The 110436-nt window shown below is 63.7% G+C and carries 114 protein-coding genes, 1 tRNA gene, 1 other RNA gene and 2 pseudogenes (1 of these 118 only partly in view); 82 read left to right on the plus strand and 36 right to left on the minus strand.

All coding sequences use genetic code 11. The annotated features are described in order from the left end of the window. Positions 1-364: 364 nt before the first annotated feature. The gene (gene fsa / locus LB528_RS14155) at positions 365-1021 is read right to left on the minus strand and encodes a fructose-6-phosphate aldolase (RefSeq protein WP_224517043.1); all 657 of its coding nucleotides are present in this window, start codon (positions 1019-1021) and stop codon (positions 365-367) included. A gap of 90 nt (positions 1022-1111) precedes the next feature. Here fsa and LB528_RS14160 point away from each other — a divergent pair, with 90 nt between their 5' ends. The 9 genes from LB528_RS14160 to LB528_RS14200 all read left to right on the plus strand — a co-directional run bounded on the left by LB528_RS14160 (position 1112) and on the right by LB528_RS14200 (position 10043). Continuing rightward, positions 1112-3295 carry a primosomal protein N' gene (locus LB528_RS14160; protein WP_224715260.1) on the plus strand — a complete coding sequence of 728 codons (2184 nt, stop codon included), beginning with the start codon at positions 1112-1114 and terminating at the stop codon, positions 3293-3295. Positions 3296-3328: 33 nt separating this feature from the next. Then, a complete protein-coding gene (locus LB528_RS14165) occupies positions 3329-4024 on the plus strand; it encodes an aspartate/glutamate racemase family protein (RefSeq protein WP_224715261.1) in 696 nt (231 codons plus the stop codon). A 95-nt stretch (positions 4025-4119) separates the two neighbouring features. Beyond that, entirely contained in the window at positions 4120-4515 is a 396-nt protein-coding gene (locus LB528_RS14170) for a DUF4345 family protein (protein ID WP_224517049.1), read from the plus strand. Positions 4516-4762: 247 nt separating this feature from the next. Next, a complete protein-coding gene (locus LB528_RS14175; protein WP_224517051.1) occupies positions 4763-5323 on the plus strand; it encodes a F0F1 ATP synthase subunit delta in 561 nt (186 codons plus the stop codon). Further along, on the plus strand, positions 5323-6852 hold the full coding sequence (gene atpA, locus LB528_RS14180) for a F0F1 ATP synthase subunit alpha (protein ID WP_224517053.1): 1530 nt from the start codon (positions 5323-5325) through the stop codon (positions 6850-6852). Before LB528_RS14175 ends, atpA begins: the two co-directional genes overlap by 1 nt. Before the next feature lie 29 nt (positions 6853-6881). Then, positions 6882-7769, plus strand: a complete 888-nt coding sequence (locus LB528_RS14185) for a F0F1 ATP synthase subunit gamma (RefSeq protein WP_224517055.1) — start codon at positions 6882-6884, stop codon at positions 7767-7769. A 68-nt stretch (positions 7770-7837) separates the two neighbouring features. Beyond that, the gene (gene atpD, locus LB528_RS14190) at positions 7838-9415 is read left to right on the plus strand and encodes a F0F1 ATP synthase subunit beta (RefSeq protein WP_224715262.1); all 1578 of its coding nucleotides are present in this window, start codon (positions 7838-7840) and stop codon (positions 9413-9415) included. 3 nt (positions 9416-9418) lie between these two features. Beyond that, positions 9419-9643, plus strand: a complete 225-nt coding sequence (locus LB528_RS14195) for a hypothetical protein (protein ID WP_224715263.1) — start codon at positions 9419-9421, stop codon at positions 9641-9643. After that, complete coding sequence (locus tag LB528_RS14200) at positions 9636-10043, plus strand: F0F1 ATP synthase subunit epsilon (RefSeq protein WP_095769727.1); 408 nt, start codon at positions 9636-9638, stop codon at positions 10041-10043. The genes LB528_RS14195 and LB528_RS14200 overlap by 8 nt, the downstream gene beginning before the upstream one ends. A 120-nt stretch (positions 10044-10163) precedes the next feature. On the opposite strand, the gene LB528_RS14205 is transcribed toward LB528_RS14200, so the two are convergent. After that, positions 10164-11678, minus strand: a complete 1515-nt coding sequence (locus LB528_RS14205) for a mannitol dehydrogenase family protein (protein ID WP_224715264.1) — start codon at positions 11676-11678, stop codon at positions 10164-10166. A gap of 165 nt (positions 11679-11843) precedes the next feature. Between LB528_RS14205 and uxaC the strand changes: the two genes are divergently transcribed. The 8 genes from uxaC to LB528_RS14245 all read left to right on the plus strand — a co-directional run bounded on the left by uxaC (position 11844) and on the right by LB528_RS14245 (position 18958). Continuing rightward, entirely contained in the window at positions 11844-13247 is a 1404-nt protein-coding gene (uxaC, locus tag LB528_RS14210) for a glucuronate isomerase (protein WP_224715265.1), read from the plus strand. Positions 13248-13284: 37 nt separating this feature from the next. After that, positions 13285-14262 (plus strand): TRAP transporter substrate-binding protein, encoded by a 978-nt coding sequence (locus LB528_RS14215; RefSeq protein ID WP_224715266.1) that lies wholly within the window; start codon positions 13285-13287, stop codon positions 14260-14262. Next, positions 14259-14849, plus strand: coding sequence for a TRAP transporter small permease (locus tag LB528_RS14220; protein WP_224715267.1), 591 nt, complete (start codon positions 14259-14261; stop codon positions 14847-14849). The genes LB528_RS14215 and LB528_RS14220 overlap by 4 nt, the downstream gene beginning before the upstream one ends. Before the next feature lie 3 nt (positions 14850-14852). After that, complete coding sequence (locus LB528_RS14225; protein ID WP_224715268.1) at positions 14853-16133, plus strand: TRAP transporter large permease; 1281 nt, start codon at positions 14853-14855, stop codon at positions 16131-16133. A gap of 11 nt (positions 16134-16144) precedes the next feature. After that, positions 16145-16918: a FadR/GntR family transcriptional regulator gene (locus tag LB528_RS14230; protein ID WP_224715269.1), complete on the plus strand. Its 774-nt coding sequence runs from the start codon at positions 16145-16147 to the stop codon at positions 16916-16918. Positions 16919-16938: 20 nt separating this feature from the next. Next, a complete protein-coding gene (gene kduI, locus LB528_RS14235) occupies positions 16939-17790 on the plus strand; it encodes a 5-dehydro-4-deoxy-D-glucuronate isomerase (RefSeq protein ID WP_224715270.1) in 852 nt (283 codons plus the stop codon). Beyond that, positions 17787-18554, plus strand: coding sequence for a 2-dehydro-3-deoxy-D-gluconate 5-dehydrogenase KduD (gene kduD, locus LB528_RS14240; protein ID WP_224715271.1), 768 nt, complete (start codon positions 17787-17789; stop codon positions 18552-18554). Before kduI ends, kduD begins: the two co-directional genes overlap by 4 nt. 71 nt (positions 18555-18625) lie before the next feature. Then, entirely contained in the window at positions 18626-18958 is a 333-nt protein-coding gene (locus LB528_RS14245; protein ID WP_224715272.1) for a cupin domain-containing protein, read from the plus strand. Positions 18959-19098: 140 nt separating this feature from the next. On the opposite strand, the gene LB528_RS14250 is transcribed toward LB528_RS14245, so the two are convergent. Further along, positions 19099-19725, minus strand: coding sequence for a LysE family translocator (locus LB528_RS14250; protein ID WP_224715273.1), 627 nt, complete (start codon positions 19723-19725; stop codon positions 19099-19101). A 511-nt stretch (positions 19726-20236) separates the two neighbouring features. On the opposite strand from LB528_RS14250, the gene LB528_RS14255 reads away from it, so the two are divergent. Both LB528_RS14255 and recQ read left to right on the plus strand, forming a co-directional pair. Then, a complete protein-coding gene (locus tag LB528_RS14255) occupies positions 20237-21826 on the plus strand; it encodes a hypothetical protein (RefSeq protein ID WP_224715274.1) in 1590 nt (529 codons plus the stop codon). Then, on the plus strand, positions 21826-23661 hold the full coding sequence (gene recQ, locus LB528_RS14260) for a DNA helicase RecQ (protein ID WP_224715275.1): 1836 nt from the start codon (positions 21826-21828) through the stop codon (positions 23659-23661). Before LB528_RS14255 ends, recQ begins: the two co-directional genes overlap by 1 nt. 41 nt (positions 23662-23702) lie before the next feature. Here recQ and LB528_RS14265 read toward each other — a convergent pair whose 3' ends face one another. Then, positions 23703-24275, minus strand: a complete 573-nt coding sequence (locus tag LB528_RS14265; protein WP_224715276.1) for a TetR/AcrR family transcriptional regulator — start codon at positions 24273-24275, stop codon at positions 23703-23705. A gap of 142 nt (positions 24276-24417) precedes the next feature. Between LB528_RS14265 and LB528_RS14270 the strand changes: the two genes are divergently transcribed. Continuing rightward, entirely contained in the window at positions 24418-25173 is a 756-nt protein-coding gene (locus tag LB528_RS14270) for an MBL fold metallo-hydrolase (RefSeq protein ID WP_224715277.1), read from the plus strand. A gap of 312 nt (positions 25174-25485) precedes the next feature. Here the strand turns inward: LB528_RS14270 and LB528_RS14275 are convergent, their stop codons facing one another. From LB528_RS14275 to LB528_RS14285, 3 genes are all read right to left on the minus strand, one after another. Then, positions 25486-25914: a hypothetical protein gene (locus tag LB528_RS14275; protein ID WP_224715278.1), complete on the minus strand. Its 429-nt coding sequence runs from the start codon at positions 25912-25914 to the stop codon at positions 25486-25488. Positions 25915-26159: 245 nt separating this feature from the next. Continuing rightward, on the minus strand, positions 26160-26765 hold the full coding sequence (locus LB528_RS14280; protein WP_224715279.1) for an SLATT domain-containing protein: 606 nt from the start codon (positions 26763-26765) through the stop codon (positions 26160-26162). 121 nt (positions 26766-26886) lie between these two features. Next, on the minus strand, positions 26887-27642 hold the full coding sequence (locus LB528_RS14285) for a TIR domain-containing protein (RefSeq protein WP_224715280.1): 756 nt from the start codon (positions 27640-27642) through the stop codon (positions 26887-26889). A 299-nt stretch (positions 27643-27941) separates the two neighbouring features. Here LB528_RS14285 and LB528_RS30565 point away from each other — a divergent pair, with 299 nt between their 5' ends. Both LB528_RS30565 and LB528_RS14290 read left to right on the plus strand, forming a co-directional pair. After that, on the plus strand, positions 27942-28517 hold the full coding sequence (locus tag LB528_RS30565) for a DUF6932 family protein (protein WP_411962174.1): 576 nt from the start codon (positions 27942-27944) through the stop codon (positions 28515-28517). Between the two features lie 3 nt (positions 28518-28520). After that, positions 28521-29471, plus strand: a complete 951-nt coding sequence (locus tag LB528_RS14290) for a hypothetical protein (RefSeq protein ID WP_224708134.1) — start codon at positions 28521-28523, stop codon at positions 29469-29471. Positions 29472-29568: 97 nt separating this feature from the next. Here LB528_RS14290 and LB528_RS14295 read toward each other — a convergent pair. Next, positions 29569-29658, minus strand: a tRNA-Ser gene (locus LB528_RS14295). A gap of 338 nt (positions 29659-29996) precedes the next feature. Between LB528_RS14295 and LB528_RS14300 the strand changes: the two genes are divergently transcribed. The 3 genes from LB528_RS14300 to LB528_RS14310 all read left to right on the plus strand — a co-directional run bounded on the left by LB528_RS14300 (position 29997) and on the right by LB528_RS14310 (position 31776). After that, the gene (locus LB528_RS14300; protein ID WP_224715281.1) at positions 29997-30695 is read left to right on the plus strand and encodes a 50S ribosomal protein L21; all 699 of its coding nucleotides are present in this window, start codon (positions 29997-29999) and stop codon (positions 30693-30695) included. A gap of 100 nt (positions 30696-30795) precedes the next feature. Continuing rightward, positions 30796-31065 carry a 50S ribosomal protein L27 gene (gene rpmA, locus LB528_RS14305; protein WP_095767205.1) on the plus strand — a complete coding sequence of 90 codons (270 nt, stop codon included), beginning with the start codon at positions 30796-30798 and terminating at the stop codon, positions 31063-31065. A gap of 123 nt (positions 31066-31188) precedes the next feature. Next, entirely contained in the window at positions 31189-31776 is a 588-nt protein-coding gene (locus tag LB528_RS14310; RefSeq protein ID WP_224715282.1) for a GNAT family N-acetyltransferase, read from the plus strand. Between the two features lie 184 nt (positions 31777-31960). Here LB528_RS14310 and LB528_RS14315 read toward each other — a convergent pair whose 3' ends face one another. Beyond that, a complete protein-coding gene (locus tag LB528_RS14315) occupies positions 31961-32824 on the minus strand; it encodes an endonuclease/exonuclease/phosphatase family protein (protein WP_224715283.1) in 864 nt (287 codons plus the stop codon). A 140-nt stretch (positions 32825-32964) separates the two neighbouring features. On the opposite strand from LB528_RS14315, the gene obgE reads away from it, so the two are divergent. The 5 genes from obgE (at position 32965) to LB528_RS14340 (ending at position 38716) form a co-directional block, all read left to right on the plus strand. Beyond that, positions 32965-33993 carry a GTPase ObgE gene (obgE, locus tag LB528_RS14320; protein ID WP_224715284.1) on the plus strand — a complete coding sequence of 343 codons (1029 nt, stop codon included), beginning with the start codon at positions 32965-32967 and terminating at the stop codon, positions 33991-33993. 5 nt (positions 33994-33998) lie between these two features. After that, positions 33999-35138 carry a glutamate 5-kinase gene (gene proB, locus LB528_RS14325; RefSeq protein WP_224715285.1) on the plus strand — a complete coding sequence of 380 codons (1140 nt, stop codon included), beginning with the start codon at positions 33999-34001 and terminating at the stop codon, positions 35136-35138. 77 nt (positions 35139-35215) lie between these two features. Then, complete coding sequence (locus LB528_RS14330) at positions 35216-36502, plus strand: glutamate-5-semialdehyde dehydrogenase (RefSeq protein WP_224715286.1); 1287 nt, start codon at positions 35216-35218, stop codon at positions 36500-36502. Positions 36503-36749: 247 nt separating this feature from the next. Further along, entirely contained in the window at positions 36750-37337 is a 588-nt protein-coding gene (locus LB528_RS14335) for a nicotinate-nucleotide adenylyltransferase (protein ID WP_224510999.1), read from the plus strand. 92 nt (positions 37338-37429) lie between these two features. Further along, on the plus strand, positions 37430-38716 hold the full coding sequence (locus tag LB528_RS14340; RefSeq protein ID WP_224715287.1) for an MFS transporter: 1287 nt from the start codon (positions 37430-37432) through the stop codon (positions 38714-38716). A 20-nt stretch (positions 38717-38736) separates the two neighbouring features. Here the strand turns inward: LB528_RS14340 and LB528_RS14345 are convergent, their stop codons facing one another. Next, entirely contained in the window at positions 38737-39588 is an 852-nt protein-coding gene (locus LB528_RS14345; protein ID WP_224715288.1) for a mechanosensitive ion channel family protein, read from the minus strand. Between the two features lie 244 nt (positions 39589-39832). Between LB528_RS14345 and rsfS the strand changes: the two genes are divergently transcribed. The 10 genes from rsfS (at position 39833) to LB528_RS14395 (ending at position 49296) form a co-directional block, all read left to right on the plus strand. Further along, positions 39833-40210 (plus strand): ribosome silencing factor, encoded by a 378-nt coding sequence (gene rsfS / locus LB528_RS14350; protein ID WP_224510956.1) that lies wholly within the window; start codon positions 39833-39835, stop codon positions 40208-40210. A 60-nt stretch (positions 40211-40270) separates the two neighbouring features. Then, a complete protein-coding gene (gene rlmH / locus LB528_RS14355; RefSeq protein ID WP_224510955.1) occupies positions 40271-40753 on the plus strand; it encodes a 23S rRNA (pseudouridine(1915)-N(3))-methyltransferase RlmH in 483 nt (160 codons plus the stop codon). Positions 40754-40955: 202 nt separating this feature from the next. Continuing rightward, positions 40956-42290 carry a murein hydrolase activator EnvC family protein gene (locus LB528_RS14360; RefSeq protein WP_224715289.1) on the plus strand — a complete coding sequence of 445 codons (1335 nt, stop codon included), beginning with the start codon at positions 40956-40958 and terminating at the stop codon, positions 42288-42290. 1 nt (position 42291) lies between these two features. After that, entirely contained in the window at positions 42292-43623 is a 1332-nt protein-coding gene (locus LB528_RS14365) for a S41 family peptidase (protein WP_224510950.1), read from the plus strand. Positions 43624-43804: 181 nt separating this feature from the next. Continuing rightward, positions 43805-45001 carry a divergent polysaccharide deacetylase family protein gene (locus LB528_RS14370; protein ID WP_224715290.1) on the plus strand — a complete coding sequence of 399 codons (1197 nt, stop codon included), beginning with the start codon at positions 43805-43807 and terminating at the stop codon, positions 44999-45001. A gap of 49 nt (positions 45002-45050) precedes the next feature. Further along, a complete protein-coding gene (locus tag LB528_RS14375; RefSeq protein ID WP_263487255.1) occupies positions 45051-45566 on the plus strand; it encodes an RNA pyrophosphohydrolase in 516 nt (171 codons plus the stop codon). Between the two features lie 74 nt (positions 45567-45640). Then, a complete protein-coding gene (alr, locus tag LB528_RS14380; protein WP_224715291.1) occupies positions 45641-46792 on the plus strand; it encodes an alanine racemase in 1152 nt (383 codons plus the stop codon). 272 nt (positions 46793-47064) lie between these two features. Beyond that, positions 47065-47478, plus strand: a complete 414-nt coding sequence (gene rnk / locus LB528_RS14385) for a nucleoside diphosphate kinase regulator (RefSeq protein ID WP_224715292.1) — start codon at positions 47065-47067, stop codon at positions 47476-47478. Continuing rightward, positions 47475-48011, plus strand: a complete 537-nt coding sequence (locus tag LB528_RS14390; protein WP_224715293.1) for a nucleoside-diphosphate kinase — start codon at positions 47475-47477, stop codon at positions 48009-48011. The genes rnk and LB528_RS14390 overlap by 4 nt, the downstream gene beginning before the upstream one ends. Beyond that, positions 47905-49296, plus strand: coding sequence for a D-amino acid dehydrogenase (locus LB528_RS14395; RefSeq protein WP_411962175.1), 1392 nt, complete (start codon positions 47905-47907; stop codon positions 49294-49296). Before LB528_RS14390 ends, LB528_RS14395 begins: the two co-directional genes overlap by 107 nt. Positions 49297-49524: 228 nt before the next feature. On the opposite strand, the gene LB528_RS14400 is transcribed toward LB528_RS14395, so the two are convergent. The 3 genes from LB528_RS14400 to LB528_RS14410 form a co-directional block, all read right to left on the minus strand. Next, complete coding sequence (locus tag LB528_RS14400) at positions 49525-51687, minus strand: phospholipase D-like domain-containing protein (protein WP_224715295.1); 2163 nt, start codon at positions 51685-51687, stop codon at positions 49525-49527. Beyond that, positions 51684-52124 (minus strand): hypothetical protein, encoded by a 441-nt coding sequence (locus tag LB528_RS14405; RefSeq protein WP_224510937.1) that lies wholly within the window; start codon positions 52122-52124, stop codon positions 51684-51686. The genes LB528_RS14400 and LB528_RS14405 overlap by 4 nt, the downstream gene beginning before the upstream one ends. 377 nt (positions 52125-52501) lie before the next feature. After that, positions 52502-53383 (minus strand): LysR family transcriptional regulator, encoded by an 882-nt coding sequence (locus tag LB528_RS14410; RefSeq protein WP_224715296.1) that lies wholly within the window; start codon positions 53381-53383, stop codon positions 52502-52504. A 365-nt stretch (positions 53384-53748) separates the two neighbouring features. On the opposite strand from LB528_RS14410, the gene LB528_RS14415 reads away from it, so the two are divergent. The 3 genes from LB528_RS14415 (at position 53749) to LB528_RS14425 (ending at position 56547) form a co-directional block, all read left to right on the plus strand. Then, positions 53749-55245: a CoA-acylating methylmalonate-semialdehyde dehydrogenase gene (locus tag LB528_RS14415; protein WP_224715297.1), complete on the plus strand. Its 1497-nt coding sequence runs from the start codon at positions 53749-53751 to the stop codon at positions 55243-55245. Positions 55246-55659: 414 nt separating this feature from the next. Further along, entirely contained in the window at positions 55660-55962 is a 303-nt protein-coding gene (locus LB528_RS14420) for a hypothetical protein (RefSeq protein ID WP_224715298.1), read from the plus strand. 267 nt (positions 55963-56229) lie between these two features. Then, the gene (locus LB528_RS14425) at positions 56230-56547 is read left to right on the plus strand and encodes a hypothetical protein (protein ID WP_224510929.1); all 318 of its coding nucleotides are present in this window, start codon (positions 56230-56232) and stop codon (positions 56545-56547) included. Positions 56548-56573: 26 nt separating this feature from the next. Here the strand turns inward: LB528_RS14425 and LB528_RS14430 are convergent, their stop codons facing one another. Further along, a complete protein-coding gene (locus tag LB528_RS14430; protein WP_224715299.1) occupies positions 56574-57278 on the minus strand; it encodes a GntR family transcriptional regulator in 705 nt (234 codons plus the stop codon). Positions 57279-57347: 69 nt separating this feature from the next. Here LB528_RS14430 and LB528_RS14435 point away from each other — a divergent pair, with 69 nt between their 5' ends. The 13 genes and pseudogenes from LB528_RS14435 (at position 57348) to LB528_RS14495 (ending at position 72010) form a co-directional block, all read left to right on the plus strand. Next, complete coding sequence (locus tag LB528_RS14435) at positions 57348-58283, plus strand: dihydrodipicolinate synthase family protein (RefSeq protein ID WP_224510925.1); 936 nt, start codon at positions 57348-57350, stop codon at positions 58281-58283. Positions 58284-58297: 14 nt separating this feature from the next. Next, on the plus strand, positions 58298-59608 hold the full coding sequence (locus LB528_RS14440; protein ID WP_224715300.1) for an NAD(P)/FAD-dependent oxidoreductase: 1311 nt from the start codon (positions 58298-58300) through the stop codon (positions 59606-59608). A gap of 13 nt (positions 59609-59621) precedes the next feature. Next, on the plus strand, positions 59622-60623 hold the full coding sequence (locus tag LB528_RS14445; RefSeq protein ID WP_224510921.1) for a 4-hydroxyproline epimerase: 1002 nt from the start codon (positions 59622-59624) through the stop codon (positions 60621-60623). Positions 60624-60958: 335 nt separating this feature from the next. Next, entirely contained in the window at positions 60959-61861 is a 903-nt protein-coding gene (locus tag LB528_RS14450; protein WP_140841756.1) for a branched-chain amino acid ABC transporter permease, read from the plus strand. A 5-nt stretch (positions 61862-61866) separates the two neighbouring features. After that, positions 61867-63462, plus strand: a complete 1596-nt coding sequence (gene livM, locus LB528_RS14455) for a high-affinity branched-chain amino acid ABC transporter permease LivM (RefSeq protein WP_224715301.1) — start codon at positions 61867-61869, stop codon at positions 63460-63462. Further along, positions 63462-64637 (plus strand): annotated as a pseudogene (locus tag LB528_RS14460) (ABC transporter ATP-binding protein); the annotation flags it as partial. The gene livM and the pseudogene LB528_RS14460, both read left to right, overlap by 1 nt. Positions 64638-64654: 17 nt before the next feature. Continuing rightward, entirely contained in the window at positions 64655-65383 is a 729-nt protein-coding gene (locus tag LB528_RS14465; protein WP_224715302.1) for an ABC transporter ATP-binding protein, read from the plus strand. Between the two features lie 117 nt (positions 65384-65500). Beyond that, on the plus strand, positions 65501-65848 hold the full coding sequence (locus tag LB528_RS14470; RefSeq protein ID WP_224510914.1) for a DUF6867 family protein: 348 nt from the start codon (positions 65501-65503) through the stop codon (positions 65846-65848). Between the two features lie 136 nt (positions 65849-65984). Beyond that, positions 65985-67100, plus strand: a complete 1116-nt coding sequence (locus tag LB528_RS14475) for a branched-chain amino acid ABC transporter substrate-binding protein (protein ID WP_224510912.1) — start codon at positions 65985-65987, stop codon at positions 67098-67100. A 270-nt stretch (positions 67101-67370) separates the two neighbouring features. Continuing rightward, positions 67371-70829, plus strand: a complete 3459-nt coding sequence (gene pyc, locus LB528_RS14480; RefSeq protein WP_224715303.1) for a pyruvate carboxylase — start codon at positions 67371-67373, stop codon at positions 70827-70829. Between the two features lie 150 nt (positions 70830-70979). Beyond that, positions 70980-71240 (plus strand): DUF2312 domain-containing protein, encoded by a 261-nt coding sequence (locus tag LB528_RS14485; protein WP_095767239.1) that lies wholly within the window; start codon positions 70980-70982, stop codon positions 71238-71240. Between the two features lie 22 nt (positions 71241-71262). Further along, positions 71263-71703 carry a hypothetical protein gene (locus LB528_RS14490; RefSeq protein ID WP_224715304.1) on the plus strand — a complete coding sequence of 147 codons (441 nt, stop codon included), beginning with the start codon at positions 71263-71265 and terminating at the stop codon, positions 71701-71703. A gap of 10 nt (positions 71704-71713) precedes the next feature. Further along, positions 71714-72010 carry a hypothetical protein gene (locus LB528_RS14495; protein ID WP_224715305.1) on the plus strand — a complete coding sequence of 99 codons (297 nt, stop codon included), beginning with the start codon at positions 71714-71716 and terminating at the stop codon, positions 72008-72010. Positions 72011-72065: 55 nt separating this feature from the next. Here the strand turns inward: LB528_RS14495 and msrB are convergent, their stop codons facing one another. The 4 genes from msrB to LB528_RS14515 all read right to left on the minus strand — a co-directional run bounded on the left by msrB (position 72066) and on the right by LB528_RS14515 (position 75135). Next, the gene (gene msrB / locus LB528_RS14500) at positions 72066-72470 is read right to left on the minus strand and encodes a peptide-methionine (R)-S-oxide reductase MsrB (RefSeq protein WP_112129728.1); all 405 of its coding nucleotides are present in this window, start codon (positions 72468-72470) and stop codon (positions 72066-72068) included. Positions 72471-72563: 93 nt separating this feature from the next. Continuing rightward, positions 72564-73754 carry a vWA domain-containing protein gene (locus LB528_RS14505; RefSeq protein ID WP_224715306.1) on the minus strand — a complete coding sequence of 397 codons (1191 nt, stop codon included), beginning with the start codon at positions 73752-73754 and terminating at the stop codon, positions 72564-72566. A gap of 6 nt (positions 73755-73760) precedes the next feature. Beyond that, complete coding sequence (locus LB528_RS14510; protein WP_224715307.1) at positions 73761-74207, minus strand: GNAT family N-acetyltransferase; 447 nt, start codon at positions 74205-74207, stop codon at positions 73761-73763. An 88-nt stretch (positions 74208-74295) separates the two neighbouring features. Then, a complete protein-coding gene (locus tag LB528_RS14515) occupies positions 74296-75135 on the minus strand; it encodes an AAA family ATPase (protein WP_224715308.1) in 840 nt (279 codons plus the stop codon). A 149-nt stretch (positions 75136-75284) separates the two neighbouring features. Between LB528_RS14515 and ssrS the strand changes: the two genes are divergently transcribed. The 4 genes from ssrS to LB528_RS14535 all read left to right on the plus strand — a co-directional run bounded on the left by ssrS (position 75285) and on the right by LB528_RS14535 (position 77906). Continuing rightward, positions 75285-75440, plus strand: a non-coding RNA gene (gene ssrS, locus LB528_RS14520) — 6S RNA. Between the two features lie 139 nt (positions 75441-75579). Then, positions 75580-76167 carry a 5-formyltetrahydrofolate cyclo-ligase gene (locus tag LB528_RS14525; protein WP_224715309.1) on the plus strand — a complete coding sequence of 196 codons (588 nt, stop codon included), beginning with the start codon at positions 75580-75582 and terminating at the stop codon, positions 76165-76167. 66 nt (positions 76168-76233) lie between these two features. Then, a complete protein-coding gene (locus LB528_RS14530) occupies positions 76234-77058 on the plus strand; it encodes a YmdB family metallophosphoesterase (protein WP_140546534.1) in 825 nt (274 codons plus the stop codon). Between the two features lie 80 nt (positions 77059-77138). After that, positions 77139-77906: a TerC family protein gene (locus tag LB528_RS14535; RefSeq protein ID WP_224715310.1), complete on the plus strand. Its 768-nt coding sequence runs from the start codon at positions 77139-77141 to the stop codon at positions 77904-77906. 25 nt (positions 77907-77931) lie between these two features. On the opposite strand, the pseudogene LB528_RS14540 reads toward LB528_RS14535, so the two are convergent. The 4 genes and pseudogenes from LB528_RS14540 to LB528_RS14555 form a co-directional block, all read right to left on the minus strand. Continuing rightward, positions 77932-78388: pseudogene (locus LB528_RS14540) on the minus strand (SRPBCC family protein). Between the two features lie 23 nt (positions 78389-78411). Next, a complete protein-coding gene (locus tag LB528_RS14545) occupies positions 78412-78774 on the minus strand; it encodes a hypothetical protein (protein WP_224715311.1) in 363 nt (120 codons plus the stop codon). A 30-nt stretch (positions 78775-78804) separates the two neighbouring features. Continuing rightward, positions 78805-79197 carry a VOC family protein gene (locus tag LB528_RS14550; RefSeq protein ID WP_224715312.1) on the minus strand — a complete coding sequence of 131 codons (393 nt, stop codon included), beginning with the start codon at positions 79195-79197 and terminating at the stop codon, positions 78805-78807. 42 nt (positions 79198-79239) lie between these two features. Continuing rightward, the gene (locus LB528_RS14555) at positions 79240-79722 is read right to left on the minus strand and encodes an SRPBCC domain-containing protein (RefSeq protein WP_224715313.1); all 483 of its coding nucleotides are present in this window, start codon (positions 79720-79722) and stop codon (positions 79240-79242) included. Between the two features lie 51 nt (positions 79723-79773). On the opposite strand from LB528_RS14555, the gene LB528_RS14560 reads away from it, so the two are divergent. The 3 genes from LB528_RS14560 to LB528_RS14570 all read left to right on the plus strand — a co-directional run bounded on the left by LB528_RS14560 (position 79774) and on the right by LB528_RS14570 (position 81380). Further along, a complete protein-coding gene (locus tag LB528_RS14560) occupies positions 79774-80097 on the plus strand; it encodes an ArsR/SmtB family transcription factor (RefSeq protein ID WP_224510890.1) in 324 nt (107 codons plus the stop codon). A gap of 203 nt (positions 80098-80300) precedes the next feature. Beyond that, positions 80301-81050: a YebC/PmpR family DNA-binding transcriptional regulator gene (locus LB528_RS14565; protein ID WP_140841722.1), complete on the plus strand. Its 750-nt coding sequence runs from the start codon at positions 80301-80303 to the stop codon at positions 81048-81050. A gap of 18 nt (positions 81051-81068) precedes the next feature. Beyond that, entirely contained in the window at positions 81069-81380 is a 312-nt protein-coding gene (locus LB528_RS14570; protein WP_224510888.1) for a SelT/SelW/SelH family protein, read from the plus strand. Between the two features lie 35 nt (positions 81381-81415). Here LB528_RS14570 and LB528_RS14575 read toward each other — a convergent pair whose 3' ends face one another. After that, positions 81416-81892, minus strand: coding sequence for a DUF1772 domain-containing protein (locus LB528_RS14575; protein ID WP_224715314.1), 477 nt, complete (start codon positions 81890-81892; stop codon positions 81416-81418). 118 nt (positions 81893-82010) lie between these two features. On the opposite strand from LB528_RS14575, the gene LB528_RS14580 reads away from it, so the two are divergent. After that, positions 82011-82652, plus strand: coding sequence for a TetR/AcrR family transcriptional regulator (locus LB528_RS14580; protein WP_224715315.1), 642 nt, complete (start codon positions 82011-82013; stop codon positions 82650-82652). 296 nt (positions 82653-82948) lie between these two features. Here LB528_RS14580 and rpmE read toward each other — a convergent pair whose 3' ends face one another. Beyond that, complete coding sequence (gene rpmE, locus LB528_RS14585) at positions 82949-83170, minus strand: 50S ribosomal protein L31 (RefSeq protein ID WP_027166741.1); 222 nt, start codon at positions 83168-83170, stop codon at positions 82949-82951. 206 nt (positions 83171-83376) lie between these two features. Between rpmE and LB528_RS14590 the strand changes: the two genes are divergently transcribed. After that, a complete protein-coding gene (locus tag LB528_RS14590; protein ID WP_224715316.1) occupies positions 83377-85179 on the plus strand; it encodes an ABC transporter transmembrane domain-containing protein in 1803 nt (600 codons plus the stop codon). A 36-nt stretch (positions 85180-85215) separates the two neighbouring features. Here the strand turns inward: LB528_RS14590 and LB528_RS14595 are convergent, their stop codons facing one another. Beyond that, complete coding sequence (locus LB528_RS14595; RefSeq protein ID WP_224715317.1) at positions 85216-86700, minus strand: carboxypeptidase M32; 1485 nt, start codon at positions 86698-86700, stop codon at positions 85216-85218. 146 nt (positions 86701-86846) lie between these two features. Here LB528_RS14595 and LB528_RS14600 point away from each other — a divergent pair, with 146 nt between their 5' ends. Further along, entirely contained in the window at positions 86847-87200 is a 354-nt protein-coding gene (locus LB528_RS14600; RefSeq protein ID WP_224715318.1) for a DUF1304 domain-containing protein, read from the plus strand. A gap of 185 nt (positions 87201-87385) precedes the next feature. Here LB528_RS14600 and LB528_RS14605 read toward each other — a convergent pair whose 3' ends face one another. The 8 genes from LB528_RS14605 to LB528_RS14640 all read right to left on the minus strand — a co-directional run bounded on the left by LB528_RS14605 (position 87386) and on the right by LB528_RS14640 (position 94493). Next, positions 87386-87811 carry a hypothetical protein gene (locus LB528_RS14605; RefSeq protein WP_224715319.1) on the minus strand — a complete coding sequence of 142 codons (426 nt, stop codon included), beginning with the start codon at positions 87809-87811 and terminating at the stop codon, positions 87386-87388. Positions 87812-88062: 251 nt separating this feature from the next. Continuing rightward, complete coding sequence (locus LB528_RS14610) at positions 88063-89091, minus strand: peptidoglycan -binding protein (protein ID WP_224510877.1); 1029 nt, start codon at positions 89089-89091, stop codon at positions 88063-88065. Between the two features lies 1 nt (position 89092). Next, positions 89093-90115 (minus strand): MotA/TolQ/ExbB proton channel family protein, encoded by a 1023-nt coding sequence (locus LB528_RS14615; protein WP_224715320.1) that lies wholly within the window; start codon positions 90113-90115, stop codon positions 89093-89095. 112 nt (positions 90116-90227) lie between these two features. Continuing rightward, the gene (gene trhA, locus LB528_RS14620; RefSeq protein WP_224510873.1) at positions 90228-90920 is read right to left on the minus strand and encodes a PAQR family membrane homeostasis protein TrhA; all 693 of its coding nucleotides are present in this window, start codon (positions 90918-90920) and stop codon (positions 90228-90230) included. Positions 90921-91134: 214 nt separating this feature from the next. Next, on the minus strand, positions 91135-91935 hold the full coding sequence (locus LB528_RS14625; RefSeq protein ID WP_224510871.1) for an inositol monophosphatase family protein: 801 nt from the start codon (positions 91933-91935) through the stop codon (positions 91135-91137). A 36-nt stretch (positions 91936-91971) separates the two neighbouring features. Next, a complete protein-coding gene (efp, locus tag LB528_RS14630; protein WP_224510869.1) occupies positions 91972-92538 on the minus strand; it encodes an elongation factor P in 567 nt (188 codons plus the stop codon). A 127-nt stretch (positions 92539-92665) separates the two neighbouring features. Further along, a complete protein-coding gene (locus LB528_RS14635) occupies positions 92666-93844 on the minus strand; it encodes a tetratricopeptide repeat protein (RefSeq protein ID WP_224510868.1) in 1179 nt (392 codons plus the stop codon). 1 nt (position 93845) lies between these two features. Next, entirely contained in the window at positions 93846-94493 is a 648-nt protein-coding gene (locus LB528_RS14640; protein WP_224715321.1) for a thiamine phosphate synthase, read from the minus strand. Positions 94494-94864: 371 nt separating this feature from the next. Between LB528_RS14640 and LB528_RS14645 the strand changes: the two genes are divergently transcribed. Both LB528_RS14645 and LB528_RS14650 read left to right on the plus strand, forming a co-directional pair. Next, positions 94865-95113, plus strand: coding sequence for a hypothetical protein (locus LB528_RS14645; RefSeq protein WP_263487257.1), 249 nt, complete (start codon positions 94865-94867; stop codon positions 95111-95113). Between the two features lie 245 nt (positions 95114-95358). Continuing rightward, the gene (locus tag LB528_RS14650) at positions 95359-96129 is read left to right on the plus strand and encodes a sulfite exporter TauE/SafE family protein (RefSeq protein WP_224715346.1); all 771 of its coding nucleotides are present in this window, start codon (positions 95359-95361) and stop codon (positions 96127-96129) included. Between the two features lie 46 nt (positions 96130-96175). Here LB528_RS14650 and LB528_RS14655 read toward each other — a convergent pair whose 3' ends face one another. After that, the gene (locus LB528_RS14655; protein ID WP_224715323.1) at positions 96176-96727 is read right to left on the minus strand and encodes a DUF2269 family protein; all 552 of its coding nucleotides are present in this window, start codon (positions 96725-96727) and stop codon (positions 96176-96178) included. 556 nt (positions 96728-97283) lie between these two features. Here LB528_RS14655 and LB528_RS14660 point away from each other — a divergent pair. The 8 genes from LB528_RS14660 (at position 97284) to LB528_RS14695 (ending at position 103213) form a co-directional block, all read left to right on the plus strand. After that, positions 97284-97814, plus strand: a complete 531-nt coding sequence (locus LB528_RS14660; RefSeq protein WP_224715324.1) for a DUF1465 family protein — start codon at positions 97284-97286, stop codon at positions 97812-97814. Between the two features lie 247 nt (positions 97815-98061). Then, complete coding sequence (locus LB528_RS14665) at positions 98062-99126, plus strand: glycosyltransferase family 2 protein (RefSeq protein ID WP_224510857.1); 1065 nt, start codon at positions 98062-98064, stop codon at positions 99124-99126. Positions 99127-99229: 103 nt separating this feature from the next. Beyond that, the gene (gene ruvC, locus LB528_RS14670) at positions 99230-99742 is read left to right on the plus strand and encodes a crossover junction endodeoxyribonuclease RuvC (protein WP_224715325.1); all 513 of its coding nucleotides are present in this window, start codon (positions 99230-99232) and stop codon (positions 99740-99742) included. A gap of 56 nt (positions 99743-99798) precedes the next feature. After that, positions 99799-100068, plus strand: a complete 270-nt coding sequence (locus LB528_RS14675) for an AbrB/MazE/SpoVT family DNA-binding domain-containing protein (RefSeq protein ID WP_224715326.1) — start codon at positions 99799-99801, stop codon at positions 100066-100068. Continuing rightward, on the plus strand, positions 100046-100465 hold the full coding sequence (locus LB528_RS14680; protein WP_224715327.1) for a type II toxin-antitoxin system VapC family toxin: 420 nt from the start codon (positions 100046-100048) through the stop codon (positions 100463-100465). The genes LB528_RS14675 and LB528_RS14680 overlap by 23 nt, the downstream gene beginning before the upstream one ends. Before the next feature lie 10 nt (positions 100466-100475). Continuing rightward, positions 100476-101096: a Holliday junction branch migration protein RuvA gene (gene ruvA / locus LB528_RS14685; protein WP_224715328.1), complete on the plus strand. Its 621-nt coding sequence runs from the start codon at positions 100476-100478 to the stop codon at positions 101094-101096. A 43-nt stretch (positions 101097-101139) separates the two neighbouring features. Next, a complete protein-coding gene (ruvB, locus tag LB528_RS14690; protein WP_224510847.1) occupies positions 101140-102177 on the plus strand; it encodes a Holliday junction branch migration DNA helicase RuvB in 1038 nt (345 codons plus the stop codon). Between the two features lie 133 nt (positions 102178-102310). After that, the gene (locus LB528_RS14695) at positions 102311-103213 is read left to right on the plus strand and encodes a metallophosphoesterase (protein ID WP_224715329.1); all 903 of its coding nucleotides are present in this window, start codon (positions 102311-102313) and stop codon (positions 103211-103213) included. A gap of 91 nt (positions 103214-103304) precedes the next feature. On the opposite strand, the gene LB528_RS14700 is transcribed toward LB528_RS14695, so the two are convergent. Beyond that, complete coding sequence (locus tag LB528_RS14700; RefSeq protein WP_224715330.1) at positions 103305-103994, minus strand: glutathione S-transferase family protein; 690 nt, start codon at positions 103992-103994, stop codon at positions 103305-103307. Between the two features lie 45 nt (positions 103995-104039). After that, positions 104040-105293 (minus strand): glycoside hydrolase family 5 protein, encoded by a 1254-nt coding sequence (locus LB528_RS14705; RefSeq protein ID WP_224715331.1) that lies wholly within the window; start codon positions 105291-105293, stop codon positions 104040-104042. A 131-nt stretch (positions 105294-105424) separates the two neighbouring features. Between LB528_RS14705 and ybgC the strand changes: the two genes are divergently transcribed. From ybgC to pal, 6 genes are all read left to right on the plus strand, one after another. Continuing rightward, positions 105425-105895, plus strand: coding sequence for a tol-pal system-associated acyl-CoA thioesterase (gene ybgC / locus LB528_RS14710; RefSeq protein WP_224715332.1), 471 nt, complete (start codon positions 105425-105427; stop codon positions 105893-105895). Positions 105896-106188: 293 nt separating this feature from the next. After that, complete coding sequence (tolQ, locus tag LB528_RS14715; protein WP_224510837.1) at positions 106189-106899, plus strand: protein TolQ; 711 nt, start codon at positions 106189-106191, stop codon at positions 106897-106899. A 9-nt stretch (positions 106900-106908) separates the two neighbouring features. Further along, positions 106909-107370, plus strand: coding sequence for a protein TolR (gene tolR, locus LB528_RS14720; protein WP_411962176.1), 462 nt, complete (start codon positions 106909-106911; stop codon positions 107368-107370). A 7-nt stretch (positions 107371-107377) separates the two neighbouring features. After that, on the plus strand, positions 107378-108532 hold the full coding sequence (locus tag LB528_RS14725) for an energy transducer TonB (RefSeq protein ID WP_224715334.1): 1155 nt from the start codon (positions 107378-107380) through the stop codon (positions 108530-108532). A 39-nt stretch (positions 108533-108571) separates the two neighbouring features. Beyond that, positions 108572-109885 carry a Tol-Pal system beta propeller repeat protein TolB gene (gene tolB, locus LB528_RS14730; RefSeq protein WP_224510829.1) on the plus strand — a complete coding sequence of 438 codons (1314 nt, stop codon included), beginning with the start codon at positions 108572-108574 and terminating at the stop codon, positions 109883-109885. Between the two features lie 249 nt (positions 109886-110134). Beyond that, positions 110135-110436: the 5' portion of a peptidoglycan-associated lipoprotein Pal gene (pal, locus tag LB528_RS14735; RefSeq protein WP_224715335.1), read on the plus strand. It continues 205 nt past the right edge of the window; 302 of the gene's 507 nt are visible here — the first part of the coding sequence; its start codon is at positions 110135-110137; the stop codon falls past the right edge of the window.

Consider the following 110436-nt stretch of genomic DNA (forward strand, 5'->3'; position numbering starts at 1 on the left):
AAGCTCCTCGTCGTCCTCAACGCCATCATGCGCGACAAAACCGCATTCGCATGAACACAGTTGCCATTCCGTTACCTCGGCCTGAAGGTGCGGCGGAGCAGAATTCTGCACCGTTGCGACGCTCGTATGTCACGGAATGGATCCTCGGGTCTGCGCGCGTCGCTTCGCTCCTTGCTCCGCCCGTGGATGACGATCGCGATGGGCGTTCCGGCCAATCGCCGAGGCAGGTGACCTGGCAAGGCATAGGCACTTTGCCACGAAAAAAGGCCGGTTGCCCGGCCTCCTTTGCTACTCAGTTGCTTTTTGCCTTGCGCAATTCCCAGACGGAAAATCGTTACACACTTTTCCTGGAACTGCTCCGGTCTCAGCCGATCTTCTGGCCGGTTTTGGCCCAGTCGGCGAGAAAGGCGGCGAGGCCTTTGTCGGTCAGCGGGTGATTGACCAGCGCCTTCAGCGTCGCCGGCGGCGCGGTGACGATATCGGCGCCGATCAGCGCGGCTTGCTTGACGTGGTTCACCGTGCGCACCGAAGCAGTCAGGATCTCGGTCTTGAAATCGTAATTGTCGTAGATGGTGCGGATTTCCGAGATCAACTCCATGCCGTCCGAGCCGGTGTCGTCGATGCGTCCGACGAAGGGCGAGATGAAGGAGGCGCCGGCCTTGGCGGCGAGCAGCGCCTGGTTGGCCGAGAAGCAGAGCGTCACGTTGACCATGCGGTTCATTTCGGTGCGGATGGTCTTGCAGGCCTTCAGGCCGTCCAGCGTCAGCGGCACCTTGATGGCCACGTTCGGCGCGATCTTGGCCAACACCTCGGCCTCGGCCATCATGTCCTTGTATTCGGTGGCCACGACCTCGGCCGAGACCGGGCCTTCGACGATGTCGCAGATCTGCTTGGTGACTTCGGAAATCTTGCCGCCCGATTTCAGAATCAGCGAGGGGTTGGTGGTGACGCCGTCCAGCAGCCCCAGATCGTTGAGTTCCTTAATTTCCTTGATGTCAGCGGTGTCGACAAAAAACTTCATGGCGGTCTCCTTGGGGATCGCCTGGCGCCCGCCAGGCACATGCGAGGGTCCCCTTTGATCTAGAGCAAAGTCGGGGCAAGGTCACGCCCGATGATCGAAGATTCGCCCTTTATCGCAGCCGCGCCCGTGCTGGTGCCAATGCCCGCCGAACGGCCCTACACCTATGCCGTGCCGCCCGGCATGCGCGTGGTGCCGGGCTCGATCGTGCGCGTGCCCCTCGGGCCGCGGCAGGTGGCCGGCATCGTCTGGGATGGCGCGGTCGAGACCGTCGATCCGAAGAAATTGCGGCCGATCGAGGAGGTGTTCGACTGTCCGCCGATCGACAGAGCGATGCGCCGCTTCGTCGACTGGATCGCGCATTACACGCTCTCTGCCCCCGGCATGGTGGCCCGTATGCTGCTGCGCGCGCCGGAGGCGTTCGATCCGGAGCCATGGATCGAAGGATTGCAGCGCACGCTTGCCGAGCCCGACCGGCTGACTGACGCGCGGCGGCGAGTGCTCGAAACCGCGGAGGGCGGCCTTGCCTGGACGCGCTCGGGGCTGGCGCATGCCGCGGGCGTGTCCTCGACGGTCATCGACGGGTTGCGGGCACAGGGCGTGTTCGAGACGGTGATGATCCCGCCGCGGCCGGTGGTGGCGGCGCCCGACCCTTCTCATGCCGTGCCGGAATTGATGCCTGACCAGAAAGCGGCGGCGGAGAAGCTGCGCGCCGCTGTCGCTGCCGATGTCTTCAACGTCACGCTGCTCGACGGCGTCACCGGATCCGGCAAGACGGAAGTCTATTTCGAGGCGATTGCGGCGGCGCTAGACAAGGGCAGGCAGGTGCTCATCCTGTTGCCGGAAATCGCGCTGACGCATGCCTTCCTGGAACGTTTCCAGGACCGGTTCGGCGCCAAGCCGGCGCAGTGGCATTCCGACCTGCCGCCCCGGATGCGCGAACGCGTCTGGCGTCAGGTGGCCGAGGGCGGCGTGCGCGTCGTCGCCGGCGCGCGGTCGGCGCTGTTCCTGCCGTTCAAGGAACTCGGCCTGATCGTCGTCGACGAGGAGCACGATCCCGCCTACAAGCAGGAAGACCGCGTCTTCTATAATGCGCGCGACATGGCGGTGGTGCGCGGCCATATCGGCGGCTTCCCGGTCGTGCTCGCCTCGGCCACGCCCTCGGTGGAAAGCCGGGTCAATGCCAGCCAGGGCCGCTATCATCGCGCGGTGCTGTCGGCTCGTTTTGCCGAGGCGGCGCTCCCCGACCTGAAATCGATTGACATGCGACGCGCGCCGCCGGCGCGGGGCGGCTTCCTGTCGCCGGTCTTGCTGGAGCAGATGCGGCGGACGCTGGAGAAAAACGAGCAGTCGCTGCTTTTCCTCAACCGGCGCGGTTATGCGCCGCTGACACTCTGCCGCGTCTGCGGCCACCGCTTCGGTTGCCCGGTCTGCTCGGCCTGGCTGGTCGAGCATCGCTTTCGCGGCCAGCTCGTCTGCCATCACTGCGGCCACAACGAGCGGCGGCCGGAAGCCTGCCCGGAATGCGGCACGCTCGACCATCTGGTGGCCTGCGGCCCAGGCGTCGAGCGCATTGCCGAGGAGGTGGTGGGGCATTTTCCCGATGCCCGCACCATCGTGCTCTCATCAGACCTTTTGGGCGGCGTGCGCAGGCTGCGGCTCGAGCTGGAAGCCGTCGCCAATGGCGAAGCCGACATCGTCATCGGCACGCAACTGGTCGCCAAGGGGCATAATTTTCCCGGCATGACGCTGGTCGGTGTGGTCGATGCGGATCTGGGATTGGCCAATGGCGATCCGCGCGCCGCCGAGCGCACATTCCAACTGCTCAGCCAGGTGACGGGCCGCGCCGGCCGCACCGGCAAGAAGAGCCTCGGCCTGCTGCAGACCTACCAGCCGGATCATCCGGTGATGCGCGCCATCGTCTCGGGCGATTCGGAAGCCTTTTACGAGCGCGAGATCGCCGAGCGCGAACGCGCGGCGCTGCCGCCGTTTGGCCGATTGGCCGGCATCATCGTGAGTGCCGCGACCAGGGGCGAGGCCGAAAGCCATGCGCGGGGCTTGCGGCGCGCGGCGCCGCAAGCTTCCGACCTCTTCGTGCTCGGTCCGGCCGAGGCGCCCTTGTCGCTGATCGGCGGCCGCCATCGTTTCCGCCTGCTGGTGCAAGGCGAACGCCGCGCCGACATGCAGGGTTTTATCCGGGCCATGCTGGCGGAAGGGCCGAAGCTGCGCGGCTCGGTCAGGGTGCAGGTCGACATCGATCCGCAGAGCTTCCTATAAGCGGGAGAGACAGCCCCAACGGAGTGGTCGCTTATGAAAACCCTCGGCCTGATCGGCGGCATGAGTTGGGAATCGACCGCCATCTATTACCGCCTGCTCAACGAGATCGTGCGCGAGCGGCTGGGCGGGCTGCACTCGGCCAAGCTGCTGTTGTGGTCGTTCGATTTCGCCGAGATTGCAGAACGGCAGCATGCCGGCGACTGGGAAGGTGCCGGCGTTCTTCTGGTGGAAGCCGCGCGCAAGCTGGAGGCGGGCGGCGCCGAGGGCCTGGTGATCTGCACCAACACCATGCACAAGCTTGCCGACACGGTGCAGGCGGCCATATCGATCCCGCTCATCCATATCGCCGACGCCACGGCGCAGGCTGTCCTCGATGCCGGAGTGAAGCGGCCGGCGCTGCTGGCAACGCGCTTCACCATGGAGCAGGATTTCTACAAGGGCCGTCTCGCCGGCAAATACGGCCTGGAACCCGTGGTGCCGGACCAGGCCGGCCGCAACATGGTGCACAAGGTGATCTATGACGAGCTCTGCCAGGGCATCGTCAAATCCGAATCGAAATCCGCCTATCTCGACGAGATCGGCCGGATGCGGCGCACCGACCAGGTGGATGGCGTCATCATGGGCTGCACCGAGATCACCATGCTGATCGGCCAGGGGGATTTCGACGTTCCGGTTTTCGACACGACACGCATCCATGCCGCGGCCGCGGTCGATTTCGCGCTCGCCTGATTGCGCCACTTCTAATGTGCCCGCCGTCCTCTGGCGCGCTTTCATTCCCTCGCTAGAATGCCGGTGTTTCAGAACAAGAAATAAGAGGGGGATTTATGGAGTTCGCGTTTCCGTGGCCGGCGAGCCAGGGCGAATGGCTGGCCTGGTCGAGCGCCATCTTGACCTTGGCCCTCGGCTTGTTCCTGTTCCTGGCGCCCGGGCTTGCGTTTCGCGTGCTGCGCCTGCAGCCGAGGCCGGAGAAAGCGGCGGCGATCGCCGAGGGACGCGGCCGCATGTCGGGCTTCTACCTCGGCGTCAGCCTGTGCTGCATTCTCTTGGCGCAGCCGCTGCTCTACATGGCGCTGGGCTTCTCCTGGCTGTTCACCGCCTTCGGCCGGCTTTTGTCGATGATGTCGGATGGCGCCAACACCCCTTTCAACTGGATTTCGATCGTGGTTGAATTGGCGCTGGCGGCGCTGCCGCTAGCCTTTGCTTTCGGCTTGGTGCCGTGAATCCGCGACTAATCCGGCGCTTGAGCTTGGCCTTATCGGCGTGATGCGACAAAAGTGCCTGAAAACCATGCCGGACGATGCATTGCGGTCTTAAAAAGCCTGTGCTAGACGGCAATCGACTTTCGACCGGGGATAGCGGAAGCCGCACCTCCGTGCTTGGAAAAATCGCAGTAAGGTCAAAGATTTAGCCAGAGTTTTCGCTCGCGCCAACAATCTGCGGCCTGTCAGACAAGAGAAAAGACGGTCCGTGGCCCAATCGTCATCGCCAATCTCAGCTGTCGCAGAGCGCTATGCCGGCTCGCTGTTCGAGCTCGCGCTGCAGGACAATTCGGTCGCCCAGGTCGAGGCCGACCTTGCCAGCTTCGAGGCAATGCTCAACGACAGCGACGATCTCTCGCGGCTGATCAACAGCCCGGTGTTTTCCAGCGAGGACCAGGCAAAGGCCATCGCCGCCATCGCCGACAAGGCCAATATCACTGGCCTAGTGGGCAATTTCCTGCGCGTCGTGGCCAAGAACCGCCGCCTGTTCGCGGTGCCCGGCATGATCAAGGCGTTCCGCCAGATTGCAGCCGACCATCGCGGCGAGGCATCCGCCGAGGTCACCTCGGCGCATGCGCTGACGGATGCGCAGCAGGCTGAACTCAAGGCGACGCTGAAGAGCATCGCCGGCAAGGATGTGGCCATCGCCATGACCGTCGATCCGTCGCTGCTCGGCGGCCTGATCGTCAAGATGGGCTCGCGCCAGATCGATACGTCGCTCAAAACCAAACTCAATTCGCTCAAGCTTGCACTGAAAGAGGTCGGCTGATGGACATCCGCGCCGCGGAAATTTCCGCAATTCTGAAAGACCAGATCAAGAATTTCGGCAAGGAGGCCGAGGTCTCCGAAGTCGGTCAGGTTCTGTCCGTCGGTGACGGCATCGCCCGCGTATACGGCCTCGACAATGTCCAGGCCGGCGAGATGGTCGAATTCCCCGGCGGCATCCGCGGTATGGCACTGAACCTCGAAGCCGATAATGTCGGCGTCGTCATCTTCGGCAACGACCGCGACATCAAGGAAGGCGACACCGTCAAGCGCACCGGCGCCATCGTCGACGCGCCTGTCGGCATGGGCCTGCTCGGCCGCGTCGTCGACGCGCTGGGCAATCCGATCGATGGCAAGGGCCCGATCAAGGCAACCGAACGCAAGCGTGTCGACGTCAAGGCGCCCGGCATCATCCCGCGCAAGTCGGTGCATGAGCCGATGTCGACCGGCCTCAAGGCTATCGACGCGCTGATCCCGGTCGGCCGCGGCCAGCGCGAGCTGGTCATCGGCGACCGCCAGACCGGCAAGACCGCCATTATCCTCGACACGATGCTGAACCAGAAGTCGGTGCACGACAACGGCCCCGAAAAGGAAAAGCTCTACTGCGTCTACGTCGCCGTCGGCCAGAAGCGCTCGACCGTCGCGCAGTTCGTCAAGGTGCTGGAAGAGCGCGGCGCGCTCGAATATTCGATCATCGTCGCCGCCACCGCGTCCGATCCGGCACCGATGCAGTTCCTGGCGCCGTTCACCGCCTGCACCATGGGCGAATATTTCCGCGACAACGGCATGCATGCGCTGATCAGCTATGACGATCTGTCGAAGCAAGCCGTCGCCTACCGCCAGATGTCGCTCTTGCTGCGCCGCCCGCCGGGCCGCGAAGCTTATCCGGGCGACGTTTTCTACCTGCACTCGCGCCTGCTCGAGCGCGCCGCCAAGCTCAATGACGACAACGGCAACGGGTCGCTGACCGCGCTGCCGATCATCGAGACGCAGGCCAACGACGTGTCGGCCTACATCCCGACCAACGTGATCTCGATCACCGACGGCCAGATCTTCCTTGAAACCAACCTGTTCTTCCAGGGCATCCGTCCGGCGGTGAACGTCGGCCTGTCGGTGTCGCGCGTCGGCTCCTCGGCGCAGATCAAGGCGATGAAGCAGGTTGCCGGCTCGATCAAGGGCGAGCTCGCGCAGTACCGCGAAATGGCTGCCTTCGCGCAGTTCGGCTCCGACCTCGACGCCGCAACGCAGCGTCTGCTCAATCGCGGTTCGCGCCTGACGGAGCTGCTCAAGCAGCCGCAGTTCTCGCCGCTCAAGGTCGAGGAACAGGTCGCGGTGATCTTCGCCGGCGTCAACGGCTATCTCGACAAGCTGCCGCTCGGCCAGGTCGGCAAGTTCGAGCATGGGCTGCTCAGCCATATGCGCTCGGCCGGCAAGGATGTGCTCGATGCTATCCGCAAGGAGAAGGCGCTATCGGACGATTTGCGCGCCAAGCTCAAGGCCGAGATCGACGCCTTCGCCAAGACCTTCGCTTGAACGAAGCTGGACGGGATCAGGTTTGAAGCATGGCTTCGTTAAAAGACCTTCGTAACCGTATCGCCTCGGTCAAGGCGACGCAGAAGATCACCAAGGCGATGCAGATGGTCGCCGCGGCGAAGCTGCGTCGCGCGCAGGAAGCTGCGGAAGCAGCCAGACCCTATTCCGAGCGCATGGGCGCGGTCCTGGCCAACATCACCCAGGCGATCGGCGGCGGCGGCGATGCCCCGGCGCTGATGACGGGCACCGGCCGGGACGATGTGCATCTGCTTATCGTCTGCACGGCCGAGCGCGGCCTGTGCGGCGGCTTCAACTCGCAGATCGCGCGTCTCGCCCGCGACCACATCCGCCGGCTGCTGGCCGACGGCAAGCAGGTGAAGATCATCTGCGTCGGCAAGAAGGGCTATGACATCCTGCGCCGCGACTATGCTTCGATGATCCTGGAGCGTGTCGACCTGCGCGAAGTGAAGACGCTGGGCTTCGTCAATGCCGATGCGATCGCGCGCAAGGTCATCCACCTCTTCAACGAGGGCGGCTTCGACATCTGCACGCTGTTCTATTCGCAGTTCAGGTCGGTGATCAGCCAGATCCCGACGGCGCAGCAGATCATCCCGGCAGGAGCCGCCGGATCGACCGCTCCCGAGGCGACCAGTGGCGGTAATGCCGTCTATGAATATGAGCCGGAGCCGGGCGAGATCCTCTCCGACCTCATCCCGCGCAACATCGCGGTGCAGATATTCCGCGCGCTGCTGGAAAATGCGGCCGGCGAGATGGGCGCCAAGATGAGCGCGATGGACAATGCGACGCGCAATGCCGGCGACATGATCAACAAGCTGTCGATCACCTACAACCGCCAGCGGCAGGCGCAGATCACCAAGGAACTGATCGAGATCATTTCGGGCGCCGAGGCGCTCTAGGCACGCGCGGGCGGGGTCTGAGACCTCGCAGCGGCGTGAACAACGGATAGACGAAAAGGGCAAAGACGATGGCGAAAGCAGCTACCCCGAAGACCGCGGCCAAGGAAGCACCGGCCCCGAAGGCGGCAAAGGCCCCGGCAGCCGCCGCGAAGGCCGCTGCTCCGGCGAAGAAGGCGGCCGCTCCGGCCAAGGCCGCGGCTTCCGCAGCCAGCGTTGCGGCCAAGCGCGTCGGCGCCGCCGGCAAGGTCCGCCAGGTCATCGGCGCCGTCGTCGACGTGCAGTTCGACGATCACCTGCCGGCCATTCTGAACGCGCTGGAGACCGACAATGTCGGCAACCGCCTGGTGCTCGAGGTCGCCCAGCATCTCGGCGAGAACACCGTGCGCTGCATCGCCATGGACTCGACCGAAGGTCTCGTCCGCGGCCAGGACGTCTTTGACACCGGCGCGCCGATCTCGGTTCCGGTCGGTCCTGGCATGCTCGGTCGCATCATCAATGTCATCGGCGAGCCGGTCGACGAGGAAGGCCCGGTCGACGGCGTCGAAATGCGCGCCATCCACCAGCCCGCTCCGGCCTATGTCGATCAGTCGACGGAAGCGCAAATCCTGGTCACCGGCATCAAGGTTCTCGACCTGCTTGCGCCTTACGCCCGCGGCGGCAAGATTGGCCTGTTCGGCGGCGCCGGCGTCGGCAAGACCGTGCTGATCCAGGAGCTGATCAACAACGTCGCCAAGGCGCATGGCGGCTTCTCGGTGTTCGCCGGCGTCGGCGAGCGCACCCGCGAAGGCAACGACCTCTATCACGAGTTCATCGAATCGGGCGTCAACAAGAAGGGCGGCGGCCAGGGCTCGAAGGCAGCACTCGTCTATGGCCAGATGAACGAGCCGCCGGGCGCGCGCGCCCGCGTCGGCCTGACCGGCCTCACCGTCGCTGAATATTTCCGCGACCAGGGCCAGGACGTGCTGTTCTTCGTCGACAACATCTTCCGCTTCACGCAGGCGGGCTCGGAAGTGTCGGCTCTGCTCGGCCGCATTCCTTCCGCCGTGGGTTACCAGCCGACGCTGGCGACCGACATGGGCGCGCTGCAGGAGCGCATCACGACCACGACCAAGGGCTCGATCACCTCGGTGCAGGCCATCTACGTGCCGGCCGACGACTTGACCGACCCGGCGCCGGCGACGTCCTTCGCCCACCTCGACGCCACGACCGTGCTCAACCGCGCGATCTCGGAAAAGGGCATCTATCCGGCCGTCGATCCGCTGGACTCAACCTCGCGCATGCTCGACCCGATGGTCGTCGGCGAAGAGCACTACCAGGTTGCCCGCCAGGTGCAGTCGATCCTGCAGCGCTACAAGTCGCTGCAGGATATCATCGCGATTCTTGGCATGGACGAGCTTTCGGAAGAGGACAAGCAGACGGTTGCCCGCGCCCGCAAGATCGAGCGCTTCCTGTCGCAGCCCTTCTTCGTCGCCGAAGTGTTCACCGGATCGCCGGGCAAGCTGGTCGATCTCGCCGACACCATCAAGGGCTTCAAGGGCCTTTGCGCCGGCGACTACGACCACCTGCCGGAAGCCGCCTTCTACATGGTCGGCGGCATCGACGAGGCGGTCGAGAAGGCGCAGCGCCTCGCGGCTGAAGCGGCATAATCCATGGACAGGAAGTTCTGTTGCTCCACCTTGCAAGAGGTGATGACGGAGCTTCCCTCGCCGTCGCTCTTCGAAACCGACGACGGGATATTGATGATGACGGTCGGGACTGTCGAAACGGAAGACGGTCTTGGGTATTTTGATCAAGCGGTCATGTTCTGTCCCTTTTGCGGGACGGGATTGCAGACTGACAAAAGTATCGCCGGCAAGGTGAAGCACAATGGCTGAAGCTTTCAAGTTCGAACTGGTCTCGCCGGAGAGGCTGCTCGTTTCCGAGCAGGTCGAGTCCGTCGTGATACCCGGCGCCGAAGGCGAGATGACGGTGATGGCGCAGCACGCGCCGGTCATGACGACCATCAAGCCCGGCGTCGTCACGATAAAGACCGCGGGCGGCAAGGAAGAGCGCTTCGTCGTGTTCGGCGGTTTCGCCGACATCCTGCCTTCCGGCTGCACGCTTCTTGCCGAATCGGCGACGCATGTGAACGACATCGACCGCGCTGATCTCGCCCGCCGCATCCAGGAGGCCAAGGAAGACGCGGCCGACGCCAAGGATGACGAGAGCCGCAGCAAGGCGGAGCAGTTCCTCAGCCAACTCACCACGCTCGAAGGCGCGCTGCTGCCGGCCTGATTTCAGCTGCTGATAAGCGTTTTACAAAGCGGGGCTAGCCCCGCTTTTTAGTTTTTTGCTGTTTGCGAGACAGTTTCGCGCTGCATGGGTGCAATCCCTGGCGGGTAGGCGGGCGAATAGCTATTCGGCCAGCCTGGGCGTCTCCTTGCCGATGCCGAGCGCGGCAAGAGCCAGCTTCGGACCGCCCTGCTTGAAATGGACAAGATGGGTGGCGACAAATTCGATCAATTTCTGTCGTTCTGGATGGCCTTTGGCAAAGCCGGCGAGGTCGAACACGGCCGCCGTCATATCTGCCGTCGGCAAATTGCGGTCGAACAGGTCGCTGAGCGCCGCATCGAGCGGATCGGTGAAATGGCGCCCAGGCAAAGTACCGCCGCGCGCGGCGCAGGCGGCGATCCAGGCGGCGACAACCAGCGACAGATATTCAGGAAGCAGCCCGGCTTCCAGCCTGGCAAGGGCGGAGGCGACAATGCGCTGCGGCAGCTTCTGGCTGCCGTCATTGGCGATCTGCGCGGTGCGGTGGGCAAGCGCGGTGTTGGAAAAGCGCGCGGCAAGCTCGGCCGTGTAGGCGCTTGTGTCGAGCCCGGCGTCCTGCGGCAGCGTTGGAATGGCCTCGGCCCAGAGCCAGTCCACGAATTGCCGGATCGAGGGATCGGCAAAGGCGCGATCCACGGTGGCGTGGCCGCTGAGCAGGCCGAGATAGGCGATGCCCGAATGGGCGCCGTTGAGCAGCCGCAGCTTCATGTCCTCGAAGGGGCCGACATCCTCGATCATGGCGACGCCGAATTTCTCCCAGGCCGGCCGTCCAGCGGGAAAGCGGTCCTCGATCACCCATTGCTGGAACGGTTCCGTCATCACCGGCCACGCGTCCTCGAGGCCGAGTTCGTCGGCGATGCGGGCGCGATCGGTATCCGTCGTCGCCGGCACGATGCGATCGACCATAGAAGACGGGAAGGCCACTTCGTCGGCGACATGGCCCGCTAACGGCTGGTCGCCAGAGCCTGTTTGGGCGTCGCGCAATTTCGCGAACTCGATCAACAGCCGATGCAGGGTGGCGCCGTTGGCCGGCAGGTTGTCGCAGCAGAGGACGGTGAAGGCAGGCGTGCCGGCGGCGCGTCGGCGTGCGAGCGACTCGGCGAGAAATCCATGCGCCGTCTTCGGCGATCCGGGGTTGGCGAGGTCGTGGACAATATCGGGGTGCGCGCTGTCGAGCGTGCCGTCGGCTGCTCTCAGATAGGCCTTCTCGGTGATGGTGAGCGTGACGATGCGGATGCGCGGATCGGTGAGCGCAGCGAGCACCGCGCCCGGGTCCTCCGGAGCGACGAGCAAGGATTGGATTGAGCCGATGACCTGCAGCTGTTCGCCGGCGCTGTCGCGGATTGCCAGCGTGTAGAGCCCGTCCTGCGGCTTGAGCGCATCGCGCGTGTCAGGGCTGCGCAGCGAGACGCCGATGATGCCCCAATCGCTCTCGCCGTCCGCCAGGCAGGCATCGACATAGGCGGCCTGGTGGGCACGATGAAAGGCGCCGACGCCAAGGTGGACGATGCCGGGCGCGACGGCGCGCCGGTCATAGCGAGGCAACAGAACTTCGGCCGGCAGCTCCGCAAGGGTGGCGTTGGACAGACGGCCGTTCATGGAAGCTGGTCTCCGATCGGGAAAACGACGGCAGCGACGTAACACCCGCTGTCACCGTGCACAATGGCCGCGTGCCTTTCGGAAGTCATCATACAACTACCTAGTATTTGTATGTTGACATTATCTCCGACCGATCTACCAATAGCGAAGCTTGGGAGGAGCCGCGTGGCCGCATTGACCGATCCGGACCTGCTGTTCGCGCCGGAAACGCGATCATTGGCGCGCGCCCTTTACGCCGGTGTGAAGGACCTGCCGATCGTCAGTCCGCACGGCCACACCGACCCGCGCTGGTACGCGCTCGACGAACCGTTTCCCGATCCGGCGCAGCTCTTGATCGTGCCGGACCACTACATTTTCCGCATGCTGTTCAGCCAGGGCGTGCGGGTGGAGGAACTCGGCGTCCCGACGCTCGACGGCACACCCGTCGAAACCGACGGCCGGGCCATCTGGCGGCGCTTCGCCGAGCATTATTATCTCTTCCGCGGCACGCCCACACGGCTCTGGCTCGACCATGTGTTCGAGCATCTGTTCGGCATCGGGGAGCCGCTTACCGCAGCCAGCGCCGACCGCATCTACGACACGATCGCCGCGCTGCTGCAACGCGACGACTATCAGCCGCGCGCGCTGTTCGAACGCTTCAACATCGAAGTGATCGCGACCACCGAAGGCGCGCTCGACGACCTCAAATGGCACCGGACGATCCGCGACAGCGGCTGGAAGGGCCGCGTCGTCACCGCGTATCGGCCGGACGCCGTGGTCGATCCCGATTTCGAAGGCTTCGCGGGCAATCTGGATAGGCTCGGCGAGATCACCGGATGCGACACCGGCAGCTGGTCCGGCTATCTCGATGCGCATCGAAAGCGCCGCGCCTATTTCAAGGAATTCGGCGCGACCTCGTCCGATCACGGCCATCCGACGGCCGAGACCGCCAATCTCTCCGACGCGGCGGCGCAGGAGCTGTTCAACCGCATCCGGCGCGGCTCCGAGGATGAGCGCGAGCGAAAACTGTTCCGAGCCCAGATGCTGACCGAGATGGCCAAGATGAGCCGCGACGACGGCCTGGCGATGCAGATCCATCCTGGATCATGGCGCAATCATTCGCCTTCCGTTTTCCAGAAATTCGGCCGCGACAAGGGCTTCGATATCCCGACGCGGACCGATTATGTGACGGCGCTGAAACCGCTGCTCGACTGCGTCGGGCTGGAGCGCGACCTCACGATCATCCTGTTCACGCTGGACGAGACGAGCTACGCGCGCGAGTTGGCGCCGCTCGCCGGCGTCTATCCGGCGCTCAAGCTCGGGCCGGCCTGGTGGTTCCACGACAGTCCGGAAGGCATGCGCCGCTTCCGCGAGATGACCACCGAGACGGCGGGCTTCTACAACACCGTCGGCTTCAATGACGACACGCGCGCCTTCCCGTCGATCCCGGCGCGCCACGACGTCGCGCGGCGTGTCGACTGCGCCTTTCTGGCGCGGCTGGTCGCCGAGCACCGCCTCCGGGAGGGGGAGGCGCATGAGCTGGCGCGGGAGCTTGCCTACTCGCTTGCCAAGAAGGCGTACCGACTCTGAGCCAAGGCATCCGTGATTTTTGGAAGGGAGGAAAGACATGTTGCGTATTTCGAGATTGCTGGCGGCGACATTCGCCATCGGGTCCTTGGTGATCGGAGCCGCGCAGGCCGAAACCGTCCTGCGCTCTTCGGACACCCATCCGGACGGCTATCCGACAGTCGAGGCGGTCAAATACATGGGCGAGCTGATCAAGCAGCGCACCAACGGGCGCTATTCGATCGAGGTCTATCATTCGGCGCAGCTCGGCGAGGAAAAGGATACGATCGAGCAGACCCAGGCCGGCGTCATCGACCTCGATCGCGTCTCCATGGGGCCATTCAACGGCATCGTGCCGGAAACCGCCGTGCCGTCGTTGCCCTACATCTTCCGCTCGGTCGAGCATATGCGGCATGTCATGGACGGGCCGATCGGCGACCAGATCCTGAAGGCGTTCGAGGCGCATGACCTTGTCGGACTCGCCTTCTACGATTCCGGCGCGCGCTCCTTCTACAATACCAAGAAGGACATCGCCTCGATGGCAGATATGAAGGGCATGAAGTTCCGCGTCATCCAGTCGGACGTCTTTGTCGACATGGTGAACGCGCTCGGAGCCAACGCCACGCCGATGGCCTATGGCGAGGTCTATTCGGCGCTGCAGACCGGCGTCATCGACGGCGCCGAGAATAACTGGCCGAGCTTCGAATCCGCCAAGCATTATGAGGTCGCAAAGCATTACACGCTGGACCAGCACCAGATCGTGCCGGAGGTGCTGGTGATGTCGAAGGCAAGCTGGGACAAGCTGGCGCCGGAAGACCAGGCGATCGTGCGCCAGGCGGCCAAGGACAGCGTCGTCAAAATGCGCGAGCTGTGGGACGCGCAGGAGAAGAAGTCGCGCGAGATCGTCGAGAAGGCCGGCGTCAAGATCAGCGAGATCGACAAGCAGCCGTTGATCGACGCCATGAAGCCGGTCTACGACAAGTATCTGTCGACGCCCGAGCTCAAGGACCTCGCCGCCCGTATCCAGGCGACGAAATGACCGGGAGGGGCAACGGGCCCGGTGGCACGGAGGCTTCCGCGCTACCAGCCGGCCGGGCGGGTCCGAAAGGGTTCTGGCTGCGGGTGGAACGGGCCCTTTCTGGGCTTGCGCGATTGGCCTTATGGGTCAGCGGCACAGGGCTGACGCTGATGACCGTCATCATCTTCTGGCAGGTTTTCTCGCGCTACGTGCTGAACCGCTCGCCGAGCTGGACCGAATCCTCATCCGTGCTGCTGATGGGCTGGTTCATCTTTCTCGGCGCGGCGGTCGGTGTGCGCGAACGCACGCATCTCGGCTTCGACGTGCTGCTCTATGTCTTGCCTGCCTCGGCCAAGGCGGTGCTGCGCAGCATTTCCGATCTCGTCGTGCTGGCCTTCGGCGCCGGCATGATCGTCTACGGCGTGCAACTGGCCAGGCTGACCTGGAACACGGTGATGCCATCGCTGGCTTTGCCCGGCGGCGTCAGCTTCCTGCCGGTCATCATGGGAGGCGGGCTGGTCTGCCTGTTTTCACTCGAGCGGCTGGCGGGGCGCTTTGCCGGGCTGCCGGTCGATGCCGACATCTACGCGACCGGCGAGGAGCTCTGAACCATGGCGCTGATCGTGCTTTTCGGCACTTTCGTCTCCCTGCTGGTTATCGGCACGCCGATCGCGTTCTGCCTCGGCGTCGCCAGCTTCGCGACGATCCTCACAATCGGCCTGCCACCCGTCGTGGTGTTCCAGCGGCTCAATTCCGGCATCAGCGTCTTTTCGCTGATGGCCATCCCGTTCTTCATCTTCGCCGGCGACCTTATGGTTCGCGGCGGCATCGCCGCCCGCCTGGTGGCATTGGCCGGGTCCCTGGTCGGCCACCTGCGCGGCGGTCTGGGACAAGTTAACATTGCCGCGTCGACCATGTTCGGCGGAATTTCCGGTTCGGCGGTAGCCGATGCCTCAGCGGTCGGCGGGCTGATGATCCCGCAGATGAAGGCGCGCGGCTACGGCATCGACTATGCCGTCAACATCACCTCCGTCGGCGCCATCATTGCGCTGCTGATCCCGCCGTCGCACAACATGATCATCTATTCGATCTCGGCCGGCGGCCGCATCTCGATCGCGGATCTGTTCACCGCCGGCGTTCTGCCGGGGCTGCTGCTGGCCCTGTCGCTGATGGTCACCGCCTATCTGGTGGCAAGCCGGCGCGGCTATCCGACGGAACCGTTTGCCGGTTTCGGCCGGGCCTTGCAGCTGCTTGTCGCCGCCATTCCCGGGCTGATCCTGATCGGCATCATCTTTGGCGGCGTCCGCTCCGGCATCTTCACCGCCACCGAAAGCTCCTGCATTGCCATCGTCTATGCTTTCCTGGTGACGTTGATCATCTACCGCTCGATGAGCTGGGACGATTTTGTCACCGCGACCACCGCGGCGGTGCGCACGACAGCGATGGTGCTGATGATCATCGGCTGCGCCGCGGCCTTCGGCTGGCTGCTGGCCTATCTCCGGGTTCCGGCAGCGCTTGTCGCGTTTTTGCAGTCCGTGTCCGACAACAAGCTGGTCATACTGCTCCTGATCAATGTCGTCCTGCTCATCCTCGGCACATTCATGGATATGTCGCCGCTCATCATCATCACCACGCCCATCTTCCTGCCGGTGGTGATGGCCTATGGCGTCGATCCCGTGCATTTCGGCGTGATCCTGATCCTCAATCTCGGCATCGGCCTTTGCACGCCGCCGGTCGGCGCGGTGCTGTTCGTCAGTTGCGCCATCGGCCGCATTCCCATCTGGACGGCCATGCGCTCGATCTGGCCGTTCTATGGAGCGGCCTTCACGGTGCTGATGCTTGTCACATACATTCCGGAAATCTCATTGTGGCTGCCGAGCCTGTTCCATTAGGAGGGCACCACGTGTCCCAAACACTTGCCGACCTCAGGGTCGAACGCAAACCGAAACTGTCGGAGACGGTGGTCGCGGCAATCCGCAAGCAGCTCTTGGCAGGCGAGATTCCGCCCGGACAGAAGCTGCCAACCGAAGGCCAGCTGACGGAGACTTTCGGCGTCAGCCGCACGGTCATCCGCGAGGCGCTGGCCAAGCTTGCCGCCGACGGCCTGGTCGAAGCGCGGCAAGGCGCGGGCGTCTTCGTCAGCGAGCACATCTCGACGACCTTCGGCGTTTTGACCGCCGACATGGGAGCCAAGGATTCGGTCGCGCTCAACGTGCTGGAGGTCCGCCTCGCGATCGAAATCGAATCGGCGGGCCTGGCCGCCATCCGCCGCAACGCCGCCCAGGAGGCCGCGATCCAGGAGGCCTTCTTCGAGTTTGAGCGGCTGCTGCTCGCCAGCCAGCCGACCGGCCCGGCCGACCTCGCCTTCCACCGCGCGATCGCCAGCGCCACCAACAACCCGTTCTATGTCGAGATGCTCGATGTGCTGGGACGCCGCGCCATTCCCTGCGACGTGACCTCGCCCTGGTCGACAGAGCTCGTCCAGTCGGACGAGTACCAGCGCGGCCTGCAGCGCGAGCACCTCGTCATCCTCAATGCGATCTCGGCGGGCGATGCCGAGGCGGCGCGCGAGGCGATGCGCACGCATCTGACCCGCAGCCAGCAGCGCTACCGCGAGCGGCTGCAGGCCAGACAGGCCTATTATGCCAATTCGCTAAAAGCCGCATCGACCGAGTGACCGTCAGACAAGGCCTGGAAATGGACCAGAAACAGACCGAATTTTCCTCGCGCTTCGCCATCGATCCTGTCGCCGCCGCGCACATGGGGACCGACGAGCTGCGCCACCATTTCCACGTCGAGGGGCTTTTCCAGCCGGACCTTGTCAGCCTGACATACACGCATTACGACCGCATGATCGTCGGCGGCGCCATGCCTATCGACAAGATCCTGCCGCTTGAGGCGATCAAGCCGACCGGAACCAAGGCTTTCCTCGACCGCCGCGAACTGATCGCCGTCAACATCGGCGGCGCCGGCACCGTCACAGCCGACGGCCTCCCTTACGAATTGGCGGCGCGCGACATGGTCTATCTCGGCATGGGCACCGAGCAGGTGTCGTTCGCCTCGGCGGAGCCCGACAGGCCGGCAAAATTCTACCTGCTTAGCGCACCGGCGCATCGGACCTGTCCCAGCCAGTTGATCCGCATCGGCGACGCCAGGCGGCTCGACCTCGGCAGCCAGGCGACCAGCAACGAACGCTCGATCTTCCAGTTCATCCACGCCGACGGCGTCAAGACCTGCCAACTCGTCGTCGGCATCACGCAACTGGCGCCAGGCTCGGTGTGGAACACCATGCCCTGCCATGTGCATGACCGGCGCATGGAAGCCTATCTCTATTTCGATCTGCCGGAAGGCCAGCGCGTCTTCCACTTCATGGGCGAACCGGACGAGACGCGCCACATCGTCATGTGCAGCGAGGAGGCGGTGCTGTCGCCGGGCTGGTCGATCCATTCGGGCGCCGGCACATCCAACTACGCCTTCATCTGGGCGATGGCCGGAGACAATGTCGACTATACCGACGTCGACCAGGTGGCGATGGATCAATTGCGGTGAGCGATCTTTCCGCCTTCAGCCTCACGGGCAAGCGCATCCTGGTCACCGGCGCCAACACCGGCATCGGGCAAGGCATCGCCGTGTCGATCGCGCGCGCCGGCGGCCTGGTCGTCGGCGTCGGCCGTTCGGCGATGGATGACACCGCCGCGAACGTCGCGGCCGCGGGCGGCAGCTTCGAAGCGGTGAGGACCGATCTTGGAGATCCGACCGAGGCGGCCGCCATGCTCGACCGGGTCTGGAGCGAGAGCGGCCCGCTCGACGGCCTCGTCAACAATGCCGGCATCATCCGGCGCGCCGATGCGATCGACCTGAGCGAAGCCGACTGGGACGAGGTGATGGACGTCAATTTGAAGACGGTTTTCCGGCTCTGCCAGAGCTTTGCCAGGCGCGTGCTGGCGGAGCCCGGACGGCGCGGCAAGGTCGTCAACATCGCGTCGGTGCTGAGTTTCCAGGGCGGCATCCGCGTTGCTTCCTATACGGCCTCGAAGCACGGCGTGCTCGGCCTCACAAGGCTGCTCGCCTGCGAATGGGCGGCGAAAGGCATCAACGTCAACGGCATCGCGCCGGGCTATATCGAGACCAACAACACCGAGGCGCTGCGCGCCGACCCGGACCGCAGCGCGGCCATCCTCGGGCGCATCCCCGCGGTGCGCTGGGGCCGGCCCGACGACATCGGCGACGCAGCCGTGTTCCTGCTGGCGCGGGCGTCGGATTATATGCATGGCGCGGTGGTGCCGGTCGATGGCGGCTGGCTGGCGCGGTGACCCGTCTCCCGCCGGAAAACCGCGCCGGACCTTTCCTGGATTTGCTTTACAAGCCGAACGGAAGCTGAGCGATGACCGATATCTTCTCCCATGCGGGCGAAAAAGCGTGGGAGCCGACGCCGGACGGCAACAGGCGGCGCGTGCTGGTGCATACTGATGAATTGATGATGGTCGAGTTCGCCTTCGACAAGGGCGGAGTCGGGGCGCTGCACTCGCATCCGCATGTCCAGGCAAGCTATGTCGCCGAGGGCCGCTTCGAGGTAACCATCGGCGGCCGATCGGAGATCCTCGAAACGGGAAGCAGCTTCATCGTGCCGTCCAATCTCGTGCATGGTGTCAAGGCGCTTGAGGCCGGGCGGCTGGTCGACAGTTTTGCGCCTTGCCGGGCCGATTTCCTGGGCTAGACCTTTTCCGGAGCGGTTCCAACAGCCGCGTGATCGCGGCGGCCCGCCGCGAGGAGGCGATGCGCGGCATCGAGTATGGCCTTCGACCGGCGCGTCGGCGACATAGGCCGAACGGTCTCGCCTCGGCGCCGTGACGACTTCTAGCGCTGCTGCAGCGCCAGGCGTATGCCGAGCGCGCAATAGATGCCGCCGACCACCTTGCCCTGCCATTTCAGCACCGCCGGATTGCGTCGCAGGAAGGAACCCAGGCCGCCCGCGCTGACGGCGAAGATGACCGTGCTGAAGAGCCCGAGCAGAACAAAGATGATGCCCAGCAGCATCAGCTGCAGCACCACGAAACCACCTTGCGGGTGCACGAATTGCGGCAGAAAGGCCAGGAAGAACAGCGCGGTCTTCGGATTGAGCACTTCGGTCAGGATCGCCTGCCGGAAAGCCCGGCCCGCGGAAATGGGCAGCGTCCTGCCCGCCAGATCTGCCGGCGCCTTTTCGAAAATGGCGCGGATGCCGAGATAAACGAGATAGGCCGCGCCGATATATTTGACGATGCTGAACAGCATCGCCGAAGCGGCGATGACGGCCGAGATGCCGACGATGGCCATGATGGTGTGGATCACGTCACCCGCAGCGACACCGGCGCCCGTGGCGATGCCGACCTTCGTGCCCGAGCTCGTCGCCCGCGCGACCGTGAGCAGCGTCGCCGGCCCCGGGATGAAGACGAAGCCGAACACGACCGCGATGTAGGTGACGAGCGTCGCGGGATCGATCATGCCAAGGCTCCTTTTGCGTCGAGCGCCGCTCTTCATTCGGAGCGGCTCGGCGTTATAGCACCGCAGAACGGGCCGGGGGAACTCTCGGGCGGCGAAGTCGGCGGTCGCAGCGATTCGAGCGGAATGTCATGACGGCCTTCCAGGCTTCGATGATTTCGTCGCAAGCGTACGCTGTCCCCACAGCCCTGTCGTTCGAAGCCGCCGGGAATGGACCGCGGCATTGCTTTGACCTTTCGTTTCAATGCACGTCGTTGTATCGAAACGACAAGGCCGAACGATGCCGGATCGGCAATCGAGCCAAGGCGCCTGCCCCAGGCGGCGGCAAGATCAAGGGGGCTGGCTTGGAAGAGCAAGCGACATGTGAGACCCGGCGAAACCGGGCTGGAACGTGCAGGCTCCACGACAGGCGCGGTTGTCGCCAGGATGGAATCGGCGACCGGAAGCAGCCTGCCGCATGATCGCGCCACCCATTCTCACCGCGAGCCGGCTTGGGCTTATCGTGACGCCGGACATGTTGCCCGGCGGCGATGGGATCAACATCAACGGGCCGTCGCTGATCGGCATGCCGGACTGGGCGCCGGGGCGGCAGGGCGCCTACTATCTCTATTTCGCCGACCACGGGGGTTCCTATATCCGCCTCGCCTACGCCGATTCGATCGAAGGTCCGTGGCGCATCCATCCCGGCGGGGTACTGTCCCTCGCTCAATGTCCGTTCATCAAAGGCCACATCGCGTCTCCCGACGTTCATGTCGATCAGCGGAATCGCCGCTTCGTTATGTATTTTCACGGACCGGCAAAAGGCGGAGAAGGCCAGACGACCTTTGCCGCGATATCCGGTGACGGCCTTCATTTCAATCCGCTTTCCGAGCCGCTCGGGCCTTCCTATGCCCGGTTCTTCCGCCACGATCAGTGGTGGTACGGTCTTCTCGGGACAGGAGCCATCACCGTCTTCCGCTCCAGGACCGGCATCTCCGATTTCGAACGGGGTGCGGTCGTTCTATCCGGCATGAAGCATCTTCCCACCCCGAGGCATCTTGCACTGCAGAAATCCGGTCGCTGGCTGCGGGTCTTTTACACGCGCAGGGGCGACGCGCCGGAACGGATACTTCACGGCACGATCGATCTCGCCGAGGACTGGAGACGCTGGACGGTCAAAGGCGAGACCGAACTGCTGCGGCCGCAGACGGACTTCGAAGGCGCGGGCTTGCCGGTTTGCCCCAGCCGGGACGGGCCAGCCGAAGGCGCGGAGAACGCGTTGCGCGATCCTGCGATTTTCGAGGAGAGCGGCCGCACCTGGCTGCTCTACGCCGTTGCCGGAGAGAGCGGCATCGCCTTGGCCGAGATCACGTCGAGGGACGTTCCTGGCAAAGCAGACCGGATGCCGGCGACCACTCTACACCGTGGCGCAAGACGACTGTTCTGGCGATTGCGCAAGGCTGCGCCCCGGCTGCCCTCGGCAATGACGTTTCGCAAAAGAATCTTCATTGCCGGCTGTGCTCGCAGCGGAACCACGCTAAGCCGTCGTTTGATGGCGTGTTTCGACGATATCTATGTTCATAGGGACGAAGCGCCGTATCAGGCGCTGCTCGAACTGGATCGCCCCGAAGTCAATCTGGTCGTCAAACGCACCTATGAGAGCCATAAGGACATCGAGCATCTGCCTGGCTCGGTCGGATTGATCTATTGCGTGCGGCATCCTTTCGACGTGCTCACAAGCTCCCATCCAGAGACGGTGAACGAACGGCGTTTTCACGTAACGACCGAGCGCTGGGAGGCGGAGTATGACGGGTTGACGCGCCTTAGAAAGGCTCAACCCGAAAGAGCCGTTTTCTATCTGCGCTATGAGGAATTGATCGCCGAACCCGATATCGTCCAGGGCAGGATCGCCCGGTCGTTCGGTCTGTCACCGGTCACGCTTTACAGCCGCGATGCGGACAATCCGATACGGCCGACGTCGCTGAGAAAATGGGAGCGCAATGAAGAATTCCAGACCTACCTGCATGGCCTGCCAGCGGCGTTCCTCGCCCGCGTGGAGAGCTTCTGCCACGAATTCGGCTACGAAATGCCGGCCTACACCTTGAACGCTGGAACGGCGCGGTAATGCCGGCACAGGCAGCGAGCATCCGGGCCGAGGATCACAAGCGGCGCGTCCTAAAGGACGTGTTCGGCTTCGACGATTTTCGCCCCGGACAGGCCGCCGTGATCGAGGCGCTGCTCTCCGGACGGCATGTGCTGGCGGTAATGCCGACGGGCGCTGGCAAGTCGCTCTGCTATCAGGTTCCGGCGCTGGTCAAAGGCGGGCTCACCATCGTGGTGTCGCCGCTGGTGGCGCTCATGCAGAATCAGGTCGCCGCCTTGCGCCTTGCCGGCGTGGCCGCCGACACGATCAACTCCTCGTTCGACCGCGATGCCAATGTCGCTGCCTGGCGCCGCGTGGCGTCCGGGCAGACGCGGCTGCTCTACATGGCGCCGGAGCGGCTGATGACCGAGCGGATGCTCGAAGCCTTGTCTCGGCTCGATGTCGGCCTGATCGCCATCGACGAGGCGCATTGCATCTCGCAATGGGGACCGGCCTTCCGGCGCGAATATGAGGATCTGTCGCAGTTGCGCGGCGTGTTCCCGCAAGTGCCGATCATCGCGCTGACGGCGACGGCGGACGAGGCCACGCGCGCCGACATCGAAGCGCGGCTGTTTGCCGGGCGCGCCGAAATTCTGGTGCTGGGCTTCGACCGGCCCAACATCAAGCTGGCGATAGAGCCCAAGCAGGACAGCAAGCGCCAGCTGCTGCGTTTCATCGAGCGTCACCCGGGCAAGAACGGCATCATCTATTGCCTGTCGCGCCGCAAGACGGAGGAAATGGCGGCTTTCCTGGAGAAGAACGGCGTGCGCGCGCTCGCCTACCATGCCGGCATGAGCAAGGAGGCGCGGGAGGCGAACCAAAACACCTTCATGAGCCTGTCGGGCGTCGTCATGGTGGCGACCATCGCCTTTGGCATGGGCATCGATAAGCCCGACGTCGCCTATGTCTTCCACACCGATCTGCCCGGCAGCCTGGAGGCCTATTACCAGGAGATCGGCCGCGCCGGTCGCGACGGCCGGGCGGCGGAAGCGCATATGCTCTACGGCGCCGGCGACATCCGCACGCGCCGGATGTTCATCGACGACGAGGATACCTCGCCCGAGCACAAAAGACGGGCGCATCGCCGGCTCGACACGCTGATCGGCTATTGCGAGACGGCGCAGTGCCGGCGCCAGGTGCTGCTCGGCTATTTCGGCGAAGAGGCGCAAGCCTGCGGCAATTGCGACAACTGCCTCGACCAGGCGCCGCGCGCCGATGGCGGGGCGGAGGCGCGGATCATCCTCGCGGCCATCGCGCAAAGCGGGGAGCGCTTCGGCGCCGCCCATGTCATCGATATCCTGCTCGGCCATGAGACCGAAAAGGTGCTGGCCAGAGGCCATCAGCAGCTCGCCAGCTTCAGGACCGGCATCATGCACCGGAAGCCGGTCTGGCTGTCGCTCATCCGGCAACTTGTCGCCGGCGGCTTCCTGGTGCCGGATCCCGACGGCCATGGCGGCCTCGCCATCTCGGAAAGCGGCCGCGCGCTCGGCCGCGGCGAGGTTGTGTTCGAGTATCGTGTCGAAGGTCGGGACCGTCTGGCGCGCGGCAGGAAGCGTGCCGCGCAAGGCTCTGCCACGGGCGAGGGCGTGGACACTTCCTTGCTGGCCGCGCTCAAGACGCTGCGGCTGCGGCTCGCCAAGGAACGGCAGGTGCCGGCCTATGTGGTGTTTTCCGACCGCACCCTGATCGACATGGCCGAGCGCCGTCCGCGCGACCTCGACGACTTCGCCGAGGTGAACGGCGTGGGTGCAGCGAAGCTCAAGGAGTTCGGCGAGGCGTTCTTGAGTGCGATCGCGGCGCACCCGTCAGAAAGCTGACAACACGCACATCTCAGCCTACTGCCGCCGGAGTCTGCCGCTTAACCCACCCCTTGGACGGCCTGAACCATGGCGTTTACGGCTTCAACGGGCTGCAGGCCAGCTTCGCGCACCAGCGTGCGCCAGGTGAAGAAGCTCAGCGCCACCCGTAGCAACGCTCGCTGGCTGCCGCCAAGGCCTTCGCCGAGCACCCCCTGGCAGGTCGCGAAATACGGGCCGATGCTCATCTCGACAGCCTCCCGGGTTGGCGGGTGATGTTCGGCGTCGCGCAACACGCTGGCCACCACGCTTTCATTGCGCCCGTACCATTCATAGATCGCCAACAGCGCGATCCGCATCCGTTCGCCTGGGTCGGCCACAACTCGCCACGGCTCAGGGCTCGGCAGCGGATGCGTCTCGATGTGCGTGCTCGAGCAGGCCTGCAGCAGGCTGCGCTCGTCGGGGAAGTGGGCGTAGAGCGTGTGTCGCTGAACGCCGGCACGCTCGGCGACCAAGCTGAAGGTCGTTGCTGCGGGACCAACGCTACCGTGCAGGTCGATCGCAGCTTCGACGATGCGCCGCCGGGTTTCGGCCTGCTGCTCGGCACGGCGTTTAAGGGTGTATTTGCGGGTCATGTATTTAAATGCACATGAGTGTGCACCCATTGTTGACAGGGCTCTAATATTTCGCTACACACATATGTACTTCGATTTTGATCGAAGTCCAGCCCTGGGTAACCGGGAGAGGGAACGCAACTATTGTTTTGGAGGAGATTCCATGGAAACGAAAATCGACGAAATCGCCGAGGGCATCTACCGCCTATCGACCTATGTACCGGATATTGCTCCGCCCGTCGGCTTCACCTTCAACCAGTTCCTGGTCATGGGCGATGAGCCGCTCATGTGCCACACCGGTCTGCGGAAGATGTTCGCGCTCAACCGCGACGCGCTTGCCCGCATCATCCCGCCGGAGCGTCTTCGCTGGATTGGATTTGGCCATTTCGAATCCGACGAATGCGGCGCCATGAACGAATGGCTCACCGTTGCGCCGCAAGCAACGGCCGCGCACGGACAGACAGGCGTCTACGTGTCGCTCAACGATTTCGCGGATCGTGCGCCGCGGGTGCTGAAGGATGGCGAGGTGATCGACATCGGCGGCGGCAAGCGCGTGCGCTTCATCGATACACCGCACACGCCGCATGGTTGGGACGCCGGCGTCATGTACGAGGAATCGACCGGCACCCTGCTCTGCGGCGATCTGTTCACCCAACTCGGCAACGACCGCGCGCTGACCGACGGCGATGTTGTCGGCCCGGCGATCGCCGCCGAGGATCTGTTCAAATATTCGGCACTCAATCCCGGCATGGGCACGACCATCCGCGAGCTTGCCAAGCTCGCGCCACGCACTCTGGCGCTCATGCATGGCCCGTCATTTTCCGGCGACGGGGCTGCGGCCCTGCGGGCGCTTGCCGAGGACTACGACCGCCGTGTCTCGGCTCAGATGGCCGAAGCCATGCAGAGGCTGGCAGCATGAGCGCGCCCGTAGAGGGCACAAAGACGGACTGCCGGATCACCGGCGTTTGCGGCCGTCAGGGGCGCACCTGCCCGAACGCCGGCTTCCTATGCCGCATCCTGCTTCGGGCTCAGGATGTCAGTCCTGCGAAGGGCGCCGCGCGAATGCGTAACCTGAAATGAATGAGCGGCCTCCTTCGCCAAGGCTTCGGAGGCCATCTTCGCGAAGGATCGCCCCGATCCTACCAAACTCGAAGAGCGAAGCGGGATGGAGCCGCCCGATGGATCAGGCGGCGACCACCTTGAACTCAACCCTGCAATCGCCTTGAGCCGGCTAACGCCAAAGGCACACCCGGACGTCCCTCCCGATATAGCACGCGCCTTCGCGGCGAAGCTCTCCCCAATCGCCTGCCTCGCCGTGCGTGTCGCGAATATCAGCGTTGCCGTAGCCCGCCCAAAGATCGCCGTCCTTGTAAACAACCGCCCAGTAATCTTTCGACATTTCACCGGCCCCGTTATGCGTGTCGGGATAGTCGATGCCCGCAAAAACCTGACGAGGCCCCTGGACATTGAAATCGCCACCCTTCTCGATTTGGTAGGAGCATCTTCCGGAGATGCGGGTCTCGCCGTGAACGACAAGCAGGCAACGGCCCCATTTATAGCCGCTCGGCAAACGATGCTGCGGTTGCGCATGCGAAGGCGAAATGGAAAACGCAATTGCCAGGGCAACCGCTATGGTCGACCCGGCCGACAGGCGGCCCAAAAACCGGCCGGACCCTGTTGGATTCCACCCAGAGCGCATATCGAACGGCCCTCCGCAGGTTGATCCCCTGAGATCACATGACTATCGACTACGGCCGGATTTTTGTCACGCGACTGTGTGCTGCTTCGCGGGAGATCCGGATACTCTTGGGAAGCTAGCGGATGCCACCGCTGGGCCGCACGATGATCCGGCTCACAAGACGATGCTCGTCGCGCACCGGTCCCGAATGGCCTGGTCATTTGCGCTTAACTGGTAGCTTGAGGGATCGCGTAATAAAACACGAGCCAAAGAACTAGAAGAGTTAAACCAAAAAGCACTGCGTTAGGTGTATTGTTGTAGAAAAATATCTTCGCATAGAGTGGTATTTTTCCTATCGTTGTCAATCCCGGAAATTCCTCAGGGCGTTCTAGCTTATATAGATCGTAGTCGATATCATCGTGGTTTACCGAGTATTTCTGGAGAACTGAGTTATATCTTCCCGAAAAAACAAGAAAATCTTTATCAGATATCACCTCTGCCTTTATCTTAAGCTCGCGGCGTAATTCGTTTATCTCCAAAGCACTTCTATGGTACTGTTCGGCTTTGACAGTGTTATTGCTTGAGTACTGCAAAAGTGATGATATTAAAATTACGACCGACAGCACTACGGTGAATAGATTCAGGTGGTCTGTTACGGGCACCGGAAGTTTGATGAAATAAGGCAGTACCGTCAAGGCTATCACGTAGGCGGATGTCATTGCTGTAAGAAACGTGAGCCGTCGATCATGCTTTTCCATTCTTTTTCCTGCGTTAAAGCGGGAGCCCGCTGTCATTTTCAAGGAGCGTAGCAGGTCCTTCGTTGTATCCTTCATGACACCCCTCTTCCCAATATGCTCACCGTGCTCATTACTTATTGTTACGCTTGGTCCCGCAGTTCCCGTCTACGAAAATGAATGGGGACCGTTACAACACTAGACGGGCGAGGGCTAAGCCTCAAACGTCCGGCACGATGGTTTGCCCCCGAAGCGAGAGCGTGTCGGCATCGTTTGTGTGTCGAAACATCTTATTCTGTGGGTCATATTCAAAGCGGCTGTGTACCCGGCCATCTAATTGGACCAATTCGAGGCGGTTGCCTACGATACGCCACGCATGCTCGTTCTTGTTGTTGCCCTCGACAATTGTGCCATCTTCGTGAAAGCGTATCCGCTTTGATCGGTTAGGCGGAGCGAAAAAGAGGCGGTAGGCTTGCCCCAAAAGTAGAGAGCGCATGTCGCCTTCAACTGCTATTTTTTGTTCGTTGGGTGGAACCATCGCCCTTTTTATTCGATTGCAAGCCGGCCCCAGTGCGGCCACCAGGTTGCCATCGACGCGGCTGTCGTCATAATCGGCCGTTGTCACCCCCAGCAGATCGGTGGGGAAATGGAGTGCTCTTTGCGAACGAGGCTTTATTAGGAAGCAATTGTCTCTCCCGATCCGGCCTATAAACAATCCCAGCTCGAACAGCACGTTGTCCCGTACTGCTTCCCTTTGCTCTCCGTTCTTCACTAAGGTGTCATCCCCCCTGAAAATAAATGCGGCGGCATCAAAGCGACTCAAGGCCTGATAAAGGGCCTCGATGCTGGTCTTGTTCAGTTCGAAAACGCCTTGGGACCAAACCGTAACTTCAAGATCGTGCTCAAGGTTCTCTTGCGCTGCATAGGCAGCGTCCAATCCTCCAACGGATGAGCCGACAAACAGTCGCTTCTTCAATGCTCGCTCCCCCTTAAGTCGCGCATCATTCTCGCATAAACCCGTACCAGAGATAATACGTATGGATACTTCTAGACTGCTCATCTGGCGACTCCAAGCGCATAGAATGACGCCAAAAGGCTCATGTTGCGTTTTAACGACTGTGCTGGAATAGGGTCCGATGGTTGGCGTCAATTGCCGTGCCTACAGGACAGGTCCTATGGGCCGGTTGCAACTGGGTAAGTTCCGCGCCAGGCAATGGCGGGCCATCGACATCTGTCAGTTCTGCCGGCTATGACTTGTCCAGTGGAGGGACACGCGTGCCGATACCTTCTTTCACAATCGACGGGGTTTTGCCACCTTACGTCGGTCCGCACGGACCAGGAGGGGCGCCTGAGGACCTCAGTCCATACGAGGTTTCGTCCGTCGAAGTGGTCACTACGTTTGGAACCACAGATAACCGGCGAGATATCCTGCGGAAATGGCTCGACCACCGAGGGCAACTTCGAGCCGCAGGGATCGTTCAGGGTTTCCAGTGGTTGGACGGTAGTTTCCTGGAAGCGAAAGAGCCCAACGATCTTGACACGGTATCGTTCATCTACCGGCCTTTGCATGCCTTGCAGTTGGCGAACTGGACTAGGTTCCTAGCGGCTCATCAGCACCTCATTCACCGCGGTCAGGTTAAAATGAATTTTCGGTTGGACGCCTTATTTGTTGAGTTAAACGGGCATCCCGAAACGATTGTGGAGGCGGGCCGGTACTACATGGGTTTGTTTTCTCATCGGAGAGGGGACGATCTATGGAAGGGCATGTTAAAGGTTAGGTTGGAAAATGCGGCGGACGACACAGACGCAGTTGCGATCCTGGGGCCTGCCCCGGCTGTCGGAGGACCGTAGTCCATGAGCGCAATTAGAAAGTTGGAACGAGACCACGCGAAGGCCGATCGAGCGGCTGTTGTGGGTTTACTAGATCGCATTACGGAAGCCGACGTGCTGACACGGCTTAGCCTCGAATCGCGACTTGAAGAGCTCGACGCACAGATAGCTGCGGAAGCCCAGGCGCCGCCGGAAACATACGCGTCGGCGGCATTATTTTTTGGCGGTCGCCCGGTTGTTGGGTCCCGCGGCGTCGAGGCAGAGTTCGGCGCAGGCGCTGTTGCAACCTTTCAGGACCTCGTCGCTAAAGTATTGGCAAAAAACACCTCAGGCTTAGGGCTTAAAGGCCCAGTTGCAAACAAATCCGCGGCAGCGATGCATATCACAAACATCGTTCGAGGTTCGTTCGGATTTCTGTTGGAAGAGGTGCGAGACCAAACTCAGTTGATGGACACCAACCTGAAGGAAGCCGTCGAGGAGGCCTCCAAACTACTTGATGTGTTTGGCGAAGCCGATGAAGAGCGGTTCCAAGCGGCGATTGTGGAGGCGGATCAACGCATCATAGCGACTGCGCGGGACTTCTTCGAGCTGTTGCGACAACATGGAGCGACTTTGCGTATGGTCGCTGGAGAGAAAGAGTTTCAGTTCGGCGCTGATGCTGTAGGACGCGGGGCCGAGAGGGCGAGTGGCACATCTATTGAGGAAGAGGAGGTCAGTTTAAATGGTCAGCTATCCGGTGTTCTGCCGGGGGCTCACCAATTTGAATTCCGAGCAGTAGGAGGTGAAGCCCTGAAAGGACGGGTCGACCCTGTTTGGACAGCAACTGATCTTGAGCGATGGAACAGAGAGTTGGTCGGGGTCGATTCAACGATGAAAGCGTCGGTGAAGCGGGTGCTTCGTCACGGTCAGATAGCACGCGAAAACTATGTTCTGAAAGGTCTGAACCTTAGCAGCGAGCGCGGGGTCGGTGCCTGAACTATCCCGGTTGCCGTCAAGCCGCTTGTGAAAAAGTGCCCCGGGCGCATAGCCAAATGGCACCGTTACGACGAACTGCGCTTGCACAGAAGCAGGATGGCGGAGAGGGAGGGATTCGAACCCCCGATACCCTTGCGAGTATGCCGCATTTCGAGTGCGGTGCATTCGACCACTCTGCCACCTCTCCGCGAGGTCATGGTCGGCCGTTGCCGGCGCGGCGCACTAGATAACGGCTGACTGCTCCGGTTACAAGGCCCTATTCGCCCGATTTCCAGCTTCCGCAAAAAGCGATTGCGACGGGACGGACCGATATTTGCCGGCAACGTCGCTCGCGGCCTCTCCAAGGACAAGACCGCTTGCCTGTCGCTTGCCTTGACTCCGGCGCAACCTTCGGTTAGGGACAGCCCGCATTCGGCGTGGAGGCTCTTCCGCGCCGCTTGTTTTTTGAACCCGCAGACTGACAAAAAGACGGCCGAACCGCCCGAGGCGGTTCATCGAGGCCGACCGAACAGCGAAAGGCAAAAAATGTTCGCAGTCATCAAAACGGGCGGCAAGCAGTATCGCGTCGCCGCCAACGATCTCCTGAAGATCGAGAAACTCGAAGCCAAGGTCGGCGATATCGTCGAGATCGGCAATGTGCTCGCGCATGGCGAGGGCGAGAATGTCACCTTCGGCGCGCCGTTCGTCGATGGCGCTCTGGTCACGGCGGAAGTCGTCGAGCAGGGCAAGAACCGCACCGTCATCGCTTTCAAGAAGCGCCGCCGCCAGAATTCGCGCCGCAAGATCGGCCACCGCCAGCTTTTGACCACCGTCAGGATCGCCGAGATCCTGCTGGGCGGCGCCAAGCCGTCGAAGAAGGCCGCCGCCAAGGCAGAGGCCAAGGCCCCCGAAGCCAAGGCGGAAGTCGCCGCCGAGGCAAAGGCCGAAGCCGCTCCGAAAGAGGCCAAGGCCAAGAAGGAGCCCAGGTCTGACGCCGCTTCCGGCGAAGAGGCAAAGGCCGCGCCGCTGTTCAAGGCGCCGAAGGGCGAGCCGGACGACCTGACCGTGATCAAGGGCATCGGCCCGGTCGCGGCGAAGGACCTCGCCGAACAGGGCATCGTCACCTTCGCGCAGCTCGCCAAGCTCACCGACAAGGATGTCGCCAAGATCGACGAGCACATGCCGTTCAGCGCCGACCAGATCAAGGACTGGCGCGAGCAGGCCAAGGAACTGGCGAAGAAGTAAATTTTCCGGCGACGATCGTCGCCGGTACGGGACTTGAAACGGAACGCGAACGCGTTCATAAGACCATTCAAGCGCCTTTGGGCGCATCGGAGTTAGTCAAATGGCACACAAGAAAGCTGGCGGTTCGTCGCGTAATGGTCGCGATTCGCACTCCAAGCGTCTGGGCGTGAAGAAGTTCGGCGGCGAAGCCGTCATCGCCGGCAACATCATCATTCGTCAGCGCGGCACGCAATGGCATCCGGGCACCAATGTTGGCATGGGCACGGACCACACCCTTTTTGCGCTCGAAGCCGGCGCAGTCACCTTCAACAAGAAAGCCAACGGCCGAACCTACGTATCGGTGAACCCGATTACCAAAGCAGCGGAGTAGCCGGTTCCGCACCATAACACCGGCGCCCATCTCGGGAACCGGTGTCTGGCCAGGCCAGGAAAAGGATCAGGAGAGATGGGCTTGCCCTCTCTCCTTTCATTTTTCTTGCCCTGGAGGACTAAAATGGTTGCCGAAGCGGAAGACACCGAAGACGAAAGTTACGCGATCGATTGCCCGGTGCTTGCCACGGAGCGGTTGCTCATGCGCGCCCCGTGCGAGAGCGATCTCGAACAACTCGTCACGCTTGCCGACAACCGACATGTCGCCGAAATGCTGGCCCGCATGCCGCATCCCTATGGCGAAGCCGAGGGCCGCACCTTTCTTGCCATGGCGGCGTCGCGGCGCGCCGGGATCGTCTATGCCCTGACGCTCAAGGACGCCGGCACCTTCGTCGGCTGCGCCGGCCTCAACACCACCGACCGCGGCCTGGAACTGGGCTACTGGATCGGCGAGCCCTATTGGAAGCGCGGCTATGCCACCGAGGCCGCGCACGCCCTGGTCGACCTCGCCTTCCAGCGGACCTCGATCCAGGTGCTCCATGCCTCGACCCGGGTGATCAATCCGGCCTCGCGCCGGGTCATCCACAAATGCGGCTTCCAGTATGCCGGCCAGGGCATGCTGAACTCGATCGTCGCCGGCCAGGTGCCGGTCGAGCGTTACCGGCTCGACAGGAAGACGTGGACCAGTCTGAGGAATTGGATTCATTTTTGACGATTGCTTCACAGGGCTGGGCAAGCGCCCCCTCACCCGGATTGCCAGCCGAATTGCGAAGGGCAATTCGGGGCAATCCGACCTCTCCCCAAGGGGAGAGGAGCAGGTAAGCGCCGGCGCCAATCTCGTCTGCCCTCGGGGAGAAGGTGGCCGCGTAGCGGCCGGATGAGGGGGAGTTCAGAGTTCAGCCCAGCTCGGCCCAGAGCGGCAGGTGGTCGGAGCCGACGGCGTCTCGGTCGGACCACAGGCGCTGCAGCGATCTGGCCAGCGAGGCGCTGGTGAAGATGTAGTCGATGCATTTGTACCGGCTTTTGTCGCCGGGGCGGTCGGGGTCGACCCAGGTGACGAGGTCGGCCACGGCAAGACGCTGGGCGACGTCGACGGCGAGATCGGCGGTCAGCGGCATGCCGAACTCATGGTCCGGGCGGCCGGCGAGTTCGACATATTCGGGCGAGCCCGGCAGCATGTTGAAGTCGCCCATGACGACGAAGGCTTCCGGATAGGGCAGGTCCGGCAGGCCGATCTCGGGAATGCCCGACAGGCCGCCGCCTTCCAGCGCATAGTTCAAGAGGCGCTGGCGCAGGAAGCGGATCTGGCTCTGGCGTTCGACCGGGCTGCGGTGGTCGAGATGGGTGGAGTAGAAGCGGATGAAGCCGAGCGGCGTTTCGATCAGCGCTTCGAGCGCGCCGCGCTGGAAATTCATGGTCTCGAGGCTGCGGCTGCGCGGCAGAAGGAGATTGCGCGACAGATGAACGGGCGTCTTCGACAGCACCATGTTGCCGAGCTGGAAGGAGGTCGAGATGGCGCGGCCGTTCTCCAGGCGCGAGCCGATATTGACCTCGAAATTGCTGCCATAGGCGGCAAAATAATCGGGCAGCGCCTCGCTGATCTCGGCCACCATGTCGCGATCGCCGTTGCGCGGGTTGTTGCGGGTCACCTCCTGCAGCGCGATGACGTCGGCGCCGCGCACCGCATCGGCGATGCGGCCGACGTCGTATCTGCCATCGAGGCCGATGCCGTACTGGATGTTGTAGGTGACGATCCTCATTCCCGCGCCCTTTCGCCCCTGCCAGTGCTACCGCGTGCCCGCCGAAGGGCATCCGGCGCTTTAGTCGCAATTCGGCCTCGCCCTCGGCCCTGCCTTGGTTTAGAGCAATCCCGCAAGTGCAATAGCAGAAACTTGAAACGATGAAATTTCTCGATCAAGCCAAGGTTTACATCCGTTCCGGCGACGGCGGCGCCGGTTCGGTGTCGTTCAGGCGCGAAAAATTCATCGAGTTCGGCGGACCGGACGGCGGCGACGGCGGCCGCGGCGGCGATGTCTGGGTGGAAGCGGTCGACGGGCTGAACACACTGATCGACTATCGCTACCAGCAGCACTTCAAGGCCAAGACCGGCACGCACGGCATGGGCCGCAACATGACCGGCGCCAAGGGCGCCGACGTGACGCTGAAAGTGCCGGCCGGCACACAGATATTTGCCGAGGACAATGAGACGCTGATCTGCGACCTGACCGTGGTCGGCCAGCGCTTCCTGCTGGCCAAGGGCGGCAATGGCGGCTTCGGCAACCAGCACTTCAAGACCTCAACCAACCAGGCCCCGCGGCGCGCCAATCCCGGGCAGCCGGGCGAGGAGCTCAGCATCTGGCTCCGGCTCAAGCTGATCGCCGACGCCGGCCTGGTCGGCATGCCCAATGCCGGCAAATCGACCTTCCTTGCCGCCGTTACCGCGGCCAAGCCGAAGATCGCCGACTATCCGTTCACCACGCTCTATCCCGGCCTCGGCGTCGCCCGCATTGACGGCCGCGAATTCGTGCTCGCCGACATTCCCGGCCTGATCGAGGGCGCGCATGAGGGGGTGGGCATCGGCGACCGCTTTCTCGGCCATGTCGAGCGCACGCGCGTGCTGCTCCACCTCGTCTCCGCGCAGGAGGAAAACCCGGGCAAATCCTATAAGACGGTTCGCGCCGAGCTCGATGCCTATGGCAATGGGTTGACGGACAAGGTCGAGATCGTGGCGCTCAGCCAGGTCGACATCCTCGACGCCGACGCCCGCAAGAAGAAGGCGGCCTCGCTGAAGCGCGCCGCCGGCCGCGCGCCGATGCTGCTTTCGGCCGTCACCGGCGAAGGCGTCGAGGCCGTGCTGCGCGCGCTGATGGCGGTGGTCGCAGAAGCGCGCGATGCCGTTGCGGCTCCTGTCGACACGCGCTGGCGATAAGACACATGAAATCGCTGAAATCATACCGGCGCATCACAGTGAAGATCGGTTCGGCGCTGCTCGTCGACCGCACGACCGGTTTGAAGCGCGACTGGCTGACCTCGCTTGCCGGCGACATTGTGGTGCTTGCCGATGCGGGCGCCGAAGTGCTCGTCGTCTCCTCGGGAGCCATCGCGCTCGGGCGCACCATTCTCGGCCTCGGCAAACGCGCGCTGAAGCTCGAGGAGAGCCAGGCGGCGGCCGCCGTCGGCCAGATCGCGCTTGCCGGCGCCTGGTCTGACGCGCTCGGCAAGGACGGGCTGAAGTCGGGCCAGATCCTTTTGACCCTCGGCGATACGGAGGAACGCCGCCGCTACCTCAATGCGCGCGCGACGATCTCGACGCTGCTCAAGATGAAGGCGGTGCCGGTCATCAACGAGAACGACACGGTTGCGACCTCCGAAATCCGCTACGGCGACAATGACCGGCTGGCGGCGCGGGTGGCGACGATGATGGGCGCCGACCTGCTGGTGCTGCTTTCCGATATCGACGGCCTCTACACGGCGCCGCCGGCCAAGGATCCGCAGGCGAAATTCATCCCGGTCGTCGACCGCATCACGCCGGATATCGAGGCGATGGCGGGGGCCGCGGCCTCAGAGCTGTCGCGCGGCGGCATGCGCACCAAGCTCGACGCCGGCAAGATCGCCAATGCCGCCGGCACCGCCATGATCATCACCTCTGGCACCAGGCTGTCGCCGTTGATGGCGATCGAACGCGGCGAACGCTCGACCTTTTTCAGGCCGAGCCCCAATCCGGTGAAGGGTTACAAGACCTGGATCGCCGGGCAGCTCGAACCGGCCGGCCGGCTCACCGTCGATGCCGGCGCCGTCGGTGCGCTCATGTCGGGCAAGTCGCTGCTGGCTGCCGGCGTCAAGCTGGTCAGCGGCAATTTCTCGCGCGGCGATACGGTGGCGATCCTGTCGCCGGAGGGCCGCGAGATCGCGCGCGGGCTGGTTGCCTACGATGCCGCCGATGCCGTAAGGATCGCAGGCCTGAAGACGGCCGAGATCGAAAATGTGCTCGGCTACGAGGCGCGATCGGCGATGATCCATCGCGACGACCTTGTGGTAAGCGTTGCCGGCGACCAGGTATTGGCCGACGACTAGAGCAATTCCAGTAAACGTGTGAAGCGGTTTTCCGTTCGGGTTGCGTGGAATAAGGAGATGGGGCGGAGGGATGAACCATGCTGAAGCTGCATGAAAAGTCCGGCGAAGACACCGTGGCGCTGATGGCCGATATCGGCCGTCGCGCTCGCGCCGCCGCCCGACCGTTGGCCGTCGCTTCCACCAAGGCCAAGAACGATGCGCTGGTTGCCATGGCCGAAGCCCTCCTGCGCAACGAACAGGCCATTCTAGACGCCAACGCCATCGATACGTCGAATGGCGAGGAGGCCGGCCTGTCCGGTTCGTTTATGGACCGGCTGAAGCTCAATCCCTCGCGCATCAAGGCGATGGCCGACGGCATACGCGAGATCGCCGCGCTCAAGGACCCGGTCGGCGAAACCATTGCGGCCTGGGACCGGCCGAATGGGCTCCGCATCGAACGCGTGCGCACGCCGCTCGGCGTCATCGGCGTCATCTATGAAAGCCGCCCGAATGTGACGGCGGACGCCGGCGCGCTCTGTCTCAAGGCCGGCAATCCGGTGATCCTGCGCGGCGGCTCGGACTCGCTCAATTCCTCGGCCGCGATCCACGCCTGCATGGTCGAGGGGCTGAAGGCCGCTGGCCTGCCGCGGGACGCCATCCAGCTGGTGCCGACCACCGACCGCGCCGCCGTCGGCGAGATGCTGAAAGGTCTCGGCGGCAATCTCGACGTCATCATCCCGCGCGGCGGCAAAAGCCTGGTCGGGCGCGTGCAGACCGAGGCGCGCGTGCCGGTCTTCGCGCATCTGGAAGGCATCTGCCATCTCTATGTCGACCGCTCAGCCAAGCTCGACATGGCGGTCAATATCGCCGTCAACGCCAAGATGCGGCGCACAGGCGTGTGCGGCGCGGCCGAGACCTTGCTGGTCGACCGCGCGGTGGCCGCCACGCATCTGGTGCCGATCCTGGAAACGCTGCGCGCCGCCGGCTGCGAGATCCATGCCGATGCCGAGGTGATGGAAGCCTTCGCCGACGCCAGCCCGGCGACCGATGCCGACTGGGTGACGGAATATCTCGACGCCATCATTGCGGTGAAGCTGGTCGACGGCGTCGCCGGCGCGATCGAGCATATCGAGACCTTCTCGTCGCACCACACCGAGGCGATCATCGCCGAGGACGCGCAAGCGGTCGAAAAATTCTTCAACGAGATCGACTCGGCGATCCTGCTGCACAATGCCTCGACACAGTTCGCCGATGGCGGCGAGTTCGGCATGGGCGCCGAGATCGGCATCGCCACCGGCAAGATGCATGCGCGCGGGCCGGTTGGCGTCGAGCAGCTCACCTCGTTCAAATACCGCGTGCGCGGATCGGGACAGGTGAGGCCTTGACGCTTGCCGCTAGAGTGTGAGCCTTTGCGCCAAGGCCCCCCCCTCTGGCCTGCCGGCCATCTCCCCCTCAAGGGGGGAGATTGGCTGTTTCGTCGATGGCGCTCTGCTTGCAACGTTGGCGATTGGCGAAAGCATAGGCAACATCTGATCTCCCCCCTTGAGGGGGAGATGCCCGGCAGGGCAGAGGGGGGCGCCTAGCACCATGCTCTCCCAACCTGAACAGCAGGTATCCGCCCGCTACCTCCGCATGCCGCACGCCGCCAGGGGCCTGACCGTCGGGCTGTTCGGCGGCTCGTTCAATCCACCGCATGCCGGCCATGCGCTGGTTGCCGAGATCGCGCTGAGAAGGCTCGCGCTCGACCAGCTGTGGTGGATGGTGACGCCCGGCAATCCGCTGAAAAACGCGCGGGAACTGGCGCCGCTCGCCGAGCGTATCGAGCTGTCCGAAAAGATCGCCAGGAATCCGAAGATCAAGGTCACCGCCTTCGAGGCGGCGCAGCATGTGCGCTACACCGCCGACACGCTCGCTCTGGTCAAGGCGCGCAATCCGGGGGTCGATTTCGTCTGGATCATGGGCGCGGATAGTTTGCGCGACTTCCACCGCTGGCAGCGCTGGCGCGAGATCGTGCTGACCTTCCCGATCGCGGTCATCGATCGCCCGGGCGCCACGCTCTCCTTCCTGTCGTCGGTGGTCGCCAAGACCTTCGACTATGCCCGCATCGACGAGGGCGACGCGCCGCTGCTTGCCCGCATGCAGGCGCCGGCCTGGACCTTCATCCACGGTCCGCGTTCGTCGCTCTCCTCCACCGCGATCCGCAAGGCGGCGGAGGGGTAGGCGCCCTCCTTCTCCCGCAAGGGGGAAGGGAAGTCCGGCCATGTCGCTTTTACGGCGGCTTTTCCCACACCGATCAGCCAAGCTGCACAAGCATGCTGAAGCAGAACCCCACCGCGACCGATCCTAGCCGTACCGTGCAATCGGCGCCGCTGATCGCCATTGCCAGTGTCATCGTGTCGATGGCGCTGATCGCGATCGGCAATGGGCTGATGTTCGCCTATATCCCGGTGCGTCTCGGCGCCGACGGGTTCGACCCGACCTGGGCCGGGCTGATCGTCACCGGGCTTTCGGCCGGCGGCCTGGCCGGCTGCATCCTGACGGGGCCGCTGGTCAGGCGCGTCGGCCACGCCCGCGCCTTCATGGTGCTGTCGGCGCTGATCGCTCTTTCCAACGCGGCGATCGGCGCCGGGCCGATCCCGCTGCTGTGGATCGCCGCGCGGGCACTCTACGGCTTCGCCATTTGCGGGCTGTTCATCGTCGCGCAGAGCTGGCTGAACGACGCCTTGCCCAATTCGATCCGCGGCCGGGTCATGGCGGTGTTCTACGTCGCCTATATCGCCGGGCTGGGCGTCGGCTACGCGACGCTCGCCGCGGTCGACATCCATACGGCCGCGGCGGCGCTGATCGGCATCACCTTCACCGCGCTTTCCATCCTGCCGGTCGGCATGACGCGGCTCGCCCAGCCGCCGGCCCCGCAGGCCGCATCGGTGGCGCTGCGTCGCGCCTGGCGCATCTCGCCGGTCGGCGTCGCCGGCATGCTCGCCGTCGGCGGCCTGTCGATGATCGTTTCCGGCTTCGCGCCGATCCATGCCACCGCGAAGGGCTACAGCCAGGCCGATGTGGCGCTGCTGTTGTCGGCAATGCCGGTCGGCACGCTGATCCTGCAGATCCCTCTCGGCTGGATTTCCGACCGTACCGACAGGCGCTACGTGCTGGCCGGCGCGGCGGCGCTCGCGACGGTCGCCAGCGTGCTTGCCATCGTCTTCGACGGCGGCGCGCTGACGGTGCTGGTGGTGATTTATCTCCTTTGGGACGGGGCGGCGGAATCGATCTATGCGCTCTCCAGCGCGCATGCCGCCGACCGTGCTGCCAAGGACGAGCTTCTGGCGCTGTCGAGCTCGATGCTGTTTGCCTGGTCGCTTGCGGGCTTCATCGTGCCGGGTCTCGTCACCGCGCTTTCCGCCGTTTTCGGCACCGCGACCTTCATCTATGTCGGCATTGTCATCGCATCGGCCTTCTGCCTGTTCGTGCTGTGGCGCGTGGTGGCGGGTCGGCCGACGCCCGCGCCCACAAGCGGCACTTTCGCGCCGATGTCGGCGCAGACGCCCTTGCCGGTGGAGCTTGCCTTCGCGCCGGACGAGACGGCAGCCAAGCACTGATCCGGGAAGCACCGATCGGGCTACTGCTTGCGTGCTTCCGGCGCCGGCACCTCCGGCGGCGGCAGCGGGATCGAGATGCCTTCGCTGTCGAAAGCCTGCTTGGCGCGCTTGGTCATGTCGATCTGGGTCGAGAAGTAGTCGGCGGCCGATGTCCAGTAGCGCAAGGTTAGCGAAACCGTCGCGTCGCCGAGACCGGCCACGAAGGCGATCGGCGCCGGTTCGCGGCGGATGCGCTTTTCGGCGCCGGCGATGGCAAGCAGCGTCTTTTGCGCACGGTCGATATCGTTCCACGAGCCGATGCTCAAGGTGATGTCGGCGCGCCGCACGCCGTTGCGGGTGAAATTGCGTACCGGCTGGTTCCACAGCGTGGAGTTGGGCGCCAGTATGTAGACGCCTTCGACGGTGCGCAGCTTGGTGGCGAACAGGCCGATCTCCTCCACCTTACCGGCAATCGAGCCGACCTCGACATTTTCGCCGATGCGAAAGGGTCTCAGCGCCAGAAGCATGATGCCGGCGGCGATGTTCTGCAGCGTGCCCTGCAGCGCCAGCCCGATGGCCAGGCCGGCAGCGCCGATGGCGGCGATGATTGAGGCCGTCTGCACGCCGAACTGGCCGAGCACCATGATGACGACGAGGATCAGGATGGCGTAGCGCACGACCTGCGAGAAAAAATGCCGCAACGTCTCATCGAAGCCGTGGATATGGCCGAGGCCGACATAGATCGAGCGCTCGGCAAGCCCGGCGACGAGATAGCCGACGACCAGAAGGATGACAGCGCCGATGGCCGAGAAGGAATAGGAAACAATCAGCGTGCTCAGCTGCGCAAGCCCGGCCTGGATGGTGATGAGGGCGCTTTGCGGGTCGGTGGGCATGGCGGGGATCCCGTTGGTCGGTGCGCCGATAACCCGTGCGCCCGGGATCGGTTCCGCCTTTTGCAGCGTCGCGGAAGACCTCCTGGACCATTGCGTGGAGATCACACTTTCGGGCGGTCGTCTTGAAACTGCAATGCAACTCTGCCTATCTAAGTGGTGTCACCTGATTTGCATGGGTGATTTGGTTGTTCTTGTTGGGAAAGGAAACACACTGAGAACAGCACTGCGGAAGAAGGCTGACATCATGCCTTCGCCGGCCGGGATCAGCGGAAACGACGCTGCGTTCCTCGCCATCGACACAGTCCTTGCCAGTCTGGAAGACTCCAAGGCCGAAAACATCGTCTCAATCGACATCCAGGGAAAATCGAGCCTCGGCGACTATATGGTCATCGCCTCGGGTCGGTCGCACCGTCATGTCTCGGCTGTCGCCGATCATCTCCTCAAGGCGCTGAAGGATGCCGGCCTCGGCAACGCGCGCGTCGAGGGGCTGGCCAGCGCCGACTGGGTCCTCATCGATTCGGGCGACATCATCGTCCATGTCTTCCGCCCCGAAGTCCGCGAATTCTACAATCTCGAAAAGATGTGGCAGGCGCCGGACCTGGAGGAAGAGACCTTGCACTGAGCCTTAATCCGCGTGCCGTGAACCGTCACGGTACGCATTAGGAAGCTTGCCGGGGCGAGGATGAAGATCACCGTTCATGCCGTGGGCCGGATGAAGACCGGCCCCGAGAGAGAACTCGCCGAGCGCTATTTCGAGCGCTTCGCCAAGAGCGGGCCCGCGGTCGGGCTGGAGTTTGCCGGCATTGTCGAGGTCCCCGAGAGCCGCGGACAGAGCGCCGCCGAGCGCCGCCGCGAGGAAGCCGAGAAGCTGCAGGCGCAGTTGCAGGCCGGTACCGTTCTCATCCTGCTCGACGAACGCGGCAAGTCGGTTTCGTCGGAAGACCTGGCCACCCGCATCGGCCAGTTGCGCGACGGCGGCCGCAAGGCGCTGGTCGTCGCCATCGGCGGCGCCGACGGCCATGACAAATCCTTGCGCGAGCAGGCGGACCTGGTGCTGTCCTTCGGCGCGCTGACCTGGCCGCACCAGCTGGTGCGCGTCATGCTGGGCGAGCAGCTTTACCGGATTGCGACGATCCTGGCGGGGCACCCGTATCATCGTTCGTGAATGGCTCGACGGCCAAGAAGCTGGGAATTGCCGGCCCGCGCCAGAATTTCTGCCTCAATCGCGCGGCAACGGGGTATTTCTGTTTTACGCAATTCCGGACGGAAAACCGTTACGCTACGCACTTTTCCTGGAATTGCTCTGAGCGGCGCTTCCAACATGGTTGATGGTTCGTTAACGAAGCGGCGGATAGATTAGAGGCCTGATGTCTGAAGGCTGGACTTCGATTACGCGCACCTGGCGCAGCCGCTGCGGCTTGACGCTTGCCGCCGCCCTGGTCGCGCTCGGGCCGGTTCGGGCGACCGAGAACGCGCTCGACCTCGCGCCAGATCCGGATCAAAGCCGCGCCGAGTACGAGCAGGTTTCCAAGGAAATCACGCTCTCGTCGGAGCGGCTGGCCAAGCTCGCCGCCGACATCGCTTCGGTGCGGAAGGACTATGCCTCGATCACCGCAGCCCTCATCCAGTCGGCGATGACGGAGCAGAAGCTCGGGCAGGACATCGAGGACATCGGCGCCAAGCTCGAAGGGCTGAAGGCCGAGCAAAACAAGCTGCGCGCCTCGCTCATGGCGCGGCGCGACGTGCTGGCCGAAGTGCTGGGGGCCCTGCAGCGCATGGGGCTCAATCCGCCGCCGGCGATCCTGGTCAAGCCCGAGGATGCGCTGTCGTCGGTGCGCAGCGCCATCCTGCTCGGCGCGGTGGTGCCGGAACTGCGCCAGCAGACCGACCGGCTGATGGCCGATCTCAAGGAGCAGACGCGTGTGACGGCCTCGATCGAGGCCGAGCGGGCCAGGCTCGCCACCGCCGTCACCGACCAGACGGCGGAGAAGAAGCGGCTCACCATGCTGCTCGAAGCCAAGAAGAAGCTGCAGGCCGACACCCAGGCCGCGATGGCGGCAGAGCAGCAGCATTCGCAGCAGCTGGCGGCGAAGGCGAGCAGCCTCAAGGACCTGATCGCCTCGCTGGAGGCCGACAAGGCGCGCAAGGCGCAGGACCAGGCCAAGGCGGGCGAGCGCAAATCAACCGACTCCGACACAACGGCCTCGACCACCGAGCTCGCCGCGCTGCCGGTGCCGGAGGCGAACCGCCTCACGGGATCGGCGCCGTTCTCGGCATTGCAAGGCCAGATCGCGCTGCCGGTCATCGGCAAGATCAAACTGCGTTTCGGCGCCGACGACGGCAATGGCGCGGCGATGCAAGGCGACATGGTTGCGACACAATCGGGAGCCATCGTCACCGCGCCGGCGGATGGAAACGTGCTTTATGCGGGGCCGTTTCGCTCCTATGGTCAACTCTTGATCCTCAATGCGGGCGACGGGTATCATGTCGTTCTGGCGGGGATGAGCAGAATCAGCGTCGCGACCGGACAGTCGGTGCTCGCAGGAGAGCCGATCGGCGCGATGGGAGAGGCTCGGGTGGCAAGCACCTCGGCCTCGCGGAATGGAAATGCGACACCGGAACTCTATGTAGAGTTCCGCAAGGATGGAAAACCCGTCGATCCGGCCCCATGGTGGGCGGACCGATTCTCTGGAAGGACGTGAAATGATGCGGAAACTGTCGCTTCTGTTTGCCGGCGCGCTGATGGGCGCATCGGCAATGAGCCTGGTCTACGGCGCACCGGGTTCGGCGGCGAACGCTGCGGGTTCGGAAACCTACAAGCAGCTGGCGATCTTCGGCGACATCTTCGAGCGCGTGCGCGCCAATTATGTGACGCCGCCGGACGACAAGTCGCTCGTCGAGAATGCCATCAACGGCATGCTGTCCTCGCTCGACCCGCACTCCTCCTATATGAACGCCGAGCAGGCGCAGGACATGCGCGTGCAGACCAAGGGCGAGTTCGGCGGCCTCGGCATCGAGGTCACCATGGAGAACGACCTTGTCAAAGTGATCACGCCGATCGACGACACGCCGGCCGCCAAGGCGGGTGTGCTGTCGGGCGACTACATCGCCAAGATCGACGGCGAGGAGGTTCGCGGCCTCACGCTCAACGACGCGGTCGAGAAGATGCGCGGGCCGGTCAACACGCCGATCAAGCTCACCATCCTGCGGCAGGGCGCCGACAAGCCGATCGAGCTGACGGTGGTGCGCGACATCATCAAGGTCAAGGCGGTGAAGTACCGGGTCGAGAACGACATCGGCTACATGAAGATCACCTCCTTCACCGAGAAGACCTATGACGATCTCGAGAATGCCATCGAGAACATCAAGAAGCAGGTGCCGAACGACAAGCTGAAGGGCTATGTGCTCGACCTGCGCCTCAATCCGGGCGGCCTGCTCGACCAGGCGGTGAGCGTGTCGGACGCCTTTCTCAAGCGCGGCGAGATCGTCTCGACGCGCGGCCGCGATCCGAAAGACGTCACCCGCTTCGACGCCAAGCCGAAGCAGGTCGACGATATCAACGGCAAGCCGATGATCGTGCTGATCAATGGCGGTTCGGCGAGTGCGTCCGAAATCGTCGCCGGCGCGCTGCAGGACCTGCGCCGCGTCACGGTGGTCGGCACGCAGTCCTTCGGCAAGGGCTCGGTGCAGACCATCATTCCGCTCGGCGAGAATGGCGCGCTCCGGCTCACGACGGCGCTCTATTACACGCCGTCGGGCAAGTCGATCCAGGGCAAGGGCATCACGCCCGACATCAAAGTCGATCAGCCGCTGCCGCCGGATCTCCAGGGCCGCGACCTGACCCGTGGCGAATCCGACCTCAAGGGCCACATCAAGGGCGCCGACGAGAGTTCCACCGGCTCGGGCTCGGCAGCCTATGTGCCGCCTGATCCGAAGAACGACCTGCAACTGATCTATGCCGAGCAGCTTCTGCGCGGCGAGAAGACCGATCCGTCGTTCCCGCCGAACCCGGACAAGGCTGTGCTGAACCAGTAATGCGGTCCGGGTCTGGCCGGCTGCGCGAAGCAATGCAATGCTGCCGGGGCCGCGAGGTTCCGGCAGTTTGATTCGGGGACTGCGGTTGGGGCGCTACGCGTGTGGGGTATCGCGCCAGCGATTGTGAAGCTTACGCGAGAGGTCACGAAAAAGTGACCCTGACGTGCTCCGGGGAAACGACTTGGCTGAGATCGGCAAGGACATCGAACGCCCGCTCGGACAGACGCTCCGGCCTCAGCGCAAGGCTTCGCGTGGCATCGGCTCCGGCTCGCTCGCCGCTGTGCTGGCCGTGCTTGGCGTGATCGGTGTTTCCGGCGCTATTGCGCTGCGTGAAAGGCCGTTCCGCAAGCCGGAAGAAGTGGCCGTGTCGACGCCGAAGGTCACGGCTGAGCCTGCTCCTCCGGCGGCAGCGGCGCCGGCGCCCGCGCCGGCTCCGGTTTCGGCTGCGCCGCAGGCCAGCACGCCGATGAAGAGCGGCGGCCCGCAGATCATCCACGTCCAGACCGAGGAGGGCGACGGCCCGCCGAAGGCCGCGATCGTCATCCGCGACCCCGCGACGCTCGGCCAGAATCTCAAGGTCGCCCATATCCCGGACAGGGCGCTGATCGAGACCGGTGACACCGGTCCGCTGCCGATGCGCTCCGCCGACGGTCGGCGGCCCTTCGACGTCTATGCGCGGCCATGGTCCGGCGCGCGCGGGGCACGGGTGGCGATCGTCATCGGCGGGCTCGCCGTCTCGCAGACCGGGACGCAAGCCGCGATCGCCAAGCTGCCGGCCGAGGTGACGCTGGCATTCGCGCCGCAGGGCAACAGCATCGGCCGCTGGATGCAAGCGGCAAGGCAGAGCGGGCATGAGATCGTCATGCAGGTGCCGCTCGAGCCGTTCGATTATCCCAGCGTCAATCCGGGCCGCAACACGCTGACGGTGTCGGCCAGCCCCGGGGAGAACCTGAAGAGTCTGCACTGGGCGCTGTCGCGCACGACAAACTACACCGGGGTCATGAACTATATGGGCGCGCGTTTCTCGGCCGACGCTGCGGCGATGGAACCGTTCATGGCCGAGCTTGGCAAGCGGGGGCTTGCCTATATCGACGACGGGTCTTCCGCGCGCAGCGTTGCGCCTGAGCTTGCCTTGAAGGACGGCGTTCCCTTCATCGCCGGCGACATGGCGATCGATGCCGTGCAGGACCGCGGCGAAATCCTGAAGAAGCTGGACAGCTTGGAAGCAACGGCGCGGGCCAAGGGCAGCGCGGTAGGCATCGGTTCGGCTTTCGACATCACCGTCGACACGGTGACGTCCTGGATTGCCGAAGCGAAGAAGCGAGGCATCGAGATCGTGCCGATCTCGGCGGTGGCCATCGATCCGCAAAAGAGATAACGCTCTCCCGCCTTGCCGCAGTCAATTCTCAAAACGGCTGGAAATCCTTATGGTCAAGAAGATCGATCCCGAAACGCTGCCTTACCGTCCGTGCGTCGGGCTGATGATCCTCAACAAAGCCGGCCTGGTCTGGGTTGGGCACCGCATCCCCGAACCGGACAGCGAGTTCGCCGGCACGACGCAGCTTTGGCAGATGCCGCAGGGCGGCATCGACAAGGGCGAAGAGCCGATCGAGGCCGCCGGGCGCGAGCTCTACGAAGAAACCGGCATGCGCAGCGTGTCGTTGCTGGCCGAGGCGCCGCACTGGATCAATTACGACCTGCCGCCGCATCTGGTCGGCGTCGCCTTCAAGGGCCGCTATCGCGGCCAGACGCAGAAATGGTTCGCCTATCGTTTCGAGGGCGATGAAAGCGAGATCGCGATCAACCCGCCGCCCGGTGGCCACACGGCCGAATTCGACGAATGGGCGTGGCGGCCGATGCGGGAGCTTCCCGACCTGATCGTGCCGTTCAAGCGCATGGTCTATGAGCAGGTGGTGGCCGCCTTCCAACACCTGGCTCCCTGACTGACCCCATCCGCCCGGTTGTCGCGCCGGCTTGATGGCCGTATTGATTCCCGATGCAATAAGCGGGGGTCGCCATGAACGACGACACCGGACGCGGTTTTCCGGCACATGATGCAAACATTGGTTCTGCGGTCAGCGAGGCGGCCGCCGGCGCGATCCTGACGATCGACCTCGGGGCCATCCGCGAGAACTACCGCCGGCTGAAGGCGCGGCTGAGCGGCGTCCGCTGTGCCGGCGTGCTCAAGGCCGACGGCTATGGGCTTGGCGCCGCCCAAGCGGCGACGGCGCTGGCGAAAGAGGGCTGCGACATCTTCTTCGTCGCGCTGCTCGGCGAGGGCATCGCGTTGCGCAAGTCGATGGGGCCGGGGCCGGACATTTTCGTGCTGAACGGGCTGCCGCCCGGCTCGGAACCGGAGGCCGTGGCGGCCGGGCTTTGCCCGGTCATCAACAGCGCCATGCAACTGAAGGCCTGGCGTGAGACCGTGAGGGGCATGGGCGAAAGCCTGCCTGCCGCCATCCAGGTCGACAGCGGCATGGCCAGGCTCGGCATGGCGCCGGCGGAAGTCGAGGCGGTCGCGGGGGAGGCGGGCGCATTCCATGGCATCGACATCCGATATGTGATGAGCCATCTCGCCCGCGCCGACGAGCCGCAACAGGCGGCGAACGAGAGGCAGCGGCGCGAATTCGAACGGCTGCGTAAGATGCTGCCAGCGGCGCCAGCCTCCCTAGCCAACTCGTCCGGCATCTTTCTCGGACCGGCCTATCATTACGACCTGGCTCGGCCGGGAGCAGCGCTCTACGGCGTCAACCCGACGCCCAATGCACCCAACCCGATGCTGCCGGTCATACGGCTGCACGCCAAGGTGGCGCAGACGCGGGAGGTCGGCGCCGGCGCCGGCATCGGGTATGGCCACAGCCATCATGCGGACGGACCGCTCAGGCTGGCAACTATTTCGCTGGGCTATGGCGATGGCTGGCCCCGGCGCGCCGCCTCAGCCGCCTGGTTCGAGGGCGTGCGGCTGCCCTTCGTCGGGCGCGTATCGATGGACTCGATCATTCTCGACGTCTCGGCGCTTCCCGCCGGCGGGCTTGGTGAGGGCGACCTCGTCGAGCTCATCGGTCCATCACAAAGCGTCGATGACGTGGCCGGCCATGCCGGCACGATCGGCTACGAGATATTGACCAGCCTGGGTGCGCGCTTTCACCGCCGCTACATCGGGGGTTGAGGCAGGCGCCTTTGCTTGACAAGCCGGGGCTTCTCGGCAAGGGTCGGGGCATGAGCAGCCTCGCTTATACCAAAACCTGCTTCAGGGTTTGCCCCATCGCGGGAGCGTAGCCCCGGCGTGGCCGCCAATGCCGGCGGACGCGTGAACCGGGGCGTTTAATTCCAGACATTGTCGTCGAGCTGAGGCCCTTTGCGGTCCGGTTTTGTTCGCCGCCTTGGACGTGGCGGCTTGCGCGCATTCGGAAACCGATGCGCCAGCACATGAGGTATGCCATGCATGCAGCAACGCAATCGCGTTCGCGAAACACCATCCTTGTCAGCACGGCGGATCACGACCGGCTGAGCAGTCTCGCCAGGGCCTTTCTCGAGCGGACGCCCGAAATGGCCGAGGACCTGCTTGCCGAGATGGATCGCGCCAGGGTCGCCGCCGAGGCGGTAATGCCCGCCGACGTGGTGCGGATGGGCTCGACCCTGACGCTTCAGGACCCGGAAGGAAGCCTTCAGACGGTGACGCTGGTCTATCCAGCGGAGGCCGACATTGCCGAAAGACGCATATCGGTGCTGACGCCGCTTGGAACCGCGCTGATCGGCGCGCAGGCGGGATGCACGGTTTCCTGGCGCAGCCGCGACAGCCGGGTTCTCTCGGCAACGATCCACGCCGTCGAACAAGCGCGGAGGGCGCCATGACCAGGACCCTCTACCGCCTGACGGCCAAGGACTTCGCGGTGATTGAGGCGATGCTGATGCGCCGTCGCGCGTTCGCCGATCCGGTCGCGCCGATGCTCGAGCGCAAGCTCGCCGACAGCCGTGTCATTGCGACAGGGGCTGTCGAGCCCGACTTTGCCACGCTCAACAGCCGGCTGATTTTCCGGGTCGGCGGCGGTTCATCGCAAACGCGCACGCTGGTGCAGGCCGAAGCATCCGCTCCCGTCGGCTCCGGCCTGCCGGTCGCCACGTGGCTCGGCCTCTGCCTGCTTGGCATGAAGGCGGGCCAATCGGCGCTAGCCGACCGGCCCGACGGTCCCGCCGAAGAGGTGCTTCTCGAGGATGTGGCCTATCAGCCGGAGGCCGCGCGGCGGGAGGCGCAGGAGCGCGCCGCCGAACGACCTCGCCATGGTCTCAAGCTGGTCCACAGCGTGCCTGCCGCTGACTGGCCCCTTGGCGGGCGCGGCAGAATCCGGCAGACAGGCGGGGACGATCCGGGCCCTTCGGCGGCATGATCGGCCTTTGAGGGAGCATAGAATGAAAGTCATCGTGCTGGGCGGCGGCGTGATCGGGGTCACCACCGCCTACTTCCTCGCCGAGGCCGGTCACGAAGTGACCGTCTATGATCGCCAGCCGGGGCCGGCGCTCGAAACCAGCTTCGCCAATGCGGGCGAAGTGTCGCCGGGCTATGCCTCGCCCTGGGCCGGTCCGGGCATCCCGATCAAAGCCGTCAAATGGCTGTTGATGAAATATGGCCCGCTGGTGGTGCGGCCGGCCTTCGACCCGAATATGTGGAGCTGGCTCCTCAAGATGCTGCGCAACTGCACGGCCGAGCGCTACGCGCTCAACAAGTCGCGCATGGTGCCGCTTGCCGAATACAGCCGCGACACACTGAAGGCGCTGCGCGAGGCGACCGGCATCACTTACGACGAACGGACCAAAGGCACGCTGCAGCTCTTCCGCAAGCAGAAGCAGCTCGACGGCACCGGCGGCGACGTCGAGGTGCTGAAGAAATATGGCGTGCCCTACGAGATCCTCGGCCGCGACGGCTGTGTCGCCGCCGAGCCGGCGCTTGCGGCGGTGCGTGAGAAATTCGTCGGCGGCCTCAGGCTTCCGGGCGACGAGACCGGCGACTGCAAGATGTTCACCGACAAGCTAGCCGAGCTCTGCGTGGCGCGCGGCGTGACCTTCGAATACGGCTCGACCATCCGGCGCATCGTCAGGAACCGCAACCGCCTCACCAATGTGCTTTCGGACGGCGGATGGAGAACGGCGGACGCCTTCGTGATGGCGATGGGCAGCTATTCCGCGCAATTCATGCGCTCGCTGGGGCGGCCGATTCCGGTCTATCCGGTAAAGGGCTATTCGATCACCGTGCCGATCACCAATGCCGACGCCGCGCCTGTGTCGACGGTCATGGACGAGACCTACAAGGTGGCGGTCACCAGGCTCGGCGACCGCATCCGCGTCGGCGGCACAGCGGAGATATCGGGTTATGATCTTCGCCTGCATGAATCGCGCCGCCGCACGCTGGAGCATTCGGTCGGCGACCTCTTCCCCGGCGGCGGCGACCTCAAGGCGGCGAGCTTCTGGTGCGGCTTGCGGCCGATGACGCCGGACGGACCGCCCTTGGTCGGACTGAGCGAGGTTGCCAATCTCTACCTCAATACCGGCCACGGCACGCTCGGCTGGACCATGGCCTGCGGTTCGGCCAAGGTGCTGGCCGACATCATGTCCAACCGGGTGCCGGAGATCAACGCGCGCGACCTGAGCCCGGAACGGTATCTGAAACCCATTTAAGGTGCGCTGATATTCAGGTGAGGCCGGCCTGCAAATGCCGATCTCCTGCGCTGCCGGTGCTCACGTACTTCAAGTACGCTCCGCTCCGGCCTACGCCGGCCGAAGCCCTCATCAGGGTCTCCGCTCTATGAAGGCTACGGCCGGTGTAGGCCAGTTCTCGAGATCGTCATTTTCGACTCGGCCTGACCTGAATCTCAACACACCTTAATTCATATCAGCGGTTGGCGATCAGAACGCCTCCCTGACCCAGCTGTCGCTGAACAGCAGCCGGTAGGCCCAGCCGATCGTGACATTGCTGGCGACCGGGCGCGAATGGGCGAGGTAATCGTCGTAGACCGGCTTCATGCGGCGGTAGAAGGCCGGATCGAGCACGACCATGCCGTTCTCCGAGTCATGGAAGAAGCTGCGGTTGTTGAGATTGACCGAGGAGATTGCGACCAGCCTCTCGTCGATCATCATGATCTTGGAATGCAAGACGACATCCGGCGCCTTGAACTCGCGGATGTTGATGCGGTCGCCATATTTCTCGACGAACAGCTTGTTGAGCGCGGTGAGGAACCGGCCGCCAATATCGCCCTTGAGATCGATGCGGCCGACCACATCGATCTTGACGCCCCTGGCCAGCGCCCGGTCGAAAGCCCGGGCGATATCGGGCGTCAGGTTGAGGTAGGGATTAACGATCTCGATGCGATGCTCGGCGGTGTCGATCAGTTCGACGAAATAGGCCTCCAGCGCGTGCCCGTCCTCATAAGGTACGGAAATGAAATGCCGGGCGACGCCGCGCGGTGCCGCGCCGGAACGGACCGGAACGGAGAACGGCCGCGACAAATTGGTGTCGGCATCGCGCAGCCAGACGGTCGACAGATGCGCTGCCAGCGTCTCGACGGTCGCCGGGTCGGCGATCTCGATGTCGAAGTCGCTCCAGTTGGAATAATAGTTCAGCGAAAAGCCGTCGGTCCTGCCGTATTGTTCCAGCTTCGGATAGCGGGTCAGGTCGACCGGTTTGTGGAACAGAAAACCGTCATGGATGTTACGGCCGCCGATGATGAGGCGCGAGCGTCCGGGCTGCTCGGCCAGCGTCGCCAGCATCTTGATGTGGTGGGTCTTGTGCAGTTGGGAGAACTGCTCGTCGAAAGGCGCGCCGCGATCGGCTTGCCAGCGATATTCCTGCAACTCGACATTGGGGAATTCGGCTACCAGCCGGTGCAGCAGGGCGTCGTCCTTCTCCCGCTCCAGCACGTCGGTGACCAGGATGCGCACCTTGGTGCCAAGTGCCGCGTGATGGCGGATCAGCCGCTCCATGATACGGCCGGAGAAGTCTGCCTTGAACTCCAGCGACGACAGATAGATCAGCCTGAGCTTCGGCGCGTTGGAGAAATCGAGCGGCAGCTCGGGGTCCGCCCTGTCGAAGGCCCTGTCCGGCAGCGTCCTGCCGAGCAGGGCTTCGACCTTGGCATTGAAGCCGTCGCGCGATTTGCGCAGCAGGGTCGGCGACCCCAATGGCAGCGCACAGGTCTGCGAAAGCCAGCGGCCGGCATAGAAGGCGCGGTCGAGCTCCTCCATACCCGCCGGATCGGGCACCGGACATCGGTCGTAGCGGCTGTCGAGCCTCGCGATCCAGGGATCGGCGCTCTCCTCCCGCAGCAGGATCAGCGGCGCGCCGGCCGGTGCCAGGGTCGAGGTGACGCGAAGATCGCAGCGGGTCACCGCCTGGTCCGGAAACAGGCTGACCGAGGTCTCGTCGGCCGGCAGGCTGAGATGGAGTGGCGCGGCCTTGGCTACCGTGATGGATCGGCCCGATGCGCGGATCGCGAGCGAGCCGTTGCAGGTGCCGCCGACTTCGATAGGCTGCTGACCTGCCTGGCGCAGCACGATCTCGACCGAACGCGCCTCGAGGCCCGAGAAGCTGAAGGTCTTGGGCGCCAAGGGCCGCGCGGCGGCGTCGAGATAGAGCGTCTGCCGCGACACGCGCCAGCGGCCGGCGAACCTGCCCTCGCCCGGCCTGCCTTGTGCCGGCGTGAGTTCAGTGTCGTCGAGCGCTTTGGCCAACCGCTGCAGCGCTGGATAGGTCGCATGGAAGCCGCTGTTCTGGACATCGCGCCAGTCGCGGCCGAAGCGGCCTGTGCCGTTGGCGCGGTCGAGCGCATCGAGGCGGCTTTGCGCGAGCAGTGCCTGGAACTGTTTCTCGTAGGCGCTGTTGCCGTCGTTCGCGAAATAATGCGCCTCGGCTATCTCCTCGCCGCCGCTGTCCGCGGAGACAGGCAGGCGGCCGCAGGCGTCGTCGCCCGGAAAGACGGCGCAGGCCGAATGTCCAGGCATGCCGGCGCAACCGGCAAATGCTGCCAGCGCCAACCCAAGCAATGCCTTGGCGACAGTCGACCTGAGGCTCATCCGGCCGCCCCGTTCATGGCCTTGAGCTCGGCAGGATCACGTGGCGGCAGGAAGCCTTGTGGAAAGATCCTGCAGACGGGAAAGGCGAAAGTGGCGATCAGCAGCCCGGCTTCGCTGCGCATCTTGCGCGGCGCCGTCCTGTCGTCGCGTATCTTCCTGGCGGAAGCGACGAGCGCGCCGTCGCAGTCGCAATGATTGTGCCGGGCAATGTAGCAGGCGTCGTGGACCCGGCAGGCGGCATCGAGACGGTCGACCGGCTTGGCCGACAGATCGCCGGTGCGCGTGCCAGGGCCGCAATAATTGCCGATGACGAAAGGCGAGGGGCGCGACATGGCATAGCGGATCGGCTTCGGCAGTTCTGCTTCCGGAACCTTCGTCCAGGGATTGGCGCAGCCCGACAGGAAAAGCAGCGGCAGAATGGCAAGAACGGCTCGCATTTCTCCGCCGGCGTTCCGAAGATTGTCCCCCAGAGCGTTTCACCGTTTCACGGAAAGGCGAACCGCTCTATCTCTTTGTTTGACGCAATTCCAGACGGAAGGCTACGGCGAAGGCGCCGAGCCTAACCGCTCATGCTTTTCCTGGAATTGCTCCAGCGCTCCATCATGGCATGGCGAAGCGCGCTGGTGCCACAGTCGCCGAATTTGTGGCGCAGGCAAGGCGGCAACGACCAACTGCCTGTGATAGGATCGCCGCAGCGAGGGGACTTTGGATGCGTCTTTTTCTCTTTGCGGCGGCGCGCAAATGGGCGCCGCTTGCGGATGAGGCCAACAAGATCGTGAGCTCGTTCGTGCCCGACGCGGATTAGACAAGCGGATTAGACAAAAAGACCGCGCTCGCGTTCCACCGCCTTGGTGATGAAGTTGGCGACGAGCTGGACGCGGCGCAGCGGCCGCACCGATTCATGATAGACCAGCCAGTAGGCGCGGCGGATGGGCGCGACGATGTCGACCGGCACCAGCTCCGGCATCGAACGGGCGACGAAGGTGTGCAGGATGCCGATGCCCGCGCCGGAGCGCACCGCTTCGGCCTGGCCGAGCGCCGAGGAGATGGCGAAGCTGGTGCGCCATTCGGGGCTGAACTCGGCAGCATAGTCGAGCGAGGGGCTGACGATGAGGTCCGGCACATAGCCGATCAGCGTGTGCCGGCCGAGCTCGGCCGGCACTTTCGGCAGGCCGTTGGCTTCGGCATAGGTGCGGGAGGCGAAGAGGCCGAGCGTGTAATCGACCAGCTTGCCCGCCACCAGCCGGCCTTCGGTCGGCCGCTCGACGGTGATCGCGATATCGGCTTCGCGCCTGGACAGCGAGAAGGAGCGCGGCACCGGCACCAGCTGAATGGTGAGCTCGCGGTGCAGCGCAGTCAGCTCGCCCAGCCGCTTTGCCAGGAAGGCGACGCCAAAGCCGTCAGGCGCGCCGATGCGCACTGTGCCCGAAACGTCGTCGCCCTCGCCGGCAATGGCCGAGCGCGCGGCGATCATGTCGCCTTCCATGCGCTCGGCTATGTCGAGAAAGCGCTCGCCGGCAGGCGTCAGTTCGCTGCCGGTGGTCAGGCGGCGGAAGAGCTTTGTGCGGAGCGCCTCCTCGAGCGCGGCGATGCGGCGCGAGACGGTAGCGTGGTTGAGCTCCAGGCGCTTGGCCGCACCGAGGATCTGCCCGGCGCGCGCCACGGCGAGGAAGATGCGGACGTCATCCCAGTTCATGGGAGTGATCCGTTTTAACCGGCAGCGCCGCGTTCCTGCCCACCCCCCTCTGTCCTGCCGGACATCTCCCCCGCAAGGGGGGAGATTGGCAGCTTCTTTGATGGCGCTTCTTTTCAATGGTTGGTGATTGGCGAAAGCCCTCGTGGCGTCTGATCTCCCCCCTTGCGGGGGAGATGGCCGGCACGCCAGAGGGGGGTGTGAAGGAACGCAAGCTTCGGCCTTTTCGGCAATCCGTCATTTGCGGCAATTAATGCACAGCTCGGGATCGTTGTCTATTTTCCGCACAACGGTTGCGTTTTGGCTCGCGTTGCCATCGCCGAGGCAAAGGCGGACAATGCACCATCACCAAACAAGGGAGAGAAGGCATGATCGAATACGGTCATTTCATCGGCGGCAAGCGTGTCGCCGGCACCAGCGGGCGCAAGCAGGATGTGATGCAGCCGATGGACGGCTCCGTGCGCGGCACGGTGGCTTTAGCCTCGCAGGCGGAGCTGCGCGCCGCGGTCGAGAACGCCAAGGCGGCGCAGCCGAAATGGGCGGCCACCAACCCCCAGCGGCGCGTGCGCGTGCTGATGAAGTTCCTCGAGCTGGTCCAGCGCGACTATGACGAGCTGGCCGACATCCTGGCGCGCGAGCACGGCAAGACCATCGCCGATGCGCGCGGCGACATCCAGCGCGGCCTCGAAGTGGTCGAGGTCTGCATTGGCGCGCCGCACATGATGAAGGGCGAGTTCACCGATGGCGCCGGCCCCGGCATCGACGTCTATTCGATGCGCCAGCCACTCGGCGTCGTCGCCGGCATCACCCCGTTCAACTTCCCGGCGATGATCCCGCTGTGGAAGATCGCGCCGGCCATCGCCTGCGGCAACGCCTTCATCCTGAAGCCGTCCGAGCGCGATCCGGGCGTGCCGATCCGCATCGCCGAACTCTTCATCGAGGCCGGCCTGCCTGCCGGTATCCTCAACGTCGTCAATGGCGACAAGGAAGTGGTCGACGCCATCCTCGACGATCCGGACATCAAGGCGATCGGCTTCGTCGGCTCGACGCCGATTGCCCACTATATCTATTCGCGCGGCACGGCATCGGGCAAGCGCGTGCAGTGCTTCGGCGGCGCCAAGAACCACATGATCATCATGCCCGACGCCGACATGGACCAGACGGTCGATGCGCTCATCGGCGCCGGCTACGGCTCGGCCGGCGAACGCTGCATGGCGATCTCGGTGGCCGTCCCGGTCGGCAACGACACCGCCAACCGGCTGATGGAAAAGCTGGTGCCGCGCGTCGAAAGCCTGAAGGTCGGCCCCTCGACCGATTCTTCCGCTGATTTCGGCCCGCTGGTGACCGCACAGGCGCTGGAGCGCGTGAAGGGCTATGTCGATATCGGCGTCAAGGAAGGCGCCAAGCTTGTCGTCGACGGCCGCGGCTTCAAGATGCAGGGCTATGAGAACGGCTACTATATGGGCGGCTGCCTGTTCGACAACGTGACCGCCGACATGCGCATCTACAAGGAAGAGATCTTCGGGCCGGTGCTCTCGGTTGTGCGCGCGCCGCGCTACGAGGACGCCATCAAGCTCGCCAACGACCACGAGATGGGCAATGGCGTCGCCATCTTCACCCGCGACGGCGACGCCGCGCGCGATTTCGCCTCCAGAGTCCAGGTCGGCATGGTCGGCATCAACGTGCCGATCCCGGTTCCGATCGCCTATTACACCTTCGGCGGCTGGAAGGCGTCGTCCTTCGGCGACCTCAACCAGCACGGCCCGGACGCGTTCCGCTTCTACACCAAGACCAAGACGGTCACCTCGCGCTGGCCGTCGGGCATCAAGGATGGCGCGGAATTCGTCATCCCGACGATGAACTAGCCCGACGGTTTCCTCGTTTGCGCGTCCTCGCCACTTCGTGGCTGCGGGCGCGCGGCGAGGCATCAAGGACGGCGCCGAGTTCGTCATCCCGACGATGAACTGACCCCGGACGATTTTCCAAATCAACATTGAGGAGCGCGGCGCAAGCCGCGCTTTCCTTTTTATGGCGTCACGCGGGTCAGCCGCCCTTTAAATCTTGCTGTTTGCAGGTTCGTGGCGTCAGCAGCACAACTCAAGGTGCATGGTCTCTGGAAAGCACGTCGGGAAAGCATCTGCACCTTCTGATAATTCCATCGCCGTGTGATGGAACCAACAGACCACCATCTGCCTTAGGCTATATTCCTGCCATGCGGGCAGGCAACCAAGCAGCGCCGGTTCAAGCCGGGGTTCTCGTCTGGCGCGAGGAGGTGTCAGATGACAGGATTTTTTGTGGCGGCAATATTGGCGGCGGCCGCGATCACCGTTGGAGCCGCGCCGGCGAGCGCGGCGGCTCAATGTGCGCCACGCGCCGACATCATCAAGGCGCTTGGCGACAAGTTCCACGAAACCGAGGCCGGGCGCGGACTGATCAATCCGAACGTCGTGCTCGAGATCTTCGTCTCCGACCAGGGAAGCTGGACGGTGCTCGCCTCCGACACCAAGGGCCAGAGCTGTGTGCTTTCCGTCGGCGAGGGCTGGGATAGCCCGACGATCACCGCGGCGATGCCGGGCGCCTGAAAACGCCAGGGAGCCGGGTGAGCACCACAACGGCTCCTGCGGTCGAGCGCCAAGTTCCGCCAAGGAAGGCGCTTCCCATGGCGCCGCTTGTTTATGGAGCAGAGCTTCACCATATCGAATCCAGGGAGTCATGATCTCCCGACGACAGACCGGAAGCCAGAAGGAGTGACGCGATGAAGACGTCCAATCCGGCCTGGAGCCTTCCGGCACACTGAGGCGGCCGAATGTGCCTCCCTTGCCGGAATGCGAAGGCAAAGGAGGTGCCCCATGGCACGCGAATTTTCGTTTCAATGGGTCAAGCTTGCGGCCGTTGGCGCCATGATGGCGCTTTCGGCAGTTCCGGCGCGGGCGCAAGTCATCTGCGGCGGCCATGACTATCTGGTCGCGAGGTTGGCGGAGGCATTCGAGGAGAAGCGGCTGGGCTATGGCGTGGCCGGACAAGTCGCCATCTTCGAGGTGTTCGTCTCGGCCGGCGGAACCTGGACCATCCTGATGACCGACGTCAAAGGCCAGAGCTGCATCCTGGCCGCCGGCGAGGGGTGGGAAGACACGCTGGCCAGCGCGGTCGGGCAGCCGGGCGGCTGAACGCCTCGAGCAGGCGCCGATCCTGCTCAGCGCGTGGCGGCCACCTCGGCATGACCGCGCAGCAGCGCTATCAGCTTCTTGGCGTCCTTGGCGGCGGCTTCTTCGTCGCCGTCGAGGATGGAGCGGATCAAAGCGACGTGGTGCTCGGCCGATTCGGCGAGGCCGGTGTCGGCCTTGTAGCGGTACCAGAAGCGGCGGCTGTGGGTCTGCAAGGGGGCGGCGACGCGCGCCGCGAAGGGGTTGTCGGCGGCGATGGCCAACGCCTCGTCGAGCGCCTTGTCGGCCTGGATGAAGGCAAGCACGTTGGTCGAGATCACCGCCTTCTGCATGGCCAGGGCCGCCTCGTGGAACAGGTCAGCGGCCTCGCGGGTGACGAAGCGGGCGGCCGAACGGGCGAGCACGACCTCGATGCCGCGCCGCGCATCCAGCACCCGCAACCAGTCGCCGGCGTGAAGCGGCGCGACCGCGATGCCCGCGCGGGGTCTGATGTCGAGAAGCCCTTCCCAGGCCAGCCGCTGGATCGCCTCGCGCACCGGGGTGCGTCCGAGGCCCAGCCGCTCGATCAGCGCGCCTTCGGTGACGAAGCTCGACGGTGCCAGCTCGAGCGTGACGATCATGTGCTCCAGCGCGCGATAGGCCTTGGTCGCCGCCGGTTCGAAGGCCGCGTTCGATTCAGCGGATATCAACGGCGAGATCAAAGGTCGGCTCCTGATATATTTTTCATATATCATAACGGATTCAGCATTGACGAGCTAGCTCTTAATAGATATACGCCTGATATATCAATTGGAGAGACAGCTATGTGGACCGGAGTTTTCCCCGCCGTCACGACCAAATTCACCGCCGACGACCGCCTGGATCATGCCGAGATGGAGCGCTGCTATTCCCTGCAGATGGAGGCCGGTTGCGACGGCATCATCGTCTGCGGCTCGCTTGGCGAGGGGCCGATGCTGTCGCCTGACGAGAAGATCGAGGTGCTGAAGACGGCGCAGAAAATCGCCGGCAAGAAGCCGGTGCTCTTGACCGTCAACGAGCCCGGCACCCGCGAGGCGGCTGTTATCGCCAAACGCGCCGCCAAGGAAGGCGCCGATGGGCTGATGGTGGTGCCGAGCCCGATCTACCACACCAACCCGCAAGAGACGGTCGCCGCCCTGCGCGCCGTCGCGGAAGCCGGCGACCTGCCGGTGATGATCTATTCCAACCGGCTCGCCTACCGCGTCGATGTCACCGTCGACCTGATGGAGGAGCTGGCGTCGGACAGACGCTTCGTCGCCATCAAGGAATCCTCCGACGACATCCGCCGCTCGACCGAGATCATCAATCGGTTCGGCGACCGCTACGACCTCTTCACCGGCGTCGACAACCTCGCCTTCGAGGCGCTGTCGGTCGGCGCAATCGGCTGGGTCGCCGGCCTTGTCACCGCCTTCCCGCGCGAGACGGTCGCGATCTACCAGCTGATGCGGCAGGGCCGCCGCGACGAGGCGCTGGCGATCTATCGCTGGTTCCGGCCCTTGCTCGACCTCGATGTCTCGACCTATCTGGTCCAAAACATCAAGCTTGCCGAAGTGCTGGCGATCGGTACCAATGATCGAGTGCGCATGCCGCGCCAGCCGCTGTCGGGTGAACGCCGCAAGGCGGTCGAAAAGATCGTCCGGGATGCGCTGGCGGTGCGGCCGAAGCTGCCGCCGCTGCAGACGTCTCCTCGATCGACAAACAAGCTGGTGGCGGCCGAATAAGGGACAGCCCTGACGTGCAAGCAAATTCCAAATCCCTGGAACAGGAGCGGCGCTCCGCCACTGGGGCACCTTCTCCCCGTGCGCGGGGAGAAGCGGAAGACATCGCCATCATCGGCGGCGGCATCATCGGCATCTGCGCTGCCACCCTGCTCTCGGAAGCGGGGCGCAGCGTCACCGTCTTCGACCGCACCGGCATATGCGAGGAGACGAGCTCCGGCAATGCCGCCGCCTTCGCCTTCTCCGACGTGCTGCCGCTGGCGCATAAGGGGATGATCCGGCAATTGCCGAAATGGCTCGCCGACCCGCTCGGGCCTTTGACCATTCCGCCGGCCTATCTGCCGAAACTCCTGCCCTGGCTGATCCGCTTCTGGCGGGCCGGCGCGCCCAAGCACTACGAAGCGAGCCTTGCCACGCAGGCCGGCATGATGAGCTTGGCCGAGGCCGAATGGATGGCGCTGCTCGACCGCTCCGGCACGCGGCCGATGCTGCGCGAGGATGGTTCGCTGGAGTTCTATGAGAACGAGGCGGAGTTCCGCGCCTCGCTGCCCGGCTGGGCGGAACGCCAGCGTTTCGGCATTGGCTTCCGCCATGTCGAGGACGAAGAGATGGCCGCGCTCCAGCCGGGGCTTTCGCCGCGCTTCGTCAAGGCCACCTTCGTGCCGGGCTGGAAGACGGTCGCCGATCCGAAGCTGCTCGGCAAGGCGATCTGGGCCTATGCGGAAAAGCTCGGCGCCCGTTTCGAGCATGCGCGGGTCGAGCGCATCGAGGCCAGCGCAGACGGCGCGACGATCATCCTGGCCGACGGCAGCAGGCGCACGGCCAAGAAGCTCCTGATCGCCGCCGGCGCCTGGTCGCATCTCCTGGCAAGAAATCTCGGCGACCGCATCCCACTCGAAACCGAGCGCGGCTATAACACGACGCTGCCTGTGTCGGCTTTCGACGTGAGGCGGCAGCTGATCTTTTCCGGGCATGGCTTCGTCATCACGCCGCTCGAAACCGGCTTGCGCGTCGGCGGCGCCGTCGAGCTCGGCGGCATCGAGCGGCCACCCAATTTCGCCCGTTCCAAGGCGATGCTGGAGAAGGCGAAGCGTTTCCTGCCTGGGCTCGACCCGTCCGGCGGCCGCGAGTGGATGGGCTATCGTCCATCACTGCCGGATTCATTGCCGGTCATCGGCGCGGCGCGCGCGCCGAACGTCTATTATGCCTTCGGCCACGGCCATCTTGGCCTCACCCAGTCGGCGGCGACCGGCCGCTTGATCCGCGATCTCGTTCTCGGGCAGACTCCGCCGCTCGATCTCACGCCCTTCAGTCCGCAGCGTTTCTGAAAAAGAGTGCATCATGGCGAAAAAATCCTTCTTCTGCATCGACGGCCACACCTGCGGCAACCCGGTGCGCCTGGTCGCCGGCGGCGGGCCGCTGCTCGAGGGGGCGACGATGATGGAGCGGCGGGCGCATTTCCTCGCCGAATATGACTGGATCCGCACCGGGCTGATGTTCGAGCCGCGCGGCCATGACGTGATGTCGGGCTCGATCCTCTACCCGCCGACGCGCGAGGACTGCGACATCGCCATCCTGTTCATCGAGACCTCGGGCTGCCTGCCGATGTGCGGCCATGGTACGATCGGCACCGTCACGATGGCGATCGAACACGGGCTGGTGAAGCCAAAGACGCCGGGCGTCTTGAGGCTCGACACGCCGGCCGGCCTTGTCATCGCCGAATACAAACAGGTCGGCGAATATGTCGAGGAGGTGCGCATCACCAACGTGCCGTCCTTCCTCTATGCTGAAGGATTGACCGTCGACTGCCCGGTGCTCGGGGAGATCAGCGTCGACGTCGCCTATGGCGGCAATTTCTACGCCATCGTCGAGCCACAGAAGAATTATCGGGACATGGCCGATTACTCGGCGGGCAACCTCATCGCCTGGAGCCCGGTGGTGCGCCAGCGCCTCAACGAGAAATACTCTTTCGTGCATCCGGAGAACCCCGGCATCAACCGGCTCTCGCATATGCTGTGGACGGGCAAGCCGAAACATGCCGAGGCCGATGCGCGCAACGCCGTCTTCTATGGCGACAAGGCGATCGACCGCTCGCCTTGCGGCACGGGCACCTCGGCACGCATGGCGCAGCTCCATGCCAAGGGCAAGCTCAAGCCCGGCGACAGTTTCGTGCATGAATCGATCATCGGCTCGCTGTTCAAGGGCAGGGTCGAAAAGGAGGTCAGCGTGGCGGGCAAGCCGGCGATCATCCCCTCGATCGGCGGCTGGGCACGGATGACCGGGTTGAACACCATCTTCATCGACGACCGCGATCCGTTCGCGCACGGGTTCATCGTCACATAAGCGTCATAGCTCACGCAACGGAAGGCGCTCCGGCTAAAATGGAGTGCCTTCGTTCGCGCAAGAAATCTTCACATCACCTTCTTTTGACGGCACTTTCTTCGAAAGGACGGGCATTATAGGGGTGAATCGTCAAAGACATTGCGTTATGCCAATGATAGGGTCCGCGATAGTCCAGGGGTCGGGCGCGAAAAAACGGGCAATCGGACGGCGTGCTTCCAAACCACGCGGAGCGATTGAAAAATCACGTTGCAATCCGGGCTCGAAACTTTACGACTAGGGGCAATACGAAAAGGAATGCGTCCTGAAAGGCGACATTCCAGGGGAGCCGCATAAATATGCAGTATTTCGTCCAGCAGCTTATCAATGGGCTGACGCTGGGATCGATCTATGGGCTGATCGCGATCGGCTACACGATGGTCTACGGCATCATCGGCATGATCAATTTCGCCCATGGCGACATCTTCATGGTCGGCGCCTTCACGGCGCTCATCGTCTTCCTGATCCTTGGCGCGCTGTTCTATTCGGTGCCGGTCGTGGTGGCGCTCCTGATCATGATGATCGTGGCGATGCTTCTCACCAGCCTCTACAACTGGACGATCGAGAAGGTAGCCTACCGGCCGCTGCGCGGCTCGTTCCGCCTGGCGCCGCTGATCACCGCCATCGGCATGTCGATCGCGCTGTCCAACTTCGTCCAGGTCACGCAAGGGCCGCGCAACAAGCCGATTCCGCCGCTGGTCAGCCAAGTCTACACTGTTGATGGCGTGAGCGTTTCACTGAAGCAGATCCTCATCGTGATCGTCACCGTCATACTGCTGGCGATCTTCTGGTATCTCGTCAACAGAACGGCGCTCGGGCGGGCGCAGCGCGCCTGCGAACAGGACCGCAAGATGGCCGCGCTGCTGGGCATCGACGTCGACCGCACCATCTCCATCACCTTCATCATGGGCGCGGCCCTTGCCGCGGTCGCCGGCACGCTGTTCCTGATGTATTACGGCGTCGTGGTGTTCTCGGACGGCTTCGTGCCGGGCGTGAAAGCCTTCACGGCGGCCGTGCTTGGCGGCATCGGCTCCCTGCCCGGCGCCGTGCTCGGAGGATTGCTCATCGGCTTCATCGAGAGCATGTGGTCGGCCTATTTCTCGATCGACTACAAGGACGTCGCCGCTTTCTCGATCCTGGCGATCGTGCTGATTTTCCTGCCCTCCGGCATCCTCGGCCGGCCTGAAGTCGAAAAGGTCTGATCCTCATGGCCGCTACCGTGTCTTCGGAGCGCGACGCCGTCGCTACTCCCATCCAACGTGCTTTCCGCGAGGCGCTTTACGCCGGCGCCATTTCGCTCGGCCTGTTCGTGCTTTTCATCGGTCTCAGGACCGACCAGAACATCAGCAACGAACTGATCCTGGTGCAGCGCTGGGGCTTGCTCGCCCTGGTGGTCATTGCCACTGCCGTTGGCCGCTTCCTGTATGTTGCTTATGGCCAGCCCTTCCTGGCGAGTCTGAAGGTCGCCGACATCGACACAGGCCTGCTGCCCGAGACCGTGGCGGCACGCTTCTTCAGGATGCCTTTTTTCATAGCCGCGGTCGTTATCGCAGCCTTGCTGTTCGTGCTGGCCGGCTCGCTTGACGGGCTGCTCGGACCCGACCTTGCCGGCTACGCACGCTTCGTGCGGGCGTTGGCGATCATCTATGCCGTCGCCTGGGTAATGTATTATTTCCGGGCCTTCATCCACGCCCACTTGTCGGCGTTGGGCATCAGCGCGCTGGCGCTCTATCCGGTCGTCGTCGTGCTGGTGCTTGCGCTGATGACAGGGTCGATGGCGGGAGGTTTTCAGGGCTCTCTGAAGTGGGTCGACAATTTCGGCATACAGATCCTGATCTATGTGATGCTGGCTTGGGGGCTGAACATCGTCATCGGCCTCGCCGGACTGCTCGACCTCGGTTATGTCGCCTTCTATGCTGTCGGCGCGTATGCCTACGCGCTGCTCGGCACGCATTTCGGCCTGTCCTTCTGGATTCTGCTTCCGGCCGCCGGCTGCATGGCCGCATTCTGGGGCGTCATGCTCGGCTTTCCGGTGCTGCGATTGCGCGGCGACTATCTGGCGATCGTCACGCTCGCCTTCGGCGAGATCATCCGGCTCGTGCTGATCAACTGGCGCGAAGTGACCAATGGTTCGGCCGGCATCTCCGGCATTCCGAAAGTCTCGTTCTTCGGCCTGATGACGTTCAACGTCTCCGATCCGAACTACATCGCTAAGGTTTTGAACATCGCCACATCGAGCGCCTACTACAAGATTTTCCTCTATTATCTAATCTTGGGGCTCTGCCTCCTCACCGCCTTCGTCACCGTCAGACTGCGCCGTCTGCCGGTCGGCAGGGCGTGGGAAGCGCTACGTGAGGACGAGATCGCCTGCCGCTCGCTCGGCATCAACACCACCACTACCAAGCTGACGGCGTTCGCCACCGGCGCCATGTTCGGCGGCTTTGCCGGCTCGTTCTTCGCCGCACGGCAAGGGTTCGTCAGCCCAGAATCCTTCGTCTTCCTGGAATCGGCGATCGTCCTTGCCATCGTCGTGCTTGGCGGCATGGGTTCGCTGATCGGCATCGCCGTAGCGGCACTGGTGATGATCGGCGGCACTGAAGCGTTGCGAGAACTCGACTTCCTGAAGCGGGTCTTCGGTCCCGATTTCACGCCTGAACTCTACCGCATGCTTTTGTTCGGCATGGCCATGGTGATCGTCATGCTGTGGAAGCCGCGCGGCTTCGTCGGCAGCCGCGAGCCCACGGCCTTCCTCAAGCAGCGAAGAGCGGTCTCGGCCTCCTTCACCAAGGAGGGCCACGGCTGATGAACGCGACCCCTTCCTCGAACGACTTCATCCTGCAGGTCGAGCATCTGTCGATGAAGTTCGGCGGCCTGGTCGCCATCGGCGACCTGTCGTTCCAGGCCAGGCGCGGCGAGATCACCGCGTTGATCGGCCCGAACGGCGCCGGCAAGACCACGGTGTTCAACTGCATCACCGGCTTCTACAAGCCGACCGAAGGCATGATGACGCTGAACCGGAACGACGGCTCGACCTATCTGCTCGAGCGCCTGCCCAACCATGAGATCCCGGCGCGCGCCAAGGTGGCGCGCACTTTCCAGAACATCCGCCTGTTCTCCGGCATGACGCTGCTCGAGAACCTGCTCGTTGCTCAGCACAACAAGCTGATGAAGGCATCGGGCTATACCCTTCTCGGCCTGTTCGGCTTTCCGAGCTATCGACAGGCTTCGGCCGAATCGATCGAGCTCGCCAGGCACTGGCTGGAGAAGGCCGATCTCGTCGACCGCGCCGACGATCCCGCGGGCGACCTGCCCTATGGCGCGCAGCGGCGCCTGGAGATCGCGCGCGCCATGTGCACGGGGCCGGAGCTTCTGTGCCTGGACGAACCGGCCGCCGGCCTCAATCCGAAGGAATCGGCCGCGCTCAACGAGCTGTTGATGGGCATCAAAAGCACCGGCACGTCGATCCTGCTCATCGAGCATGACATGTCGGTGGTGATGCAGATCTCCGACCATGTCGTCGTGCTCGAATACGGCCGCAAGATTTCCGACGGCAATCCGGCATCGGTCAGGACCGACCCGCGCGTCATCGCCGCCTATCTCGGTGTCGACGACGAAGAGGTCGAGACGGTGCTGACCGAGGTCGGCGACGAGGACGTAATCGAGCAGCTCGATACCGGCCCCGATTCCGCGCATGGGCCCGGCAATTCCGCTTCGATGATGGCGGGGCCGGTTTCCGATTCCGTCGAACATGCGAATGAGGGCGAGCGGGTCACCGTGTCGAAGGGCGCCTCGAAGGCGGCGCAGGTCGACGCGCGCGCCGCCTCGATAGCCAGCAAGCCCCAATCGGCAGCCAAGCCGGCCGCGAAATCCGGCACTGCGAAAGCGGCACCTAACAAGCCGGCTGCCAAGGCGCCCGCCGCGAAAGCCGGCAGTGCTTCGAAGGGCAAGGACACAGCGGCCAAGCCCACAGCGGGCAAGCGTGGAGGGCGCAAATAATGGCCGGCACAACGCTGCTCGACATCAAGGGCGTCGAGACCTATTACGGCAACATCCGGGCGCTGAACGGCGTCAATGTGCAGGTCAACCAGGGTGAGATCGTGGCGCTTATCGGCGCCAACGGCGCCGGCAAGTCGACCTTGATGATGACCATCTTCGGCGCTCCGCGCGCGCGGACCGGCACCATCACCTTCGCCGGCACCGAGATCACCCAGCTGCCGACGCACGAGATCGCCCGCCTGCGTATCGCCCAGTCGCCGGAAGGACGCCGCATCTTCCCGCGCATGACGGTGATGGAAAACCTGCAGATGGGCGCCAGCCTCGACAACCTCAAACATTATGACGAGGACGTCGAAAAGGTGTTCACGCTGTTCCCGCGGCTGAAGGAGCGCATCACCCAGCGCGGCGGCACCCTGTCGGGCGGCGAGCAGCAGATGCTGTCGATCGGGCGCGCGCTGATGGCGCGGCCGAAACTGCTTTTGCTCGACGAGCCGTCGCTGGGCTTGGCGCCGCTGATCGTCAAGCAGATCTTCGACGCCATCCGCGAGCTCAACAAGACGCAGGGGCTGACCGTGTTCCTGGTGGAGCAGAACGCCTTCGGCGCGCTCAAACTGGCCACGCGCGGTTATGTCATGGTCAACGGCAATGTGACGATGAGCGGCACCGGCAAGGAGTTGCTCGCCAATCCGGAAGTGCGGGCCGCCTATCTCGAAGGCGGACATCATTAGAGCGCGATGACTTTCCCAGGATCGCCATCCCGCTCTAAGGCTTTATTCTTGAAGCATGATCTTCTCCGAAAAGTCTGCAACTTTTCGGGATCATGCTAAGATCTGGGGATATCAACCATGCAGGGTATTATCTACGAAGAGGCCACGATCTGGCAGTTTCTGTTCGTCACAGGCCTGCTTGGCGGCGGGGCGGCATGGATGACAGGCAAGGCGGCGGCTCAGACCTGGAGCACGTATCTCCAGCTGTTTTTCTACCTGCTCGGTCTCGGCATCGGCGTCAGGTTCATCCATCACGCTTTGTTCGAGGGCACGATGTTCTCGCTGCATTACTATATCGTCGACACCATCGTGCTGATGATTTTCGGCTTCGTCGGCTATCAATACACGCGCACCAACCAAATGGTCACACAGTATAACTGGCTCTATGAAAGAGCTTCCTTGTTAAGCTGGAAACCGAAAGCTTGACGTTCACCATTACGCCGTTTCGGGGATGAATCGGCGTGACAAGTGCCTGAAAATCGGCATTCTATGCTTTCTGCGATAAGGGTGGGCATCGCATGAAAGTATCATCCACGCCCACTCCGTAAATGGGAGCGTTTCAATGAAAAAATCACTTTTGTCCGCCGTGGCGCTGACCGCGTTCGTCGCGTTCAGCGGCAGCGCGTGGGCCGACATCCTGATCGGCGTCGCCGGTCCGATCACCGGTCCGAACGCCGCCTTCGGCGCGCAGTTGCAGAAGGGCGCGGAACAGGCGATCGCCGACATCAACGCGGCGGGCGGCATCCTCGGCCAGCAGCTCAAACTCGAGATCGGTGACGACGTCTCCGACCCCAAGCAAGGCATCTCGGTCGCCAACAAGTTCGTCGCCGATGGCGTCAAGTATGTCGACGGCCACTTCAATTCGGGCGTCTCGATCCCGGCGTCGGAAGTCTATCAAGAGAACGGCATCCTCGAGATCACGCCGGCCGCGACCAATCCGAAGTTCACCGAGCGCGGCATGTGGAACACCTTCCGCACCTGCGGTCGCGACGACCAGCAGGGCAAGGTGGCCGGCGATTACATCGCCAAGAACTTCAAGGATGCCAAGATCGCCATCATCCACGACAAGACGCCTTATGGCCAGGGTCTTGCCGACGAGACCAAGAAGAACCTGAACGCCAACGGCATCAAGGAAGTATTATATGAAGGCGTGAATGTCGGCGACAAGGACTTCTCGGCCCTCATCGCCAAGATGAAGGAAAACGGTGTCACGCTCATCTATTGGGGCGGCCTGCACACCGAAGCCGGCCTGATCATCCGTCAGTCGGCTGACCAGGGCCTGAAGGCGCCGCTGTTCTCGGGCGACGGTATCGTCTCCAACGAACTGGCCTCGATCGCGGGTGATGCCGTTGCCGGCACGCTCAACACCTTCGCTCCGGATCCGCGCAAGAATCCGGCCGCCAAGGAAGTGGTGGAGAAGTTCCGCGCCAACGGCTTCGAGCCGGAAGCCTACACGCTCTATTCCTATGCCGCGGTGCAGATCATCGCCCAGGCCATCGCCAAGACCGGCTCGGCCGACGATGCGCAGAAGGTCGCCGAGACGATCAGGGCCAACACCTGGAAGACGGCCATCGGCGACATCGGTTACGACGCCAAGGGCGACATCACCCGTCCCGACTATGTCATCTACGAGTGGAAGAAGGGCGACGACGGCAAGTACAGCTACTTCGAGAAATAAGCCGGCAAACTCAAGCCGACTGTTCGGAATGCCCGGCGCTTGCGCCGGGCATTTTCGTTTGCGGATTTGCGGCCGGCCGGAAAGCTCCGTGCTATCCCGTGGACTTGCCGTCCACCGCCGACTGCCGATGTTCGAAGAACAGCAATGACGATTTGGCGCAAACAGGCGACTTAAATCGTTTTAGCTGTCGCGCAAATTTGTTTGCGCTGCAGCATTTTCCCTTTAATCATTGCGCCGGTTCATCTCCCTTCCGCTGCTGGAGCCCAGTCCTTGGCCATCACGAAGATCCTCGTCGCCAACCGGTCCGAAATCGCCATCCGCGTGTTCCGCGCGGCCAACGAGCTCGGCCTCAAAACCGTGGCGATCTGGGCGGAGGAGGACAAATATTCGCTGCACCGCTTCAAGGCCGACGAGAGCTATCAGGTCGGGCGCGGGCCGCATCTCGCCAAGGACATGGGGCCGATCGAGAGCTACCTGTCGATCGAGGAGGTGATCCGGGTCGCCAGGCTGTCGGGCGCCGACGCCATCCATCCCGGTTACGGCCTTCTCTCGGAGAGCCCGGAATTCGCAGAAGCCTGCGCCGAAGTCGGCATCACCTTCATCGGGCCGAAGCCAGAAACGATGCGCAGGCTGGGCAACAAGGTCGCCGCGCGCAACCTGGCGATCGAGGTTGGCGTGCCGGTGGTGCCGGCAACCGAACCGCTGCCGGACGACATGGACGAGGTGAAGAAGCTCGCGGCGCAAATCGGCTATCCGGTGATGCTCAAGGCCTCGTGGGGCGGCGGCGGCCGCGGCATGCGCGCCATCCGTTCCGAAGCCGACCTCGCGCGCGAGGTGATGGAGGGCAAGCGCGAGGCCAAGGCCGCATTCGGCAAAGACGAGGTCTATCTCGAAAAGCTGATCGAGCGCGCCCGCCATGTCGAGGTGCAGGTGCTGGGCGACACCCACGGCAATGCGGTGCATCTGTTCGAGCGCGACTGCTCGATCCAACGCCGCAACCAGAAGGTCGTGGAGCGTGCGCCGGCGCCCTATCTCAGCGAAGAACTGCGCCAGGAGCTCTGCGGCTACGCGCTCAAGATAGCGCGCGAGACCAGCTATATCGGCGCCGGCACGGTCGAGTTCCTGCAGGACGCCGACACCGGCAAGTTTTACTTCATCGAGGTCAATCCGCGCATCCAGGTCGAGCACACCGTCACCGAGCAGGTGACGGGCATCGACATCGTCAAGGCACAGATCCACATCCTCGACGGCTTCGCCATCGGTACCAAGCAATCGGGCGTGCCGGCGCAGAAGGACATCAGGCTGAACGGCCATGCGCTCCAGTGCCGCATCACCACCGAGGATCCGGAGCACAATTTCATCCCGGACTATGGCCGCATCACCGCCTATCGCGAGGCGGCAGGCTTCGGCATCCGGCTCGACGGCGGCACCGCCTATTCGGGCGCGGTCATCACCCGCTTCTACGATCCGCTGCTCGAAAAGGTGACGGCTTGGGCGCCGACACCCGGCGAGGCGATTTCGCGCATGAACCGGGCGCTGCGCGAGTTCCGCATCCGTGGCGTCGCCACCAACCTCACCTTCCTCGAAGCGATCATCAACCACCCGCGCTTCGCCGACAATTCCTATACGACCAGGTTCATCGACACGACGCCGGAGCTGTTCGAGCAGGTGAAGCGGCAGGACCGCGCTACCAAGCTGCTCAACTACCTCGCCGACGTCAGCGTCAACGGCCATCCGGAGACGCGCGGCCGGCCGATGCCGAAGGCGAATGCGGCCGCACCCGTGGTGCCCTACCTCAACGGCCATGTTCCGGACGGCAGCAAGCAGAGGCTCGATGCGCTAGGCCCCGAGAAATTCGCGGCCTGGATGCGCGAGCAGCGCCAGGTGCTGGTCACCGACACGACGATGCGCGACGGCCACCAGTCGCTGCTCGCCACGCGCATGCGCACCTATGACATCGTCGGCATCGCCGGCACCTATGCGCGGGCGTTGCCGCAGCTCTTATCGCTGGAATGCTGGGGCGGCGCGACGTTCGACGTCGCCATGCGCTTCCTTACCGAGGATCCGTGGGAGCGGCTGAGCAAAGTGCGCGAGGCGGCGCCCAATCTTCTGCTGCAGATGCTTTTGCGCGGCGCCAACGGCGTCGGCTACACCAACTATCCCGACAATGTCGTCCAGCATTTCGTCGCCCAAGCGGCAGCCGGCGGCGTCGATCTGTTCCGCGTCTTCGACTGCCTGAACTGGGTCGAGAACATGCGCGTCGCCATGGACGCGGTCGGCGCCGAGGGCAAGCTGGTCGAGGCGGCGATGTGCTATACCGGCGACATCCTCGATCCGGCCCGCGCCAAATACGACCTCAAATACTATGTCGGGCTGGCCAAGGAGTTGGAAGCCGCCGGCGCGCATATCATCGCCGTCAAGGACATGGCCGGCCTGTTGAAGCCGGCCGCGGCGCGCGTGCTTTTCAAGGCGCTGCGCGAGGCGACCGACCTGCCGATCCATTTCCACACGCATGACACGTCGGGGCTTTCGGCAGCGACGGTGCTGGCGGCGGTGGAGAGCGGCGCCGACGCGATCGACGCGGCGATGGATTCCTTCTCCGGCAACACCTCGCAGCCCTGCCTCGGCTCGATCGTCGAGGCGCTGAAGGGCACCGAGCGCGATCCCGGTCTCGATCCGCAATGGATCCGCCGCATTTCCTTCTACTGGGAAGCGGTGCGCAACCAGTACGCCGCCTTCGAGAGCGACCTCAAGGGACCGGCCTCCGAAGTCTACCTGCACGAGATGCCGGGCGGCCAGTTCACCAACCTAAAGGAACAGGCGCGCTCGCTTGGCCTGGAGACGCGCTGGCATGAGGTCGCGCAGGCCTATCACGACGTCAACCTGATGTTCGGCGACATCGTCAAGGTGACGCCGTCGTCCAAGGTGGTGGGCGACATGGCGCTGATGATGGTCAGCCAGGATCTCACCGTCGCCGATGTCGAGAACCCCGCCAAGGACATCGCCTTCCCGGATTCGGTCGTGTCGATGCTGCGCGGCGATCTCGGCCAGTCGCCCGGCGGTTGGCCGGCGGCACTGCAAAAGAAGGCGCTGAAGGGCGAGAAGCCGATCACTGTGCGGCCCGGCTCGCTGCTAAAAGCAGCCGATCTCAAGGCCAGCCGCAAGGACATCGAGGGCAAGCTCGACCGCAAGCTCTCGGAATATGAGTTCGCCTCCTGGCTGATGTACCCCAAGGTGTTCACCGATTTCGCCGCGGCGCAGGAGACCTACGGGCCGGTGAGCGTGCTGCCGACGCCGACCTATTTCTACGGCATGAAGCCGGAAGACGAGATCTTCCTCGACATCGAGAAGGGCAAGACGCTGGTGGTTCGCTGCCAGGCGTTCGGCGATGTCGACGACAAGGGCATGGTCACCGTGTTCTTCGAGCTCAATGGCCAGCCGCGCCGCGTCAAGGTGCCGGACAGGGCGCATGGCGCTTCCGCCGCCAAGGCGCGCCGCAAGGCCGAGCCCGGCAATGAGGCGCATGTCGGCGCACCGATGCCCGGCGTCGTGTCGGCGCTTGCCGTGGCGGCCGGACAAGCGGTCAAGGCGGGCGACGTGCTCTTGTCGATCGAGGCCATGAAGATGGAAACCGCGCTGCATGCTGAACGCGACGGCGAGGTCGCCGAGGTGCTGGTCAAGGCCGGCGACCAGATCGATGCGAAGGATCTCTTGATCGCCTTCAAGTAGGTGCGATCGGGACGTCGAACGGACGATTGACAGCAGCCGTCCACAGCCGCTCGACAAGTGTCTTGACCCGCCGCGCCCGCTCGGGCAGGGAACCCGCTCTAATTCGCCGTGGCGGGAATCGCCATCGCTTCAGAAGACGCGGAGAGAAAAATGGCCGACGAAATCACCGAGACCAGCCAGACTGTAGCCGCCGGCCAGCTGCGCACCATCATCGAGCGCATCGAGCGGCTCGAGGAAGAGAAGAAGACGATCTCCGACGACATCAAGGATGTCTATGCCGAAGCCAAGGGCACCGGCTTCGACACCAAGGCGATCCGCACCATCGTGCGGCTGCGCAAGAAGGACCAGGCCGAGCGCCAGGAGGAAGAATCGATCCTGGATCTCTACAAGGCCGCCCTCGGCATGGCGTAAGCCTCATGGCCGGAGACCGGCCATGAACGAATTCGACTTCGGCGGCCGTCGCGCCTCGGAGTTCCGCCATCGCGGCTTCTGGGCGCTGTTCGCCGAACGGCACCCGCAAGAAAGGCAAAGGCTCGCACGACGCGGGCCTTGGTTCTGGCAGCGCGGGCTGCCGGATTTCGCTTTGGTCCTTTCGATGTATGTCGCACCGGCGCAGAACCATGTCGGCGTCTTCTTCGGGCGCAATGAGAAGTTCGGCGCCACGGAGTCCTGGTCGCGGCTGAAACCGTTCCAGCCGGCGATCGAATCCAGGCTGAAGCTCAGGCCCGAGCAGAGCTGTGAAGGTCTCGGCATCAACTCGATGTGGCGGGTGAACTGCTACGCCGAGGACAATTGGCCGGCCATGAGCGACTGGCTGGTACGGGAATGCTCACGCTTCGAAGAAGCCGTGACCGACGTTCTCGGGCAGCGATAGGTCGCCGGCGATGACGGGTTTTTTCCGGACGCGGTGGAGGGGCGAAGTGCCGCTCGACCGGCTGTTCTGGCGCGACATGCTGCTGGTCGGGACCATCTTGAGCATCGCCTCTTCGGCGCTGGCGCTGATCCTGCTTGGATTGAAGCTGCCGCTCTGGCTGGTGCTGGCGGTGCATTTCCTCCCCGTTCCCTACAACATCTTCCTGACGGTCGCCGTCTGGCGGACCGCGGAGAAGGTCGGGGGTTTCAAGGCGCAGCTGATGATGCTCGGTTCCGCGCTCTGGCTGATCGCGACGGTCGTGGCATGAGCCATACGAAAAAGGGCGGCCGAAGCCGCCCTTTGCAAAGCCCATCTCCAAGGCATCAAGCTGCCGGTTCGAAGCGCAGCGCCACGCCGTTGATGCAATAGCGCAGGCCAGTCGGCGGCGGGCCGTCCTCGAAAACGTGACCGAGATGGCTGCCGCAGCGCGAGCAGTGGCATTCGGTGCGTACCATGCCGTAGCTGCGGTCGACGGTGGTCTCGATCGCGCCCGGGACCGGATCGTTGAAGCTCGGCCAGCCGGTGCCGCTCTCGAATTTCAGCTTGGATTCGAACAAAGGCTGGTCGCAGCCGACGCAATAGAAGGTGCCGGCACGCTTCTCGTAGAGCAGGGCGCAACTGCCGGGGCGCTCGGTGCCGTGATTGCGCATGACGGCATATTGCTCCGGCGTCAGCCGGGCGCGCCACTCGGCATCGGTGCGGGTCACGGGATAGGCGTGGGTGTCCATGAAATCTCCTTGGCCTTGGCGGCTCGTTGTTGCTTGCAACGGATATTCGCCCAAATATAGGCCCTTGTTACAGGTGCTTCCAGCGAAAGCGAGCTAATGCTTGCGTGACAGCTGCCTAGTCGCTGCCTCAAGCCCGGCCAATGTCAGCGGGAACATGCGGCCGCCGAAGATGTCGCTGATCAGCTGGATCGAGTGGGTGTAGCGCCAGTTCTTCTCGGCTTCGGGGTTCAGCCAGATCGCATTCGGCCATTGCTGCAAAAGGCGAGCCAGCCACACACTGCCCGCCTCCGGATTCCAGTGCTCGACCGAGCCGCCCGGATGCGCGATCTCGTAAGGGCTCATCGAGGCATCGCCGACGACGATCACCTTATAGTCCGGCCCGTATTTGTGGATGAGATCGAAGGTCGGGATCGTCTCGGCCAGGCGCCGGCGGTTGTCCTTCCAGACGCGCTCGTAAAGGCAATTGTGGAAGTAGAAATATTCGAGCTGGCGGAACTCGGCGCGCGCGGCGGAAAACAGTTCCTCAACGCCGCGTATATGGTCGTCCATCGAGCCGCCGACATCGAAGAACATCAGGAGCTTCACGGCATTGCGCCGCTCGGGCCGCGTTTTGACGTCGAGATAGCCATGCTCGGCGGTGGCGTGGATGGTGCCGGGCAGGTCGAACTCCTCCTCGGCGCCCTCGCGCACCCAGCGTCGCAGCCGCTTCAGCGCCACCTTGATGTTGCGGGTGCCGAGCTCGACGGTGTCGTCGAAGTTCTTGAATTCGCGCTTGTCCCAGACCTTCACCGCGCGGCGATGGCGGCTTTCATGCTGGCCGATGCGAACCCCTTCGGGGTTGTAGCCATAGGCGCCGAAGGGCGAGGTGCCGCCGGTGCCGATCCATTTCGAGCCGCCCTGATGCCGGCCCTTCTGCTCCTCGAGGCGCTGCTTCAGCGTCTCCATCAGTCTGTCGAAACCGCCCAGCGCTTCGACCAGCTTTTTTTCCTCCTCGCTCAGGTGCTTTTCCGCCAGCCGGCGCAGCCATTCCTCGGGGATGTCAGCGACATCGATGGCATCGGGACCGCCGAGCGCCTCGACACCCTTGAAGACATGCGCGAAGACCTGGTCGAAACGATCGATATGACGCTCATCCTTCACCAGGGCCGAGCGGGCGAGGTAGTAGAAAGCCTCGACGTCATAGTCGACGAGCCCCGCTTCCAGTCCCTCCAGCAGCGACAGATATTCCCTGAGCGAAACAGGAAACCGCGCGGCCTTCAGTTCGAGGAAGAAGGGGATGAACATCAGTGCCTACAGCAGATCGTATTCGATGAATCCGGTCCGCCGCGCCACATGGTCGTAGAGCTTACGCGCGGTGGCGTTGGTCTCGTGCGTCATCCAGTAGACATTCTTGACGCCGATCTTGCCGGCCTCGTCCTGCACGGCTTTGATCAGCGCCGCGCCCACGCCCTTGCCGCGCACCTCAGGGTCGGCGAACAGATCCTGCAGATAGCAGTTGTTGACCTGCGACCAGCAGGAGCGGTGATAGAGATAGTGAGTCAGGCCTACGGCCTTGCCGTGAAACGTGGCGATGAAGCCCTTCGGTTCGAACTCGCCTTCCGTGAACAGGCGCTTCCAGGTGACGTCGTAGGCCTCCTCCGGCAGCTTGGTCTCGTAGAAGGTCAGATAGGCGGTCCACAGCCTCCGCCAGTCGGCGTGATCGGACTGATCGAGCGGGCGGATGGTAATCTCGGACATTTCTTCCTCCAAGCTTTGGCGCGAGGCTGCGGCAGATGTCCCGTGCGGGCAACGGTCCACAGCCGGCGAAAATGCTATTGCTGTTGGCCTATTGCTGCCGTCTGGCCATGAAGGCCAACCGCTCGAACAGGTGCACGTCCTGCTCGTTCTTCAAGAGCGCGCCGTGCAGTTTCGGCAGCATGTTCTTCGGATCCGCGCGCAGGTCGTCGGGTGCGATGTCGTCGGCGACCAGCAGGCGGATCCAGTCGAGCGCTTCGGAGGTCGAGGGCTTCTTCTTCAGGCCCGGCACGTCGCGGATCTCGTAGAACTGGGTTAGTGCCGCCCGCACCAAATTCTGCTTGATGCCGGGGTAATGCACCTCGACGATCCGGTGCAGCGTGTCGATGTCGGGGAAGCGGATATAGTGGAAGAAGCAGCGGCGCAGGAAGGCGTCCGGCAGTTCCTTCTCATTGTTCGAGGTGATGATGACGATGGGCCGGAACTCGGCGCGGATAGTCTCGCCGGTCTCGTAGACGAAGAACTCCATCCGGTCGAGCTCCTGCAGGAGGTCGTTGGGGAATTCGATGTCGGCCTTGTCGATCTCGTCGATCAACAGCACGACTTTTTTCTGCGCCGCGAAGGCATCCCACAGCTTGCCGCGCTTGATGTAATTGGCGATGTCGTTGAAGCGTTCGTCGCCGAGCTGGCTGTCGCGCAGCCGCGAGACGGCGTCATATTCGTAAAGGCCCTGTTGCGCCTTGGTGGTCGATTTGACGTTCCATTCGATGAAATCGAGCCCAAGCGCCGAAGCCACCTGGCGGGCAAGCTCGGTCTTGCCGGTGCCGGGCTCGCCCTTGACCAGCAGGGGCCGCTCCAGCGCGATCGCGGCGTTCACCGCGACCATCAGATCCTTGTCGGCGACGTAAGCCGCAGTGCCTTCGAAACGCATTCTTTCTCCTGTCCGTGCGGCTGGACCGTAAGGATGCTGGCCGGCCTGCGCAAGGCGTGGCGACGCCGCGGAGCGCGCGACAAGAATTTACAGGGCCGGGCGAGCTATCCTTCTGGCGCGCGGCTAATGATCGGCCTATATTTGCTATCGGCGGTCTGCGCTTCCCGGCAGGAGAAACTTATCCCCGGGGCCTTATCGATCCTTAGGGAGCTGTCCCTGGGAAGACCCGTGGGTTTTCTCACACGGCGCCCACCTACTTTGTAGGCACCCGGGATCGACCTCTCCACCGGTTGTGTGGATCGTCGCTCTCCCGTTTTCGGGAGACATGCGCCTTCTCTCTGTTTTGACGCAATTCCGGACGGAAAAACCGCTGCGCACTTTTCCTGCGCTAGAAACGTCGCTCCTAAAACGCCATCCAAATCCGATTTTTTCTAGCGTCCGCGCATGAGCTCTTCCAAAGATCTGAAAAAACAGCTTCGCAAGGAAGCGTTGGCGCGCCGCGATGCGCTCGACGAGTTCTGGCGCGTCGAGATCGCGCTCGAAATGGCCGAGATCGCGAAGGAAAAAATCGACTTCGAACCCGGCGAGGTCGTCTCCGGCTTCTGGCCGATGCGCTCGGAGGTCGATGTGCGGCCGCTGATGTTCGCCCTGCGCGAAAAGGGCGCCAGGCTCTGCCTGCCGGCGATCCTGGACAAGACCACGATCGTCTTTCGCGAGCTGGTGCGCGGCGCGCCGATGGTCGAGATGGGCTTCGGCACGGTCGGGCCGCATGAAGAGGCGGAAGTGCTCGACCCGACGCTCATGCTGGTGCCGCTCGCCGCCTTCGACGCCCGCGGCCACCGCATCGGCTATGGCGCCGGCTATTATGACCGCGCGATCGCCAGGCTGGCCGAAAAGGGCATCGCGCCCAGGCTGATCGGCATCGCCTTCAACTGCCAGGAAGTTGAAATGGTCCCTGACGAGAACCATGACGTGATCATTCCGGAAATACTGAGCGAGAGCGGGTTGCGCCGCTTCGCGCCCCAATTATAGATAGTCGGCGAGGCTGATGGTCTTCGCGGAAGTCATGCAGCTTGGCAGACTTCGGCTCGGGATCGTATGAGACTTCTCTTCCTCGGCGATATGGTTGGCAAAACAGGGCGCACGGCAGTCTGGGAGCAGCTGCCGGGGCTGATTTCCGACTTCAAGCTGGATTTCGTCATCGTCAATGGCGAGAACGCCGCCGGCGGCTTCGGCATCACCGAGGAGATCTTTCGCGAGACGCTCGCGGCCGGCGCGGATGTCGTCACCACCGGCAATCACGTCTGGGATCAGCGCGACGCGCTGATCTTCGCGCCGCGCGAGGAGCGCTTCCTGCGTCCCTCCAATTTTCCCAGGGGCACGCCGGGCCGCGGCTCGGGCGTCTACATTGCCCGCAATGGCGCACGCGTGCTGGTCGCCAACATCATGGGCCGCGTCTTCATGCATCCCGAGCTCGACGATCCGTTCCAGGCCGGCGAGCGTGAGCTTGCGGCCTGCCCGCTCGGCGAGCAGGCCGATGCGGCGGTCATCGATTTCCACGCCGAGGCGACGTCGGAGAAGATGTGCTTCGCGCATTTTGTCGACGGCCGCGCCAGCCTCGTGGTCGGCACGCACACGCACCAGCCGACTGCCGACCATCAGATCCTCAATGGCGGCACCGCCTATATTTCGGACGCCGGCATGTGCGGCGATTATGATTCCTCGCTCGGTATGGATAAGGAAGAGCCGCTCAACCGGTTCCTTTCCAAGGTGCCGAAGGGCCGCTTCGAGGCTTCGTCAGGGCCCGCGACGCTCTGCGGCGTCGGCGTCGATATTTCCGACCGCACCGGGCTTGCCGAAAAAATCGCGCCGTTTCGTCGCGGGCCGCGGCTGGAAGAAACGGCGCCGTCCTTCTGGTCGTGACATTGATATAAGCGAGATCAATACCTAACTGGCGACGAAACCCGCGAAAACTGCTCTAGATCGTAGAGGGGACGACCTTCATGCAGCTTGTCGAATTTCTGGCGCCGCACTTTCATTTTGTTTCCGATCCGACCGCGTGGGTCGCGCTTTTGACCCTCGTGGTGCTCGAGGTCGTGCTCGGCATCGACAATCTGATCTTCATCTCGATCCTGACCAACAAGCTGCCGGAAGCGCAGCGCGCCCGCGCGCGTCGGCTCGGCATTTCGGCGGCGCTGATCATGCGCCTGATCCTGCTCGCCACGATCTCGATCATCGTGCAATTGACGACGCCGGTGTTCACCGCCTTCGGCCACGGCTTTTCGTGGCGCGACCTGATCCTGATCGCCGGCGGCCTGTTCCTGGTCTGGAAGGCTACCAAGGAAATCCATCACACGGTCGATCCGCAGGACCATCAGGACACGATGGTCGGCGGCACGCTGCAGATGAGCCTTGCCGGCGCGATCTTCCAGATCCTGCTGCTCGACCTCGTCTTCTCGATCGATTCCATCATCACCGCCGTCGGCATGACCGACGAGATCGCCATCATGTATATCGCGGTCATCGTGGCGGTGAGCGTGATGATGATGGCGGCGACGCCGCTCGCCAATTTCATCGCCAGGAACCCCTCTATCGTCATGCTGGCACTTGGCTTCCTTTTGATGATCGGCATGACGCTGATCGCCGACGGCATGGGCTATCACGTGCCCAAGGGCTACATCTACGCCGCCATGGGCTTTTCCGCCCTGGTCGAAGCCCTCAACATGCTGGCGCGGCGGCGTAAGAGGCAGAGGTCTGGCGAGGGGCACTGAGGCTTGCCACCACGCCGGCGAGCCGCTAGGCCGAAACACCCTTCGGGTGACGGTCGCCGATCAGGCCGAGCGTCAGGCCCTGTTCCAGCCAGGCCTTGGCGCCGGCGAGCACCAGCGAGAAGCCGTCGGTGGATCCGACCGCCTGCTTGACCTGTTCGTCGGCGGAACCGGCGAAGCCGAAATTGCGGACTTCGAGGAAGGTCGCTTCATCGAGCAATTTGGCGAAGGTCCAGACGACGGTGGTCGGCGGATCGCTCCACCGCATGACGATCTTCTCGTTGGTGACGATCTCGCTCACCTCGACCTTGGTCGAGACGCCATACATGCGCCACTCCCATTCGACCGGCTTGCCCTCATCCAGGCGGCCGCTGGAATGCGTGAACCAGAATTTCGTGGTGACCGCCGGATCGACGATGGCTTCGAACACCTCAGCGACCGGTCGACATGGCGGTTTCGGCGATGGGAGGTTCTCTGAGCTCCATACGACTCTCCTTTCCGACAGGATTCACCAGGCGTCCGGCTCACGCACCAGGTGAATGATGTTGGCCGGGTTGGTGATCCAGCCGCCACGAAAGCCTTCACCCAAAGGCTCTATTGCGTCGCAGCGCGCGACACCAGCCTTGGCAAGATGCGAGGCCGCGCTCTTGAAGTCCGGTGTGAAAAGCTCCAGCCAGATTTCAGCCTGGCTCATCATCGGCGCCTCGTCGATCCAGAGGCGATTGGGACCAAGTTCGAAACCGATCGCCGGCGCCTTGGCCGTAAACGGCTTCAACCCCACAACATCGCGATAGAAGGCGATCGTTGTCTCGTATTGGTGCGACGGCACCTTCATGGCGATGTTGATGCCGCCGGTAATCTCGGTGTCCATTGCCGATCCTCTTGATTGCGTTGGATGTCGTTACGGCAGGTTGATCTGCCAGGAGATGCCGAAGCGGTCGTTGAGCCAGGCGAAACGCTGGCTGAAGCCGTAATTGCCGGTCGGCATCAGGAAGCTGCCGTCCTTGGAAAGAACGCCGACGATCCGCTCGAGCTCCTCTTCGGACGAGCAGTCGACAAAGAAGGAAAGGGACGGCGTAAAGGTGAAGGCGTGGTGGACGGGGCTGTTGTAGATCCTGACCTCGACGCCGCCGATTAACGCGCGCGCCAGCTTGAGCATTCCTTCGGCCCCGTCTTCGCCCGAGCCATAGCGCATGATGTCGAGGATCTGGCTGTCGGGAATGGTCTCGCAATAGAGGGTCATGGCCTCCTCGGCCTTTCCCTCGAACATCAGGAATGGCGTTGCTTTCGTCATCGGGCGACCTCTCCTGCCGGATATCGGGACCTGAATGTCAGCTCAGGTGTTGGTCTCGTTGGCCGGCTCGCCGCGCAGCTCGCTGCGGTAGTAGCCGTCGCGCAGATTGATGCCGTATTCGAGATAGGCCTTCATGCAGGCCAGCATCTGCGACCAGCCCTCGCAATTCAGGTAGGATTTCTTCAGGCCGGTCTCGCCTTCATGCCAGCCGGACTCGGCGATGGTGACGAAGGTGCCGCCGTCCTCAAGCGGCTCGAAATTCATTTCGATACGGGTCTTGTAGGCGGGCTTGCCGTCGGCGTCTGTTGCGTCCCAGCGCAGCACGATGCGCTTGTCCTTCGTTACCTCGCCGACCTCCACCGGGACAGACTTCCACCAGGTGACAGTGGTGCCGGCGACAAGCGGAGCCGAAGCGCCGCCTATGGTGGTGAAATAGCCGCTGAGCTTTGTCGGATTGACGACGGCATCGAAGACCTCGCCGACCGGTTTGCCGATGCGTCCGGATATCCTGAATCCCAAGGACATATCCACAGCTCCTTCCTTGCTGCTCGAGACGATATGTTATAGAAATATAACGTGTCAAGTCAAACCTCCGACGACCATGTTTTCAAGGCCTTGGCGCACCCGCGCAGGCGTGAATTGCTGGATCGCCTGAAGGATCAGCCGCAGACCACCGGCGCGCTGTGCGAGGCTTTCCCGGACATGGACCGCTGCACCGTGATGATGCACCTGAAGGTGCTGGAGGAGGCCGATCTGGTGGTGGCGAAGCGTGAGGGGCGCGAACGCTGGAACCATCTCAATGCGCTGCCGATCAAGCAGATCCACGACCGCTGGATCAGCCAGTATGCCGGCCACGCCATCAGCATTCTCGATCGGCTGAGGTCCGATCTGGAGGGGTGAGGGGCCGGCTCAACGCCGAAGTAAAGGCGCGTCTGGACGAATTGAGCCGATTTATCTATAAGCCGGCCATTCCGACAAAGAGCGCCGCGTGCCTTAGCAGGCATGCCCGGGACGTTCTGAAAGATTGAATTCGAGCATTTTGCCGAAGATGCGGTGACGACACCTCGCTTCGAGATGCTCTAGCCGAACACGACAGGGGTGCCATGGCTGGCCATTCGCAGTTTAAGAACATCATGCACCGCAAGGGCCGCCAGGACGCGGTGCGGTCGAAAATGTTTTCCAAGCTGGCGCGCGAAATCACCGTCGCCGCCAAGACCGGCACGCCGGATCCGGCGATGAACCCCAGGCTGCGCCTTGCGGTGCAGAACGCCAAGGCCGTGTCGATGCCGAAGGACAACATCCAGCGCGCCATCAACAAGGCGTCCGCGGGCGACGCGGAAAATTACGAGGCCGTGCGCTATGAAGGCTACGGCCCCGGCGGCGTAGCGCTGATCGTGGAAGTGCTGACCGACAACCGCAACCGCTCGGCCTCCAATGTGCGCGCCGCCTTCACCAAGGCCGGCGGGGCGCTCGGCGAAACCGGCTCGGTGTCGTTCATGTGGAACCGCGTCGGCGAAATCTATTACCCGGCCTCGGCCGGCAGCGCCGACAAAGTGATGGAAGCCGCAATCGAGGCCGGCGCCGACGATGTGGAGTCGGACGAGGAAGGTCACACGATCTATTGCGCCTTCGAAAATCTCGGTGAAGTGTCGAAGTCGCTGGAGGCCGCGCTCGGCGAAGCGGAATCGGTCAAGCCGATCTGGCAGCCGCAGAACAACGTCCCGGTCGACGAAGAGCGGGCGCAGTCGCTGATGAAGCTGGTCGCCACGCTCGAGGACGATGACGACGTGCAGAGCGTCTATGCCAATTTCGAGGTCGACGACGAGACGATGGCCAAGCTCAGCGCGGCCTGACCGGCTACGCGACACGACATGAGCGAGAAGCCGTTGCCCGTCATCCGCATCACCTATTGCACGCAATGTCACTGGCTGCTGCGGGCCGGCTGGATGGCGCAGGAGCTGCTCTCGACCTTCGGCACCGATCTCGGCGAGGTGACGCTGGTGCCGGGCACCGGCGGCATCTTCACCATTGCCTGCAACGATCAGCTCATCTGGGAGCGCAAGCGCGACGGCGGTTTTCCGGACGCGGCAAAACTCAAGCAGCTGGTTCGCGACGTCATCGACCCGGAGCGGGATCTCGGCCACGCTGATCGCAAACCGCACAAGAAGACGGGCCCCGCCTGAGGCGGGGTCTTTTGCATTCGCGCGGGCTGCTCACCTCAGATCAATGCCATGATGAAGCAGGCCATCGCCACGATCGCGGTGATGGCCCGGACGTGGTTCCACATCACCCATTGGCTCAGATGGTTCGCCCACACGGCGGCGCCGTTGGCGCTCTGCGGATCGACGGCGGCCAAAGCGTCGTTGAGCGGCACGTTGAAGACTATGGTCACGATCGGGTTGCCGACGAAATAGATCACGGCGCCGGCAAGCAGCCAGTACGAGCCGGACTGGCTCCAGCCGAACAAAACGCCGGCAATGAAAACCAGGCAGATAAGGCCGGTGCCGAACAGCGCGGTCATAAAGGTCGGCGTGATCACCGTGACGTTGATCGAATTCATCGCCGCGATGCCGCTTGGCACGGGCAGCCGGGCAAGTGCTGCCATGACGAAATTCGAGAAGGCGAAGAAGACGCCGCCGACGACCCCGGAGCCGATCGCGGCGATGAAGGTGAGGGTGGGAAGAAGTTTCATCATCTCAGTTGCTCCAGGTGCTTGGGCTGCAAATGTGATAAATCCTCACATTTGCAGAACGTGATAAATCCTCGTATTTTGCGAGTCAAGCCAGTTTTCGGAAAATCGCCCGGAGAGAGCCATGGATGAAAAAGTCGCCGCCAGGCCGGACCAGGCCGCCATCGCTTCGCCGCGCCGGTCGCCGAGCCAGCAGCGCAGCCGCGAGCGGGTCGAGCGCATGCTTGCCGCCGCCTCGGCGCTGATTGCCGAGCAGGGCAGCGACGCGATGCGCATGGGCGAGGTGGCGGAGCGAGCAGGGGTGTCGATCGGCTCGCTGTATCAGTTCTTCCCGGACAAGCGGGCGATCGTCTGGGCGCTGGCCGAGCGCTACACGGCCGAAAGCCAGGCCTGCATCGCGGCGGCGCTGAAGGATGTCGGCGACAAGGACGACCTTAGGCAGGCGTTCTCGGAACTGGTCGACATCTACTACCAGCTGTTCCTGGCCGAGCCGGTGATGCGCGACATCTGGTCGGGCACGCAGGCCGACAAGGCGCTGCGCGAACTCGAGCTCGCCGACAGCCGGGCCAATGCCGAATTTTTGGTCGCGGCACTGAAACGGATTCGCCCCGATGCCGATCCGATCGAATTGGAGACGGCCGCGTTTCTCGTCTGGCAGATGGGCGAGGCCGCGGTGCGGCTGGCTATCTCCGTCGAGCGGGACGAGGGCGACAGGCTGGTCGCGGCTTACAAGCGCATGGCGCTGAGGGAGCTGGTGGGGGAGTAGGAACGATTTCCGCAGCGTCGCAAGGCTTGGATTCCTCGCCCCCGCCAGGGGCGGGGGAGAGGTGTCCGCGAAGCGGACGGAGCGGGGGCCTTCGTAGGGCGCTCCCCTCTCCGTCTCGGCTTCGCCGAGCCACCTCTCCCCACTTCGTGGGGCGAGGAACCTTGAACTTTCAAGCGCGGGCTCTGCCCCTCATCCGCCCTTCGGGGCACCTCCCCGTAGAACGGGGAGAAGGACGAAACTGGCAACAAAAAACCCGCCTCGAAGGCGGGTTTCTCGAAATCTGCCGATGTATCCGGCTAGAGGCCGAAGCCCTCGAAGCGCTTCTTGAACTTCGACAGGCGGCCGCCGCGGTCGAGCAGGGTCTGCTGGCCGCCGGTCCAGGCCGGGTGCGTGGTCGGGTCGATGTCGAGGTTCATCGTGTCGCCTTCCTTGCCCCAGGTCGAACGGGTCTGGTATTCGGTGCCATCGGTCATGACGACCTTGATGGTGTGGTAGTCGGGATGGATATCGGCCTTCATTGTCGTGTTTCCTGGCTGCCGGCGCTGGCAACGGGCCTGAAGGCCTGCGTCGATGCGCCCCTTTTTAAAACTCGAAGCCGCAGCTAATGAAAAGCCACGGCTTCTAAAACGGTCGGCGAGCCTATACATCAGCCGGAATTGAATCACAAGGCCGCGGCGGGCGCATATTGAAGCGCTGTCCCGCCAAGCGGCCAGAGGAAACGCTCATGGCGGAAATCGGTGGCAGCGCAAGCGAGCGCAGATGCTCGGTCCGGCCGCTCCGCAGCCTCTTTCCGTACGTTACCCGCTACCGGAAGCTGGTAATAGGCGCCATCATCTCGCTGATCGTCGCGGCGGTGACGACGCTCGCCTTGCCGATGGCCGTGCGGCGCATGATCGATCACGGCTTCCAGGCATCGGGCTCCACCTTCATCGCGGAGTATTTCGCCGCCCTGGTGGCGATGGCGGCGCTACTCGCGGCCGCCTCGGCCAGCCGCTACTATTTTGTCATCACGCTCGGCGAGCGGGTCGTCGCCGACATCCGCCGCGACGTTTTCTCCCATGTCACGACACTGTCGCCCGCCTTCTTCGATCGCGCGCATTCGGGAGAGATCGTGTCGCGGCTTGCCGCCGACACCACGCAGGTGAAGTCGGCCGTCGGCGCCACCGCCTCGGTCGCGCTGCGCAACTTGATCCTGGGCCTCGGCGCGGTGGCGATGATGGTCGTCACCAGCCCAAAACTCTCCGGCCTGGTCATTGCAGCCATTCCGGTGATCGTGCTGCCGCTGGTCGCCTTCGGCCGCTCGGTGAGGCGCAAGTCTCGGCAAGCGCAGGATACGCTCGCCGAAGCCACCGCCTATGCCAGCGAGCAGATCGGCGCGGTGCGCACGCTGCAGGCCTTCACCAACGAGAAGCTGGTCACCGGCCGTTTTGCGGAAGCCGTCGACGCCGCCTTCGAGGCGGCGCGGGCATCGGTGTTCGCGCGCTCGTTCCTGACTTTCTTCGCCATCTTCATGATTTTCTCCTCGGTGGTGGCGGTGTTGTGGTTCGGCTCGCGCGATGTGCTTGCTGGCACGCTGTCGCCGGGCACGCTCGGCCAGTTCCTGCTCTATTCGGTGTTTGCCGCCGGCGCGCTCGGCGCGCTGTCGGAGGTGTGGAGCGAGCTGTCGCAGGCGGCGGGTGCCGCCGAGCGGCTGACCGAGATCCTGGCCGAGACGCCGACGATCCAGCGACCTGCCGATCCCGTTCCGCTGCCGGCCGCGGCCAAGGGCGCGATCAGCTTCGACGACGTCTCCTTCTCCTATCCGGCGCGGCCGGACCGCGCCGCGGTGCATGGCCTGAGCTTCCAGGTGAAGCCGGGCGAGACGGTGGCGATCGTCGGGCCTTCGGGCGCGGGAAAAAGCACCGTCTTCTCGCTGATCCTGCGCTTCTACGACCCCGAGAGCGGCCGCGTCTTCATCGACGGCGTCAATGTACGCGAGGCCGATCCGGCCGCCATCCGCCAACGCATCGCGATCGTGCCGCAGGACGTCACCATCTTCGCGGCAAGTGCTGCCGACAATATCGGCTTCGGCCGGCAGGGCGCCAGCGAAGCCGAGATCGAGGCCGCGGCCAAGGCGGCCCTTGCCGATGAATTCATCGCCAGGCTCGACAAGGGCTATCACAGCCAGGTCGGCGAGCGCGGCGTGACGCTGTCCGGCGGCCAGCGCCAGCGCATCGCGATCGCCCGGGCCATTCTGCGCGACGCGCCGATCCTTCTGCTCGACGAAGCGACCTCGGCGCTAGACGCCGAGAGTGAGACGCTGGTGCAAAAAGCGCTGGAGCGGCTGATGCGCGGCCGCACCACCATCGTCATCGCGCACCGGCTGGCGACGGTGCTCAAGGCGGACCGCATCCTGGTCATGGACAGCGGGCGCATCGTCGAGGAAGGCACGCATCAGAGCCTGGTCGCCAAGGGCGGCATCTATACCCGGCTCGCCAAGCTGCAGTTCGAGACCGGAGCCAACGCCTTCAAAGGCGCGGCGGAGTAGGCACGCCGCACCCAGCTGGTTTCAACCTGCCGCGGGTCAGTTCCCGTAGCGCTTGCGCAGATGTTCGGTGAAATAGGAAGCGTTGAGCTTCTCGCCAGTGGCGCGCTTGAGCAGGTCCGGCGTCGACCAGCGTGAGCCCTGCGACCAGATCTTTGCGCGACGCCAGTCGTTGATGGCGCTGAAATCGCCCTTGGCGAGGTCCTGGTCGGCGGACGGATGCTCCCTGGTCAGCGCTGCCCATTGCTGCGCGGCCATCATGGCGCCCAGCGTGTAGGAGGGGAAATAGCCGAAGGCGGCGCCCGGCCAGTGCACATCCTGCATCGGGCCGTCGGCGGGATTGTCGATGGTCGAGAGGCCGAGATAGTCGCGCATCTTGGCATCCCATGCCTCCGGCAGGTCGGCGACCTCCAGCCAGCCGGACACGAGCTCCTGCTCCAGCTCGTAGCGCAGGATGACGTGCAGCGGATAGGTGACCTCGTCGGCGTCGACCCGGATCAGGCCGCGTTCGACATGGTGGATATGCGGCAGGATGTCGTCGAGCGACCAGGCTTCGCCGAGATGTTTTTCAACCACCGGCAGCGCCCAGCGCCAGAAGGCCGGGTTGCGGCCGATCTGCTTTTCGACGAATAGGCTCTGGCTCTCATGCACGGCCATGCCGCGCGCCCTGCCGAGCGGCCAATGCGACCAGGCTTTCGGCAGGTTCTGCTCGTAGAGCGCATGACCGGTCTCGTGCAGCACGCCCATCAGCGCCGACAGGAAGTCGGAGGTCTTGTAGCGGGTGGTGATGCGCACATCGCTCGGCACGCCGCCGCAGAAGGGATGGTGCGACACGGAGAGCGAGCCATGGGTGAGGTCAAAGCCGACGGCCGCCATCATGGCAAGGCCGAGCTCGCGCTGCCGGTCAATGGCGTAGCTGCCGGAGAGCGGCTTCAGCGGATGTTTCGTCAGCCGCACATCCTGGACGGCCAGCGCATGCGGCAGGAAATCCTTGAGACAGGCCTTCAACTCCGCAAATACCGGGGTGATGTCGGCGGCGCGATTGCCGGGATCGTACTGCTCCATCAGCGCGTCATAGGGGGCCAGGCCGAGCGCGTCGGCGCGCAAGGCGGCTTCCTCGCGCACCAGGGTCACGACGCCTTCCAGCGCCGGCAGGAAGCCCGCCCAGTCGTTCTTGGCGCGCAGGTCGCGCCAGAGCTGCTCGGAGCGCATGCGCGCCACCGTCTGGCGCTCGACGAATTCGACAGGCAGGCAGGTGAGGTTGGTGTATTGGCGACGCAGTTCCCTGACCGCCGCCTGTTGCTCGTCGTTCAGCGGCTCGGCCTCGGCGGCGGCGATCCAGTCGCCGATCTCCGGCGCGGTCGCTTGGGCGTGCAGCATGCCGGCAAGCAAGGACATCGCCTCGGCGCGCTTTTCGCCGCCGCCGACCGCCATATGCGTCGCCTCGTCGGCGCCGAGGATGGCCAAAGCATGCTCGAGCGCTTCGAGCTTGTGGCCGAGTTGATCGAGTTTCTGGAAGGACATGATGGGTTCCGGCTGCAAATGGGCTGGCGCGAAAAGATACCAAGGCGCGAAGCTTGGCAACCCTGGTCGGCAAGGCCAGGGTCGGCCTATCTTGCGCGGCAGCGTCGACGTGTAGTCAATGCTCGTCCGAACGGGCGGAGGAGACGATGATCGGCGATATCCTGGTCGGGCTGGTGGCGCTGATCCATTGCTATATCGTCTATCTGGAGATGGTGCTTTGGGACACGCCGCGCGGCCGCAAGGCGTTCGGAACGACGCCAGAGTTCACCAGCGCCTCGAAGGTGCTCGCCGCCAACCAGGGCCTCTACAACGGCTTCCTCGCCGCGGGCCTGATCTGGGGTCTCTATCTCGGCGCCGGCGGGTTCCAGATCAAGAAGTTCTTCCTGCTCTGCGTCGCCATCGCCGGCCTCTGTGGCGCGGCGATCGTCGGCCGCAAGGTCCTGTTCGTCCAGACGGCGCCGGCGGTACTTGCCATCATCGCGCTTTGGCTCGGCCTATAGAGCGTTTCACCGTTTCATGGAAATGCCGAACCGCTCTACTCTTTGTTTCTACGCAATTCCGGACGGAAAACCGCTCGCACTTTTCCTGGAATTGCTCCAATCGAAGCAGGACGCGATCGAAAATTGGCGCCCCCGGGCCAGGTCCCGTGGGCGCCAGGTGGTCCCTTTCGTTTCCTCCGAAGAGGTCAGCCGTTCGGGTAATTGCCGCCGTCGGAGCCGTCGCCCATCATGATGCCGCTGCCGGTGTCGTTCATCAGCCTCTGGTCGACATTGTCGAGGCGACGCAGCAACTGACGGTATTGCGCGGACGGTATCCTGCCGTGATCCGAAGCCGCGACGTGCTCCGCGGCTTGGCTGATATGCGCGGTGCGCATATGCAGTCGCTGCGCTTCGGCGGCCGAAATGTTGTTTGCCTGGCGGGCGTCGGTGATGCCCTGATCCACGCCCTGGACCTGATCGATCAGACCGCTCACGCGGGGTCCGACAAAATCGGCTGGAGGGGTCGCGTCGAGAAGTCCCTTGTGGTGCCCGGCCGCATAGGCGCCGGCGAGCGGGGCCGCGATCAGCGCAGCAGCCAGGATTACTGTCTTGAGAGATGTTGAAGCGCGCATGGCGGCGCATCCTCCGATAGGGAAGGTAGCGGCCCTGCCGCATTGCCTTCCGACCTTTCAGGGCCGTCCGGTTCCGTCGCGTCGCGATGGGTGGCACCGCCGGCGGTTCCCGGCCCTGCGCAGCAAATTAGGTGCGTCGATTCGCGAAGTGTAATTAAAAAAAGATAATGTTTGCAGGCCTTGTCGATAGGACTTAGCACTCTAAGTATTCAGCCGACGAACAACTTCCCGTGACTTGGCGTGATGATAGCTCACCGTTCGGTGAGCTTCAGTTCAATGCGGCGGTTCTTACTGCGCGCCTCGTCGGTGTCGGCAGGATCAAGCGGCTGGAACTCGCCGAAGCCGGCGGCCACCAGCCGGTTGGCGGGCACGCCGTTCTCGATCAGGAACTTCACCACCGAGGTGGCGCGCGCGGTCGACAATTCCCAATTGTCGCGATAGCGGCCGGTGCCGGAGAGCGGCTTGTTGTCGGTATGGCCGTCGACACGCAGCACCCAGCTGATCTCGGGCGGAATTTCCTTCTGCAATTCGATGATGGCGTCGGCAAGCTTCTTCATCTCGACCTTGCCGGCGTCGTTGATCACGTCGGAGCCGGTCGGGAACAAGACCTCCGACTGGAAGACGAAGCGGTCGCCGACGATACGGATGTTCTCGCGGTCGGCGAGGATCTCGCGCAGCCGGCCGAAGAAGTCGGAGCGGTAGCGGTTGAGCTCCTGCACGCGCTGCGCCAGCGCGACATTCAGGCGGCGGCCGAGATCGGCGATCTTGGTGTTGGAGTCGCGGTCGCGCTGCTCGGAGACGTTGAGCGCGTCTTCCAGCGCGCCGATCTGCTTGCGTAGCGCCGCGATCTGCTGGTTGAGGATCTCGACCTGGCTCAGCGCCTGCTGGCTGATCTGGCGCTGGTTGCTGAGCTCGCCCGAAAGCTGGTCGGCCCGCTTGTTGGCCGCGTCGCCGGCGCCGGCGCCCTGCGCCAGCAATTGTTCGAGGCGGCTCTTTTCGGCTTGCGCGGCCGAGAGCGATGCCTGGAGATTGGCGAGCGTATCCTCCTTATCCTGGCTGTTCGTGCGTTCAAGCGCCAGCAACTGGGTCAGCTCGTTGATCTGCGAGTTGAGGCGGTTCAGCACCGCGTCCTTGCCGGAGATCTCGCGGCTGAGCAGGAACTGCGCCAGCACGAAGACGGTGAGCAGGAACATGATCGCCAGCAGCAGCGTCGACAAGGCGTCGACGAAGCCCGGCCAATAGTCGATGCGGCGGTCGGTGCGCCGTCTTGCCAGCGCCACGTCAGTGGACCCCTTGCTTCTTCAGCGCGTCGGCGATCTTTTCCAGCGTGTTGCGCATGGCCTTCTGCTCGTCGGACTGGGCCTCGACCCAGTCGCGCATGATCTGCTGCTCGGAGCGCATGTTCTTCACCAGCCCAGAGATTCCGTCGGCAAGATTGGCCATGGCGGTGGCGACGCGCGGATTGGAGCCGCCGCCATTCTCCTGCAGGCTGCGCAGCCGCTCCGACAAGAGCCGGATGTCCTCGGAGGATTCGGTGGCTTTCGACGTGTCGGACACGACGATGTCCGACGACAGATCGGTGACCGAGGACAGCCAGTTCTCGAGCTCGGTATAGAAGCGGGTCTGGGCGCGGCCGGCCTGCAGGTCGAGGAAGCCAAGCACCAGAGAGCCCGAAAGGCCGAACAGCGAGGACGAAAACGCGGTGCCCATGCCGGCGAGCGGCGCCGACAGGCCCTGCTTCAGCGCATCGAGCACGGCGGCGGCATCGCCGGTGCCCGGGTCCAGCGCCTCGATCGTCTCGCGGATCGAAGCGATGGTGTTGAGCAAGCCCCAGAAGGTGCCGAGCAGGCCGAGGAACACAAGCAGGCCGACCAGATAGCGCGAGGTGTCACGGCTCTCGTCGAGGCGGGTGGCGATGGAATCCAGCATCGTGCGCATCGACGAGGTGGAGAAGGCGATCGTCGACGAGCGGCCGATCATCGCCTTCATCGGCGCCAAAAGCACCGGCTCGGTGGTTTCGGAGCCGGCGCGGAAGGAGTTGACCCAGCGCACCTCCCGGAACAGCCGTCCGACCTGGACGAAGGCAAGCAGGATGCCGACCGCCAGCACGCCGACAATCAACCCGTTGAGGCCCGGATTGCTGGAGAAGGCGGTCGAGATCTGGCGGGTAAGGATGGCGGCGATGAAAGCGACGATGATCAGGAAGATCACCATGGTGAGCAGGAAGACCTGCGGGCTCGACAGCTTGTGGGGATCATAGACCAGGACGTCCGATCGCCTGCCGAAGGATCTGAGAAAAGCCATCCGTGCCCCGTTTCCGATGCCACCGCCGCAGAATTGCCGCGACTCTAAACGGAATTGTGACCAAATTGAATGGCGCTTGGCAATATGGCCCGATAGGGCCCGCGCCACAGGCCTAGAACCGGTTGACGACTAGGCAGTCGACCATGGCGGCCAGGTGGAGGCCGGCGCCGGTGACGACGAAGCCGTGCCAGACGGCATTGTGGAAGCGCAGGCCCTTCCAGGCGAAGAAGATGACGCCCAAGGAATAGACGATGCCGCCGGCGACGAGCAGCGCCACCGAGGTCGTCGGCAGCGTCTGGACAAGCGGTCCGGCGAGCACGACGCCGCTCCAGCCGATGGCGAGATAAAAGACGATGGCCAGCCGGTCGTAGCGGCCGGGCAGGAACATCTTGATGGCGATGCCGGCCGCCGCCGCGCTCCATACGACGATGATCATGGGCAGCGCCAGGGGCGAGTTGTCGAGCTGGGCGAGGAAGGGCGTATAGGTGGCGGCGATCAAAAGATAGATCGCGGCATGATCGAAACGGCGCAGGATCCATTTCGCCGGCCAAGACACCGGCCACAGATTATAGGCCAGCGAAACCGAGAGCACGGTGAGCAGTGACACCACATAGAACACCGCGGCGACATATTCGCCCGGGCCAGAGTGGAAGGCGGCCAAGGCCAGGAAAGCCGAGCCGGCGGCGATCGCCAGCACGATGCCCACCGCGTGAACGATGCCGTCAGCAATCATTTCGGCGCGGGAATAATGCCAGCGCCCCACAAAGGGGATTTCAAGCTTTGTATCTGGACGCGCGTCGTTCATGAATGATCCTGCAACACCTAATCTGGGCGCTCGCGGACCAGTATTTCAAGCTTCGGTTGCGGTTTTGCGACTAAAGGCGCGCGTCCTTTCGACGCGCAAAGGACGCTTTAAAGCGCGTCGCGCTGAACGGACTCAGGCGACGCGCTTTAAGTCTTTGTTTTGATGAATGTCGTCGTCCCAAAACCGCTGCACACTTCTGGGCGACATGCATTAATCAGCGAGCAGCCAGTGGCTTCTTCACGGTTTTCAGCAGCGCGCGCTGGATGAACTCGTTGCCGGCGACGACCTCGCCACTGTCCATCATGTCCTGTCCGCCATTCATGTCGGAGGCGAAACCGCCGGCTTCGCGCACCAGAAGGATGCCGGCGGCGATGTCCCAGGACGACAGGCCGGTTTCCCAGAAACCGTCCATCCGTCCCGCTGCGACATAGGCAAGATCGAGCGCCGCCGAGCCCAGGCGGCGGACTCCGGAGACTTCGGCCATGACATTGCGCAGCTCGATCAGAAAATTGCCGTGCTGGCCGCGGCCGAGATGCGGCACGCCGCAGCCGATCACGGCATCGGTCAGCTTGGAGCGCCCGGCAACGCGCAGGCGGCGATCGTTCATGAAGGCACCGCCGCCGCGCTCGGCCGTATAGAGCTCGTCCATCGCCGGATTGTAGACGACGCCGGCGACGATCTGGCCCTGGCGCTCGAGCGCGATCGACACGGAGAAGAGCGGAATGCCGTGCAGGAAGTTGGTGGTGCCGTCGAGCGGGTCGACGATCCAGCGGTGCTGGGCGTCCTCGCCTTCGACGGCGCCGCGCTCTTCCATCAGGAAGGCATAGCCCGGCCGCGCCTTCGAAAGCTCGGCGAAGACGATCTCTTCGGCCTTGCGGTCGGCCTGGCTGACATAGTCGCCCGGTCCCTTCATCGAGACCTGCAGGTTCTGCACCTCGCCGAAGTCGCGCGACAGCGAGCGGCCGGCCTTCATCGCGGCTTGGACCATGACGTTGAGGAGAGCGGAACGCGCCATTTTTTCTTCCTGGCTTGTCTTCCTACCGGCCGGCGCTCAATCGGCGCGGCGCATATAGGTGATTTCGTTGGTATCGACGACGATGCGCTCGCCGGCCGAGATGAAGGGCGGCACCAGCACGCGGATGCCGTTTTCCAGCACCGCCGGCTTGTAGGATGAGGCCGCCGTCTGGCCCCGCACCACCGGGTCGGCTTCCGTGATGGTCAGCGTCACCTGGTCGGGCAGCGAGATGCCGATCGGCCGGTCCTCGTAAAGCTGCACCGTCACCATCATGCCGTCCTGCAGGAAAGCGGCGCGCTCGCCGACAAAGTCCTTCGCCAGCTCGAGCTGCTCGTAGCTTTCGGTGTCCATGAAGACCAGCGCATCGCCCTGCTCGTAGAGGAACGAAAAATCCTTCAGGTCGAGCCGGATCTGCTCGACGGTCTCGGCCGAGCGGAAGCGCTCGTTGAGCTTGGTGCCGTTGATCAGGTTCTTCAGCTCGACTTGGTTGTAGGCGCCGCCCTTGCCGGGCTTGACGGTGTTGGTCTTGACCGCCACCCACAGCCCGCCATCGTGCTCGATGACATAGCCGGGACGGATTTCGCTGCCACTGATCTTGGCCATGATGAACTGATCCGGATGAGATTTTCTGGCGCAGGTCGCGCTTTGGCGCCTCCAAGACCACAAATCGCCCATAGTGGCAAGGGAGGGACCCCAAGGCGACCGGACATGCCGTGCGTGGCGTCAGGCGTCAAGGCAGGCGATTTGCCTTCTGCAGCGCCTGCTTGGTCTGATCATCGTCGAGGCCCTGCAGGAAATCGTCCATCTGCGGGTCGATCAGCCCGGCCCGGCGGGCGACGATGTACCAGGCGCCGGCAAGGATCAGGTCCGGATCGGTGCCGATGCCGCCCATATAGAGCTTGGCGAGGCGGTTCTGGGCGGCGACATTGCCGCCTTGCGCCGCCCGCTTCATCCAGGCAAAGCCCGACTTCAGGTCGCGCCCGCCGCCGCGTCCCTCGATCATCCAGGTGGCAAGGTCGATCTGGGCGGTGTCGTAGTTCTGCCTCGCGGCCTGCGCCAGGAGAAGACGCGCCTGGGCATCGTCATGCGGCTTGCCGCCGGCGCCGTTGGCATAGAGTTGCGCCATCGCATATTGGGCATCGGCAAGGCCGGTGGCGGCCGCGCGCTCGTAATAGACAGCGGCCTTGGCAAGGCCGCCATCGCCTGGATCCTGCTGGACGAGCAACTGGGCGAAGTTGAACTGCGCGAGCCGGTTGCCAGCCTCGGCCGAGGCCTGCATCAGCGCGAAGGCGCCCTTTTCGTCCTTCTTCACGTAGCGGCCGTCGAGCAGCATCAGCGCATATTGGAACTGCGCCTCCGGCACGCCCTGTTCGGCCGCCAACGCATACCATTTCGCGGCCTCGGCCGGATTGAGCGGCATACCCAGTCCGCGCGACAGGATTTCGGCCACGAGCGTCTCGGCCGCCGGATCGCCGTTCTTGGCGCGCTCCATGGCAAGGTTGTAGGCGGTCTTGTAGAGCCCGCGCTGGAAGGCGCCATAGGCGGCGTCCGGCTGCTTGGCGCCGAAGCGGTCGGGATTGATGGCATCGGCCGATGGCGGCGTCATGGTGGCCGGCTGCGGCAAGGTGTTCTGGATCGGCTTGTCGATATGCGGAGCGGTGCCGAACTTGCTCGGATCCGGCGCGCCGGCGTCCGGCTTGGCTCTGTCCAGTTTGCCCGTGTCCGGCGTGCCCGTATCCGGCGTGCTTGCATCCGGCTTGACTGCATCCGGTTTGGCTGCGTCGGGCGCGCTCTTGTCCGGCGCGCTCGTCTCCGGCCGCGGCTGCGGCAGCGGGACGGTCTCGGCCGCCATCGCCGCCTGCGCAAGCAAGCCGGCCAGGACCACCAGGCAAGGGCCGTGCAGGCGCATGTCAGTTCTCGAAACGCCGCGCGGTTTCATCGAGCAACGCGTTGGCGGCGGCGACCGCGGCGCGCGGGTCGCGTCCATCGGCAAAGACGGCGCTGGACAGCGCCACGAACTCGGCGCCGGTCGCGGCCACCGTCTCGACGGAGGCAAGCTCGGAGCCGCCCATGACGATGCAAGGGATCGAAATCATCTCCGCCCACCATTCGCCGAGGGCGAGGTTGCGGTGATGCGGCTCCGGCTTGTTGTCATAGCCGAAGCGGCCGAAGAACATGTAATCAGGCCGCTCCTCGCCGAGTTCCAGCGCCTCGTCGCGCGTCTTGGCGCCGCCGGCGCCGACCATCATCTTGCCGGCAAGGCGCTCGATCGTTTCGGCCAGCTCGCGGGGCTTTACCTCGACATGGATGCCGTCCGCCTGGACGCGCCCGGCGATGCGGCTGTCGCCGGCGATGATGACGGCGATGCCGGCTCCTTGAGCAATCGGCACGATCTTTTCGGCGAAGGCCTGGAAGGAGGCGTCGTCCATGCCGTTATCGGGCAGGATCAGCGAAGCGACGTCGCCACCCTCGAATGCCGCGCAGATCTGCTCGGCCGGCATGAGTGGCGGCGCGATCAGCACGATGCGGCAGCGGTTGGGCGGAGTTGCTTCGTTCATTGGCCTTCGATCCCGGTTTCGCCTATGCCGGGCGAACATGGTTGCATTGCGGCATAGAGCAAACCGTCCGGCTTGAACAGTCGGCTATGCGGCGGACGGGGACCGGTCCGATCGAGCATCGTCGCGCCTGGTCCTGGATGGCCGCGCACGCATTCACAATTGTTAGCGCCGAATGTCGGGATCAGGCGCCAGTTCGGCGCGTTCCTGGCGTCTCCCGCACGCCCCAGGCTCTAAGCTGTCCTTGCTGCCTCAGGAGGTTTCGCATGCGTGGTCATTGCCTATGTGGCGCTATTGCTTTTGAAGTCGATGGACCGGCACAGGCCTGCGTGGTCTGTCATTGTGAAAGTTGTCGGCGGCAATGTTCTGCGCCGATGACCACCTACATTGGCGTCCTGGACGGCCAATGGCGATGGCTGGGCAGGCCACCGAAGGCATTCAACTCTTCTCCCGGCGTAGAAAGAACGTTCTGCGATCACTGCGGTTCGCCGCTTTCCTTCCGCTCAAAGAAGATGTCCAATGTCATGCATTTTTTTTACCGCAGCGATGGCGGAGCCGGAAAAATTTGCGCCTACGCTGCATGTCGCTTTCGAGGAGAAGCTCCCTTGGGTGAAACTCGCTGACGGCCTGCCGACACGTTTTGGGCCTGATTATACAAAAGGCTAGTGCGTCCGCTTCGCAGGCCCGGCGAATGCCGACAGCGCTCATGTCCGCACCTCGAAGGCAGTGAACCGACCGACGATCCTTTGCAGCGCGGCCGGCTGCAGTGTCGGGCAGGCATAGCGGATGCCGGCATCAATTGACTATCCCGGCAGCGCCGTTCTGCGCTATGGCTGGGTTCCCCGCCTTCTCCAACCTTCCCTTGCCGATGTCAGGCCTGCTCAGCGATCCGTGGTTCTACGCCGCCGCCATTCCGGCGGTGATCCTTGTCGGCCTGTCGAAAGGCGGCTTCGGCGGCGCCGTCGGTTTCGTCGGCGTGCCGTTGATGGCGCTGACCATGCCGCCGGTTCAGGCGGCCGCCATCCTGCTGCCGATCCTGTGCCTGATGGACGTCGTCTCGGTGTGGAGCTGGTGGGGCGTTTACGACCGCAAGATGCTGGTCGACATGATGCCGGGCGCCGTCATCGGCATCGGGCTCGGCTGGCTGACCGCGGCTTTGGTCACCGAGGAGATGGTGCGGCTGATCGTCGGCGCCGTCGCGCTGGTGTTCGTGTTGCGATGGATCTACCTGCAGTTCCGCCACGGCGCCGACCATGCGGCTGAGCCGAACCGCATCGCCGCTGCTTTCTGGGGCACGGTCGCCGGCTTCACCAGCTTCGTCGCCCATGTCGGCGGCCCGCCCTTCCAAGTCTATGCGCTGCCGATCCGGCTCGACCCGAAAGTGCTGTCGGGAACGGCGGCGATCTTCTTTGCCGCCACCAATGCGCTGAAGCTCATCCCCTATTTCGCGCTCGGCCAGTTCGACACCGCCAATTTGACTGCGTCGGCGGTGCTGATGCCGCTGGCGCCGCTTTCGACCATCGCCGGCGCCTGGCTGGTGCGCCGCATGCGGCCGGAAATCTTCTATCCGTTCACCTACGCCACCGTCGCGGTGGTCGCCGTCAAGCTGCTGTGGGACGGCGTCATCGGCTTGATGTAGAAGCGAAGCGGCCATCCGACCGCCTCGCTCCAAACAATCGTGACGCTCACGCGGCGCTCGGCACCATCTGGCGGCCGCCGCCGAAGGCGAGCGCGACGCCCAGCACAATCACCATCGCCATCCCAGCAAGAATGCCGATGTCATGCAAACTGGGCTTCAGCACCATGTCGGCGATGATCACCAGCATCACCGCATAATCGAGCCGCGCCCAGTTCATCATGCGCTGGCCGATGGCAAGGACGGCCGGCGTCACGCCGTCCTTGGCGACCATCGCGCCTATGCGCTCGCCGGTCGGCTTGAAGACCAGCATGCCGATCGAGAAGGTCGTGGCGTAGCCGACGAGGCCGATGACGATCCATAATTCTGTAAAGCCGACCCAGAAGCTGCACATGATGAGGCCGAAGACCAGCGTCAGCATCGACATCGGCGCGAAGAATTTGCTGCCGAGCTGTCCGCTGGCGCGCATTGCCTGCAGCTTGTCGTCGATGTTGCCGGCTCGCTCGGCCAGCACGCCGAGCAGGAACAGCACGAAGCCGCCGCCGACCCACAAAATAGCCGAAACGACGTGAAGGAATTTGACGATCGAATACCAATCCATGGTTTGCTCCCGGATATGCTGCGTGATTTCAAGGGGCGCGGGTCTGCGCACCGCTTCAGAGGAGCGGCCTTTTGCGTGGCGCGTGTTTCGGCACGATGCCGCGGCAGCAGCCAACATGTTACGGCCGCCACGATCGGCGTTCGAAATCCGGTTTCAGACGATCCCGGGCGGCGCATCCGCTGTCCTGTTCCGGCACAGGAAAGCGCGTTCGCTTAAAAAATCACCGCCGCGTTAAGGCTTCATTAAGCTTTACGGGTGTTTACTATGCGCATCCAGTTTTGCTGGATTCTTACCGAGTGGTTGGAGCCACTTTGTTTGACGCCTCCCTGTTAAACTCCTGAGAGCCGCCTTATCCGCGGCTCTTTTTTTATCCACATACGGCAGGCCCTGCGCCATCCGCCGGCGGGTGGCCGGAAAACGGCCGGCGTTAACCGTTTGTTAAACATGCGCTTGCCTTCATGGGCATCGAAGCGCATTTTCAAGCCTCAGTCATTTAGGGTGCGAGCCACGTCGGCAAGATTGCCGAATCAGCTGGCGGCAGTGCAGGGGCGTATCGATGAACGAGCCTTCGAAGGGCAGCGCGAAAACCATCAAACTGGCGGAGCGCCGGGTTTTCTCCCAATCCTTCAAGCCGCTCTACCAGGAAGGAATGGGGCTGGTCGAGCAGGCCGCCGAATATCTCGATGGCAAGGGCAGGCTCGAAGCCAAGAAATTGTCGCGCACGGCGGCTACGCTCTATGCGGCCGAATCGATGCGGCTGACCACGAGGCTTATGCAGGTCGCCTCCTGGCTGCTTTTGCAGCGGGCGGCGAATTCCGGCGAGATGACGCGTGACCAGGTGGCCTCGGAGAAATCCAAGGTGCGGCTCGACACCGCGTCCGCGCATGACGAGGCGCTTGGCTGGAACGAACTGCCCAAGGATTTTGTGGACCTCGTGACGCGCTCGCTGCGCCTGCAGTCGCTGGTGCGGCGCATGGACGAGGAAATCTATGGCGTCGTCGTCAGCGACCTGCATGCCCCCAGCCGGCGGGCCAACCCGGTTTCCGACCAGATCAGCCTTTTGAATACGGCGTTCGCGCGCGGCTGAAACCGCGTTTGCAAAGATAGCGGTGACGGCGAGCGCAGGTCGACACCTGCGATTCCGAGTGCTCTTCGATATTGCGGCGGCCGTTATTGTATTTGAAGGTGATGCCGGCCTTCGCGGGAAAGATCACACTTGCCTTGAAGCGATAGGCCCCTAGTTGGAGCCGTTCGCCGCAGCCGGGTCGGCCCGAGCCGGTTCTGCAACAAAATCACCGTCACTGTGACCAAAGCAGATTGCGAGGCTTGATCCCGTGCATTCGCCATTGGACCGCATCCCGGTATCGATCATCATCCCCAACTACAATTACGAACAGTTTCTAGAACGCGCCATCGACAGCGCGTTGGAGCAGGACCACCGAAATGTCGAGGTCGTGGTCGTCGACGACGCATCGACGGATGCGTCGGTCGCCGTCATCGAATCCTACGGCGACAAAATTCGTCCGTGCCTCAGGCGCAGGAATGGCGGGCATGCCGCCGCGTTCAATACCGGGTTCGAAGCGAGCACCGGCGAGATCATTCTTTTCCTCGACGCCGACGATTATCTCTATCCAAACGCCGTCTCCGAGGTCCTGGACGAATGGGACGCGGATGTCGCCCAGGCGCAATTCCGACTGCATCTCGTCGATGAGGACCAGCGGATCAAGGATGTCTTTCCCCCTCCGGAGCAGCCGTTCGATTCAGGCGACGTCGTCCCGGAATTGTTGCGCAAGGGGCGGTACCGTACGACGGTGACAAGCGGGTTGGCGTTCGACCGCGAGGCGCTGGAAACGATAATGCCCATGCCTGAAAGCGATTTCCGGCAAGGCGCCGATGGCTATCTCGCGACACTCGCTCCGCTGCACGGAGAGGTGAAATCCATCGACACCTGCCTTGGCGCCTACCGCATCCACGGTTCCAACCATTCGGTGTTTGCCGAAAAGCTTGCCGAGCGAGCGCGTTGGCGCGTGCAGCATGACTTCCGTCGCCTCGAGGCCTTGTCCGGCCGGGCGGCCGAGATCGGTCTGACCGTGCCGCCGGATGCCGGCCTTCGCGATCCGGTGCATCTGGAAGAGCGGCTGGCTTCGCTCTGCGTCGACGAGCCCCAGCATCCGGTTGAAACCGACTCCCGGCTGGGACTGGCAAGAGCGGGCGCCGCCGCCAGCCTGGAAATGGACGCATCCTGGCGGCGGCGGGCTGCTCTGGCGGCCTGGTTCCTTTGCATCGGAATCCTGCCGCGGCGCATGGGCAATGCAGTCCTGACATGGAAGCTGGTCGCATCGTCCAGGCCGGCATTTCTCACGCGGCTGTCGAAAACTATCCGTCGCGTGACGAATTAGGCATCTCGCTGTTTACGGAAACGGCGCATCGCTGAGATCGCAATTGTTTCTGGTTTGTTCACATTTTGCTGGCATCGCTTGCCGCCAGAGCTAGACTTGGCGCATGGGGGAAGCGATTCGCATCATCGGCATCGATCCGGGCCTGAGGCGCACCGGCTGGGGTATTATCGACAGCGTGGGCAATTCGCTGCGCTTCATCGCGTCCGGCACGGTGCGGTCCGACGAGAAGGAGTCGCTGGCGACAAGACTCTGCCAGCTGCATGACGGCTTGGCCGAGGTGTTGCACCAGGCCATGCCGCATGAGGCGGCGGTCGAGCAGACTTTCGTCAACAAGGATGCGACGGCGACGCTGAAGCTCGGCCAGGCGCGCGGCATCGCCATGCTGGTGCCGGCTCGCGCCGGTCTGGTGGTGGCCGAATACGCCCCCAATGCGGTCAAGAAGGCGGTGATCGGCGTCGGCCACGGCGAGAAGAAGCAGATCCATATGATGGTCAAGGTGCTGATGCCGAAGGCGATCTTCGATACCGACGACGCCGCCGATGCTCTGGCCATCGCCATCTGCCATGCGCATCACCGCCCGAGCGCGGCCTACCGTATGGCCGCGCTGGTCGGGTAGCGTTGTTCTTGACTTGTTCTCATTTGCGAAGTAAGTAATACCTTGGAGGTATTACCATGCGAGTGACCACCAAAGGACAAGTCACAATCCCAAAACAAATAAGGGATCATCTGGGCATAGGCCCCGGCTCCGAGGTGCAGTTCGTGGCCACGGACGAGGGCGCCCAGCTTGTAGCCGTCAACCAAAACGTTTCGGAGGAGGAAGCTGCCCGCAAATTCAAGGAGGTTCTCGATAGGATGGAGGGAACGCTGGATTTGGGCGGCATGACGACGGACGAATATATGGAGTGGTTGAGGGGACCGCGTGAAAATCTCGACATTGATTGACACAAACGTGCTCATTGATGTCTGGGGTCCAGCAGGGCCGCTGAGGGAGTGGTCCTCGTCCGCGATCATCTCCTGCCGACGCGATGGCGCGTTGGTCATCAACAGCATCGTCTGGTCGGAGCTTGCGCCTCTGATCGCTTCCGAAGCAATGCTGAGGAAAGCAGTCGAGAGACTTGAAATGGATCGCGAGTTCTTGCCTTGGGAAGCCGCATTCCTGGCCGGGGTGACACATTCCCGTTATCGGCGGGCCGGCGGCATTCGAGAACGGACCTTGCCGGATTTTTTCATTGGCGCTCATGCCGCCGTTGCTGGTTACCGCCTGTTGACGCGCGACGCCCCTCGCTATCGCAGCTATTTCCCCGACCTCGAAATCGTCTCTCCGCAAACGCATCCATGAAAGCCACGCAATGATCGGCAAACTGAAAGGCACGCTGGACGAGATCGACGAAGATAGCTGCGTCATCGACGTGCATGGGGTCGGCTACGTCGTCCATTGCTCCGTGCGCACGCTGGCCGCGCTGCCTTCGCCTGGCGAGGCGGTGGTGCTGTTCATCGAGACCTATGTACGCGAGGACATGATCCGGCTCTATGGCTTCCAGACCGGGCTGGAACGCGAGTGGTTCCGCCTCTTGATGAGCAATGTGCAGGGCGTCGGCGCCAAGGTGGCGCTGGCTATCCTGTCGACGCTCGCGCCGGCCGATCTCGCCAACGCGATCGCGCTGCGCGACATCGCCATGGTCTCTCGCGCGCCCGGCGTCGGCAAGAAGGTCGCCGAGCGCATCGTCACCGAATTGCGCACCAAGGCGCCTGCCTATGCGGGTGCGGCTACCGGAACGATCGGCCTCAAGCAGGAGCTTGGCGAAGGCGTCGCCGCAGCGCCGATCACGGATGCGGTCTCGGCGCTCGTCAATCTTGGCTATTCGCGCGACATCGCCGCAAACGCGGTCGCGGCGGCGCTGAAATCGGCCGGCGAGGGCGCGGACGCGTCCAAGCTCATCCGCTTCGGCCTGAAGGAACTGGCGCGGTGAGGCGACGCTTGTCCCGCCACCGGTCCTATGCAAGGAAGGCGGCATGACCCTTTCGCCCCGCCTCATCGCTCCCGACAAGCGCGGCGAGGACGCCGACCAGACGCTGCGGCCGCAGTCGCTCGACGAGTTCGTCGGCCAGGCGGCGGTGCGCGCCAATCTCAAGGTCTTCGTCGACGCCGCCAAGAGCCGCGGCGAGGCGCTCGACCATGTGCTGTTCGTCGGCCCGCCCGGGCTCGGCAAGACGACGCTGGCGCAGATCATGGCGCGCGAGCTCGGCGTCAATTTCCGCTCCACCTCCGGCCCCGTTATCGCCAAGGCCGGCGATCTCGCCGCGCTGCTCACCAATCTCGAGGAACGCGACGTCCTCTTCATCGACGAGATCCATCGCCTCAATCCGGCGGTCGAGGAAATCCTCTATCCGGCGATGGAGGATTTCCAGCTCGATCTCATCATCGGCGAGGGGCCGGCGGCGCGCTCGGTCAAGATCGACCTCGCCCATTTTACGTTGGTCGCGGCGACGACCAGGCTTGGGCTCCTGACCAATCCGCTGCGCGACCGCTTCGGCATCCCGGTTCGGCTCAATTTCTACACGGTCGAGGAACTGGAGCAGATCGTGCGGCGCGGCGCCCGTATCCTGTCGATGCCGCTTGGCGACGACGGCGCGGTGGAGATCGCGCGCCGCGCGCGCGGCACGCCGCGCATCGCCGGCAGGCTGTTGCGCCGCGTGCGCGACTTCGCCAGCGTCGCCGGTGCTGCGCATGTCGACAGGAAGATCGCCGACGAGGCGCTGACCAGGCTGGAGGTCGACGCGCTCGGCCTCGACGCGCTCGACCGCCGCTACCTGTCGATGATCGCGCGCAATTTCGGCGGCGGCCCGGTCGGCATCGAGACGATCGCGGCCGGGCTCTCCGAGCCGCGCGACGCGATCGAGGACATCATCGAGCCCTATCTCATCCAGCAGGGCTTCATCCAGCGCACGCCGCGCGGCCGCGTGCTGACCGCCAATGCCTGGCGCCATCTCGGCCTCGATCCGCCCAGGGATATCGCCCAGCAGCAGATCAGCCTGTTCCAGGAAGAGTAACGCAGATTTGTTCGCGGTTCGGCGACGCAATGCCCCATCTACGCAGAATCTGCGCGCCTTGGCCTGACTGAGGGCGCAATTGCACCCTTTAAGGTAGGCCTATCTGACGCAATCCTAGGGCTTGGGGCGACCTATGATCACCAGACGCGCTTTCCTGCGCCTTATCGGCGGCTCGGCCTTCGCCATGGTGTCGCTCAGCGCCTATGCGGTCGGCATCGAGCCGATGCTGCTCACCCATGTTAAGCGCTACGCATTGACGCCGCCGCACTGGCCGGCCGGGCTCAAGCTGCGCGTCGTGGCGCTTGCCGATATCCACTCCTGCCGGCCCTGGATGACGCCGGAACGGATCGCAGCACTTGCCCAGGAAGCGAACGCGCTTCAGCCGGATCTGATTGTGCTGCTCGGTGACTATACCGCCGGGACCAAGCTGGTGACGGGCCGGGTGCGGGTGGAGGAGTGGGCCGAGGCATTGGCGGGGCTCAAGGCGACGCTTGGCGTGCTGTCGATCCTCGGCAATCACGATTGGTGGACGGATTTCTTCGCCCAGCGAGCGGAAGCCGGCCCGACCCAGTCGCGCAAGGCGCTCGAGCATGTCGGCATCCCGGTGCTGGAAAACGACGTCGTGCGGCTGGAAAAGGACGGGCATGGTTTCTGGATCGCCGGGCTAGCCGATCAACTCGCGCTGCTGCCGAACAAGGCCAAAGGACGCGACAGTTTCCAGGGCTTCGACGATCTCCCGGGCACCTTGGCCGAGATCCAGGGGAGCGAGCCGATCATCCTGCTTGCGCACGAGCCCGACATTTTCACGAAGGTGCCGGAGCGGGTGTCGCTGACACTGTCCGGACACACGCATGGCGGACAGGTGCGGCTGTTTGGTTATTCGCCGATCGTGCCTTCGGACTATGGCAACCGCTTCGCCTACGGCCATGTCGTGGAGAATGACCGCAACCTGATCGTGTCGGGCGGACTGGGCTTCAGCATTCTGCCGGTACGTCTCGGGGTGCGGCCGGAGATCCTGCAGATCGATCTGGGCTAAGGTTCCCATTTGCGTTTCACCGTCTCACCGAAACGGCGATACGCCCTATCTCTTTGTTTTGTTAAACTGTTCACAGTTTTTCTGGAATTGCTTAGATAGCGCGGATGGGCGTGCCGTCGGCTTCGTAGCCGGTGATGCCAGGTTCCCACCACAGCACCGGGTTGTTCCGGAAGCTGGCGCGATCTTCCATCCTGCTCACAAGCGCGCGGGTTTTCGGATGCTCGCCAAGTTGAGTATCGAGGTCCAGGGGCCGGTTGGCAATGAAGCGTAAGTGGCAGGTCAGGAAAATGTCCTGGACCGACACGACCTTGCCGAAAAATCCCTCGCCGTCGGGGTCGATCCGCCCTTCCAGCCATCCGATCAGATGGGCAATGCGCTCTGCGCAGCGCGTCAAATGCGAATTGTCGCGATGCCTCACTCCGGACCATTGCATCTGGCTGATCGTCGTTGCGGCGGTGCCCAGCGTCTGGATCGAAGCAAAGAGCAATCGGTCCTGCCATTCCGATGCCGCCCGCCACATCGACGGAGCCAGAGCCGGATCGCTCTCGACACGCTGCGGATAGGCGGCAAGCAGATACTCGGCGATGACACCGCTTTCCCAAAGTGTCAGATCGCCATCCCGTAGCGTCGGTACTTGAAGCGCCGGGGTCCATTCGGCGCGAGACGCGGCAGATGGCGTCGTCGTTTCCTCCCGGCGCTCATAGTCGAGGCCGATTTCGTCCAGCACGACACGAATGCCGCGCGCGAAAGGTGATCCGGTCGTATAAAGCAGTGAGCGCATAAGCTAATCCCCCGATGCCAGCGCAGAATTGGTAGCATCGCTGGACTAACGTGGAAGCTGGCTGATTACGTCCATCACATCCGGCTCAGCCTTCTCGCCGTCGAACGCCTCGACGATGCCGAAGGCCCCGCCATAGCTCCACACCGACCATGAAAAGCCATGCGCCTCGGCCCGGGCGATCATGTCGCGCACATAGGCGGCGCGGTATGCGGCCGGCATGACGAAGCCGTTGCCGTATTCCTTGCGGATCATGCCGAATTCACCGAGCGTGATATTCTGCGGCTTGACGCCGTTGGCCTTCGCCCAAGCGTCGACGTTTGCGAACGGCGCATCCATCACGCCAAGCAGCTTTTCGGGGCTGTCCATCGTCGCCACCTGCTCGTCGAGATAGCTAAGCAGGCCGCTTCGTCGCGCCCAAGGCGCCTCGGCCCTGATCCGGTCGCGGATCGTGTCCAGCGTCACGTCCAACTGCGCCTTCGGAACGGCCGTCGGCGGATAGGGCAGGCCGGTGACATAGGGGATGAAGTCGCCGGCCCAGCTTGCGCCCTGATGCGTCAAAAGGAACGGGTCGTAGGAATGGAAGGTCCAGATGATGTTGTCATCGGCGATCGTCCTGGGAACGATCCTGGCCAGCGACTCCGCGTTCGAATAGCAGCCGCCGGTCAGGACCAGCGTGAGCCTGGTCGCGGAGGCGCGCGCGGCGGCGAACAATTGCTTCTGGCGGTCGGGCCAAAGGTTGGTGCCGTTCGCCTCGCAATCGACCAGCGGCTCGTTCATCAGTTCCAACGCGACAAGCTTCGGATTCTCCTTGGTCAACGTCCGCGCCATCTTGCGCACCAGTTCGGTATAGGCGTCGAAGACGGCCGGGTCGCGCATCACTTCGCTCATGCCGATCTTGCGATTGCCGCCGGCCGGGATCAGATGCAGGTCGACGATCACCTTGAGGCCGGCGCGGTTGATCATGCGCGCCGAGTCGAGCACGCTGGCATAGAGGTCGTCGCGAAGGGCCGCGGTCCGGTCCGAAAGAAAGGGCGAGGGATCGACCGGCATGCGCAGGAAATCGAAACCGGCATCCTTGAGCGCCTTGAGGTCGTCCTCTTTGAGGAATTTGCGCCACTCCGGATAAGGCAGGATCGCCTGGCGTTCGCCCCATTTGTCCTCGGCCGGCCAGGTGACCCACTGGTCGAGATTGAGGCCGCGCTTCATCGAGAAGGTCGCCGCTCCGGCGGGCAACGCCAACGGGCCAAGCGCAAGCAGCGCCGCCATCAAGGTCTTGATCATCGTGCCCAACAATGCCATCCCCTTGCCGCGCGAAAACAGTGCGTGTCGCCCAAAAGTGTGCAGCGGTTTTGGGACAACGACACGCACAGAAACAATGCCTAAAGCCCGAGGGCTTTAGGTGCCTGTTCGGGCCTGAAAAGGAAAGCGCGATGGACGATCATGGTGAATCGGCGGCGCTCAGCGCCGGGCTTTCCGGAGCGCTGACGGATTTCGGGCACCGGCTGATGGCGAGGGTCTATTATGCCGACACCGATTTCTCCGGCGTCGTCTATCATGCGCGCTATCTCGAATTCCTCGAACGCGGACGCTCCGACTATCTGAGGCTGACCGGCGTCCACCACACCGAACTCCTGGACGGCAAGCATGGCGAGCGCATCGTCTGGGTGGTCCGGCGCATGGAGATCGACTTCCGCTCGCCGGCGCGCATGGACGATATCCTCACCATCGACACGCGCACCGACGATATTTCCGGCGCCCGTATCTTCATGGGCCAGCAGTTGAAGCGCGGCGGCGATGTGCTGGTCGAGGCCAAGGTCGAAGCGGCGATCGTCGGCGAAACCGGCCGGCCAAAGCGTTTCCCGAAGGAATGGATCGCCGCCTTCATGCCTCGGCCAAGCTGATGTTCAGGTGAGGCAGCCCCCTGCGTTGCGTCTCTCCTTCTGGCCGAGATCATGCGCGGCAATGCGCCGCGCCTTACGTCCTAACCCATCCTTAACCATAACGGTTCATGAAGGAATTGGTGAAGATTGGCGCAATTCGTGTGCCTTCCTTTCACCAATATTTGCCTCGAAAAGGCCGCGAAACGGTGCATTCGGGGCTTATCCCGCAAGCTTCAAGCTTCGCGCGATCGGACCAAAGGAATGCCCATGGGCCAGCCGCCAGCGATGCCCGGAAAACCTTAAGGACTTAAGTCATGGAAAACATCGCACTCGCCGATCCGGGCGCGCATCTGTCGATCTGGGCCCTGTTCATGCAGGCCGGCTGGGTGGTCAAGCTGGTCATGATCGGCCTGCTTTGCGCCTCAATCTGGACCTGGGCGATCATCATCGACAAGCTCGTCGCCTATGGCCGCATGCGGCTGGCGCTCAACCGCTTCGAGCAGGTGTTCTGGTCGGGCCAGTCGCTGGAGGAGCTCTACCGCACGCTGGCCGATCGCAAGACCACCGGCATGGGCGCGATCTTCGTCGCCGCCATGCGCGAATGGAAGAAGAGTTTCGAAAAGGGCGCGAAATCGGCGCTGGCGCTGCAGACCCGCATCGACAAAGCGATGGACCTGGCGCTGACGCGCGAGATGGAGAAGCTGGAGGGTCGGCTCGGCTTCCTCGCCACCACCGGCTCGGCCGCACCGTTCATCGGGCTGTTCGGCACCGTCATCGGCATCATGACCTCGTTCCAGGCGATCGCCGCCTCGAAGAACACCAGCCTTTCGGTTGTGGCGCCCGGCATCGCAGAGGCGCTGCTCGCCACCGCGATCGGCCTGCTCGCGGCCATTCCCGCGGTCATCGCCTACAACAAGCTGTCATCGGACGCGAACAAGCTCGGCATGCGCATGGAAGGGTTCGCGGACGAGTTCTCCGCCATACTCTCGCGCCAAATCGATGAAAAAGTAGCGCAGAAGGGCTGAGGATCGATCATGGGGATGTCTGCTGCAGGCGCAAGTGGCTCGGGGCGGGGCGGACGCGGCCATAGGCGGCGTGGCCGTCACCATGCCCTGATGTCGGAAATCAACGTCACGCCGATGGTCGACGTGATGCTGGTGCTGTTGATCATCTTCATGGTCGCGGCGCCTCTGCTCACCGTCGGCGTTCCGATCGACCTGCCGGACACGCAGGCCAAGGCGATGAATGTCGAGACCCAGCCGATCACCGTGTCGATCAACGCTGCCGGCCAGATCTATCTGCAGGAAACCGAAATCCCGATCGAGGAACTGATAGCCAAGCTGCAGGCGATCTCGAAGACCGGTTACGACGAACGCATCTTCATCCGCGGCGACAAGTCGACGGATTACGGCACGGCGATGAAAGTCATGGCCCGCATTTCGGCAGCCGGCTACAAGAATATCGGCCTGGTCTCGCTGCAGGAACAGGATCAGTAGACGCCAAATGCGGACCGGTCTCACCTCTTCGGTGATCTTGCATGCGGTGGCGCTGGCTTTCGGGCTGTTCACGCTGTCGTCGCCGCCGGCCATGCCCGCCTCCGACGTGGAGTCGGTGGCAGTCGACATCGTGCCGATGGAAGCCGTGGCACAGACGCTGCAGGGCGACAAGAAGGCGGTCATGCATGACAAGCCGGCGCCTGTTCCGACGAAGCGCCCGGATGTCGTTCCCAATGCCCAGAAGGTTGGGGAGAACACCGTCGACACCGACAAGCCAGTGACGGACGAAGCCAAGCCGAAGCCGGTCGACAAGACGGCGGCGCCGCCGCCCGCGCCGACGCCGACCGAGAAGCCCGCGGTCGAGGACGTGCCGAAGCCGCAGGAGAAGCCGAAGCCGACGCCTGCGACGGAAGTCGCGCCGACGCCGACGCCTAAGGAAGAAGTCAAGCCCGAGCCGGTCAAGCAGACGGAGCCGAAGCCGACGCCTGCCAAGGAACCGACGCCCGCGCCACAGCCGGACAAGACCGCGGCCATCCAGAAGGAAGAGGTCAAGCCCGACGCGGTGGCCGAGGCGATCTCGCAGGATCAGCCGGCGGAAGAGGCAAAGCTTCCGGATTCGGCGCCGGCGCCGGAAGCGCGGCCGAAGCCGCAGCCAGCCCAGGCCGAGAGCGCCAAGGCGCCGGATCGCAAGGACGCGGAAAAGCCGGTGAAGGAAGCGTCTTCCAAGAAGAAATCGGACGAGAAGCAGTTCAACGCCGACGAGATAACGGCTCTGCTCGACAAGCAGAAGCCATCCGGCGGCGGCGCCAAGCGCTCGACCCAGCAGGCCTCGCTTGGTGGCGAGAAGGATCAGGGCCAGAAACTCTCCAGGTCGGAGCAAGGGGCGCTGGAGGATCAGCTCGGTGGTTGCTGGACCCTTCCGGTGGGCCTCGAAGGCTCCGAGAACTTCACCGTGGTGATCCGTTTCAACCTGAATGCCTCCGGCAAGCTGGAGGGACGCCCGACGGTGGAGAAGTCCAGCGGCAACCCCCAATTCGACGCCAGCGCGATTCGCGCCGTGCAGAAATGCGATGTCGCCGGACTGCAGGTTCCCGCCGGAAAGCAAGACATCTGGTCTGACATTCGCGTCAACTTCGATCCGAGAGCGATGCTTGGCCTCTAGCCTGAGCGTCCAAAAAATCAGCAAGAGAAGCGAGAAGACATGAAATCCATCCTCAAGCCGCTCCTGATGATCGCCGCGATGGCGATGGGCATAAGTTCTGTCGCCACCTTGCCTGCCCAGGCAACTCTCGAGCTGAACGTCAACAAAGGCAATGTCGAGCCGATGCCAATCGCCATCCCTGACTTCCAGGGAGGGCTTGGCCCGCAGATATCGGAGATCGTCGCAGCCGACCTGAAACGATCAGGACTGTTCGCGCCGATCGACAAGGCCGCCTTTGTCGAAAAGATCACCAATCCGGATGCCACGCCCCGTTTTGACGACTGGAAGGTCATCAACGCGCAGGCGCTGGTCACCGGCAGCGTGAGCAAGGAGGCGGATGGCCGCATCCGCGCTCAGTACCGCCTGTGGGATATTTTCGGCAACCAGCAGCTGGCCGGCGAGCAGTTTTTCGCCAATGACGCCAATCAACGCCGTGTCGCGCACATCATCGCCGATGCGATCTATGAAAAGATCACCGGCGAAAAAGGCTACTTCGATACGCGCGTCGTTTTCGTCGACGAATCCGGGGCGAAGAACGCGCGCAAGAAGCGCCTCGCCATCATGGACCAGGACGGCGCCAATGTGCGCTATCTGTCGGACGGCCGCTCGATTGTGCTGACGCCGCGTTTCTCGCCTAACCGGCAGGAAATCACCTATATGTCCTATGAAAGCGGACAGCCGAAGGTCTATCTGCTGCAGATCGAGACCGGCCAGCGCGAGCTGGTCGGCAATTTCCCGGGCATGACGTTCGCGCCGCGCTTTTCGCCCGACGGCCAGAAGGTGATCATGAGCCTGCTGCGCGACGACGGCAACTCCAACATCTTCGCCATGGACCTGAGGAGCCGCTCGACGACGCGGCTGACCGACTCGACCGCGATCGACACCTCACCCTCGTATTCACCGGACGGCTCGCAAATCGTCTTCACCTCCGACCGCGGCGGCGGCAGCGGCCGCTCGCAGATCTATGTCATGGGCGCGGACGGGTCCAACCCGCACCGCATCTCCTTCGGCGACGGCGTCTATTCGACGCCGGTCTGGTCGCCGCGCGGCGACCTCATCGCCTTCACCAAGCAGAGCGGCGGCGAATTCCAGATCGGCGTCATGAAGACGGACGGCTCGGGCGAGCGCATCCTGTCCTCGGGCTTCCAGCAGGAGGGGCCGACCTGGGCGCCGAACGGCCGCGTCTTGATGTTCTTCCGCGATTCCGCGGGCGGACCCAAGCTGGTCTCGGTCGATCTGACCGGCCGCAACGAGCAGCAGATTCCGACGGCGAACTACGCTTCCGATCCGGCTTGGTCGCCGCTTCTCGAGTAGGGGAACTGAGGAGTTGAAGAACTGACGAAAGCGGGGCGGCTCAAAATCCCGCTTTTCACCTTGGTCGCGTTTTGGCCGCATTTCTGCCTACGGTCCGCGCGCAACCTCGCCTTGGTAAATGCGTGGGGCGCAAACGGCCGCGGAGGGCGGCTCGAAACCAAACATTAACCGTGTTTCTTGAATGCCGGTTAACCCAAACGTGGTTACTGGGTGATCAACGAAATCACTCATATGCGAAGGAGAGGCGGCATGAGCCGTATCGCAGCACTTACCAGAAACCCGGCGATGATTGCGCTGGTGGCGGCTCTCGCCATCACCGGTTGCGCCTCGAAGAAGACCCCGAACAGCGCGGCGGATCTCGGCCTCAACGGCGCCGGCGCAGCCACCCCCGGTTCGGCCCAGGACTTCACCGTCAATATCGGCGACCGCATCTTCTTCGACACCGATTCCTCGTCGATCCGCGCCGATGCGCAGACCACGCTGTCGCGTCAGGCGCAGTGGCTCAACCAGTATCGCCAGTACGCGATCGTCATCGAAGGCCATGCCGACGA

It is taken from the genome of Mesorhizobium sp. CA4 (assembly GCF_020165075.1).
In the GTDB taxonomy this organism is placed as follows: Bacteria; Pseudomonadota; Alphaproteobacteria; order Rhizobiales; family Rhizobiaceae; genus Mesorhizobium.

What these genes read in the sequence shown, in the direction of transcription:
- livM (WP_224715301.1), top strand. Translation starts at nt 61,867, where the DNA reads ATGGCCGCTACCGTGTCTTCGGAGCGCGACGCCGTCGCTACTCCCATC.
- atpA (WP_224517053.1), top strand. Translation starts at nt 5,323, where the DNA reads ATGGACATCCGCGCCGCGGAAATTTCCGCAATTCTGAAAGACCAGATC.
- LB528_RS14290 (WP_224708134.1), top strand. Translation starts at nt 28,521, where the DNA reads ATGAGCGCAATTAGAAAGTTGGAACGAGACCACGCGAAGGCCGATCGA.
- LB528_RS14485 (WP_095767239.1), top strand. Translation starts at nt 70,980, where the DNA reads ATGGCCGACGAAATCACCGAGACCAGCCAGACTGTAGCCGCCGGCCAG.
- LB528_RS14270 (WP_224715277.1), top strand. Translation starts at nt 24,418, where the DNA reads ATGGAAACGAAAATCGACGAAATCGCCGAGGGCATCTACCGCCTATCG.
- trhA (WP_224510873.1), bottom strand. Translation starts at nt 90,920, where the DNA reads ATGAACGACGCGCGTCCAGATACAAAGCTTGAAATCCCCTTTGTGGGG.
- rsfS (WP_224510956.1), top strand. Translation starts at nt 39,833, where the DNA reads ATGCCTTCGCCGGCCGGGATCAGCGGAAACGACGCTGCGTTCCTCGCC.
- LB528_RS14410 (WP_224715296.1), bottom strand. Translation starts at nt 53,383, where the DNA reads ATGAACTGGGATGACGTCCGCATCTTCCTCGCCGTGGCGCGCGCCGGG.
- LB528_RS14490 (WP_224715304.1), top strand. Translation starts at nt 71,263, where the DNA reads ATGAACGAATTCGACTTCGGCGGCCGTCGCGCCTCGGAGTTCCGCCAT.
- rpmE (WP_027166741.1), bottom strand. Translation starts at nt 83,170, where the DNA reads ATGAAGGCCGATATCCATCCCGACTACCACACCATCAAGGTCGTCATG.
- proB (WP_224715285.1), top strand. Translation starts at nt 33,999, where the DNA reads ATGAAATCGCTGAAATCATACCGGCGCATCACAGTGAAGATCGGTTCG.
- LB528_RS14195 (WP_224715263.1), top strand. Translation starts at nt 9,419, where the DNA reads ATGGACAGGAAGTTCTGTTGCTCCACCTTGCAAGAGGTGATGACGGAG.
- LB528_RS14450 (WP_140841756.1), top strand. Translation starts at nt 60,959, where the DNA reads ATGCAGTATTTCGTCCAGCAGCTTATCAATGGGCTGACGCTGGGATCG.
- LB528_RS14185 (WP_224517055.1), top strand. Translation starts at nt 6,882, where the DNA reads ATGGCTTCGTTAAAAGACCTTCGTAACCGTATCGCCTCGGTCAAGGCG.
- fsa (WP_224517043.1), bottom strand. Translation starts at nt 1,021, where the DNA reads ATGAAGTTTTTTGTCGACACCGCTGACATCAAGGAAATTAAGGAACTC.
- LB528_RS14510 (WP_224715307.1), bottom strand. Translation starts at nt 74,207, where the DNA reads ATGTCCGAGATTACCATCCGCCCGCTCGATCAGTCCGATCACGCCGAC.
- alr (WP_224715291.1), top strand. Translation starts at nt 45,641, where the DNA reads ATGAACGACGACACCGGACGCGGTTTTCCGGCACATGATGCAAACATT.
- LB528_RS14245 (WP_224715272.1), top strand. Translation starts at nt 18,626, where the DNA reads ATGACCGATATCTTCTCCCATGCGGGCGAAAAAGCGTGGGAGCCGACG.
- LB528_RS14365 (WP_224510950.1), top strand. Translation starts at nt 42,292, where the DNA reads ATGATGCGGAAACTGTCGCTTCTGTTTGCCGGCGCGCTGATGGGCGCA.
- LB528_RS14595 (WP_224715317.1), bottom strand. Translation starts at nt 86,700, where the DNA reads ATGTCCTTCCAGAAACTCGATCAACTCGGCCACAAGCTCGAAGCGCTC.
- LB528_RS14445 (WP_224510921.1), top strand. Translation starts at nt 59,622, where the DNA reads ATGGCGAAAAAATCCTTCTTCTGCATCGACGGCCACACCTGCGGCAAC.
- LB528_RS14625 (WP_224510871.1), bottom strand. Translation starts at nt 91,935, where the DNA reads ATGGCGCGTTCCGCTCTCCTCAACGTCATGGTCCAAGCCGCGATGAAG.
- kduI (WP_224715270.1), top strand. Translation starts at nt 16,939, where the DNA reads ATGGACCAGAAACAGACCGAATTTTCCTCGCGCTTCGCCATCGATCCT.
- LB528_RS14530 (WP_140546534.1), top strand. Translation starts at nt 76,234, where the DNA reads ATGAGACTTCTCTTCCTCGGCGATATGGTTGGCAAAACAGGGCGCACG.
- LB528_RS14700 (WP_224715330.1), bottom strand. Translation starts at nt 103,994, where the DNA reads ATGCGCTCACTGCTTTATACGACCGGATCACCTTTCGCGCGCGGCATT.
- LB528_RS14405 (WP_224510937.1), bottom strand. Translation starts at nt 52,124, where the DNA reads ATGCGAGCCGTTCTTGCCATTCTGCCGCTGCTTTTCCTGTCGGGCTGC.
- LB528_RS14615 (WP_224715320.1), bottom strand. Translation starts at nt 90,115, where the DNA reads ATGGCTTTTCTCAGATCCTTCGGCAGGCGATCGGACGTCCTGGTCTAT.
- ruvB (WP_224510847.1), top strand. Translation starts at nt 101,140, where the DNA reads ATGACCCTTTCGCCCCGCCTCATCGCTCCCGACAAGCGCGGCGAGGAC.
- LB528_RS14435 (WP_224510925.1), top strand. Translation starts at nt 57,348, where the DNA reads ATGTGGACCGGAGTTTTCCCCGCCGTCACGACCAAATTCACCGCCGAC.
- LB528_RS14505 (WP_224715306.1), bottom strand. Translation starts at nt 73,754, where the DNA reads ATGTTCATCCCCTTCTTCCTCGAACTGAAGGCCGCGCGGTTTCCTGTT.
- LB528_RS14725 (WP_224715334.1), top strand. Translation starts at nt 107,378, where the DNA reads ATGCGGACCGGTCTCACCTCTTCGGTGATCTTGCATGCGGTGGCGCTG.
- LB528_RS14375 (WP_263487255.1), top strand. Translation starts at nt 45,051, where the DNA reads ATGGTCAAGAAGATCGATCCCGAAACGCTGCCTTACCGTCCGTGCGTC.
- LB528_RS14330 (WP_224715286.1), top strand. Translation starts at nt 35,216, where the DNA reads ATGCTGAAGCTGCATGAAAAGTCCGGCGAAGACACCGTGGCGCTGATG.
- LB528_RS14425 (WP_224510929.1), top strand. Translation starts at nt 56,230, where the DNA reads ATGGCACGCGAATTTTCGTTTCAATGGGTCAAGCTTGCGGCCGTTGGC.
- LB528_RS14390 (WP_224715293.1), top strand. Translation starts at nt 47,475, where the DNA reads ATGACCAGGACCCTCTACCGCCTGACGGCCAAGGACTTCGCGGTGATT.
- LB528_RS14395 (WP_411962175.1), top strand. Translation starts at nt 47,905, where the DNA reads ATGGTCTCAAGCTGGTCCACAGCGTGCCTGCCGCTGACTGGCCCCTTG.
- msrB (WP_112129728.1), bottom strand. Translation starts at nt 72,470, where the DNA reads ATGGACACCCACGCCTATCCCGTGACCCGCACCGATGCCGAGTGGCGC.
- LB528_RS14475 (WP_224510912.1), top strand. Translation starts at nt 65,985, where the DNA reads ATGAAAAAATCACTTTTGTCCGCCGTGGCGCTGACCGCGTTCGTCGCG.
- LB528_RS14675 (WP_224715326.1), top strand. Translation starts at nt 99,799, where the DNA reads ATGCGAGTGACCACCAAAGGACAAGTCACAATCCCAAAACAAATAAGG.
- LB528_RS14205 (WP_224715264.1), bottom strand. Translation starts at nt 11,678, where the DNA reads ATGAACGGCCGTCTGTCCAACGCCACCCTTGCGGAGCTGCCGGCCGAA.
- ruvC (WP_224715325.1), top strand. Translation starts at nt 99,230, where the DNA reads ATGGGGGAAGCGATTCGCATCATCGGCATCGATCCGGGCCTGAGGCGC.
- LB528_RS14315 (WP_224715283.1), bottom strand. Translation starts at nt 32,824, where the DNA reads ATGAGGATCGTCACCTACAACATCCAGTACGGCATCGGCCTCGATGGC.
- LB528_RS14200 (WP_095769727.1), top strand. Translation starts at nt 9,636, where the DNA reads ATGGCTGAAGCTTTCAAGTTCGAACTGGTCTCGCCGGAGAGGCTGCTC.
- LB528_RS14660 (WP_224715324.1), top strand. Translation starts at nt 97,284, where the DNA reads ATGAACGAGCCTTCGAAGGGCAGCGCGAAAACCATCAAACTGGCGGAG.
- LB528_RS14415 (WP_224715297.1), top strand. Translation starts at nt 53,749, where the DNA reads ATGATCGAATACGGTCATTTCATCGGCGGCAAGCGTGTCGCCGGCACC.
- LB528_RS14420 (WP_224715298.1), top strand. Translation starts at nt 55,660, where the DNA reads ATGACAGGATTTTTTGTGGCGGCAATATTGGCGGCGGCCGCGATCACC.
- LB528_RS14465 (WP_224715302.1), top strand. Translation starts at nt 64,655, where the DNA reads ATGGCCGGCACAACGCTGCTCGACATCAAGGGCGTCGAGACCTATTAC.
- rlmH (WP_224510955.1), top strand. Translation starts at nt 40,271, where the DNA reads ATGAAGATCACCGTTCATGCCGTGGGCCGGATGAAGACCGGCCCCGAG.
- LB528_RS14550 (WP_224715312.1), bottom strand. Translation starts at nt 79,197, where the DNA reads ATGACGAAAGCAACGCCATTCCTGATGTTCGAGGGAAAGGCCGAGGAG.
- LB528_RS14335 (WP_224510999.1), top strand. Translation starts at nt 36,750, where the DNA reads ATGCCGCACGCCGCCAGGGGCCTGACCGTCGGGCTGTTCGGCGGCTCG.
- LB528_RS14430 (WP_224715299.1), bottom strand. Translation starts at nt 57,278, where the DNA reads ATGATATATGAAAAATATATCAGGAGCCGACCTTTGATCTCGCCGTTG.
- LB528_RS14300 (WP_224715281.1), top strand. Translation starts at nt 29,997, where the DNA reads ATGTTCGCAGTCATCAAAACGGGCGGCAAGCAGTATCGCGTCGCCGCC.
- atpD (WP_224715262.1), top strand. Translation starts at nt 7,838, where the DNA reads ATGGCGAAAGCAGCTACCCCGAAGACCGCGGCCAAGGAAGCACCGGCC.
- LB528_RS14650 (WP_224715346.1), top strand. Translation starts at nt 95,359, where the DNA reads ATGTCAGGCCTGCTCAGCGATCCGTGGTTCTACGCCGCCGCCATTCCG.
- LB528_RS14705 (WP_224715331.1), bottom strand. Translation starts at nt 105,293, where the DNA reads ATGGCATTGTTGGGCACGATGATCAAGACCTTGATGGCGGCGCTGCTT.
- rpmA (WP_095767205.1), top strand. Translation starts at nt 30,796, where the DNA reads ATGGCACACAAGAAAGCTGGCGGTTCGTCGCGTAATGGTCGCGATTCG.
- LB528_RS14250 (WP_224715273.1), bottom strand. Translation starts at nt 19,725, where the DNA reads ATGATCGATCCCGCGACGCTCGTCACCTACATCGCGGTCGTGTTCGGC.
- LB528_RS14255 (WP_224715274.1), top strand. Translation starts at nt 20,237, where the DNA reads ATGTTGCCCGGCGGCGATGGGATCAACATCAACGGGCCGTCGCTGATC.
- LB528_RS14360 (WP_224715289.1), top strand. Translation starts at nt 40,956, where the DNA reads ATGTCTGAAGGCTGGACTTCGATTACGCGCACCTGGCGCAGCCGCTGC.
- LB528_RS14695 (WP_224715329.1), top strand. Translation starts at nt 102,311, where the DNA reads ATGATCACCAGACGCGCTTTCCTGCGCCTTATCGGCGGCTCGGCCTTC.
- LB528_RS14565 (WP_140841722.1), top strand. Translation starts at nt 80,301, where the DNA reads ATGGCTGGCCATTCGCAGTTTAAGAACATCATGCACCGCAAGGGCCGC.
- LB528_RS14545 (WP_224715311.1), bottom strand. Translation starts at nt 78,774, where the DNA reads ATGGACACCGAGATTACCGGCGGCATCAACATCGCCATGAAGGTGCCG.
- LB528_RS14280 (WP_224715279.1), bottom strand. Translation starts at nt 26,765, where the DNA reads ATGAAGGATACAACGAAGGACCTGCTACGCTCCTTGAAAATGACAGCG.
- tolR (WP_411962176.1), top strand. Translation starts at nt 106,909, where the DNA reads ATGGGGATGTCTGCTGCAGGCGCAAGTGGCTCGGGGCGGGGCGGACGC.
- LB528_RS14580 (WP_224715315.1), top strand. Translation starts at nt 82,011, where the DNA reads ATGGATGAAAAAGTCGCCGCCAGGCCGGACCAGGCCGCCATCGCTTCG.
- LB528_RS14265 (WP_224715276.1), bottom strand. Translation starts at nt 24,275, where the DNA reads ATGACCCGCAAATACACCCTTAAACGCCGTGCCGAGCAGCAGGCCGAA.
- LB528_RS14400 (WP_224715295.1), bottom strand. Translation starts at nt 51,687, where the DNA reads ATGAGCCTCAGGTCGACTGTCGCCAAGGCATTGCTTGGGTTGGCGCTG.
- LB528_RS14655 (WP_224715323.1), bottom strand. Translation starts at nt 96,727, where the DNA reads ATGGATTGGTATTCGATCGTCAAATTCCTTCACGTCGTTTCGGCTATT.
- recQ (WP_224715275.1), top strand. Translation starts at nt 21,826, where the DNA reads ATGCCGGCACAGGCAGCGAGCATCCGGGCCGAGGATCACAAGCGGCGC.
- obgE (WP_224715284.1), top strand. Translation starts at nt 32,965, where the DNA reads ATGAAATTTCTCGATCAAGCCAAGGTTTACATCCGTTCCGGCGACGGC.
- LB528_RS14555 (WP_224715313.1), bottom strand. Translation starts at nt 79,722, where the DNA reads ATGTCCTTGGGATTCAGGATATCCGGACGCATCGGCAAACCGGTCGGC.
- LB528_RS14600 (WP_224715318.1), top strand. Translation starts at nt 86,847, where the DNA reads ATGATCGGCGATATCCTGGTCGGGCTGGTGGCGCTGATCCATTGCTAT.
- LB528_RS14345 (WP_224715288.1), bottom strand. Translation starts at nt 39,588, where the DNA reads ATGCCCACCGACCCGCAAAGCGCCCTCATCACCATCCAGGCCGGGCTT.
- LB528_RS14170 (WP_224517049.1), top strand. Translation starts at nt 4,120, where the DNA reads ATGGAGTTCGCGTTTCCGTGGCCGGCGAGCCAGGGCGAATGGCTGGCC.
- LB528_RS14575 (WP_224715314.1), bottom strand. Translation starts at nt 81,892, where the DNA reads ATGATGAAACTTCTTCCCACCCTCACCTTCATCGCCGCGATCGGCTCC.
- LB528_RS14160 (WP_224715260.1), top strand. Translation starts at nt 1,112, where the DNA reads ATGATCGAAGATTCGCCCTTTATCGCAGCCGCGCCCGTGCTGGTGCCA.
- efp (WP_224510869.1), bottom strand. Translation starts at nt 92,538, where the DNA reads ATGGCCAAGATCAGTGGCAGCGAAATCCGTCCCGGCTATGTCATCGAG.
- LB528_RS14635 (WP_224510868.1), bottom strand. Translation starts at nt 93,844, where the DNA reads ATGCGCCTGCACGGCCCTTGCCTGGTGGTCCTGGCCGGCTTGCTTGCG.
- LB528_RS14215 (WP_224715266.1), top strand. Translation starts at nt 13,285, where the DNA reads ATGTTGCGTATTTCGAGATTGCTGGCGGCGACATTCGCCATCGGGTCC.
- LB528_RS14310 (WP_224715282.1), top strand. Translation starts at nt 31,189, where the DNA reads ATGGTTGCCGAAGCGGAAGACACCGAAGACGAAAGTTACGCGATCGAT.
- LB528_RS14535 (WP_224715310.1), top strand. Translation starts at nt 77,139, where the DNA reads ATGCAGCTTGTCGAATTTCTGGCGCCGCACTTTCATTTTGTTTCCGAT.
- LB528_RS14515 (WP_224715308.1), bottom strand. Translation starts at nt 75,135, where the DNA reads ATGCGTTTCGAAGGCACTGCGGCTTACGTCGCCGACAAGGATCTGATG.
- tolB (WP_224510829.1), top strand. Translation starts at nt 108,572, where the DNA reads ATGAAATCCATCCTCAAGCCGCTCCTGATGATCGCCGCGATGGCGATG.
- LB528_RS14495 (WP_224715305.1), top strand. Translation starts at nt 71,714, where the DNA reads ATGACGGGTTTTTTCCGGACGCGGTGGAGGGGCGAAGTGCCGCTCGAC.
- LB528_RS14225 (WP_224715268.1), top strand. Translation starts at nt 14,853, where the DNA reads ATGGCGCTGATCGTGCTTTTCGGCACTTTCGTCTCCCTGCTGGTTATC.
- LB528_RS14640 (WP_224715321.1), bottom strand. Translation starts at nt 94,493, where the DNA reads ATGAACGAAGCAACTCCGCCCAACCGCTGCCGCATCGTGCTGATCGCG.
- rnk (WP_224715292.1), top strand. Translation starts at nt 47,065, where the DNA reads ATGCATGCAGCAACGCAATCGCGTTCGCGAAACACCATCCTTGTCAGC.
- ybgC (WP_224715332.1), top strand. Translation starts at nt 105,425, where the DNA reads ATGGACGATCATGGTGAATCGGCGGCGCTCAGCGCCGGGCTTTCCGGA.
- LB528_RS14645 (WP_263487257.1), top strand. Translation starts at nt 94,865, where the DNA reads ATGACCACCTACATTGGCGTCCTGGACGGCCAATGGCGATGGCTGGGC.
- tolQ (WP_224510837.1), top strand. Translation starts at nt 106,189, where the DNA reads ATGGAAAACATCGCACTCGCCGATCCGGGCGCGCATCTGTCGATCTGG.
- LB528_RS14590 (WP_224715316.1), top strand. Translation starts at nt 83,377, where the DNA reads ATGGCGGAAATCGGTGGCAGCGCAAGCGAGCGCAGATGCTCGGTCCGG.
- LB528_RS14525 (WP_224715309.1), top strand. Translation starts at nt 75,580, where the DNA reads ATGAGCTCTTCCAAAGATCTGAAAAAACAGCTTCGCAAGGAAGCGTTG.
- LB528_RS14605 (WP_224715319.1), bottom strand. Translation starts at nt 87,811, where the DNA reads ATGCGCGCTTCAACATCTCTCAAGACAGTAATCCTGGCTGCTGCGCTG.
- ruvA (WP_224715328.1), top strand. Translation starts at nt 100,476, where the DNA reads ATGATCGGCAAACTGAAAGGCACGCTGGACGAGATCGACGAAGATAGC.
- LB528_RS14220 (WP_224715267.1), top strand. Translation starts at nt 14,259, where the DNA reads ATGACCGGGAGGGGCAACGGGCCCGGTGGCACGGAGGCTTCCGCGCTA.
- LB528_RS14340 (WP_224715287.1), top strand. Translation starts at nt 37,430, where the DNA reads ATGCTGAAGCAGAACCCCACCGCGACCGATCCTAGCCGTACCGTGCAA.
- LB528_RS14165 (WP_224715261.1), top strand. Translation starts at nt 3,329, where the DNA reads ATGAAAACCCTCGGCCTGATCGGCGGCATGAGTTGGGAATCGACCGCC.
- LB528_RS14470 (WP_224510914.1), top strand. Translation starts at nt 65,501, where the DNA reads ATGCAGGGTATTATCTACGAAGAGGCCACGATCTGGCAGTTTCTGTTC.
- LB528_RS14570 (WP_224510888.1), top strand. Translation starts at nt 81,069, where the DNA reads ATGAGCGAGAAGCCGTTGCCCGTCATCCGCATCACCTATTGCACGCAA.